Annotated in this window: 106 protein-coding genes and 3 pseudogenes (1 of these 109 only partly in view); 61 read left to right on the plus strand and 48 right to left on the minus strand. The window is 59.3% G+C overall.

The features are described 5' to 3' along the window. From BZL43_RS28405 to BZL43_RS24270, 5 genes are all read left to right on the plus strand, one after another. Positions 1-231: hypothetical protein (locus BZL43_RS28405; RefSeq protein ID WP_218228041.1), on the plus strand; the 231-nt coding region annotated here is incomplete at its 5' end. Then, positions 228-1,115, plus strand: a complete 888-nt coding sequence (gene rhtA / locus BZL43_RS24255) for a threonine/homoserine exporter RhtA (RefSeq protein WP_095634624.1) — start codon at positions 228-230, stop codon at positions 1,113-1,115. The genes BZL43_RS28405 and rhtA, both read left to right, overlap by 4 nt. A gap of 169 nt (positions 1,116-1,284) precedes the next feature. Further along, entirely contained in the window at positions 1,285-1,566 is a 282-nt protein-coding gene (locus tag BZL43_RS24260) for a hypothetical protein (protein WP_095634625.1), read from the plus strand. A gap of 98 nt (positions 1,567-1,664) precedes the next feature. Continuing rightward, positions 1,665-2,405, plus strand: a complete 741-nt coding sequence (locus BZL43_RS24265; protein ID WP_095634626.1) for an SDR family oxidoreductase — start codon at positions 1,665-1,667, stop codon at positions 2,403-2,405. 35 nt (positions 2,406-2,440) lie between these two features. After that, positions 2,441-3,037, plus strand: a complete 597-nt coding sequence (locus BZL43_RS24270) for a 2-hydroxychromene-2-carboxylate isomerase (protein WP_095634627.1) — start codon at positions 2,441-2,443, stop codon at positions 3,035-3,037. Between the two features lie 58 nt (positions 3,038-3,095). Here BZL43_RS24270 and BZL43_RS24275 read toward each other — a convergent pair whose 3' ends face one another. The 4 genes from BZL43_RS24275 to BZL43_RS24290 form a co-directional block, all read right to left on the minus strand. Next, positions 3,096-4,904, minus strand: coding sequence for an aminopeptidase P family protein (locus BZL43_RS24275; protein WP_095634628.1), 1,809 nt, complete (start codon positions 4,902-4,904; stop codon positions 3,096-3,098). 55 nt (positions 4,905-4,959) lie between these two features. Beyond that, positions 4,960-6,126, minus strand: coding sequence for a cysteine desulfurase family protein (locus BZL43_RS24280; protein WP_095634629.1), 1,167 nt, complete (start codon positions 6,124-6,126; stop codon positions 4,960-4,962). 203 nt (positions 6,127-6,329) lie between these two features. Further along, a complete protein-coding gene (locus BZL43_RS24285; RefSeq protein WP_095634630.1) occupies positions 6,330-6,944 on the minus strand; it encodes a LysE family translocator in 615 nt (204 codons plus the stop codon). A 101-nt stretch (positions 6,945-7,045) separates the two neighbouring features. After that, positions 7,046-7,315: a hypothetical protein gene (locus tag BZL43_RS24290; protein WP_095634631.1), complete on the minus strand. Its 270-nt coding sequence runs from the start codon at positions 7,313-7,315 to the stop codon at positions 7,046-7,048. A 223-nt stretch (positions 7,316-7,538) separates the two neighbouring features. Between BZL43_RS24290 and BZL43_RS24295 the strand changes: the two genes are divergently transcribed. The 9 genes from BZL43_RS24295 to BZL43_RS24335 all read left to right on the plus strand — a co-directional run bounded on the left by BZL43_RS24295 (position 7,539) and on the right by BZL43_RS24335 (position 14,667). Then, the gene (locus BZL43_RS24295) at positions 7,539-7,997 is read left to right on the plus strand and encodes a VOC family protein (protein ID WP_095634632.1); all 459 of its coding nucleotides are present in this window, start codon (positions 7,539-7,541) and stop codon (positions 7,995-7,997) included. A gap of 355 nt (positions 7,998-8,352) precedes the next feature. After that, complete coding sequence (locus BZL43_RS24300; protein WP_095634633.1) at positions 8,353-9,558, plus strand: PepSY domain-containing protein; 1,206 nt, start codon at positions 8,353-8,355, stop codon at positions 9,556-9,558. A gap of 5 nt (positions 9,559-9,563) precedes the next feature. Next, positions 9,564-10,097: a thiamine pyrophosphate-binding protein gene (locus BZL43_RS24305; RefSeq protein WP_177409353.1), complete on the plus strand. Its 534-nt coding sequence runs from the start codon at positions 9,564-9,566 to the stop codon at positions 10,095-10,097. Further along, entirely contained in the window at positions 10,094-10,414 is a 321-nt protein-coding gene (locus BZL43_RS24310; protein ID WP_095634635.1) for a hypothetical protein, read from the plus strand. Before BZL43_RS24305 ends, BZL43_RS24310 begins: the two co-directional genes overlap by 4 nt. Further along, positions 10,411-10,986, plus strand: a complete 576-nt coding sequence (locus BZL43_RS24315; protein ID WP_095634636.1) for a DUF6162 family protein — start codon at positions 10,411-10,413, stop codon at positions 10,984-10,986. Before BZL43_RS24310 ends, BZL43_RS24315 begins: the two co-directional genes overlap by 4 nt. Positions 10,987-11,021: 35 nt before the next feature. After that, positions 11,022-11,951 (plus strand): metal ABC transporter substrate-binding protein, encoded by a 930-nt coding sequence (locus BZL43_RS24320; RefSeq protein ID WP_095634637.1) that lies wholly within the window; start codon positions 11,022-11,024, stop codon positions 11,949-11,951. After that, positions 11,948-12,796: a metal ABC transporter ATP-binding protein gene (locus BZL43_RS24325; protein ID WP_095634638.1), complete on the plus strand. Its 849-nt coding sequence runs from the start codon at positions 11,948-11,950 to the stop codon at positions 12,794-12,796. Before BZL43_RS24320 ends, BZL43_RS24325 begins: the two co-directional genes overlap by 4 nt. Further along, the gene (locus tag BZL43_RS24330) at positions 12,796-13,695 is read left to right on the plus strand and encodes a metal ABC transporter permease (RefSeq protein WP_095634639.1); all 900 of its coding nucleotides are present in this window, start codon (positions 12,796-12,798) and stop codon (positions 13,693-13,695) included. Before BZL43_RS24325 ends, BZL43_RS24330 begins: the two co-directional genes overlap by 1 nt. Next, entirely contained in the window at positions 13,696-14,667 is a 972-nt protein-coding gene (locus BZL43_RS24335) for a metal ABC transporter solute-binding protein, Zn/Mn family (protein ID WP_095634640.1), read from the plus strand. A 138-nt stretch (positions 14,668-14,805) separates the two neighbouring features. Here BZL43_RS24335 and BZL43_RS24340 read toward each other — a convergent pair whose 3' ends face one another. The 5 genes from BZL43_RS24340 to BZL43_RS24360 all read right to left on the minus strand — a co-directional run bounded on the left by BZL43_RS24340 (position 14,806) and on the right by BZL43_RS24360 (position 19,447). After that, entirely contained in the window at positions 14,806-15,033 is a 228-nt protein-coding gene (locus BZL43_RS24340; RefSeq protein ID WP_095634641.1) for an MbtH family protein, read from the minus strand. Between the two features lie 81 nt (positions 15,034-15,114). After that, complete coding sequence (locus BZL43_RS24345) at positions 15,115-16,527, minus strand: aspartate aminotransferase family protein (protein ID WP_095634642.1); 1,413 nt, start codon at positions 16,525-16,527, stop codon at positions 15,115-15,117. 142 nt (positions 16,528-16,669) lie between these two features. Next, positions 16,670-17,155 (minus strand): GNAT family N-acetyltransferase, encoded by a 486-nt coding sequence (locus BZL43_RS24350; RefSeq protein WP_095634643.1) that lies wholly within the window; start codon positions 17,153-17,155, stop codon positions 16,670-16,672. A gap of 289 nt (positions 17,156-17,444) precedes the next feature. Further along, on the minus strand, positions 17,445-18,770 hold the full coding sequence (locus BZL43_RS24355) for an ATP-binding protein (protein ID WP_095634644.1): 1,326 nt from the start codon (positions 18,768-18,770) through the stop codon (positions 17,445-17,447). Beyond that, positions 18,767-19,447: a response regulator gene (locus tag BZL43_RS24360; protein ID WP_095634645.1), complete on the minus strand. Its 681-nt coding sequence runs from the start codon at positions 19,445-19,447 to the stop codon at positions 18,767-18,769. Before BZL43_RS24360 ends, BZL43_RS24355 begins: the two co-directional genes overlap by 4 nt. Before the next feature lie 154 nt (positions 19,448-19,601). Here BZL43_RS24360 and dsbD point away from each other — a divergent pair, with 154 nt between their 5' ends. Genes dsbD through dsbG form a run of 3 tightly spaced genes read left to right on the plus strand, consistent with a single transcriptional unit; the run spans position 19,602 to position 22,944 of the window. Then, positions 19,602-21,335, plus strand: a complete 1,734-nt coding sequence (gene dsbD, locus BZL43_RS24365; RefSeq protein WP_095634646.1) for a protein-disulfide reductase DsbD — start codon at positions 19,602-19,604, stop codon at positions 21,333-21,335. Continuing rightward, positions 21,335-22,201, plus strand: a complete 867-nt coding sequence (locus tag BZL43_RS24370) for a TlpA disulfide reductase family protein (protein WP_095634647.1) — start codon at positions 21,335-21,337, stop codon at positions 22,199-22,201. Before dsbD ends, BZL43_RS24370 begins: the two co-directional genes overlap by 1 nt. After that, a complete protein-coding gene (gene dsbG / locus BZL43_RS24375) occupies positions 22,177-22,944 on the plus strand; it encodes a thiol:disulfide interchange protein DsbG (protein ID WP_095634648.1) in 768 nt (255 codons plus the stop codon). The genes BZL43_RS24370 and dsbG overlap by 25 nt, the downstream gene beginning before the upstream one ends. A gap of 122 nt (positions 22,945-23,066) precedes the next feature. Here the strand turns inward: dsbG and BZL43_RS24380 are convergent, their stop codons facing one another. Together BZL43_RS24380 and BZL43_RS24385 are read right to left on the minus strand one after the other, a co-directional pair. Then, positions 23,067-23,879 (minus strand): alpha/beta fold hydrolase, encoded by an 813-nt coding sequence (locus tag BZL43_RS24380; protein ID WP_095634649.1) that lies wholly within the window; start codon positions 23,877-23,879, stop codon positions 23,067-23,069. Positions 23,880-24,105: 226 nt separating this feature from the next. Then, entirely contained in the window at positions 24,106-37,089 is a 12,984-nt protein-coding gene (locus BZL43_RS24385; protein ID WP_095634650.1) for a non-ribosomal peptide synthetase, read from the minus strand. Positions 37,090-37,468: 379 nt separating this feature from the next. On the opposite strand from BZL43_RS24385, the gene BZL43_RS24390 reads away from it, so the two are divergent. Then, positions 37,469-38,017 (plus strand): RNA polymerase factor sigma-70, encoded by a 549-nt coding sequence (locus BZL43_RS24390; protein WP_095634651.1) that lies wholly within the window; start codon positions 37,469-37,471, stop codon positions 38,015-38,017. Positions 38,018-38,149: 132 nt separating this feature from the next. On the opposite strand, the gene BZL43_RS24395 is transcribed toward BZL43_RS24390, so the two are convergent. The 3 genes from BZL43_RS24395 to BZL43_RS24405 form a co-directional block, all read right to left on the minus strand. Further along, positions 38,150-39,163: a GNAT family N-acetyltransferase gene (locus BZL43_RS24395; protein WP_095634652.1), complete on the minus strand. Its 1,014-nt coding sequence runs from the start codon at positions 39,161-39,163 to the stop codon at positions 38,150-38,152. Positions 39,164-39,262: 99 nt separating this feature from the next. After that, complete coding sequence (locus tag BZL43_RS24400; protein WP_095634653.1) at positions 39,263-40,057, minus strand: ABC transporter substrate-binding protein; 795 nt, start codon at positions 40,055-40,057, stop codon at positions 39,263-39,265. Between the two features lie 93 nt (positions 40,058-40,150). Then, on the minus strand, positions 40,151-40,777 hold the full coding sequence (locus BZL43_RS24405; RefSeq protein ID WP_095634654.1) for a TetR/AcrR family transcriptional regulator: 627 nt from the start codon (positions 40,775-40,777) through the stop codon (positions 40,151-40,153). Between the two features lie 177 nt (positions 40,778-40,954). On the opposite strand from BZL43_RS24405, the gene BZL43_RS24410 reads away from it, so the two are divergent. The 9 genes and pseudogenes from BZL43_RS24410 to BZL43_RS24445 all read left to right on the plus strand — a co-directional run bounded on the left by BZL43_RS24410 (position 40,955) and on the right by BZL43_RS24445 (position 50,434). Continuing rightward, positions 40,955-42,757, plus strand: coding sequence for an acyclic terpene utilization AtuA family protein (locus BZL43_RS24410; RefSeq protein ID WP_095634655.1), 1,803 nt, complete (start codon positions 40,955-40,957; stop codon positions 42,755-42,757). A 12-nt stretch (positions 42,758-42,769) separates the two neighbouring features. Beyond that, complete coding sequence (locus tag BZL43_RS24415) at positions 42,770-43,684, plus strand: SDR family oxidoreductase (RefSeq protein ID WP_095634656.1); 915 nt, start codon at positions 42,770-42,772, stop codon at positions 43,682-43,684. Between the two features lie 2 nt (positions 43,685-43,686). Then, the gene (gene atuC / locus BZL43_RS24420) at positions 43,687-45,303 is read left to right on the plus strand and encodes a geranyl-CoA carboxylase subunit beta (protein ID WP_095634657.1); all 1,617 of its coding nucleotides are present in this window, start codon (positions 43,687-43,689) and stop codon (positions 45,301-45,303) included. A 133-nt stretch (positions 45,304-45,436) separates the two neighbouring features. Beyond that, positions 45,437-46,594 (plus strand): citronellyl-CoA dehydrogenase, encoded by a 1,158-nt coding sequence (gene atuD, locus BZL43_RS24425; RefSeq protein ID WP_095634658.1) that lies wholly within the window; start codon positions 45,437-45,439, stop codon positions 46,592-46,594. Beyond that, positions 46,591-47,388, plus strand: coding sequence for an enoyl-CoA hydratase/isomerase family protein (locus BZL43_RS24430; RefSeq protein WP_095634659.1), 798 nt, complete (start codon positions 46,591-46,593; stop codon positions 47,386-47,388). Before atuD ends, BZL43_RS24430 begins: the two co-directional genes overlap by 4 nt. A 105-nt stretch (positions 47,389-47,493) precedes the next feature. Beyond that, positions 47,494-48,961 (plus strand): annotated as a pseudogene (locus BZL43_RS24435) (acetyl/propionyl/methylcrotonyl-CoA carboxylase subunit alpha); the annotation flags it as partial. 236 nt (positions 48,962-49,197) lie between these two features. Continuing rightward, positions 49,198-49,455: an acetyl-CoA carboxylase biotin carboxyl carrier protein subunit gene (locus tag BZL43_RS28895; protein ID WP_371916228.1), complete on the plus strand. Its 258-nt coding sequence runs from the start codon at positions 49,198-49,200 to the stop codon at positions 49,453-49,455. A gap of 71 nt (positions 49,456-49,526) precedes the next feature. Next, the gene (locus tag BZL43_RS24440) at positions 49,527-50,075 is read left to right on the plus strand and encodes an exonuclease domain-containing protein (RefSeq protein WP_095634661.1); all 549 of its coding nucleotides are present in this window, start codon (positions 49,527-49,529) and stop codon (positions 50,073-50,075) included. A 74-nt stretch (positions 50,076-50,149) separates the two neighbouring features. Next, the gene (locus BZL43_RS24445; protein ID WP_008009347.1) at positions 50,150-50,434 is read left to right on the plus strand and encodes a pyrimidine/purine nucleoside phosphorylase; all 285 of its coding nucleotides are present in this window, start codon (positions 50,150-50,152) and stop codon (positions 50,432-50,434) included. Between the two features lie 70 nt (positions 50,435-50,504). Here the strand turns inward: BZL43_RS24445 and BZL43_RS24450 are convergent, their stop codons facing one another. Together BZL43_RS24450 and BZL43_RS24455 are read right to left on the minus strand one after the other, a co-directional pair. Further along, positions 50,505-51,308 (minus strand): MOSC domain-containing protein, encoded by an 804-nt coding sequence (locus BZL43_RS24450; protein ID WP_095634662.1) that lies wholly within the window; start codon positions 51,306-51,308, stop codon positions 50,505-50,507. A gap of 263 nt (positions 51,309-51,571) precedes the next feature. Next, entirely contained in the window at positions 51,572-52,510 is a 939-nt protein-coding gene (locus tag BZL43_RS24455; protein ID WP_095634663.1) for a chemotaxis protein CheV, read from the minus strand. Between the two features lie 463 nt (positions 52,511-52,973). On the opposite strand from BZL43_RS24455, the gene BZL43_RS24460 reads away from it, so the two are divergent. The 3 genes from BZL43_RS24460 (at position 52,974) to BZL43_RS24470 (ending at position 55,391) form a co-directional block, all read left to right on the plus strand. Next, positions 52,974-53,444, plus strand: coding sequence for a hypothetical protein (locus tag BZL43_RS24460; RefSeq protein WP_095634664.1), 471 nt, complete (start codon positions 52,974-52,976; stop codon positions 53,442-53,444). A 397-nt stretch (positions 53,445-53,841) separates the two neighbouring features. Continuing rightward, positions 53,842-54,735: a sensor histidine kinase gene (locus BZL43_RS24465; RefSeq protein WP_095634665.1), complete on the plus strand. Its 894-nt coding sequence runs from the start codon at positions 53,842-53,844 to the stop codon at positions 54,733-54,735. Beyond that, a complete protein-coding gene (locus BZL43_RS24470; RefSeq protein WP_095634666.1) occupies positions 54,732-55,391 on the plus strand; it encodes a response regulator transcription factor in 660 nt (219 codons plus the stop codon). The genes BZL43_RS24465 and BZL43_RS24470 overlap by 4 nt, the downstream gene beginning before the upstream one ends. Here the strand turns inward: BZL43_RS24470 and yegS are convergent. Next, the gene (gene yegS, locus BZL43_RS24475; RefSeq protein ID WP_095634667.1) at positions 55,375-56,292 is read right to left on the minus strand and encodes a lipid kinase YegS; all 918 of its coding nucleotides are present in this window, start codon (positions 56,290-56,292) and stop codon (positions 55,375-55,377) included. The two genes, BZL43_RS24470 and yegS, sit on opposite strands and share 17 nt — an antisense overlap. A gap of 324 nt (positions 56,293-56,616) precedes the next feature. Between yegS and BZL43_RS24480 the strand changes: the two genes are divergently transcribed. Continuing rightward, positions 56,617-56,925: a hypothetical protein gene (locus tag BZL43_RS24480; protein ID WP_095634668.1), complete on the plus strand. Its 309-nt coding sequence runs from the start codon at positions 56,617-56,619 to the stop codon at positions 56,923-56,925. 65 nt (positions 56,926-56,990) lie between these two features. Here the strand turns inward: BZL43_RS24480 and glp are convergent, their stop codons facing one another. Both glp and moaB read right to left on the minus strand, forming a co-directional pair. Beyond that, positions 56,991-58,217, minus strand: coding sequence for a gephyrin-like molybdotransferase Glp (glp, locus tag BZL43_RS24485; protein ID WP_095634669.1), 1,227 nt, complete (start codon positions 58,215-58,217; stop codon positions 56,991-56,993). Next, a complete protein-coding gene (gene moaB, locus BZL43_RS24490) occupies positions 58,201-58,740 on the minus strand; it encodes a molybdenum cofactor biosynthesis protein B (RefSeq protein ID WP_008075630.1) in 540 nt (179 codons plus the stop codon). Before moaB ends, glp begins: the two co-directional genes overlap by 17 nt. A gap of 81 nt (positions 58,741-58,821) precedes the next feature. Here moaB and mobA point away from each other — a divergent pair, with 81 nt between their 5' ends. Next, positions 58,822-59,424, plus strand: coding sequence for a molybdenum cofactor guanylyltransferase MobA (mobA, locus tag BZL43_RS24495; protein WP_095634670.1), 603 nt, complete (start codon positions 58,822-58,824; stop codon positions 59,422-59,424). A gap of 75 nt (positions 59,425-59,499) precedes the next feature. After that, entirely contained in the window at positions 59,500-59,721 is a 222-nt protein-coding gene (locus tag BZL43_RS24500) for a YgdI/YgdR family lipoprotein (RefSeq protein WP_007895056.1), read from the plus strand. Between the two features lie 89 nt (positions 59,722-59,810). Here BZL43_RS24500 and BZL43_RS24505 read toward each other — a convergent pair whose 3' ends face one another. The 3 genes from BZL43_RS24505 to BZL43_RS24515 form a co-directional block, all read right to left on the minus strand. Further along, positions 59,811-60,701: a pseudouridine synthase gene (locus BZL43_RS24505; protein WP_095634671.1), complete on the minus strand. Its 891-nt coding sequence runs from the start codon at positions 60,699-60,701 to the stop codon at positions 59,811-59,813. Between the two features lie 72 nt (positions 60,702-60,773). Continuing rightward, complete coding sequence (locus BZL43_RS24510; protein WP_095634672.1) at positions 60,774-61,094, minus strand: transcriptional regulator; 321 nt, start codon at positions 61,092-61,094, stop codon at positions 60,774-60,776. Positions 61,095-61,260: 166 nt separating this feature from the next. Then, positions 61,261-61,497, minus strand: a complete 237-nt coding sequence (locus BZL43_RS24515) for a glutaredoxin family protein (protein ID WP_095634673.1) — start codon at positions 61,495-61,497, stop codon at positions 61,261-61,263. 210 nt (positions 61,498-61,707) lie between these two features. Between BZL43_RS24515 and BZL43_RS24520 the strand changes: the two genes are divergently transcribed. Continuing rightward, entirely contained in the window at positions 61,708-63,420 is a 1,713-nt protein-coding gene (locus BZL43_RS24520; protein WP_095634674.1) for a monovalent cation:proton antiporter-2 (CPA2) family protein, read from the plus strand. A gap of 1 nt (position 63,421) precedes the next feature. Here BZL43_RS24520 and BZL43_RS24525 read toward each other — a convergent pair whose 3' ends face one another. Next, on the minus strand, positions 63,422-64,630 hold the full coding sequence (locus tag BZL43_RS24525; protein WP_095634675.1) for an ammonium transporter: 1,209 nt from the start codon (positions 64,628-64,630) through the stop codon (positions 63,422-63,424). Positions 64,631-64,936: 306 nt separating this feature from the next. On the opposite strand from BZL43_RS24525, the gene BZL43_RS24530 reads away from it, so the two are divergent. From BZL43_RS24530 to BZL43_RS24565, 8 genes are all read left to right on the plus strand, one after another. Continuing rightward, positions 64,937-65,251, plus strand: coding sequence for a YqjD family protein (locus tag BZL43_RS24530; RefSeq protein WP_007895050.1), 315 nt, complete (start codon positions 64,937-64,939; stop codon positions 65,249-65,251). Position 65,252: 1 nt separating this feature from the next. Then, complete coding sequence (locus BZL43_RS24535) at positions 65,253-65,642, plus strand: phage holin family protein (protein ID WP_095634676.1); 390 nt, start codon at positions 65,253-65,255, stop codon at positions 65,640-65,642. Then, positions 65,639-65,977, plus strand: coding sequence for a hypothetical protein (locus tag BZL43_RS24540; protein WP_095634677.1), 339 nt, complete (start codon positions 65,639-65,641; stop codon positions 65,975-65,977). The genes BZL43_RS24535 and BZL43_RS24540 overlap by 4 nt, the downstream gene beginning before the upstream one ends. Before the next feature lie 123 nt (positions 65,978-66,100). Continuing rightward, positions 66,101-67,264, plus strand: a complete 1,164-nt coding sequence (locus BZL43_RS24545) for an EAL domain-containing protein (RefSeq protein WP_095634678.1) — start codon at positions 66,101-66,103, stop codon at positions 67,262-67,264. Positions 67,265-67,331: 67 nt separating this feature from the next. Further along, on the plus strand, positions 67,332-68,663 hold the full coding sequence (locus BZL43_RS24550) for a deoxyguanosinetriphosphate triphosphohydrolase (protein ID WP_095634679.1): 1,332 nt from the start codon (positions 67,332-67,334) through the stop codon (positions 68,661-68,663). A gap of 169 nt (positions 68,664-68,832) precedes the next feature. After that, positions 68,833-69,237 (plus strand): response regulator, encoded by a 405-nt coding sequence (locus BZL43_RS24555; RefSeq protein WP_095634680.1) that lies wholly within the window; start codon positions 68,833-68,835, stop codon positions 69,235-69,237. Positions 69,238-69,493: 256 nt separating this feature from the next. Continuing rightward, the gene (locus BZL43_RS24560; protein ID WP_095634681.1) at positions 69,494-70,120 is read left to right on the plus strand and encodes a response regulator transcription factor; all 627 of its coding nucleotides are present in this window, start codon (positions 69,494-69,496) and stop codon (positions 70,118-70,120) included. Between the two features lie 8 nt (positions 70,121-70,128). Continuing rightward, positions 70,129-73,770: a transporter substrate-binding domain-containing protein gene (locus BZL43_RS24565; RefSeq protein ID WP_095634682.1), complete on the plus strand. Its 3,642-nt coding sequence runs from the start codon at positions 70,129-70,131 to the stop codon at positions 73,768-73,770. A gap of 21 nt (positions 73,771-73,791) precedes the next feature. On the opposite strand, the gene BZL43_RS24570 is transcribed toward BZL43_RS24565, so the two are convergent. Both BZL43_RS24570 and BZL43_RS24575 read right to left on the minus strand, forming a co-directional pair. Then, the gene (locus BZL43_RS24570) at positions 73,792-74,274 is read right to left on the minus strand and encodes a GAF domain-containing protein (protein ID WP_095634683.1); all 483 of its coding nucleotides are present in this window, start codon (positions 74,272-74,274) and stop codon (positions 73,792-73,794) included. Next, positions 74,271-75,161 carry an ATP-binding protein gene (locus BZL43_RS24575; protein ID WP_095634684.1) on the minus strand — a complete coding sequence of 297 codons (891 nt, stop codon included), beginning with the start codon at positions 75,159-75,161 and terminating at the stop codon, positions 74,271-74,273. The genes BZL43_RS24570 and BZL43_RS24575 overlap by 4 nt, the downstream gene beginning before the upstream one ends. 153 nt (positions 75,162-75,314) lie before the next feature. Here BZL43_RS24575 and BZL43_RS24580 point away from each other — a divergent pair, with 153 nt between their 5' ends. Further along, the gene (locus BZL43_RS24580; RefSeq protein WP_095634685.1) at positions 75,315-77,636 is read left to right on the plus strand and encodes a response regulator; all 2,322 of its coding nucleotides are present in this window, start codon (positions 75,315-75,317) and stop codon (positions 77,634-77,636) included. Here the strand turns inward: BZL43_RS24580 and BZL43_RS24585 are convergent. From BZL43_RS24585 to msrB, 3 genes are all read right to left on the minus strand, one after another. Then, positions 77,620-78,081, minus strand: a complete 462-nt coding sequence (locus tag BZL43_RS24585) for a MarR family winged helix-turn-helix transcriptional regulator (protein ID WP_095634686.1) — start codon at positions 78,079-78,081, stop codon at positions 77,620-77,622. The genes BZL43_RS24580 and BZL43_RS24585 overlap by 17 nt on opposite strands. Further along, complete coding sequence (locus BZL43_RS24590) at positions 78,078-78,563, minus strand: glutathione peroxidase (RefSeq protein WP_008075665.1); 486 nt, start codon at positions 78,561-78,563, stop codon at positions 78,078-78,080. The genes BZL43_RS24585 and BZL43_RS24590 overlap by 4 nt, the downstream gene beginning before the upstream one ends. A 185-nt stretch (positions 78,564-78,748) precedes the next feature. After that, complete coding sequence (msrB, locus tag BZL43_RS24595) at positions 78,749-79,144, minus strand: peptide-methionine (R)-S-oxide reductase MsrB (protein ID WP_095634687.1); 396 nt, start codon at positions 79,142-79,144, stop codon at positions 78,749-78,751. Between the two features lie 225 nt (positions 79,145-79,369). Here msrB and BZL43_RS24600 point away from each other — a divergent pair, with 225 nt between their 5' ends. Together BZL43_RS24600 and htpX are read left to right on the plus strand one after the other, a co-directional pair. Next, positions 79,370-80,581: a pyridoxal phosphate-dependent aminotransferase gene (locus BZL43_RS24600; RefSeq protein ID WP_038982221.1), complete on the plus strand. Its 1,212-nt coding sequence runs from the start codon at positions 79,370-79,372 to the stop codon at positions 80,579-80,581. Between the two features lie 317 nt (positions 80,582-80,898). Beyond that, positions 80,899-81,786 (plus strand): protease HtpX, encoded by an 888-nt coding sequence (gene htpX / locus BZL43_RS24605; RefSeq protein ID WP_095634688.1) that lies wholly within the window; start codon positions 80,899-80,901, stop codon positions 81,784-81,786. 198 nt (positions 81,787-81,984) lie between these two features. Here htpX and BZL43_RS24610 read toward each other — a convergent pair whose 3' ends face one another. Next, a complete protein-coding gene (locus BZL43_RS24610; RefSeq protein WP_095634689.1) occupies positions 81,985-82,641 on the minus strand; it encodes a thiopurine S-methyltransferase in 657 nt (218 codons plus the stop codon). Positions 82,642-82,744: 103 nt separating this feature from the next. Between BZL43_RS24610 and BZL43_RS24615 the strand changes: the two genes are divergently transcribed. Continuing rightward, a complete protein-coding gene (locus tag BZL43_RS24615; RefSeq protein WP_095634690.1) occupies positions 82,745-83,512 on the plus strand; it encodes a class III extradiol ring-cleavage dioxygenase in 768 nt (255 codons plus the stop codon). A gap of 101 nt (positions 83,513-83,613) precedes the next feature. Here BZL43_RS24615 and BZL43_RS24620 read toward each other — a convergent pair whose 3' ends face one another. Next, positions 83,614-85,287 carry a DEAD/DEAH box helicase gene (locus BZL43_RS24620; protein ID WP_007899905.1) on the minus strand — a complete coding sequence of 558 codons (1,674 nt, stop codon included), beginning with the start codon at positions 85,285-85,287 and terminating at the stop codon, positions 83,614-83,616. Positions 85,288-85,709: 422 nt separating this feature from the next. Between BZL43_RS24620 and BZL43_RS24630 the strand changes: the two genes are divergently transcribed. After that, positions 85,710-86,501, plus strand: a complete 792-nt coding sequence (locus tag BZL43_RS24630) for a crotonase/enoyl-CoA hydratase family protein (RefSeq protein ID WP_095634691.1) — start codon at positions 85,710-85,712, stop codon at positions 86,499-86,501. A 164-nt stretch (positions 86,502-86,665) separates the two neighbouring features. Here the strand turns inward: BZL43_RS24630 and BZL43_RS24635 are convergent, their stop codons facing one another. Further along, entirely contained in the window at positions 86,666-87,421 is a 756-nt protein-coding gene (locus BZL43_RS24635; protein ID WP_095634692.1) for a spermidine synthase, read from the minus strand. 148 nt (positions 87,422-87,569) lie between these two features. Here BZL43_RS24635 and BZL43_RS24640 point away from each other — a divergent pair, with 148 nt between their 5' ends. Further along, complete coding sequence (locus BZL43_RS24640; RefSeq protein ID WP_007899909.1) at positions 87,570-88,916, plus strand: class II 3-deoxy-7-phosphoheptulonate synthase; 1,347 nt, start codon at positions 87,570-87,572, stop codon at positions 88,914-88,916. Between the two features lie 108 nt (positions 88,917-89,024). On the opposite strand, the pseudogene BZL43_RS24645 reads toward BZL43_RS24640, so the two are convergent. Both BZL43_RS24645 and BZL43_RS24650 read right to left on the minus strand, forming a co-directional pair. After that, a pseudogene (locus tag BZL43_RS24645) lies at positions 89,025-89,269 on the minus strand (winged helix-turn-helix domain-containing protein); the annotation flags it as partial. Between the two features lie 64 nt (positions 89,270-89,333). After that, a complete protein-coding gene (locus BZL43_RS24650) occupies positions 89,334-89,549 on the minus strand; it encodes a DUF1127 domain-containing protein (protein WP_095634693.1) in 216 nt (71 codons plus the stop codon). A gap of 96 nt (positions 89,550-89,645) precedes the next feature. Between BZL43_RS24650 and BZL43_RS24655 the strand changes: the two genes are divergently transcribed. Further along, on the plus strand, positions 89,646-90,500 hold the full coding sequence (locus BZL43_RS24655; protein ID WP_095634694.1) for a LysR substrate-binding domain-containing protein: 855 nt from the start codon (positions 89,646-89,648) through the stop codon (positions 90,498-90,500). Here the strand turns inward: BZL43_RS24655 and BZL43_RS24660 are convergent. Then, the gene (locus BZL43_RS24660; protein WP_095634695.1) at positions 90,490-91,239 is read right to left on the minus strand and encodes a sulfite exporter TauE/SafE family protein; all 750 of its coding nucleotides are present in this window, start codon (positions 91,237-91,239) and stop codon (positions 90,490-90,492) included. The genes BZL43_RS24655 and BZL43_RS24660 overlap by 11 nt on opposite strands. Positions 91,240-91,349: 110 nt before the next feature. On the opposite strand from BZL43_RS24660, the pseudogene BZL43_RS24665 reads away from it, so the two are divergent. The 4 genes and pseudogenes from BZL43_RS24665 (at position 91,350) to BZL43_RS24680 (ending at position 94,631) form a co-directional block, all read left to right on the plus strand. Further along, positions 91,350-92,305, plus strand: a pseudogene (locus tag BZL43_RS24665) (LysR family transcriptional regulator). 69 nt (positions 92,306-92,374) lie between these two features. Then, entirely contained in the window at positions 92,375-92,836 is a 462-nt protein-coding gene (locus BZL43_RS24670) for a MarR family winged helix-turn-helix transcriptional regulator (RefSeq protein ID WP_095634730.1), read from the plus strand. Positions 92,837-93,165: 329 nt separating this feature from the next. Beyond that, positions 93,166-93,585, plus strand: coding sequence for an organic hydroperoxide resistance protein (locus BZL43_RS24675; RefSeq protein WP_095634696.1), 420 nt, complete (start codon positions 93,166-93,168; stop codon positions 93,583-93,585). 32 nt (positions 93,586-93,617) lie between these two features. Then, the gene (locus BZL43_RS24680) at positions 93,618-94,631 is read left to right on the plus strand and encodes an alpha/beta hydrolase (protein ID WP_095634697.1); all 1,014 of its coding nucleotides are present in this window, start codon (positions 93,618-93,620) and stop codon (positions 94,629-94,631) included. A 164-nt stretch (positions 94,632-94,795) separates the two neighbouring features. Here BZL43_RS24680 and BZL43_RS24685 read toward each other — a convergent pair whose 3' ends face one another. Continuing rightward, positions 94,796-95,365 (minus strand): elongation factor P, encoded by a 570-nt coding sequence (locus BZL43_RS24685; protein ID WP_095634698.1) that lies wholly within the window; start codon positions 95,363-95,365, stop codon positions 94,796-94,798. A gap of 48 nt (positions 95,366-95,413) precedes the next feature. Next, positions 95,414-96,571, minus strand: a complete 1,158-nt coding sequence (gene earP, locus BZL43_RS24690; protein WP_095634699.1) for an elongation factor P maturation arginine rhamnosyltransferase EarP — start codon at positions 96,569-96,571, stop codon at positions 95,414-95,416. 124 nt (positions 96,572-96,695) lie between these two features. Between earP and BZL43_RS24695 the strand changes: the two genes are divergently transcribed. After that, entirely contained in the window at positions 96,696-97,094 is a 399-nt protein-coding gene (locus tag BZL43_RS24695; RefSeq protein ID WP_095634700.1) for a hypothetical protein, read from the plus strand. 14 nt (positions 97,095-97,108) lie between these two features. Next, on the plus strand, positions 97,109-97,591 hold the full coding sequence (locus BZL43_RS24700; RefSeq protein WP_095634701.1) for a GreA/GreB family elongation factor: 483 nt from the start codon (positions 97,109-97,111) through the stop codon (positions 97,589-97,591). Between the two features lie 9 nt (positions 97,592-97,600). Here BZL43_RS24700 and cysB read toward each other — a convergent pair whose 3' ends face one another. The 5 genes from cysB to BZL43_RS24730 form a co-directional block, all read right to left on the minus strand. Then, positions 97,601-98,575, minus strand: coding sequence for an HTH-type transcriptional regulator CysB (gene cysB, locus BZL43_RS24705; RefSeq protein ID WP_008023282.1), 975 nt, complete (start codon positions 98,573-98,575; stop codon positions 97,601-97,603). Positions 98,576-98,687: 112 nt separating this feature from the next. Continuing rightward, positions 98,688-99,191 (minus strand): universal stress protein, encoded by a 504-nt coding sequence (locus BZL43_RS24710; RefSeq protein WP_095634702.1) that lies wholly within the window; start codon positions 99,189-99,191, stop codon positions 98,688-98,690. Between the two features lie 97 nt (positions 99,192-99,288). Beyond that, positions 99,289-100,194 carry a 5'-nucleotidase gene (locus BZL43_RS24715; RefSeq protein WP_095634703.1) on the minus strand — a complete coding sequence of 302 codons (906 nt, stop codon included), beginning with the start codon at positions 100,192-100,194 and terminating at the stop codon, positions 99,289-99,291. A gap of 208 nt (positions 100,195-100,402) precedes the next feature. Continuing rightward, positions 100,403-101,359 carry a putative 2-dehydropantoate 2-reductase gene (locus tag BZL43_RS24725; RefSeq protein WP_095634705.1) on the minus strand — a complete coding sequence of 319 codons (957 nt, stop codon included), beginning with the start codon at positions 101,357-101,359 and terminating at the stop codon, positions 100,403-100,405. Further along, the gene (locus BZL43_RS24730) at positions 101,356-101,742 is read right to left on the minus strand and encodes a co-chaperone YbbN (protein ID WP_095634706.1); all 387 of its coding nucleotides are present in this window, start codon (positions 101,740-101,742) and stop codon (positions 101,356-101,358) included. Before BZL43_RS24730 ends, BZL43_RS24725 begins: the two co-directional genes overlap by 4 nt. Here BZL43_RS24730 and BZL43_RS24735 point away from each other — a divergent pair. Beyond that, positions 101,741-102,169, plus strand: coding sequence for a PilZ domain-containing protein (locus BZL43_RS24735; protein WP_095634707.1), 429 nt, complete (start codon positions 101,741-101,743; stop codon positions 102,167-102,169). The two genes, BZL43_RS24730 and BZL43_RS24735, sit on opposite strands and share 2 nt — an antisense overlap. A 143-nt stretch (positions 102,170-102,312) precedes the next feature. Next, the gene (locus BZL43_RS24740) at positions 102,313-103,389 is read left to right on the plus strand and encodes a 3-deoxy-7-phosphoheptulonate synthase (protein ID WP_095634708.1); all 1,077 of its coding nucleotides are present in this window, start codon (positions 102,313-102,315) and stop codon (positions 103,387-103,389) included. A 65-nt stretch (positions 103,390-103,454) separates the two neighbouring features. Here BZL43_RS24740 and BZL43_RS24745 read toward each other — a convergent pair whose 3' ends face one another. Further along, entirely contained in the window at positions 103,455-103,736 is a 282-nt protein-coding gene (locus BZL43_RS24745; protein WP_030132333.1) for a GNAT family N-acetyltransferase, read from the minus strand. Positions 103,737-104,364: 628 nt separating this feature from the next. Here BZL43_RS24745 and oprI point away from each other — a divergent pair. Then, positions 104,365-104,616 carry an outer membrane lipoprotei OprI gene (gene oprI / locus BZL43_RS24750; protein WP_003172710.1) on the plus strand — a complete coding sequence of 84 codons (252 nt, stop codon included), beginning with the start codon at positions 104,365-104,367 and terminating at the stop codon, positions 104,614-104,616. A gap of 129 nt (positions 104,617-104,745) precedes the next feature. Here the strand turns inward: oprI and BZL43_RS24755 are convergent, their stop codons facing one another. The 3 genes from BZL43_RS24755 to BZL43_RS24765 all read right to left on the minus strand — a co-directional run bounded on the left by BZL43_RS24755 (position 104,746) and on the right by BZL43_RS24765 (position 106,790). Next, complete coding sequence (locus tag BZL43_RS24755; RefSeq protein WP_095634709.1) at positions 104,746-105,717, minus strand: L,D-transpeptidase family protein; 972 nt, start codon at positions 105,715-105,717, stop codon at positions 104,746-104,748. 117 nt (positions 105,718-105,834) lie between these two features. Next, positions 105,835-106,128, minus strand: a complete 294-nt coding sequence (locus BZL43_RS24760) for a hypothetical protein (RefSeq protein ID WP_008075246.1) — start codon at positions 106,126-106,128, stop codon at positions 105,835-105,837. A gap of 56 nt (positions 106,129-106,184) precedes the next feature. Continuing rightward, the gene (locus BZL43_RS24765; RefSeq protein WP_095634710.1) at positions 106,185-106,790 is read right to left on the minus strand and encodes an arylesterase; all 606 of its coding nucleotides are present in this window, start codon (positions 106,788-106,790) and stop codon (positions 106,185-106,187) included. Between the two features lie 10 nt (positions 106,791-106,800). On the opposite strand from BZL43_RS24765, the gene BZL43_RS24770 reads away from it, so the two are divergent. The 3 genes from BZL43_RS24770 to greB are packed head-to-tail and all read left to right on the plus strand — an operon-like array spanning position 106,801 to position 110,531. After that, a complete protein-coding gene (locus tag BZL43_RS24770) occupies positions 106,801-107,484 on the plus strand; it encodes an ABC transporter ATP-binding protein (RefSeq protein ID WP_095634711.1) in 684 nt (227 codons plus the stop codon). After that, positions 107,484-109,988, plus strand: a complete 2,505-nt coding sequence (locus BZL43_RS24775; RefSeq protein WP_095634712.1) for an ABC transporter permease — start codon at positions 107,484-107,486, stop codon at positions 109,986-109,988. The genes BZL43_RS24770 and BZL43_RS24775 overlap by 1 nt, the downstream gene beginning before the upstream one ends. 45 nt (positions 109,989-110,033) lie before the next feature. Continuing rightward, complete coding sequence (greB, locus tag BZL43_RS24780) at positions 110,034-110,531, plus strand: transcription elongation factor GreB (RefSeq protein WP_095634713.1); 498 nt, start codon at positions 110,034-110,036, stop codon at positions 110,529-110,531. A 33-nt stretch (positions 110,532-110,564) separates the two neighbouring features. Here the strand turns inward: greB and BZL43_RS24785 are convergent, their stop codons facing one another. The 3 genes from BZL43_RS24785 to BZL43_RS24795 all read right to left on the minus strand — a co-directional run. Then, positions 110,565-110,873 (minus strand): hypothetical protein, encoded by a 309-nt coding sequence (locus BZL43_RS24785; RefSeq protein ID WP_095634714.1) that lies wholly within the window; start codon positions 110,871-110,873, stop codon positions 110,565-110,567. A 259-nt stretch (positions 110,874-111,132) separates the two neighbouring features. Next, the gene (locus tag BZL43_RS24790; protein WP_095634715.1) at positions 111,133-111,567 is read right to left on the minus strand and encodes a DoxX family protein; all 435 of its coding nucleotides are present in this window, start codon (positions 111,565-111,567) and stop codon (positions 111,133-111,135) included. Between the two features lie 103 nt (positions 111,568-111,670). Continuing rightward, positions 111,671-112,830 carry the 3' portion of a transglycosylase SLT domain-containing protein gene (locus BZL43_RS24795; RefSeq protein ID WP_095634716.1) on the minus strand. 262 nt of this gene lie beyond the right edge of the window, so the window shows 1,160 of its 1,422 coding nt (coding positions 263-1,422); its start codon lies beyond the right edge, outside the window — the gene reads right to left on this strand; it ends in the stop codon at positions 111,671-111,673.

Raw genomic sequence — 112,830 nt, forward strand, 5'->3', positions numbered from 1 at the left:
CGAAAACCGCGTAACTCATTGTTTACCAAGGAGTTTTCCGTTTCGACTGCGCCGGAAGTGGGGCGAATTATAGGCCTTCAAAATCTGCCGTCAACCCCTTATTTGGTTTTTCTATCAGGATACTCAAAAACCCTGCTATATATAGACGCGCCCACAACGGTTGCGCAATATATTGCCCAACACATAAAACAATACCCTCGCTTGCCACTTCGGACGATGCCACGCAAATGAATGATCACCCCCGCAGCCTTGTCTCGACCCTGTCCTCGGTTGGCCTGCTCTTGATAGCCATGGCATCGATTCAGTCCGGAGCTTCCCTGGCCAAAAGCATGTTCCCGGTCATCGGTGCTCAAGGAACGACCACCCTGCGATTGATCTTTGCCAGCGTGATCATGCTGCTGCTATTGCGTCCATGGCGAGCGAAGCTCACTGCGAAATCCCTGCGCACCGTTATCGTCTACGGAATGGCATTGGGCGGGATGAATTTCCTCTTCTATATGTCCTTGCGCACTGTCCCCCTGGGTATCGCCGTAGCCCTGGAGTTCACCGGCCCCTTGGCAGTCGCTATTTACGCCTCACGGCGAGCAATAGACTTTCTGTGGATCGCTCTGGCAGCCCTGGGTTTGCTGCTATTGATTCCGACAGGCGCCACGAGCACGGGCATTGATCTGGTCGGCGCAGGTTATGCCCTTGGTGCGGGCGTCTGTTGGGCGCTGTACATTCTGTTCGGCCAGAAGGCTGGTGCTGACAATGGAGTGCAGACCGCTGCGTTGGGCGTGATGATTGCGGCCCTGTTCGTAGCTCCCATTGGTATCGTCCACGCTGGCGCCGCGCTACTGACACCCTCGTTGATTCCCGTGGCCATTGGGGTCGCCATTTTGTCCACCGCCCTGCCCTACACCCTGGAAATGGTCGCCCTCACACGGATACCCGCCCGAACCTTCGGTACGTTGATGAGCATCGAACCCGCGATCGGCGCGCTGTCCGGCTTGTTGTTTCTCCAAGAATACCTTTCCCTGTCACAGTGGATGGCTATCCTGTGCATCATTCTGGCTTCCATCGGCGCGACCATGACCATGGGCAGCACCGCCAAGCCCGCGGTCGCAGCGGATTGAAACGAGATTTGACGAAGGTCTGGTATTTGCCGCTCAATTAGGCCATGTTTAGGCCACGTAACTCAGTGTCAGACATGGATTTTTTCAGATAGGGATATCAGAACGCTTCAAGCAAAAGCGAATGCAGGCAGACCCAGGCACAGATCCGGGGCCGCTATTAAGGACAGCAATGAAACAAATTTTGATACTGATCGCCGTACTTGCAATTGCGGGCTGCGCTGCGACCTCCAAACCCCAGACGAAACACGGCAAGAAAGGACTGCATATCAACTGCTCAGGGCTTTCGTCCTCGTGGGACAAGTGCTACACCAGCGCCACCAATTCGTGCGCGCCCAAGGGGTACAAAGTCATCGCCAAATCAGGGGATGCGGTGGAAGAGCCTGGCGACTATCCCTTCGGCCTCAACCCTGCCGGCTATACCAGCCGCAGCATGATCGTCATCTGTAAGTAACCCTCTCCTTCTATCGGGCTTGCACAGCCCGATAGGCGCTTCGCTGCGATGCTGCTAACGTTTGTCAGTCAATGACCGTTCAGCAAAGGGCGATATCCATGACCTCCGCTATCGATAACAAGAAAATCATACTGGTCGTCGGTGCGGGTGATGCCACCGGCGGCGCCATCGCCAAGCGTTTTGCCCGTGAAGGGTATATCGCCTGCGTCACACGTCGCAGTGCAGACAAACTCCAGCCATTGGTAGAGTCCATCACCGCCAGTGGTGGCCAGGCGCACGGTTTTGCCTGTGATGCGCGCAATGAAGACGATGTGATAGCGCTCATCGAGCAGATCGAAACCGGGCTAGGCCCCATCGAAGCGTTCATCTTCAATATCGGCGCCAATGTGCCGTGCAGCATCCTTGAGGAAACCGCCCGCAAGTATTTCAAGATCTGGGAAATGGCCTGTTTCTCAGGGTTTCTCAACGCCCGTGAAGTGGCCAAGCGCATGGTCACCCGTCAACGGGGCACAATATTGTTCACCGGCGCCACTGCTGGCTTGCGCGGTGCCGCGGGTTTCGCTGCTTTCGCCGGTGCCAAGCACGGGATTCGCGCTTTGGCGCAAAGCATGGCCCGCGAACTGGGGCCGATGAACATCCATGTCGCCCATGTCGTGGTTGATGGCGCTATCGACACCGACTTTATCCGCAACAATTTTCCGGAAAAATACGCGACCAAGGATGAGGACGGCATTCTCAATCCCGAGCATATCGCCGACAACTATTGGTACCTGCACAGCCAGCCACGGGATGCCTGGACTTTCGAGCTGGACCTGCGCCCCTGGAACGAACGCTGGTAGCCTCCCCTTCCAACAATAAGAAGAGCACATCGACCATGAGCAAAACCGTGGAGTTCTTTTTCGACCTCGGCAGTCCCGCCACGTACCTGGCCTATACCCAGTTGCCGAAGATCTGCAAACAGACCGATAGTCAACTGATCTTCAGGCCGATGCTGCTGGGTGGTGTGTTCAAAGCTACCGGCAATGCTTCCCCCGTCACCGTACCGGCCAAGGGTCGTTACATGTTTCAGGACCTGGAGCGCTATGCCAAACGTTATGGCGTACCGCTGAAGTTCACCCCGAACTTCCCGATCAATACCCTGATGCTGATGCGGGCTGTCACGGGAATGCAACTGCACCATCCCGAACGCTTTCAGGCGTTTATCGATTGCCTGTTTCACGCCCTTTGGGTTCAAGGACTCAGCCTCGATGATCCAGCGACCGTTGCCGCCGTGCTGACCCAAAATGGTTTTGATCCCAACGAGGTGCTGGCGCTGACCGCCGATGAGACCGTCAAAGCAACCCTCAAGGAAAACACCGAGGAAGCGGTGCAACGCGGTGTATTCGGTGCGCCGAGCATGTTTGTCCGTGATCAGCTGTTCTTCGGCCAGGATCGGCTGGACTTCATCCTTGAAGCCCTGCGCGCGCACTAGCCAGCGCCTGCCTATGAAATGAGCCAGGCGCTGAAAACAGCGCCAGGACTCAAACCGCTCAAATAGCTGCGGTTCGGGTGTTCAACCACTCAAGGGCCGCGCCATCGAGCAATGGGCTCAAGCGCTCACGCACTTCGGCGTGATAACCGTTGAACCACTGCTTTTCGTCTTCAGTCAGCAGCGATGGCTCCAGGCAACGGGTGTCGATCGGGCACAGGGTCAGGGTTTCGAATTTCAGGAACTCCCCGAATTCGCTCTTGCCCGCTTCACGATTCAATACCAGATTCTCGATACGCACCCCCCAGCGTCCTGGACGGTAAGTGCCCGGTTCGATGGAAGTGATCATGCCCGGCTGCATCGCCGTTTGCGGTGCTGCCGCGGCCTGATAGGCGATGACTTGCGGGCCCTCGTGAACATTGAGGAAGTAGCCGACGCCGTGACCGGTGCCGTGGCCGTAGTCGACGCTTTCAGCCCAGATCGGTGCGCGGGCAATGGCGTCCAGCAACGGCGACAGAATGCCTCGCGGGAACTGTGCACGGGAGAGCGCAATCACGCCTTTGAGCACGCGAGTGCAATCGCGCTTCTGCTCGTCAGTCGGCGTACCCACCGGCACCATTCGGGTGATGTCGGTGGTACCGCCCAGGTATTGGCCGCCGGAGTCGATCAGCAACAGGCCGTCACCCTCGATCACCGCGTGTTCTTCTTCGGTGGCGTGGTAGTGCGGCATTGCACCGTTGGCGTTAAACGCGGCAATGGTGTTGAAGCTCAGCGACACATAATCCGGACGCCGGGTACGCGCCGCGGTCAGGTGTTCATCGATGGTCAGTTCGGTGATGCGCTCACGCCCCAAGGCCACTTCCAGCCAGGCGAAGAACTCGCACAGGGCCGCGCCATCCTGCTCCATCGCCCGACGAATGTGTTCGGCATCGGCCAGGCTTTTCTGCGACTTGGCCAAGGTGGTCGGGTTCAGGCCTTCGAGCAGTTTCACGCCGCTGTTCAGGTTATCCAGCAGACCGGCCGTGACCCGCGCAGGATCTACTTGCAAGCTCTCGCCGCTCGGCACGGCGCGCAAGGCGGCGGCGACTTCGCTGTAATCGCGCAGGGTCACGCCGTCCTGTTCAAGAATGGCACACAGCTCGGCGCTCACTTTGCTCAGGGCGACGAACAAGGTGGCTTGCTGCTGGCTGATCAGGGCGAAGGACACGAACACCGGATTGAACGACACATCGCCGCCGCGCAGGTTGAACAGCCAGGCGATGTCATCGAGGGTGGCGATGAAGTGCCAGTCGGCACCGCGTTCTTTCAGCACGTCACGCAGTTTGGCGAGTTTTTCGCCACGGCTGACCGTCGCCTGAGGCGGCAAGTGTTGATAGATCGGCTCGTTCGGCAGGCTCGGACGGTCAATCCACACTTCACTCAGCAGATCGATGTCGGTGCGCAGGCGCGCGCCGCGCTCTTCAAGCTTGCTGCTCAACGTACGTGCGGAGGCCAAGGCCATGACCGCGCCATCGACCGCGACGACACCGCCTTCAGGGGTTTGCTCGGCCAGCCAATCGAGCGGTCCGGGTTGACCCGGTTGCAGCTTGACCAGCTCGATGCCGCTACCCTTGAGCTCCTTGCTCGCTTGTTCCCAATAGCGGCTGTCGGCCCAGACGCCGGCAAAATCCGGCGTGACGATCAGCGTGCCCACCGAGCCATGAAAACCCGAGAGCCACTGCCGCCCCTGCCAATAGCCCGGCAGGTATTCCGATAGATGCGGATCGGCTGACGGCACCAGCAGCGCATGAATACCCTCCCGGCTCATCAGCTCGCGGGTTTGCGCAAGGCGCTGGGGTACCCATCCATTGGTCAAAGGCTGTGTACTCATCGTTTCTCCTGCTAACCACTCAACGTTATTATTCGGTGCCGATCGGAGTCGGCGCTTACTGACCTGTCGCCCAGAATGCCGGAGCACTGGCGCAAGCCGCTTTAATCAGGTGTACCGCCTGATCGATATCCTGCTCGGTGGTGAAACGTCCCAGGCTCAAGCGAATGGTGCGACTGCTCGAGCGTGCGTCATGCCCCAGAGCCAGCAATACATGGGAGGGCGCATTGCTGGCGGAATTACAGGCCGAGGTCGCGGAAAACGCGATCGAGGCGCTCAACGCCGCGGAACCGAATTCGCCTTCGTTGAAAGTCAGGCTCAGGGTATGGGGAATGCGTTGGGTGGGGCTGCCATTGAGGCGCACGCCGGGGATGTTCAGCAGCGGTTCGAGCAAGCGTTCACGCAGACGCGCGATGGTGGCTTTTTCTTCATCGAATGAGGTGGCCGCCAACGCGAAGGCGGCACCCATCGCGGCAATCTGGTGCGTCGCCAGCGTGCCGGAACGCAACCCGCCCTCGTGACCGCCCCCGTGGATCTGCGCCTGCAGACGCTGCTGCGCACGAGGACCGACATACAGCGCGCCAATGCCTTTGGGGCCGTAGACCTTGTGCGCCGAGAACGACATCAAATCCACCGGCCACCGGGCCAGATCAATCGCCACTTTACCCGCGCCCTGAGCCGCATCAACGTGGAACAACGCATCGCGATCACGCACCACCTGGCCGATGGCCGGGATGTCGTTGATAGTGCCCAGTTCGTTATTGACCAGCATCAATGACACCAGAAAGGTGTCCTCACGCATCGCTTCGCTAACTGCTTGCGGGGTAATCAGACCTTCGGCATCGGGCACCAGATACGTCACCGCAATACCTGCGTCCTGCAACTGTTTTGCCGTGTCGAGGATCGCTTTGTGTTCGATCTGGCTGGTGATGATGTGGCCGCCGGATACACCGCGGGCCTGGGCCACGCCCTTGAGGGCAAGGTTGTTGGACTCGGTGGCACCGGAGGTCCAGACGATCTGTTCCGCCTGGGCGCCCACCAACTCGGCGACCTGGCGCCGTGCTTGCTCGACCGATTGCCGGGCCTGTTGGCCGAAGGCGTGGGAACTGGACGCTGGATTGCCAAAGTTACCGGTGAAACCCAGACACTCGACCATGACCTTGATGACCCGCTCATCCACCGGCGTGGTGGCGGCATAGTCGAAATACAGTGGACGTTTATTCATAGAAGTCTCGCAGAGCGTGTTCCGGGATCAGGAAGCTCGTCCTGGAAATATCCAAGCGCCGCCTCATGAGCGACGCCGAATTTTCAGAACGACAGCAATACCTGATCGCAGGCCATTAAAGAAGAACAACTTCGTTTAAAAGTGCGTAGGAACGCTCCTGAAGTCGAGCTTACAGGCATCGGGCCACCGGATGAAGCAATGCGTCAGCTAAAACTTTCGAGCAACAACGGGTATAGCGAAGCCACCAACAATAAGGCCATGCCCCAGTTGAACAGCCGCAACCAGCGGCGATCGCGCAGAACATTGCGCAACAGCGTGCCGCAACCGGCCCACACACTGACACTTGGCAGGTTGATCAAAGCGAAGACCGCGGCAATCACAATCACATTGGTGAAATAGCCCTGCATCGGCGTGTAGGTGCTGATGGCACCGATGGCCATGATCCAGGCCTTGGGATTGACCCATTGAAACGCTGCCGCGCCCAAATAACTGATGGGCTTGCCCTCCCCCTGCTCACCGTCGGCGACCGGCCCGGAACGAGCAATCTTCCATGCCAGGTACAGCAAATACGCCGCACCGGTATAGCGCAACACGGTGTAAAGCATCGGGTAGGTTTGAAACACCGAACCCAAACCGAAACCGACGGCAACCACCAGGACGAAAAAGCCGCAGGTAATGCCCAGCATGTGCGGGATGGTGCGGTGAAATCCGAAATTCACGCCCGAAGCCAACAACATAGTGTTGTTCGGACCGGGTGTGATCGAGGTGACAAGAGCAAACAGGGCAAAGCCCAGCAGCAGGTCGAGCGAGAGTGTCATGGGTGGCAGTCCATCAGGGTCAGTCAGGTATTGACCCTATCGCACGCCTTGCGGGAAACCCATGGACAGTTGGGTGAAAGTTCGAGCAGTACAGTTGTCGCTCAGCTTTGACGGCCGCGCAGCTGTACTGCGCGTTCGGCGTTCATCTCACCTTGTTTGTCGAAACTGAACGATTTTGTCGGCTGGCCGAGCAATTCGGCTTTCTTCGCATGGTATTCCTCGAAGGACAAGCCACGGCGATTCAGGGCCTCCAACGCCAGTTCCCGGGTTTCTTCAGCGGTGTAGGGCCGCAATTCCGGTGAAACATGACTGGCACATCCGGCGAGAACGGAGATGGCAAGCAGCAAGAAAGTGGCGAGCAGAGATTTCATTTCGGGCGTCCGCAGATCTGTGTTTGGGGCAATGAACACAGGCTACCCGTGGCGCTCGAAGGGCAGAAATCAACGCTCTCGATAGTGGATATCGGATCAAAAGATCGCAGTCTTGGGCAACTGCTCGTCGGGCACTCGGCTGCGGAAAAAGGGCTGACCTATAGTTATTCGACCGGAAATCGGCGAAGGAACACCTTAACCCCACCACAAAAGGAGAACCGTCATGAGCGTCAAACCTATTCCAGAGGGTTATCACAGCATCACCCCGTATCTGGGCATTCAGAAAGCTGCCGAAGCCATCGACTTCTACAAGAAAGCCTTTGGCGCCACCGAAGTCATGCGCCTGGCCATGCCTGATGGCGGCATCGGGCACGCCGAGCTGCGTATCGGTGACTGCCCGTTCATGCTGGGCACGCCCTGCGACCAGGGCCCATTGAGCAACCCGGACAAGTCACCGTCCGTGGGGCTGTATCTGTATGTGGACGATGTGGACAAGTCCTTTAAACAGGCCATCGATGCCGGTGCCACGGTGGTGTCCGAGGTCAAGGATCAGTTTTATGGCGACCGTTCGGGGACGTTGAAAGACCCCTATGGGCATCTGTGGTTTTTGGCCACGCACAAGGAGGATTTGACCCAGGAGCAGATTGAACAGCGGGCGAAAGAGATGTTTAAGCAGGGTTGAGGACTTCAGTGTCTGATCCGGCCTCATCGCGAGCAGGCTCGCTCCCACAGTTGATCGGTGTTGAACGCACATTATATGTACGCCGCCGATTCAGGTGTGGGAGCGAGCCTGCTCGTGAGGGGGCCTCTACATTCAACTTCAATGTCGACCTTCAGGCCCCTTTCACGAGCAAACCTTACCAAGACAGAAACACGAAACATTTACTTTCATATCCCCTTTCGGGATTTCCGATGCTCATACGTCTTATTTAGATGCAGTCGGTCGCTTAGGCAAAAGCCACGACCGGACTTTTCATGGACCGCACCGCTGGGAAGCCCGCAGCAGCAGTCCTCTCATCGAAACAAGACCGTTAATCATGTCGAAGAAATCCCGCTCAAAACTCTGGTTTCTGGTGCATAGCTGGCTGGCGCTGCCCATCTGGTTCTTTGTATTGATCGTGTGTGTGACCGGCACGCTGGCGGTGGTCAGTCAGGAAATCGTCTGGTTGGCCAATCCGCAAATGCGTGCCAGCGCGCCTTCGGACGACGCCCCGCGGCTCAACTATGACCAGATTGTCGCCGCCATCAAACAGGCCGAACCCCAGACGCTGGTCCAGGGCATCAATCGCCCCGACGAATCGCATTTCGCCCTGGACGTGGACGTCACTTACCCCGACGGCCGCTCAGTGACAGTTTATGTGAACCCCTACAGCGGGGTGATTCAGGGCACCGCCCCACCATTCAATTTCAAGGCATTCACTCGCGCACTGCATGGCTGGTGGCTGGTGCCGTTCACCAATGGCTACAGCTGGGGCTGGTATCTGGTGTCGTTCCTCGCGCTGCCGATGCTGGCGTCGCTGGTGACCGGGCTGGTGGTCTACAAACGGTTCTGGAAAAGCTTCTTGCGACCGACCCTGCGCATTCGCCATGGCGCGCGGATTTTCTGGGGCGATTTTCACCGGCTCAGCGGCATCTGGTCGATCTGGTTCATTGCGGTGATCTCGATCACCGGTGTCTGGTTCCTGATCAAGGCGATTCTGTTCGACAACCAGATTTCGATTACCACGGAACCGGTGGTGTCGGTCGTCTCGCGTGAAAGCGTGCCGTTGACCCGCACCGGCAAGCCGGCCCCGATGATCAGCCTGGAACAGGCGATCAAGGTCGCTCAGGAGCAAATTCCCGGGCTTGATGCCAGTTTCGTCACCTTGCCGAGCAACGCTTACAGCCATCTGTCCGTGGGCGGTCGTAGCTGGTATCCGCTGATGTATCAGACGGCTGAGGTCAACCCGTACAACGGTGATATCGCCAGCACACGGTTGCTGACCGATCGCACCGGCCTGGAGTTCGTGACCGAGTCGATGCGTCCGTTGCACACCGGTGACTTTGGCGGGATCTGGATCAAGCTAATCTGGTTCTTCTTCGGTTTGCTGCTGAGCATGATGGTGCTCAGCGGGTTGCTGATCTGGACCAAGCGCACCGCCCTGGCCACCGCCAATGCGTTCAAGCGCAGCAATCAGGCGCCGCGCCCGGTATCAAGATCGCAAACGGTCATGAACCAACAGGCTTCGGAGGGCAACCTGTGAGCAAGATGATCACTGCATCGCAGCCTTCGCGGGCGAGCCTGTTCTGGCGCAAATGGCGCTTCCACATCAACATTCTCTTGCTGCTGATCCCTTTGGGCTTCATGCCCAAATACTTGGCCGACGCCTCGTTGTTTCGCGGTGACAGCGGACTGGGGGAGCGGGAGATCGGCCAAATCCAGGTCGGCCCCTGGAGCCTGCAACTGGCCGAGCTGCGCAACGAAGCACCACGGTTGACCGGCCCGGCCGGTTACATGAAAGGTTTCAACGCAGCGCTGTGCGAACGCTGCCGCGACCAAGTCAAGGCGACTTACCTGCGCATCGGCAAACCCCGCAGCCTGCGCGCGGCCGGTGCGATTTTTTTCGGTACGCCGTACCGCATGGGCGCCATGCTACCGGTACCTGAAAAGACCAAAACCGACGCCGAACTGTGGATCACCATGGAAGGCTGGGACGGTGCCATGCATCAAGCGTCCATCCCTCTGAGCCAGGCATCCCCGGCCACCCTCGCCTGGCTGAACAAACAAGGAGGCAAACCATGATCAACGCTTTTCGCCCCGTTTTATTGATGCTGTGCGCCGCCTTTAGCACCAGCGCCTTGGCCCATAACCCGATGTGCGAATGCAAGGCCCTCGACGCCGAACAGATCCAGTGCACCGGCGGTTTTTCCGACGGCAGCGGCGCACCGGGCGTGACGCTGGATGTGATTGGTTACGACGAAACCATTCTGGTGCCGGGCAAGCTCGGTGCCGATTCGACCCTGACGTTCAAAAAGCCTGGCGCCGAGTTCTACGTGCTGTTCGACGCCGGTCCCGGCCATGTCGTCGAGATCGACCAAGCGGACATCCAGGCCCCATGACGACACCAACCACGCACGTCGTCCGCCCGGCGGGTGCCGGCCATGAAACGCTCTATGTGCTGCTGTTGTGCCTGATGATCCTGGCGGTTGCCTGCTCGGTGGTCACCTGGCGTGGCGAGACTCAAGAAGTGAGCAGCGTGGGCAGCCATCAGCTGGATGCCCGTCGTGATTTGAGCGCATCCGAGCAAGGTATTTACGCCGACCTGCGAGTCACGCTGGATGAAATTCATCTGTTGCATCAGGAACAGCAAGCGTTGCCCACACCCGCCGCCCTCGCCGATGAAGGCTTTGCGCCGTTTGCCCAGGACGCCAGTTCTGTCAGCCGCGGCGGTCATGCCTGGCAGTTGCTGGACACCAAGGCCTACTTCGGCCAGAGCCAGGTTCCAACCGTGGCCGGTTCGTTTTTGATGCGCTTGACCGCTGAAGACGACTCGGCGCCAGACATCTGGCTCAACCGCGGTAGCGCCCTCACCGCCCCGAACGATCTCACCGACGCTGCGCTCAATGACGCCGGTTGGCAGCAGATCGTCGCGCAATTCGATGCCGGCGTTACCCGCCAGCATCGGCATTGAACCCTCGCCTTCACCCGAGAGAAGACCGCTTTCCCATGCCTAGTTCATCTCAACGTCATTCCTTTATGCGCCTGCTGCTGGTCGGCCTGCTTGCTTGTTTGCTGATCCCTTTGGCCAGCGCCGACGAAGCCAGGCGCCTGCGCATCGGTATCACCCTGCACCCTTATTACAGTTACGTGGCCAACATCGTCGGTGACAAAGCCGAAGTGGTGCCGTTGATCCCGGCCGGTTTCAATCCCCATGCCTACGAGCCCCGGGCCGAAGACATCAAACGCATCAGCGGGCTGAACGTAGTCGTGCTCAACGGTGTGGGCCATGACGACTTCGCCGACCGCATGATCGCCGCCAGCGAAAGCCCGAACATCAAGGTGATCGAAGCCAACGAAAACGTGCCCCTGCTGGCCGCCACCGGCGTCGCTGCCCGGGGCGCCGGCAAGGTGGTCAACCCGCACACGTTCCTGTCGATCAGTGCCTCCATTGCCCAGGTCAACAACATCGCCCGTGAACTGGGCAAGCTCGATCCGGCCAATGCCAAAACCTATACACAAAACGCCCGCGCCTACGGCAAACGTCTGCGGCAGATGCGCGCCGACGCCCTGGCAAAACTGACCCAGGCGCCGAACGCCGAGTTGCGCGTGGCCACCGTCCATGCTGCGTACGACTATCTGCTGCGCGAGTTCGGCCTGGAAGTGACCGCTGTGGTCGAGCCGGCCCACGGTATCGAACCGAGCCCCAGCCAGCTGAAAAAGACCATCGATCAACTGCGGGAACTGGACGTCAAAGTGATCTTCTCGGAGATGGATTTCCCGTCCACTTACGTCGAGACCATTCAGCGTGAATCCGGGGTAAAGCTGTACCCGCTGTCGCACATCTCCTATGGCGAATACACCGCCGACAAATACGAAAAAGAAATGACCGGCAACCTCAATACGGTGGTCCGGGCGATTCAGGAGTCCGGCGCATGACGACTCAGGAAACCATGAGCCCGACCGTCACCGAACCCCCAGTGGGAGCGAGCCTGCTCGCGAAGGCGTCCAGGCAGTCAACATCATCGTTAAATGACACACCGCTTTCGCGAGCAAGCCCGCTCCCACAGGTTTCGGGGCCGACCCTCGATTTTGCCGAAGTGAGCCTCACGCTGGGCCGCACGACGATCCTCGACAAGGTGACCTTCGAGGTCCAGCCCGGCAGCGTGCATGCACTGGTCGGCCCTAACGGTGGCGGCAAGAGTTCGCTGATCAAGACCCTGCTCGGGCAAATGCCGCATCAGGGCCGCTTGAGCCTGCAATGGCCTGGCGAACCGGGGACCATCGGTTACGTGCCACAGGCGCTGGAGTTCGATCGCGGTTTACCGATGACCGTCGATGACTTCATGGCTGCGATGTGCCAGAGGCGCCCGGCGTTTCTCGGGTTGAGCAAACACTACGCCGCGGCCATCGGCGAAGCACTGGAACGGGTCGGCCTGCAGGATAAACGCAAACGGCGCATGGGCGCGTTGTCCGGGGGTGAGCGCCAGCGTGTTTTGCTGGCCCAAGGGCTGATTCCGGCGCCGCAATTGCTGGTACTCGATGAGCCGATGTCGGCACTCGATGAGGCCGGTATTCAAGTGTTCGAACGGCTATTGAGTGACTGGCGCCAAAGCGGCATCACCGTGCTGTGGATCGAGCATGATCTGGAAGCGGTCGGGCGACTGGCGGACCGGGTCACCGGACTCAATCGCCGGGTACTGTTCGATGCCACGCCGAAACAGGCACTGACCCCGGAGCGATTGCTGACCTTGTTCTCGACCCATCCGCGGAGCGCTGTCTGATGAGTTACGAAGCCTTTCGTTTGATGGTCCAGGGCTGGGCGTCGTCGGGTTACCTGCCGCAAGCGCTGGCCTATGGGTTTGTGGTCAACGCGCTCCTCGCGGGGCTATTGATCGGCCCGGTGCTGGGCGGCTTGGGTACGCTGGTGGTGGTCAAGCGTTTCGCGTTCTTCTCCGAAGCCGTGGGCCACGCGGCGCTGACCGGTGTGGCCATTGGCATTTTGCTCGGCGAGCCCTACACCGGGCCTTATGGCAGCCTGTTCGGTTACTGCCTGCTGTTTGGCATTTTGCTCAACTACCTGCGTAACCGCACGGGGCTGGCGCCGGATACTTTGATAGGTGTGTTTCTCTCCGTATCGCTGGCGCTTGGTGCGAGCCTGCTGCTGATCCTGGCCGGCAAAATCAATGTGCACATCCTGGAAAACGTGCTGTTCGGTTCAGTGCTGACGGTCAACGGCAATGACTTGCTGGTGTTGGCCATTGTCGGTTCGCTGGTGATGGCGCTGGCCCTGCCGCTGTACAACCGCATCATGCTCGCCAGTTTCAATCCGCAACTGGCGGCGGTACGTGGTGTGGCGGTGAAGACCCTGGATTACCTGTTCGTGATTCTGGTGACCCTGATCACGGTGGCGGCGGTGAAAGTCATCGGGGCGATTCTGGTCGGTGCACTGTTGGTGATTCCAGCGGCGGCCGCGCGATTGCTCAGCCAGTCGCTGAAGGGTTTTTTCTGGTGTTCGGTACTGATCGCCACGGTCAGCACGCTGTGCGGAATTCTCGCACCGATTGTCTTTGACCTGCCTATTCCTTCCGGTGCCGCGATCATTCTGGTGGCCGGTATCGCCTTCGCCCTGGCCGCGATTGCTCGTGGCATCGTCCCAAGTCTGAAAGGGAATCTCGGATAAATGTCTTTTTCTCTGCGTCAATTGACCCTGGCGCTGACCTTGTGTGGGCCAGCCTCGTTCAACGTATTCGCCACCGATACCTTCGAACCAATGCGTCTGTTGGCCAATCATGGTGTCGGTAACAGCGCGCTCTTCGCCTCGACTTCCACGCACAAAGTGCTGGTGCTGGCGGCGTTACCGGTGACCTACGGTCTGGGGGCCCTGCTGCTGGAGGGCACCGATGTCCGCCTTGAGCGCGCCGCGCCGGCCAACCTGCCCGGCAGTCGGCAGAGCGCTTATTTCACCGGTCGCGGCGCTCAAGCGCTCAATACGCTGGCGATCGACGCCGATGCAGTCATCGGCTTACGCTCGCTATGGCCGGATGATCCGCTGTATCCGAACGCACGTCGCAGCAATATCCGCATCATTGAAATCGACGCCGCCCGCCCGGTGGACGGCGCCCTGCCCGGCATCGCCGTACAGCCTGGCAGCAAGATCGACGGCCTGAACAGTCAGCCTTGGCTGGCCAGCAACAACATGGGCCGGATGGTGGATGTCATGGCGGCAGACCTGGTGCGCCTGGCGCCAGCGGCCAAACCGAAGATAGACGCCAACCTGGCCGCACTCAAACAGCGCCTGCTCAAGCTCAGCGCAGACAGCGAGTCACGCTTGGCCGATGCCGACAATTTGAGTGTGATGAGCCTGAGCGATCATTTCGGCTACCTGATCGGCGGCCTCAATCTGGAGCTGATTGGCCTGGATGCACGGCCGGATGCCGAATGGACGCCACAGGCGCTGACGCAATTGGGCGCAACGCTCAAAAACAATGAGGTGGCGGTGGTGCTGCATCATCGCCAGCCGTCGGACGCGGTAAAAGCGGTGATTGCCGGGGCGGGCAGTCGGTTGGTGGTGTTGAGTGTCGATGCGGCGGATCCGGTGGCCGAATTGGAAGGGAATGTGGATCAGGTGATCAAGGGGTTGAGCGGGGTGTAACGTCAGTTAGACCGCGTTATCGTTCTTCGCGGGCAAGCCACCCCTGTAGGAGCGAGGCTTGCCCGCGAAGGCAATTTCAAGCCATGAAAAAAGCCCGCTGACCTTACCGGTTCAGCGGGCTTCTTTTTGCGCGGTGACTCAGTGAGCCACAGCCGCCTGTTCTTCCATTTTCAGGCGCAGGCTCAGTGGACGCATGTCAGTCCAGACCTCTTCGATGTAGGCCAGGCATTCCTTTTTCTGGCCGCTCTTGCCCACGGTGCGCCAGCCTTGTGGCACGGCTTTGTAGTCGGGCCAGATCGAGTATTGCTCTTCGTGGTTGACCACGACCTGAAAGAGGATGTCCTCGCGGTCGAATACTGACGTCATGCTGTCTCTCCATCGCTGTAGGGTGGGCTGCACGCCGTGCGCAGCCGTTATGTAGAAGGAACGTTCAAGGCACCGAAAAATTTAAAGGCTGGTGATGGCTGCGGCCATGGCCCTGCCGAAAATGTCGGCCACCCGATCGACTTCTGTGGCGGTGATCACCAACGGTGGCAGGAAACGCACGACACCGCCGTGACGCCCGCCCAGCTCGAGGATCAATCCGCGTTTGAGGCATTCGCGCTGCACCAACGGCGCCAGACGAGCGAATATCGGTGGATGGCCTTGAGCGTCCGGCGCGCCGCTCGGGTCGACCAGCTCAACGCCCAGCATCAAGCCGCGTCCGCGGATATCGCCCAGTTGCGGGAAATCCCGTTGCAGGATGTGCAGGTGTTCACTCAAGCGTTCGCCCATGGCGGCGGCGTGCTCGCACACCTTGTACTCTGTCAGGTAGTGCATCACCGCAGAGCCTGCGGCCATCGCCATTTGATTACCGCGGAAGGTCCCGGCATGGGCGCCCGGCAGCCAGGTGTCGAGCCGGTCGCGATAGACCACCACCGCCAGCGGCAGGCTGCCGCCAATAGCCTTGGACATCACCACCACATCCGGAATGATCCCGGCGTGCTCGAAGGCGAACATCTTGCCGGTGCGGGCGAAACCGCTCTGGATTTCATCGACGATCAGCGCTACGCCGGCTTTTTCGGTGATACGTCGCAAGCCGCGCAGCCAATCGAGATCGGCCGGAATCACCCCGCCTTCGCCCTGCACCGCTTCGACGATCACCGCAGCAGGCAATTGCACACCGGCCTCTGGGTCATTCAGCAGGTTTTCCAGGTAACTCAAGTTGACCTGCACCCCCTGCGCGCCGCCGAGCCCGAACGGGCAACGGTAATCGTAGGGATATGGCATGAACTGCACGCCACTGCTGAGCAACGCACCCAACGGCTTCTTCGGCCCCAGACTGCCCATCAGGCTCAGCGCGCCCTGGCTCATGCCGTGGTAACCGCCCTGGAACGACAAAACCGTGCTGCGGCCGGTGGCGGTGCGCACCAGTTTCAGCGCGGCTTCAACAGCATCGGTACCGGTGGGGCCGCAGAATTGAATCTTGGCTTCAGCGGCCAACGCCGGCGGCAACAGACCGAACAGGTCCTGAACAAACTGATCCTTCACCGGTGTGGTGAGGTCGAGTGTGTGCAGCGGCAACTCATCGGTCAGCACTTGCCGGATCGCTTCGATCACCACGGGATGGTTGTGCCCCAGGGCCAGCGTCCCCGCACCGGCCAGGCAATCGATGAAACTGCGGCCTTCGACGTCCTCGACATAAATGCCCTTGGCACGCTTGAGTGCCAGGGGAATGCGCCGCGGATAGCTGCGAGCGTTCGACTCCTGCTGGCTTTGACGAGCCAGCAATGGCGATTCGTTGAACTGATAAAGCGTCTCGGCAGGCGTCGGAACGATCCGGGCCGGCTGATCTTCGACAAGGCTGATAGCGACTGACATCTCTCGATCCCTCAATACGCTGTTGATAGTGACCAAAACTGCACACCGGGCAGGTGCGCGTTCCCGTCACGGGGCGCACTTGCAGGTTTCCTGTTCTGGAAACGCATCAGGACCTCAAGGATTTAGACCCTCGATCAGCTTTCTATGAAGGTGGCGACAGCGCCTTGTGCATGGGAATGGCGTGGAGTCCGGCCACGGTGAAGGTCTCAGCGCAAGCCCGGTAACCCAGACGCTGGTAAAACGCCTCGCCGGTACGGGTGCTGTTGAGCCGCGCCTGAGGCAAACCCTGAGCGATCAACCAGGTTTCAAGATCCTGCACCAATGCTTGTCCGGCGCCTCGCCGAAACCATTCCGGCTGTACATAGCAGAACGCGACCTTGCCGCTGATCGCCGCCATGGCGACGCCGATCGGTTTGTCCTGAAGCAAGGCGATGTTCAGGTACAACCGCGAGTCGGCCAGCCAGGGCTGCACGTGTTCGATGGTTTTGTTGTGGGTCCAGGTGGCGACGGTTCGCGGATCGTTGCGATGGTCCAGCGCGCAGCCGACGCGAATGGAGCGCTCGACAATGCGGCTGATGATGCCGGCGTCGGCGGGCGTTGCCTTGCAGATGTGTATCGGTGCATTCATGGCGCTGTTACCTCAATCCATTGAGTCAAAGCTGCCAGGGACGATAGCGCTGTGGCGGCCGGGTGGCTAATGGAGAGACGTTACATTTGGTGTGCAACACAAAAACAATAGGAGAGCGTGCTTTTGTGGCGAGGGGGCTTGCCCCCGTTCGACTGCGAAGCAGTCGTAAACCATCTCATGCGGTGCATCTGATGCACTGCGATGACGGGATTCAGGGCCGCTTCGCGCCCCAACGGGGGCAAGCCCCCTCGCCACAAAAGCTCGCTCTCACAGGGTTTGGTGTTGTTGGTTAGACCGGTTGCAGAGGCATGGTCAGTTCGACCCGCAAGCCATCCGGGCGGCTGTCGAAATGCAGGGTGCAGCCGCAACGCTGGACGATGGCCTGGACAATGGCCAGGCCGAGGCCGCAACCGGTGCTTTGGCCGTTGCGCCAGAAACGTTGGGTCAGGTGGTGCAGGTCATCTTCGGCAATTCCCGGGCCGTGGTCGCGGACCAGAAAGCGCACGCGATTGTTGGTGGTTTCCAGGCTCAGCTCCACGGCCCCATTTGCCGGGGTGTGGCGCAGGGCGTTGTCGAGCAGGTTACGCAATGCGGCAATCGACAGCACTGCCGGCATTTGCAGCGGTGCATCGGAGAATGTGCTCGGCAATTGAAGCTTGATCCGCTGACGATCACCGCTGGCGGCATCCTGAATGGCCAGTTTTGCCACCTGCTCGGCGCTGCATTGCACGCCGTCATCGAACGACAGACTACCCTCGACGCGCGCCAGCAGAAGCAATTGTTCAAGCGTGCGGTGCAGACGGTCGGCGCCCTCCTCGGCCCGGGCCAGGGACTGGTCCCGAGCGCTGCCTTCGGTCATGCGCGCCACTTGCAGGTGGGTTTTGATCGCGGTCAGCGGGCTGCGCAACTCGTGCGCGGCATCGCCGGTCAGGCGCCGCTCGCGCTCGATGGTCTTGCCGATGCGCAGGAACAACTGATTCTGGGTTTCCAGCAGCGGTTGCAGTTCGCTGGGCAGCGGCTGGATCTGCAACGGTTCCAGGGAATCGGCGCTGCGTCGCATCAACGCATCGCGCATGCGATTGAGCGGTGCCAGTCCCTGACCGATGCCGAGCCACAACAAACACAAACAGCCCAGCAGCGCCACACCGACCGGTACCGAGGCCGCCAGCAAGATGGACATGTTCAGCGCTTCGCGCTCGATTTGCCGGTCGGCGGTGGTAATGCGCACGTCACCGCGCGCCAGGGTGAAGCTGCGCCATGGTGCGCCGTCGATCATTTGATCGTGGAAGCCCATTTTTTCGGCTTCCAGGGTTTGTTCGGGGCTACTGTGGCTGCGGGCCAGGATTTCGCCACGCAACGAGCTGACCTGACAGGCCATGCCGCCAGGGATACTCAGCTGTTCAGCACTGAAATGGGTCCCTTCGCCCTTGCTCGGCAACGCCGGCAGTTGCTCCAGCAGCCCGGCCACCATCCGCGCCGACGCCACCAACCGCTGGTCCAGGGAAAACATCATCTGATTGCGCAGATCACTGAGCATCCAGGCGGCGGCCAGGGCCCAGATCAGCGCAAACGCGGCGCCGAGGGTCAGGCTCAGGCGCAAACGCAGACTCATCACTTCGATTGCTCTCCGCCATCGGCCGGCCCCAGGCGATAGCCCAGGCCGCGCACCGTCTCGACAATGCCGTTGCCGAGTTTGCGCCGCAGGTGATGGATATGGACGTTCAGGGCGTTGCTTTCCAGTTCGTCGTTGAAACCGTAGACGCTGTCCTTCAACTGCTCGGTGGACAGCACCCGGCCGCGATTGTGCAGCAAGGCTTGCAACAGCGATTGCTCTCGGCGCGACAAATCCACCGGTTGGCCACCGAGCAGGGTTTCGCGGCTGCTCGGGTCGTAGGTCAAACGACCGTGTTCAATCAGGTTGACGCTGCGCCCCGCCACGCGTCGCAACAAAGTGTGCAAACGCGCGGCCAGTTCGCGCAGGTCGAACGGTTTGAGCAAGTAGTCGTCGGCGCCGGCTTGCAGGCCGTCGACGCGGTCGGTGACCGAATCCCGGGCGGTGAGAATCAGCACAGGTATTTCCAGACCGCCATGGCGCAGCTGTTGCAACAGCTTCAAACCGTCTTCATCGGGCAGGCCAAGGTCCAACACCATGACGTCGAATTCGGCGACCTTCAACATCGCCCGTGCCTTTGATGCGGTGCAAACGTGCTCGACGGTCAGGCCTTGAGCGGTCAAGCCGGCAATGATGCCGCTAGCGATCAGCTCATCGTCTTCGCAAACCAGTACGTGCATGCTGAGTCCCGTAGAAAAAAGGTGATTAAGACGTTAGGCCGATTAAGCGGACATTATGCCGCAAGCGTCATTGCCACAAGGCCAGTGCGGTTAATCATCGGTTAATCGCCGCCACCCATTGTGCACCTCACTTGCACAGGGACAAGGCTTACCCATGCGTCGATTATTTTTATTGCTGGTTCTATTGATCTGGGGTGTCGCTCAGGCCGGAACGAATCCGTTCGAGACCAAAACCGATTTTCTCCCTGTGGAAAAAGCGTTCACCTTTACGTCTGAACGCCTTGAATCCGGAGAAACCCAGCTCTATTGGCAAATTGCCGACAATTACTACCTGTATCAGAAACGCCTGAAATTCGACGGTCTGGCGCCGGAACAACTGCCGGCACTGCCACAAGGCGAGTTTCACAGCGACGAGTTTTTCGGCGAACAGCAGGTCTATCGCCAAGGCCTGGAGTTGAAGATCCCGGCCGGGGCCACGGGTCAGGTCAAGGTGGGCTTCCAGGGCTGCGCCGATGCCGGTTTGTGCTATCCGCCGCAGACTCAAGTCATCGATCTTGGCGCCAGTAATGTCCTTGCGACGTTTAATGAAGAAGCGCCCGATCAGGCCCTGGCCAGCGACCTGCAACAACGGGCGCTGGGCTGGAGCCTGGCAGTGTTCTTCGGCCTGGGGCTGTTGCTGGCGTTCACGCCTTGCTCGTTGCCGATGCTGCCGATTCTGGCGGGGTTGATCGTGGGCAGTGGAGCCACACCTAAACGCGGTTTCGCCCTGGCGACCAGTTACGTTGTGAGCATGGCACTGGTGTATGCGGCGATGGGCGTGCTGGCGGCATCGCTCGGTGCGAACCTTCAGGCGCTGCTGCAAAACCCTTGGTTGCTCGGCAGCTTTGCCGCGATTTTCGTGCTGCTGGCCTTGCCGATGTTCGGTTTCTTCGAGCTGCAATTGCCGGTGGCGGTGCGGGATCGTCTGGAACATGTTTCGCGCAATCAGCGCGGTGGCAACCTGATCGGTGCCGGTGTGCTGGGGGCCTTGTCCGGCCTGCTGGTGGGGCCTTGCATGACCGCGCCACTGGCCGGTGCCTTACTCTTTATCGCCCAAAGCGGCAATGCATTGCACGGTGGGCTGATTCTGTTCGCCATGGGCATCGGCATCGGTATACCGCTGCTGTTGCTGGTGACTGTCGGTAATCGTTTCCTGCCCAAGCCCGGTGCCTGGATGAACCTGCTCAAAGGCGTGTTCGGTTTCCTGTTCCTCGCCACTGCTCTGCTGATGCTGCGTCCGGTACTGGATGAATCGCTGTGGCTCGGTTTGTGCGGCGCCTTGCTGCTGCTCGCGGCCTATAGCGCCTGGAAGCAGTCGCAGGGGTTTGGCCGGATTGCCCATCTGTTCGGCGCCAGTTCGCTGCTATTGGGTCTATGGGGCAGTCTGCTGGTGGTCGGTGCGGCGGGTGGCAGTGATGATCCGTATCAGCCATTGCAGGTGTACAGCGCCGGCCGTACCGACGCCGTGCCCGACATTCATGATGCTTTCACGACGATCAAGGACCCCACGGTGCTGCAACGCGAACTCGATGCGGCCAAAGCCCGGGGGCAATGGGTGCTGCTGGACTACTACGCCGACTGGTGTGTGTCGTGCAAAGTCATGGAAAAACAGGTCTTTGGCAAACCGCAAGTCCTGCAAGCGCTCAGCGATGTGCGCTTGCTACGGCTGGACGTCACCGCCGACAATGCCGCCAGCCGCGAATTGCTCGGCCGTTACAGAGTGCCAGGGCCGCCAAGCCTGTTGTGGATCGGCACCGACGGCATCGAGCGCCGCAGCCAGCGCATCACCGGTGAGGTCGATGCCGACACTTTCCTGCAACGTTGGATCACCACCCGAGACGCTCGTTAATGCTGACCTTTACCCTGGGCACCTTTGCCATCGCGCTTAATCACCTGCTGCTGATCAGTGCCCTGGCGCTGGCGACTTTTGTCGGCTGGCGGGTGGCCAAGCGTGGTGGCGAGAACCCGGAGTCGGTGCTGTTCAGCCTGTTCCTGCTGGGCCTGCTGGCGGCCCGGGTCGGTTTCGTGATTGCCTACTGGGCGCAGTATCGCAACGATCCATGGCAGATCATCGACCTGCGCGATGGTGGTTTCCTCGCCTGGCCGGGGGTGGTCGTGTTGTTGCTTGCCGCGTTGTATCGAGGCTGGCGTCGCCCGGACATGCGTCGGCCATTGGGCTTTGGCGTGGTCAGTGGGCTGGCGTTCTGGCTGCTGGCGACGTTCTCCCTGAACATCTACGAACAAGGCACACGCCTGCCACAGATCACCCTGCGCAACGCCGCTGGCCAAACCATACAGCTCAGCGACTACCAGGGCGGTCCGCTGGTGATCAATCTTTGGGCCACCTGGTGCCCACCGTGCCGCCGGGAAATGCCGGTGCTGGAAAACGCCCAGCAACAGCGTCCGGACCTGACTTTTCTATTCGTCAACCAGGCCGAAAGCATGCAGAGCGTCAGCACCTTCCTTGAAACCCAGGGCCTGAGCCTGACGAACGTACTGTTCGATGGCAGCGCTCGATTGGGCCAGGCCGTGGGTTCCATGGCATTGCCGACTACGCTGTTCTATAGCCCCGACGGGCACCTGCTGGGCAGCCATCTGGGCGAACTCTCTGAAGCGAGCCTGGCCCGTGCCCTGGAAAACTTCGACACCCCGAACCCGGCCACCCCGGCCACGCCTTCAAGGAAATTGCCATGCTCCGCCTCCGCCACCTGCTGACGTTAACCCTGGGTGCCGCCCTGCTGCACTTGCCGTCGGTTCAGGCCGAAGAATTACCTGAAGCCATCAAGAAGATCGAAGCCAAGGGCGCCAAAATCGTTGGCACCTTCGAGGCGCCCGATGGCCTGCGCGGTTATGCGGCGCAGTACCAGAATCGTGGCATGGCGCTGTACCTGACCCCGGACGGCAAACATGTACTGCTGGGCAATTTGTACGACGCCGAAGGCAATGACCTGAGCAGCGCGCCATTGCAGAAACTGGTCTATGCGCCAATGGCCAAGGAAATCTGGGGCAAGATGGAAGCGAGCAACTGGATCGGTGACGGCAATAAGGACGCACCGCGAATCGTCTACCTGTTCAGCGACCCGAATTGCCCGTACTGCAACCTGTTCTGGGAACAGGCGCGACCGTGGGTCAAGGCCGGCAAGGTGCAGTTGCGGCACATCATGGTCGGCATCATCCGCGAAGACAGCCCGGGCAAATCCGCCGCGCTGCTGGCGGCCAAGGATCCGCAGAAAGCGTTGGCCGACCACGAGAAATCCGGCAAGGACAGCTCGCTCAAGGCCCTGAAAGATGTGCCGCCGGCGATTCAGGCGAAACTCGCGGCGAACATGCAGTTGATGGAAGAGCTGGAACTGGCCGCCACCCCGGCGATTTTCTACATGGACGACAAGGGCCAGCTGCAACAACAGCAAGGCGCGCCGTCGCCGGAAAAATTGGTGAAGATTCTAGGGCCGAAGTAATCTCCACCGGCCTCTTCGCGGGCAAGCCTCGCTCCTACAGGATTTATGTGATTCGCGAGTATTGCGATCGACACAAATCCTGTAGGAGCGAGGCTTGCCCGCGAAGGCGTCCGTCTGATCGACTAAGTTCTCTCAGCCAAAAACTTCAACAGCGCATCTGTAACAAACTGCGGATTCTCCAGATTCGAGATATGCCCCGCCTGCGGTACCAGCACATACGGGCAACCGATCAATTCAGCCATCTCTCGGGTTTCCGACGGCGGTCGCGGTTTGTCCTGATCGCCGCACATCAACAGCGTGGTTTGAGGGTTCAGTTCACCCAGGCGCGGCAGCAAATCATCACGACCAAAGGTAATCCGTCCCATCGGCACGATGCTTTCACGCAAGCGGTCGGCCGGCAGCGCAGCCAGTTTCGCGCGGAAATCCTGATACAGCGCCGACTGCGGATCGATGCCCGGACGGAAGAAAATCGGTACCACGATGTCGAGCAACTGCGGCGAGATCTCACCGCTGTCTTCAATCTGTTTGAACAACGAGAAATAGTATTGGCGGGTCGGTTCCGGTTCGACGCCGACGTAGGTGTCCATCAGCACCAGCCCATTGAGCCGCTGCGGTGCTGACAGCGCCAGGCGAACGCCCCACATGCCGCCCACTGAAAGACCGACCAGCGTAATGCGGTCGATGCCCAGATGATCGAGCAAGGCCAATGCCTGGCGCGCCACGTCATCCAGCGACGTTGTGCACTCGGGCATCCGCCCGGATTGGCCATGGCCCCACAGGTCCAGGGCGATGACTCGATGGTGCTGCGACAGCGCCGTAATCTGTGGCGCCCACATGGCTTGGTCCCACAGGTAACTGCCGGCCAGCAGAACTGCTGGGCCTGTGCCTTGATCCATGTAGTGAAGCGCTTGTCCATCAACCGTTACGAAGGGCATCGACTGTCTCCCCGGTGAAATCGGATCCATTAAAAAGCACAGGAAGACTGAGCCGCGTGGGCTCGACAGTCAACCCGGTTGAAGATCAAAAGATCGCAGGCTTCGCCAGCTCCTACAGGGGCTCGGCGTACACACACGCGCGAACCAAATGGGCTCGGCGTACACACGCGCGAATCGGGCCCGGCGTACACCTGTAGGAGCTGCCGCAGGCTGCGATCTTTTGACTTTAGAGCCCCTCCAGCTCCGCCATCAGGTCATTCAAGCGATCCACTTTCTTCTTGGTCATGTCGCTCGCCGCCAACCCGTCGATGTACTCGGCCAGCTCCGCCACCGTGCTGCACTCGAACATCGCCCGCAGCGGCACGTTGCGTTGCAAGGCTTTTTGCACCCGCGAGGCGATCTGGGTGGCCAGCAACGAATGCCCGCCGAGCTCGAAGAAGTTGTCACGCACGCCGACTTTTTCGACCTTCAATACCTCGGCCCAGATATCCGCCAGGGTCTGCTCCAGCTCATTGCGCGGCGCCTGATAGGCCTGTCTCTGCAACTGGCCAATCTCCAGCGCCGGCAAGGCCTTGCGATCGAGTTTGCCGTTGGCGTTGAGCGGTAGCTTGTCGAGCCACAACCAGTGCAGCGGCACCATGTATTCCGGCAATTCAGCGCGCAAACGTTGCTTGATACGCTCCAGTTGTTCGTTCGGATCCAGCGCCGACTCTGCAGCAACCAGATAGCCGACCAAATGCTTGCCGTTGATCCCGTCCTGCACCCCCACCGCTGCATCGCGAACTTGCGGCTGCTCGTGCAGACGGGCCTCGATTTCACCCAGTTCGATGCGGTAACCGCGAATCTTCACTTGATGGTCGATGCGTCCGACGTATTCCAGCACGCCGTCGCTGCGCCGCCGGGCCAGGTCGCCGGTGCGATACAGGCGATCCCCCGGCGCGCCGAACGGGTTCGGCACAAACACTGGCGCAGTACGCAACGGATCGCTCACATAGCCGCGCCCCACCCCGGTGCCCGCCACGCACAACTCTCCCACGGCGCCCAATGGCACCAGCTCCAGCGCGCCATCGAGCAGGTACAAGCGGTTGTTGTCGGTTGGCGTGCCAATCGGCAGATAACTGCCACGAGTCGAGGCCAGATCGACGCGGAAGAACGCCACATCGTCCGAGCATTCCGCCGGACCATAGGCGTTTACCAAACCAGTCTGCGGGTAATGCAGCAACCATTGATGCGCCAGTTCCGGCGGCATCGCTTCGCCGGTCGGCAGCATCCAGCGCAGGCCATCGAGGCTCATGCGATCCTGGGCAAGCATGCCCTGAATCAGCGACGGCACGCTTTCCAGCACGGTGATGCCCTGGCTCTGAACGTGGGCCAACAAGCCTTGCGGATCGTGGGCAATGCTGTTCGGCACGATGTCCACCCGAGCGCCGAACAGCGGTGCCGCGAGGAACTGCCAGACCGAGATATCGAAGCTTTGCGAAGCGGTCTGCGCGATCACATCGGTCTCGCTCAATTTCAGGTACGGCACCTTGCTCAACTGGTTGTTGAGCATGCCACGCTGCTCGACCATCACGCCCTTCGGCAGGCCGGTGGAGCCCGAGGTGTAAATCACATAGGCGAGGTTGTCCGGGCCGCTGTAAATGCCCGGATTGGCCGCCGAAACATCGCTCGCCTGCACGTCTTCCCAGACCAGCAATCGAGGTCGATTGGCACAACCGAATTCTTCCAGCAGCGCGACGGCTTGGTCACGACAGGCTTGAGAGCAAACCAGCAAAGGTGTGCGGCTCAGGTCGATGATTCGGCTCAAGCGCTGACTCGGCAGGCCCGGGTCCAGCGGCAAGTAACCGGCACCGGCCTTGAAGCTGCCTATGATCATGCCCAACAGATCAAGGTTACGTTCGGCGAGCAACGCCACCGGTTGATCCAGACCGACGCCAGCCGCAATCAGCGCATGACCGAGGCGGTTGCTGCGCTGGTTCAACTCCACATAACTGAGTTCCTGTTCCAGACAACTGGCGGCCATTCGCTGCGGATGCTCGGCAACCTGCGCTTCGAACAACGAGATATAGCTGTGCTCCAGCGGATAGTCGTGTTCGCTCTGGTTACAGCCATGGATCAGGAAGTCCTGTTCCTCGCGCCCCAGCAGCGGCAGATCGGCCATGTCGCCATGGAAGCCTTCGATCAGCGCCAGCAGCAGGCGCTTGAATTCGCCGAGCATGCGCTCGACCGTGGATTCATCGAAATAGCGCTGGTCGTAGGACAGGTGCAAACCCAGGTCATCGCCCGGATAACACACCGCCGTCAACGGGAAGTTGGTGTGGGTGCGGCCCGAATCAGAGGTCGCGTTGAGGCTCTGCGCACGGTCCAGTACCGAGACTTCCACCGGTGCGTTTTCGAACACGAACAGGCTGTCGAACAGCGGCTGGCCTTTAGGCAACTCGCTGTTTTCCTGAATGCTCACCAGCGGCAGGTATTCGTACTCACGCAGCTGCATGTTGCTATCGAGCAAACTGCTGAGCCACTGCCGAACGCTGCAACGCTGATCGTCCTCGGGCATTTTCACCCGCAGGGCGATGCTGTTGATGAACAGCCCGACGGTGCGCTGCATCTGCGGCATGTCCACCGGGCGCCCGGCCACCGTGACGCCGAACAGCACGTCGCGATCGCCGCTCAGGCGACGCAGCACCAGCGCCCATGCCGCCTGGGCGAAGGTGTTGATGGTCAGCTGATGGGCCTGGGCCAGTTCGCGCAGTTGCGCACCATCGCGGGCATCGAGTCGGGTATAGCGGTCGCCGACGATCATGCTGCCGCTGTCGCCGGCATGTTCACGCAGGAACGGCCGGTCACTCGGAATCGGCGTGGTGCGCTCGAATCCTTGCAGGTTCTGCCGCCACCACTGTCGCGCTTCGGCCAGGCTCTGGCGTTGCAGCCAGCCGATGTAATCGCGATAACGCGGCGCCCCGGCGAGTTGCGCTTCCCGGCCTTCGCCGAGGGCGGTGTAGATCTCAAAGAAATCGTTCATCAGCAGCGAACGGCACCAGGCATCGATGAGGATGTGGTGGTTGCTCATCATGAACCAGTAGCGCGCCGCGCCCACGCGGATCAAGCGCAGGTGGAACGGTGCCTGATTGAGCAGATCGAACCCGGCCTCACGCTCGCTTTTGAGCAGCGCCTGCAACTTCGGCTCTTGCTCGGTTTCGGCAACCGCACTCCAGTCCAGATAGTCGATCGGTGTGCTGCCCGGTTTGTGGATCACTTGCAGCATGTCTTCGCCGACGTTCCAGCAGAAGGAGGCGCGCAAGGCTTCATGTCGGGCGATTACCGCTTGCCAGGCCTGGGCGAAACGCTCGGGGTCGAGCTCGCTGTTGATGCGGTAGCGGTCCTGCATGTAGTAGAGGCCAGTGCCCGGTTCGAGCAAGGTGTGCAGCAGCATGCCTTCCTGCATCGGGGTCAGCGGGTAGACGTCTTCGATCATCGCCGCCGGAACGGGCAATGCGTCGAGTTGCGGCTGAGTCAGTCTGGCCAGCGGGAAGTCCGAGGGCGTCAATCCGCCTGCGTTGTCGCTCAGGCAATGCTGGATCAGGCTGTGCAATTCGCCCAGATACGCCTCTGCCAGATCGGTGATGGTTTGCACATCATGACGTTCGGCGCTGAAGGTCCAGCGCAGCACCAATTCACCACCGTAGACCTGACTGTCGATGCTCAGCTCGTTGGGCAGCGGAGCGTGTGGATCGTGTGCCGCGCCCACCGGTTCATCGAGCGGGCGGAACAGCGCATCACTGCCAAAGCTCTGGTCGAACTGCCCCAGGTAGTTGAAGGTGATCGGCGCCACCGGCAGCGCGGCCATGGTCTGGCGGCACAGGCCATCGGCCAGGTAACGCAGCACGCCATAACCCAAACCTTTGTGCGGCACCGCGCGCAGTTGCTCCTTGATCGCCTTGATCGAGGCACCTTGTTGATTCATGGGTGTGAGACGCATCGGGTAGGCACTGGTGAACCAGCCCACAGTGCGGGTCAGGTCGATCTCGTCGAACAGGGTTTCGCGGCCATGGCCTTCGAGTTGAATCAATGCCGACTCATGACCGCTCCAGCGGCACACCACGCGGGCCAATGCGGTCAGCAGCAAGTCATTGACCTGGGTGCGATAGGCCGTCGGCGCCTGTTGCAGCAATTGCCGGGTGCGCTCGCTGTCGAGGCGCACGCTGACGGTTTGCGCGTGACGATTTTGCTGACTGCCTTGGGCACGATCACAGGGCAATTCAGCGCTTGGGCCGGCCAGTTGCGTCTGCCACCAGCTCAACTCTTCGCGCAGGGATTCGCTGCCGGCGTAAGCCTGCAACCGTGCGGCCCAGTCCTTGAAGCCGCTGGTTTTCGCCGGCAGTTTTACCGACTGCCGGGACTCGAGTTGACGATAGACCGTTTGCAGATCGTCCAGCAGCACCCGCCACGACACCCCATCCACCACCAAGTGGTGAATGGCAATGAACAGCCGTTGTTGCCCCTCAGGATCATCCACCAGCAGCGCCCGCATCAGCGGCCCGTGCTCAAGGTCGAGGCCGCGTTGAGCATCGGCGAACAACGCCGCGCAGTTGTCCATGGCCGGCACGTGTACCTGCCACAGCACGGCAGCGTCGGAGATCGCCTGGTGCCGGGCCTGCCAATGGCCGCCAACCTCGGTGAAACGCAGGCGCAAGGCGTCGTGCTGTTCGATCACTGTCAGCAGCGCTTGCTCCAGACGATGCGGTTCCAGCGCCACGGTCGGCTCCAGCAGCAACGCCTGGTTCCAGTGTTGACGCTGTGGAATGTCGGTATCGAAGAACCAATGCTGAATCGGCGTCAGACGCGATTCGCCGGTGAGCGAACCTTGCTCGGCAGTGACTTGCTCGGTGCGGGTCGCCACGGCGGCCAGCGTCTGCACGGTCTGGTGCTGGAACAGCTCACGCGGGCTGAAGTGAATGCCCTGCTGCCGCGCACGGCTGACCACCTGGATCGACAGAATCGAATCGCCGCCCAGTTCGAAGAAGTTATCGTTGAGGCCGACCTGCTGGACGTTCAGCACTTCACGCCAGATACCGGCCAGGGTCAGCTCAAGTTCATTGCGCGGCGCCACGTACTGCTGACGGTTCAACGCCGGGTCCGGGGCCGGCAGTGCGCGGCGGTCGAGTTTGCCGTTGGCAGTCAGCGGCATGCTGGCCAGCAGGATCAAGTGCGTCGGCACCATGTAATCCGGCAATTGCGCTTTGAGGTGCGTCTTCAATGCTTCGCGCAATGCAGTTTGTTGCGTTTCATCCTGTTCGGCGACGTGGGTGGCCAGGTAGCCGACCAATTGCTTGCCGCTCGGCGCGTCGAGGGCCAACACCACCGCTTCACGCACGGATTCGTGTTCCAGCAAACGGGTTTCGATTTCCCCCAGTTCGATGCGGAAACCACGGATCTTCACTTGATGGTCAATGCGTCCCAGGTACTCCACCAAGCCATCGGCACGCTGACGGACAAGGTCGCCGGTGCGGTACAAACGTCCGCCGTTCACTGCAAAAGGATCAGCAACAAACCGTTCGGCGGTCATGCCGGGACGCTGGTGATACCCCTGCGCCAGGCCGGCGCCACCGACATACAATTCGCCCGTCGCGCCTTGCGGCACCAATGCCAGATCGGCATCGAGGATGTAGGCGACGCGAGCGCCAATCACGCTGCCAATCGGCACGCTGCCCAGCCCTTCTTCCAGTTGCTCCGGCGCGAGGCTGGCCAGCGGCATGACCACGGTTTCAGTCGGGCCGTAAGCGTTGAAAAACAGGCTCGGTTTGAACGCCGCGCGAATCCGTTGCAAGTGTTCGCCGGTCAAGGCCTCGCCGCCGGTGATGCACATGCGCACCGGCAGGGTTTCGCCCTGGGTCGCCAGCCATTGCGCCAACTGGCTGCCGTAGCTCGGGGTGAAGCCAAGAATGTTGATGTTGTGCCGGCGAATCAGCCCGCAGATTTCTTCTGCATCCCACTGGCCTTGCGCACGCAGGACAACTTGCGCGCCACTTAACAGCGGCACCAGCAGACGTTCGGTCGCGGCATCGAAGTTGATCGAATAGAAGTGCAACTCGCAGTCATCCGGGCGCATACCGAAGCGCTCGATCACGGCGCGGCAATGCATGGCGATTTCACCGTGGGACACCACCACGCCTTTCGGTTTGCCGGTGGAACCGGAGGTGTAAATCAGGTACGCCTGATGTTGCGGCAGGTTGATAAACGGCAATTCAGTGGCCGGGTAATTGGCCAATTCGACGGTATCGTCTTCCAGGCACCAGCGGCTGACACTGGCCGGCAAATCGCCAAGGGCCGCGAACATCGCCGCATCGCTGAGCAGCACACTGATGCCGCTGTCTTCGATCATGTAGTGCAAGCGATCCAGCGGGTATTCCGGGTCCAGCGGCACATAGGCGCCGCCCGCCTTGAGAATCGCCAACAGGCCGACGACCATCTCCAGCGAACGCTCCAGCGCCAAACCGACCCGCACCTGCGGGCCGACTCCACGCGCGCGCAGCATCCAGGCCAGACGATTGGCGCGACTGTCGAGCTCTACGTAGCTCAGGGTTTGCCCGGCGAAGGTCAAGGCCGGCGCGTCCTTGCGCACCAGCGCCTGTTGGCTGAACAGATGATGAATGCATTGATCGAGGCGATGTTCACCTGGTTCGATGCCGAGGCTGTCGAGCTGGTTTTGCTGTTCGGTGGCGTCCAGCAACGGCAGTTCACTCAAGCGTTGCTGCGGATCGTCAAGCAACGCTTCCAGCAGGTTGCGCCAGTGCCCGGCCATGCGCGCAATGCGCGGTTCATCGAACAAATCGGTGCTGTAGGTCAGACAGCAACCGAGGCGATGGTCGAGGTCGGTGACTTCCAGATTGAGGTCGAACTTGGTCGCTCGCGCATCGTTGGCCAGGTACTCGACCGTCATCCCGGCCAGGGTTCGGCTCTGCTGGAATTCCCAGCGCTGCACGTTGCACATCACCTGGAACAGCGGGTTGTAAGCCGCACTGCGCGGTGGCTGCAAGGCTTCCACCAGATGATCGAACGGCAGGTCCTGATGGGACTGGCCTTCGATTACGGTGTGACGAACCTGCTCGAACAACGCGCCGACAGACATCTGCCCGTCGAGCTGGCAACGCAGCACTTGGGTGTTGAGGAACGCGCCGATCAGCCCTTCGCTTTCCGGACGAATGCGGTTGGCCACCGGCGCACCGATGCGCAGGTCGGTCTGGCCGCTGTAGCGATAAAGCAGCACCGCCAGCGCGGCCGTCATGGTCATGAACAGGGTCAGACCGTTTTGTGCGTTGAAGGCACGGACTCGCGCCGCAAGATCATCGCTGAGGTCGAAGCGGAACAGCTCGCCCTGATGGCTTTGCACCGGCGGACGCGGACGATCGGCCGGCAGCTCCAGCAGCGGATGTTCACGGCCCAGTTGCGCGGTCCAGTAATCGAGCTGGCGCTGACGTTCGCCGGACTCCAGCCACTGCCGCTGCCACCCGCTGTAATCCAGGTACTGCACCGGCAGCGGTTGCAGCGGCGAATCGCGGTCATCGACGAACGCTTCGTAGAGCGCGCTCAATTCCCGGGCGAAGATGTCCATCGCCCAGCCTTCGGTGACGATGTGATGCAGGGTCAGGACGAAGTAATGCTCCTGCTCGGCGGTCTTGACCAGGCAAGCACGCAGCAGCGGCCCGGTTTCCAGATCGAAAGGTTTATGGGCTTCGTCATCGGCCAATTGCTGGACCTGCCATTCGCGGCTATCGGCATCCAGCGTGGTGAAATCCTTCCAGTCCATGCGCAGGCGGGTGTCCTGATGCACCTGTTGCCGGGCCACGCCGTCGACGCTCGGAAAGGTCGTACGCAAGGTTTCGTGACGCATGATCAGTGCTTGCAGCGCCGCTTCGAAACGTCCGACGTCCAGCACGCCGCGCAACCGTGCCATGCCGCCGACGTTGTAGGCCGGGCTGTCCGGTTCCATCTGCCAGAGGAACCACATGCGTTGCTGAGAATAGGACAATGGCACCGCTTGGCTGCGGTCGACCTTCTCGATCGGCGGCTGTTGGTTGGTTTTGCCGCTGGCCTGGATCAAGCGAACCTGTTCGGCAAAAGCACCGAGTTCACTGGCCTCAAACAGCGCCCGCAGCGGCAACTCGACGTCACAGGCCTGACGGGTGCGGGAAATGATTTGCGTGGCCAACAGCGAATGGCCGCCGAGGGCGAAAAAGTCGTCGCGCAGGCCGATCTGTGTTTGGCCCAGCACCTCGCGCCAGATGCCGGCGATCTGTTGCTCAAGGGCGGTGACCGGTTCGACATGCTCGCGGACTTGCCATTGAGGTTCCGGCAAGGCGCGACGGTCGAGTTTGCCGCTCGGGCCCAGGGGCATTTCATCCAGACGCATGAGTTGCGCCGGGACCATGTATTCCGGCAGCTCGGCGGCGAGTGCAGTTTTCAGGCGTGTGGTTTGAGCATCGATGGTTTCGCTGGTTTCAGTGGCGGTGTAGTAACCAATCAACTGTCCGCCGGCCGCCGTTTCGCGCACCAGCACCACCGCTTGGGCGACGCCAGACTGCGCCAACAGACGCGCTTCGATTTCTTCCGGCTCGACACGAAAACCACGCAGTTTGACTTGCTGATCGAGACGACCGAGGTATTCGATCACGCCGTCGGCGGTCCAGCGCGCACGGTCGCCGGTGCGGTACAGCCGAGCGCCCTGCTCGCCCAGCGGATCGACCACAAAGCGTTCGGCGGTCAGCGCCGGACGGCCGAGATAGCCTCGGGCCAAACCGATACCGCTGATGCACAGTTCACCCGGCACACCGGCCGGTACCGGGTTGAGGTCGCCGTCGAGCACGCGGCACACCACGTTGCCCAATGGCCGGCCAATCGGCGAGCGCTCGCCATCGGCCGTTGTGCAATGCCAGTGAGTGACGTTGATCGCCGTTTCGGTCGGGCCGTAGCGGTTGTGCAGTTGCACCGCCGGCAGTTGCGCCAACACCCGGTTGCGCAATTCAGCGGGCAAGGCTTCGCCGCCGGAGAACAACCGGCGCAGGCTGGTGCATTCGGCGCTGAGCGGTTCGTCAATGAACAAGGAAAGCAGCGGTGGCACGAAGTGCAGCGTGGTCACGCCGTACTGCTGAACAAGCTGTGCGATGCGGTGCGGATCGCGGTGTTCGCCGGGGCCGGCGAGCAGCAGACGACATCCGGTAATCAACGGCCAGAAGCATTCCCACACCGACACGTCGAAACTGATCGGGGCTTTTTGCATCAGCACATCGGTCTGGTCCAGGCGGTAAGTGTTTTGCATCCATTGCAAGCGCTCGGCAAGGGCTGCATGCGTATTACCAACGCCCTTCGGCTGACCGGTGGAGCCGGAGGTGTAAATCACGTAGGCCAGGTTGTCGCCATGCAGGTGCAGACCCGGCGCGTGGCTTGGCCAGTTCTCCAGATGCAGGGCGTCCATGGCAATCACGCTGACGCCATCGGTGGCCGGCAGGCGGTCGAGCCATTCAGTTTGGGTCAGCAGCAATTCGACGCCACTGTCACTGAGCATGTAGGCCAGGCGCTCGGCGGGATAATCCGGGTCCAGCGGCACATAAGCGCCGCCAGCCTTGATGATCGCCAGCAAGCCGATCAACAACTGCGGCGAACGCGAGGCGGCGATGGCCACGCACACGTCCGGGCCGACGCCTTTGTCGCGCAGGTAATGCGCCAGGCGATTGGCCTGGGCGTGCAGTTCGGCAAAATCCAGACTGCCGCCATCCCACAACAGCGCGGTGCGTTTTGGAGTCTGGCGCGCCTGTTCGTTGAGCAACTCCGGCAGCCATTGGCTGGCCGGGGTGCAGGATGCGGCGCTCCAGCGGGATTGTTGATCGTGCTCGCTCGGTGTCAGCAATTGCAGGTCGCCGATGGCGGTTTTCGGTTGCTCACAAATGGCTCGCAGCAGGTTGCTGAAATGCTCGGCCAGACGCTCGATAGTCGCCGCATCAAACAACTCGCTGGCGTAATCGAACGACAGGCTCAGACGCCCGTTGCGGTCTTCTTCGCTGTGCAGTTGCAGGTCGAACTTGGCTTCGCGACTGTGCCACGGCAGCTCTTCGGCGAGCAGTCCCGGCAAGCGACGCAGCGCAGTGAGGTCCCGTTGCTGATGGTTGAACATCACCTGGAACAGACCCTGCTCCCGGGCCTGGGAGAAAGCTTCGAGCAGTTGTTCGAACGGCAGGTCCTGATGCGCTTGCGCATCCGATGCGGCTTGACGGGTTTGCGCCAGCAACTCAACGAACGGCAGTCGCGAATCCACCTCGGCGCGCAACACCTGGGTATTGATGAAGAAGCCGATCAGGCCTTGGGTTTCCAGGCGCGGACGGTTGGCATTCGGCACGCCGATGCGGATGTCCCGTTGGCCGCTGTAGCGATGCAACAGGCTCTGGAATGCTGCGAGCAACAGCATGAATGGCGTCGATTCATGGGCCTGGGCAGTCTGGCGAATGGCATCACTCAGGCTCGCGCCCAGACGCAGCGTGTGGCGGGCGGCGCTGCGAATGTGTTGCGCCGAACGCGGATGATCGGTGGCCAGGCTCAGGGTCGGATGATCAACGCCCAACTGCTGTTTCCAGTAAGCGAGTTGGCGTTCGCTCTCCCCTTGCGCCAGCCACTGACGCTGCCAACTGCCGTAATCGGCGTACTGAATTGGCAACGCCGGAAGGCTGGTATTCAGGCCTTGAGAAGCGGCCGCGTACAACCGCGAGAATTCGTCGAGCAGCACGTTCAACGACCAGCCGTCGGCGATGATGTGGTGCATGGTCACCAGCAGTTGATGGTCTTCATCGCCGAGGCGCACCAGCGTCACCGACAGCAGCGGGCCTTTTTCCAGATCGAATCGGGTGCGGGCTTCGTCCTCGCGGATTTGCTGCGCGCGGGCTTCACGCTCGGTGGCTGGCAGGTCACTGATGTCGATCACTTGCAGGTTGAATTCGCCGGCAGCAATGACCTGTTGCAGGGCGACGCCATCGCGCTCGAAGAACCGCGTGCGCAGGGATTCGTGACGTTCGATCAGTTGCTGGAAACTGGCGCGCAAGGCGTCTTCGTCCATTTCGCCGCGCAGGTGCAAGGCACCGGGAATGTTATAGGCGCTGCTCTGGGGGTCGAGTTGCCAGGTGATCCACAAACGGTTTTGCGCCAGGGATTGTGGCATGGCGTCGCTGCGCGACAAGGGCATGATCGCGCCTTGGGCCACGCCGCCATCCTGTTGTTGCCGGGCGACAGCGGCGGCGAATGCGCCAAGGGTTGGCGCTTCGAACAACAAGCGCAGATTCAGCTCCAGCCCCAGCTCTTCACGCAGGCGCGCGACCACTTGAGTGGCGGCGATGGAATTGCCGCCGAGCAGGAAGAAATGGTCATCGGCGTTAACCTGCTGGACCTGCAGTTGCTCACACCAGAGTTGGCCGATCAGGGTTTGCAGCGCTGAGCCGGAGTCGGTTTCAGATGGACTAGCGATGTCTGCCGACGGGAATCGCGCATAACTCTCGAGGCTGCCATCGGCCAGGCGATTGCGGCAGGCCGAGCGTTGCAATTTGCCGCTGGAGGTCTTCGGCAACGCCCCCGGGTTGAGCAATACCACCACACTCGGCGCTTGCTGATACGCCTCGGCCACCGCTTGACGGATGGCTTTGATCAACGCCTCGGGCGGCAGGATTTTCTGCACGCTGCGGCTGATTTCAGCGGCGATGCCAATGCCTTCCTGCCCGCCGATGTTGACCGCGAACGCGGCCACGCGACCTTTGCGCACCACCTCCACTTCACGCTCGATGGTCTGTTCGATGTCCTGCGGATAAAGGTTGTGACCATGCACGATGAGCATGTCTTTCAGGCGCCCGGTGATGAACAGCTCGCCGTCACGCAAAAAACCGAGGTCGCCGGTGCGCAGCCAGGTGCGACCGGCGTGCTGGACGAATGTCTTGGCCGTGGCTTCGGGGTTGCGCCAGTAGCCATGGGCAATGCTCGGCCCGGTGGCCCAGACTTCACCGATCGCGTTGTCGGCGAGTTCTTCGAGCGATACGGAATCGACAATCAGCACCGCGTGATCCGGCTGGCTGATGCCGCAGCTCATGATCGGACTGCCATCGCCCGGTTCGGCTCGGTTCTGCGCCAGCGCTTGATCATCCACGCGCAACGCCGGGATGCCTTGGCCGCGCGGGCTGCCGGCCACGAACAACGTGGCTTCCGCCAGGCCGTAAGAGGCCATGAAGCTGTCCGAGGTAAAGCCACAGGCCGCGAACTTCTCGGCGAAGCGTTCCAGGGTGTCGAGGCGAATCGGTTCGGAACCGGAATACGCCACCCGCCAGCCACTCAAGTCGAGGCGTTCCAGCGCCGATTCGCTGACCCGCTCGCTGCACAGTCGATAGGCGAAGTCCGGCCCGCCGCTGATGGTACCGCCGTATTCGCTGATCGCCTCCAACCAGCGCAATGGCCGGCCGAGGAAGTAGGCCGGCGACATCAACACGCAGGGCACGCCACTGAAAATCGGCTGCAACAGGCCGCCGATCAAGCCCATGTCGTGGTACAGCGGCAACCAACTGACGATCACGTCGTCGGGGTTCAGGTCGATGCCGAATCCGTGGCGAATCAACAGTTCGTTGGCCACCAGGTTGCCGTGGCTGACTTGCACGCCTTTAGGCAACGCCGTGGAGCCGGAGGTGTATTGCAGGAAGGCAATGTGATCGCCGTGCAAGTCCGGCGCGACCCAATGTTCGGCCAGGGCGCTGTCGAGGGTGTCGACACACAGCAATGGCGGCGCCTCGTTGATTTGCAGCAAGGCGTCGCGCTGGTCGGCGCAGGTCAGCAGCAAGCGCGGTTCGGCATCGCTGATGATCGACAGCAGACGTTCCTGATGATGACGACGGGTCGATTCAGGTGGATAGGCAGGCACCGCGATAACGCCTGCGTACAGACAGCCAAAAAACGCCGCGACGTAATCCGGGCCACTGGGAAACAACAACACCGCACGATCACCAAACGACGTCTGGGCCTGCAACGCGCCGGCAATGGTTCGCGCCCGCTGATCGAGCTCACGATAACTGAGCACCACAGCCTGATCCTGGGTTTGGGCGAGAAAACGCAAGGCCACCCGGTCCGGCGTCAGGGCCGCGCGGCGCTGAAGGGCTTGGACCAGAGTGCTGGGAAGTTCGAACGCGTCGGTCATGAGGTTTCCTGCCTGAATTCGGCTTGCAAGTGGAATCGGTTTTCGTACGCCACACCCATTCATCGGGTATGCGGGACGCGGTCTTCGCCGACCGCGCAAGGCTTGGGAATGCTGGTTTGGCCGGGGCTTGCGTGCGCAGCCATTCACCAATGAGAACGGATGGGGTCTTGAAATAATTAGTCGCCAGGCTTGAGCGCCAGCAGGCTTGCGGTCAGTAGGTGAGTCAGCGTGTCGCCGTTCTCATTCTGCTTTTTTCCGCGGCATTAATTCTCTTTCTCAATTGACAATCATTATCATTCAACCTAATTTGTCGCTCGATATGCAGGACGACGCCGCCCCTTGTCGTCCCATGACCCTATTTGCAGCAAGGTGATTTCCAATGACGGAACAAGTATCCACAAGCAGGTGCGATTCACCGCTACTTCAGGCCTTCGTCGACAATCGACTGATTCTGGTCAAGATTGCCGCCCGCATCACCGGTTGCCGATCACGGGCCGAAGACGTGGTGCAGGATGCGTTCTTCCGGCTGCAATCGGCGCCGCAAATCACGTCGTCAATCAAGGCGCAGCTCAGTTATCTGTTTCAGATCGTGCGCAACCTGGCGATCGATCATTACCGCAAGCAGGCGCTGGAGCAGAAGTATTCAGGCCCGGAAGAGGAAGGTCTGAACGTGGTGGTTCAGGGCGCTTCGCCGGAAACCTCGCACATGAATTTCTCGACCCTGGAAAACATCGCCGATGCGCTGACGGAGCTGCCCAGCCGCACCCGTTACGCCTTCGAGATGTACCGCCTGCACGGCGTACCGCAAAAAGACATCGCCAAGGAACTCGGCGTCTCGCCAACCCTGGTGAACTTCATGATTCGTGACGCGCTGGTGCATTGCCGCAAGGTGTCGGGCAATCGTGCGGATACCTTTGCTCGTCGTTAAAAGCTTCGCGGGCAAGCCTCGCTCCTACGGTGTTGTGTCGATTACATTATTTGTGAACGACACAACACCGTAAGAGCGAGGCTTGCCCGCGAAGACTGACTCAAGACCGCAACAGACCTTGAGCCTTACGCATCAAGCCAACGAACACCGATCAAAAAACCGCTCACGCCCCAACACCATCAGCGCCGCGCGCTTGTGCGGGAAGTCGAACTCTTTTTCGCAGTGGAAACACTGATTGTGCAGATGCCCGATCATCTTCGCGTTGTCGGCGCGAGGCTCGGCCACCACTCGTTGCGTGCGTGGATCATCGAGAAACAGGTAATGCACCAGCGCCGATAGCCAGCTCGCCACCTTATGCGGGCCGCGGTGATGTTCTTCGCCGACCAGCATGTGAATGCCACGGTCGTAATCGCCGGCATCATAGAACGGCGCAATGCGATCCTCCTTGGCCCAGTAGGCTTCGAAATAGGCAAACGGCTGATCATCGAAGCAGCCGATCAGCGTCACGGTGTGCGGGTCGGCTTCGAGTTTGCTCAGGTATTCGCGATGCTTTTCGATGCTGCCCTCCTCCTGCCAGAAACTCGCCACCCGCGGGCTGTTCTGCCAGCGGTTGAAACGCGCCAGGTCATGCTCGATTTCTATCGTGCGCAGGGAAACCCACGCACCGAGCCGCGCATCGAAACGTCGATAGACCTCACCACGGGGCTTCACCGCACGTAATGGATGGCGCTTGCCGCTGCTGATGACCATTTGCTGCGGATAGCTGCCGGTGCGCGACTCACCCAACCAAGGTTGGGGCAATTGCCAGAACAGCGTGCGTTCGCAGCGATACTGGCCAGTGACTTCGGTCGCGATCAGCAATCCGCTGAGCAAGGCTTCGGTGGATACGTCATCGAGGTGCCAGGTCAGATGCTGACACGCCGCATCACGGGCAAACAGCCAATAGCAGGCCGCCCAGAATGCCTGACCGTCAGGACGAGCGAAGCGTTCCTCCAGCCACAGATGCAACTCCGGCCCACGGGTCAGCCGCAGCTCGATCAACGGTTGCCCTTGCAGGCTGAGGCTCAGGCGACTGGCGGTTTCATCGGCTACAAGACAGTTGCCTGACGGCAAGGCCAGGGTGGTCAGGTCATTCGGATTGGACATGGGTGGGGCTCACGGTAATCGTCGACAGTTCAACGAGGTGACGTGAGCCAGGGCAGGAAATTTAAGCGCCGTCGCCAAATACGCGACCTGAGCCACGACTCAGGGTTTGCCCACCGGCACCAGGGCAATTTTGTAGGGGTCGAAAATCTTCAACATCTGGCCGTTGTTTCGCAGGTCTTGCAGCAACTTGCCAAATGCTTCCCCGGTAATCGGCGCCTGCGGGCGAATCAGCGCGTAATGGTGATAGACCTGATCGATGCGTTGCGACACCAGCAACTGCTCGCCGACTTTCTCGTTACGCAGCAGATAATCGCTCAGGTAGGAGCGCGTCACCAAGGCAATGTCGGCACGCCCGCGCAGCACTATCAACAGATTGCTGTCATGGGAATAAGTCAGCGTGGCGTTGTAGGTGTCGGCCAGATACTTGGGATCGGCATTAAAATTGGCAAACTCGTAGTGGTAGCCGCTGTACAGCGCCAGGCGCTTGCCCGTCAGGTCTTTGAAGTAGCTCTCATCGCGATCGGGTTTCTTTTGCGCGACGAAGATTTCTGCATCTTCCAGGCCCATGTCGACGAGGGTATGCGGGATGTCCTTCCAGCCCCAATCCGGGTTCTCGAAAATCGCCATGTCCACCCGGCCTTGTTTGAAATCACCAAAACGCCGAGGAATGGAGGTGGGCACCAGCTCGAACCGATAGTCGGTTTGCACCTGATTCAGCGCTTCCACCAGTTGCGGCAACAGACCGGTATCGGCACCGGACTCCGGACGCACAGTGTAGGGTGGAAAATGCGCGGCACCGACCCGCACCAACTGTGCGGCCTGAGATGGCAACACGCAGCACACTGCAAGCGCCGCCAGCAAAAGCCGAGACGCGGTCCGAATTGGTGAAGACATCAAAACAGCCTACTCCCCGAAAAAAATACCCATCACTGCATTCAAGCTAGGCGGTTTCGCCAACTTAGCCAGTTTCTTGCCGAGATAGACAGCTCACTGCCGTTCTTCAAGTACCAGAATCAACGCCTCATCGGCCAATTGATCGAGGCTCATGCTGCCATCGGCACGAAACCAGGTGGTGGTCCAGGACAACGCGCCCGTCAGGAAACGGCGGGTGATGAACACATCGCCCCGGATAAAACCGGCCTCCTTGGCTTCGCCCAGCACTTGCAGCCAGATGTCTTCATAGATATCACGCAGCGCCAGAACCTGCGCCTGGCCTTCCGCTGATAGCGAACGCCACTCATACACCAGCACCGCCATGGCCTCGCCGCTGCCACCCATGATCGACTGCAATTCGCAGCGAATCAGCGCCAGAACCCGTTCGCGCACACTGCCGGCATCAGCCAGGGCCGCACGCATCAACGCGGTGTTGTAGCGAATAGTCTCCTCCATCACCGCCCGCAGGATCTCATCCTTGCTTTTGAAGTGATGAAAAATACTGCCCGACTGAATACCTACCGCACCGGCCAGATCACGCACGGTGGTACGTTCATAACCTTTATTACGAAACAGGTGAGCAGCCACTTGCAGCAATTTGCCGCGAGCACTGTCCGGGTCGGTCAATTGGCCGCTGTCGACCAATTCGCGCATCACCCTCAGGGCTTTTTGCTCGTCCACCCGTTCTCTCCTACAGTCGATCAATCAAGTGCGCCGCTGCCCGTTAATACAGCGGGATGCGCGGGCAATTTAAGCTGGCGGGGGCAACCAAGCAAGCGCTTGGGCAGAAGATATTTCAGTCGTTTACAAACCAAGCGCTTGCTTGGTAGTCTCCAAGCACTTCTGTCGGAGGTGGTTATGGAATTGGCTGCGCCCAAAACAATCCGCATCGGTTGCGCCAGCGCATTCTGGGGCGACACCTCGACCGCCGCCGCGCAACTGGTGGAAGGCGGGCGACTGGACTACCTGGTGTTCGATTATCTGGCCGAGATCACAATGTCGATCATGGCCGGGGCGCGGATGAAAGATCCGGGGGCCGGCTACGCCAGCGACTTCATCGAAGTGCTCAGCCCCCTCCTCAGCCAGCTCTCGGAACAGAAGATCCGCGTCATCAGCAATGCCGGCGGCATCAATCCACACGCTTGCGCCGCGGCCCTGCAAGCGGCTTGCGACAAGGCCCAGGTAACGCTGAAAATTGCCGTGTTGTCGGGTGATGATCTGCAACCGCGGTTCAAACACCTGAGCAACCTTGGCCTGCATGAAATGTTCAGTGGTGCGCCGCTGCCGCCGATGTGCGTATCGACCAACGCTTACCTCGGCGCACCGGGCATCGTCGAAGCCCTGCGCCTGGGGGCCGACATTGTGATTACCGGACGCGTGGTCGACAGCGCCGTAGTCAGCGCCGCGCTGGTGCACGAGTTCGGCTGGTCGTGGCACGACTATGACAAACTCGCCCAGGCTGCATTGGCCGGGCACCTGATTGAATGTGGCGCCCAGTGCACCGGCGGCAATTTCACCGATTGGCGCGACGTGCCCGACTACGAACACATCGGTTTTCCGATCGTTGAAGTCGGCGTCGACGGCCAGTTTATCGTCAGCAAACCCGATGGTTCCGGCGGTCTGGTCACGCCGCTGACGGTGGGCGAGCAGATGCTCTATGAAATCGGCGACCCACAAGCCTATTTGCTGCCCGACGTGGTATGCGATTTCAGTCAGGTCAAACTTGTACAGCAAGGCAAGAATGCGGTGCAGGTGCATGGCGCAAAAGGTTTGCCGCCGACCGATCAGTACAAGGTCAGCGCCACGTATCCGGACGGTTTCCGCTGCACCGCCAGTTGCCTGATCGCCGGGATCGATGCCGTGGCCAAGGCCCGACGGGTCAGCCAGGCGATCATCAACAAGACCTCGGAAATGTTCAGCCAGCGCGGCTGGGCGCCCTACAGCGAAGTGAACATCGAACTGCTGGGCAGCGAAGCCACGTATGGCCCCCACGGCCAGCGCCAGGACAGCCGCGAAGTGGTGATCAAACTCGCTGTGCGCCACCCAGCCAAACAGGCCTTGATTCTGTTTTCCCGGGAAATCGCCCAGGCCGCCACCGGCATGGCGCCGGGGTTGACCGGGATCGTCGGCGGGCGGCCGACGGTGTACCCGCTGATCCGGCTGTTTTCATTCCTGATCGACAAAACCGCCTGCACCCTGCAAATCGACCTCGCCGGTGAGCGCCACCCGTGCACCCTGCCCGCCCTGGATGCACTCGACCCGGCTGACTTGCCGCTACCGTTCGATCCGCCCCAACCCAGCGAGCGCGCCGATGCGAGCGTGGCCCTGATCAAACTCGCCGTGGCGCGTTCCGGCGACAAGGGCAATCACAGCAATATCGGCGTCATGGCCCGCCATCCCGACTACCTGCCATGGATCGCCGAAGCACTGACACCTGAGGTGATGGTCGACTGGATGAGCCATGTCCTCGACCCGATCCATGGGCGTGTCGAACGCTGGTATTTACCCGGCACTCAGAGCTTTAATTTTCTTCTCGAGAACGCCCTCGGTGGCGGTGGCGTGGCCAGCCTGCGGATCGATCCGCAAGGCAAGGCGTTCGCCCAACAACTGCTGGAGATCCAGATTCCGGTGCCGCAGCACATCGCCGATCAGGTCAACTAGAGGACCGTCGCCATGGCTTATGACTCGATTTACAAACCCGATCTGTTCGCCGGCCAGAACATCATCGTCACCGGTGGCGGCAGCGGTATCGGCCGTTGCACCGCCCATGAGCTCGCAGCCCTCGGCGCGCAGGTGCTGCTGGTGGGGCGTAATGCCGAGAAACTGAAAAAGGTCGCCGCTGAAATCACCGAAGATGGAGGGAAAGCCAGTTGGCAGGTCTGCGATATCCGCGATGAAGATGCCGTCACGCAATTGGTCAGCGAATTGATCCGCAAACACGGGCCGATTCATGGGCTGGTCAACAATGCCGGCGGGCAGTACCCCGCGCCGCTGGCATCGATCAATCAGAAAGGTTTCGAAACCATCCTGCGCACCAACCTGGTGGGTGGTTTTCTGATGGCCCGCGAGGTGTTCAATCAGTCCATGAGCAAGCACGGCGGCGCCATCGTCAACATGCTCGCCGACATGTGGGGCGGCATGCCCGGCATGGGGCACTCAGGCGCAGCCCGCTCGGGCATGGACAACTTGACCAAGACCGCCGCGTTTGAGTGGGGCTATGCCGGCGTGCGGGTCAACGCCGTCGCGCCGGGCTGGGTCGCCTCCAGCGGCATGGACACCTACGAAGGTGCGTTCCGGGCCGTCATCCCGACCCTGTGCGAACACGTGCCGCTCAAGCGCATCGGCACCGAATCGGAAATCAGCGCGGCGATTGTTTTCCTGCTCAGCCCGGCAGCCGCTTTTGTCAGCGGCAGCACGTTGCGCATCGACGGCGCCGCCAGCCTCGGCGGGCGGGCCTGGCCGATGCACAAGGCGCAGAACAGTCATTCGTACAACGGCTTTCATCGCGCCTATTTACCCGAAGTACTCAGACCCGACGCGTCCAAACCAGACGTCTCCAAACCAGATGAACCCAAGGACAAGGAATAACCATGCCGGTCATCCAGTCCCAGGTAGACCCGTTCAGCGAAGCGTTCGCTCGCAACCGGGCGGCCATGCTGGCCGGCATCGAGCAGGTCCGCCAGCTCGAACAGAACCTGCTGAGCAAAGCCGCCGAAGCCAAGCCCAGGTTCGACAAGCGCGGGCAACTGCTGCCAAGGGAGCGGCTCAACCTGCTGCTCGACCCCGGCGCGCCGTTCCTCGAACTGGCGAGCCTGGCCGGCTACAAGCTGCACGACGACAAGGACGGCAGCGCAGCCGGCGGCGGTTTGATTGCCGGGATCGGTTATGTGTCCGGCGCACGGGTATTGGTGGTGGCGAACAACAGCGCGATCAAGGGCGGAACCATTTCCCCCAGCGGTTTGAAAAAGTCCTTGCGCCTGCAACAGATCGCCATGGAAAACAAATTGCCGGTCATCACCCTCGCGGAAAGCGGAGGCGCCAACCTCAATTATGCGGCGCAGATTTTCGTCGAAGGCGCGCGCAGCTTCGCCAATCAGGCGCGGATGTCGGCCATGGGCTTGCCACAAATTACCGTGGTCCATGGCTCGGCCACGGCGGGCGGTGCTTATCAGCCGGGGTTGTCGGATTACGTGGTGGTGGTGCGCGGCAAGGCCAAGCTGTTTCTTGCCGGACCGCCGCTGCTCAAGGCCGCCACCGGTGAAATCGCTACCGATGAAGAACTGGGCGGCGCCCAGATGCACGCGCAAACCGCCGGCACCGCCGAATACCTGGCCGAGAACGATGCCGATGGCGTGCGCCAGGTGCGCGAGATCATGAGCCTGTTGCCGTGGAACGATCAGTTGCCATGGTTACCCGAACGTCAGTGGGAAGAACCGCTCTACCCCATCGACGAACTGCTGGGTCTGATCCCGGATGATCCGAAAAAACCCTACGACGTGCGCGAAATCATCGCCCGGATTGCCGACGCGTCGAACTTCCTCGAATTCAAGGGCGAGTTCGATCAGCAAACGATCTGCGGGCATTTGCAGATTCAGGGTCGAGCCTGTGGCTTCATCGGCAACAACGGCCCGATTACGCCCAAAGGTGCGAGCAAGGCCGCGCAGTTCATTCAGCTCTGTGACCAGAGCCAGACGCCCCTGCTGTTTTTCCACAACACCACCGGTTTCATGGTCGGCACCGAGTCGGAACAACAAGGTGTGATCAAGCACGGCGCGAAAATGATTCAAGCGGTGGCCAATGCCCGGGTGCCTAAACTGACGATCGTCGTCGGCGGTTCCTACGGCGCTGGCAACTACGCAATGTGCGGTCGCGGCCTCGATCCGCGCTTCATCTTTGCCTGGCCCAACAGCCGCACCGCGGTGATGGGCGGCGCTCAGGCCGGCAAAGTGATGCGGATCGTCACCGAAGCCAAACAGCTCAAGGACGGGTTGGTGCCCGACCCGAAAATGCTCGACATGCTCGAACAAGTCACTGCACAGAAGCTCGACAGCCAGGCCACCGCGTTGTATGGCAGCGCCAATCTGTGGGACGACGGGCTGATCGATCCGCGGGATACCCGCACGTTGCTCGGGTATTTGCTGGATATCTGCCATGAAGCCGAGGTTCGTTCGCTGCAACCTAACAGTTTTGGCGTCGCGAGGTTTTGATTGATCGTTCCTGCGCTCTGCGTGGGAATGCAGCCCGGGGCGTTCCGCGTCCCGATGGCGGACGCAGAGCGTCCATAGAGGCGTTCCTTTGCTGCACAGGGAACGATCGGGTTCGTCAGGAGAACAATAAAAAATGATCTTCAACCAGGAACACGAAGCACTGCGCCGCACCGTCCGCCAATTCGTCGATCACGAGATAAATCCTCACGTCGATGAATGGGAAAAGGCCGGGCGCTTTCCGATTCATGAGATCTTTCGCAAGGCGGGCGACCTCGGTCTGCTGGGGATTTCCAAACCGGAAAAGTTCGGCGGTATGGGGCTCGATTACAGCTATTCGATTGTGGCCGCCGAAGAATTCGGCACCATTCATTGCGGCGGCATTCCGATGTCCATCGGCGTGCAGACCGACATGTGCACCCCGGCCCTGGCGCGATTCGGCTCCGATGAACTGCGCGAAGAATTCCTCCGCCCCGCAATCACCGGCGAGCAGGTCGGCTGTATCGGTGTGTCCGAAGTCGGTGCCGGCTCCGACGTATCAGGGTTGAAAACCAGCGCCCGCAAGGACGGCGACGACTACGTGATCAACGGCAGCAAGATGTGGATCACCAACTCGCCGAGCGCCGACTTCATCTGCCTGCTGGCCAACACCTCGGACGATAAACCCCACATCAACAAGTCGCTGATCATGGTGCCGATGAACAGCCCCGGCATCAGTCTCAGCCCGCACCTGGACAAACTCGGCATGCGCAGCTCGGAAACTGCCCAAGTATTTTTCGACAACGTGCGCGTGCCGCAACGCAACCGCATCGGCCATGAAGGCGCGGGGTTCATGATGCAAATGCTGCAGTTCCAGGAAGAACGATTGTTTGGCGCGGCGAACATGATCAAAGGCCTGGAGTATTGCGTCGACAGCACCATCGAGTACTGCAAGGCACGCAAGACCTTCGGCAATGCGCTGATCGACAATCAGGTCATTCATTTCCGTCTGGCCGAGCTGCAAACCGAAATCGAATGCCTGCGGGCGCTGGTCTATCAAGCCACCGAGCAATACATCAAAGGCCAGGACGTCACCCGCCTGGCGTCCATGGCCAAACTCAAGGCCGGGCGACTGGGGCGGGAAGTCAGTGACAGTTGCCTGCAATATTGGGGCGGCATGGGTTTCATGTGGGACAACCCGGTGGCGCGGGCTTACCGCGATGTGCGGCTGGTATCGATCGGCGGCGGTGCCGACGAAATCATGCTGGGGATCATCTGCAAACTCATGGGCATCCTGCCGGGGAAAAACAAATGAACACCCTTCCCGTTTGCCAGACCCTGTTGCTCGAGCGGCATAACGGCATCCTGCACATCACCCTCAATCGCCCCGACAGTCGCAATGCCATGAGCCTGCAAATGGTCGCCGAGCTACGCGCGGTGCTGGCGGCGGTGCGCGATGACCGGCAGGTTCGCGCGTTGGTGATCGGCGGTGCCGGCGGGCATTTTTGTGCCGGTGCCGATATCAAGGACATGACCAACGCCCGGGCTCAGGGTCAGACGGCCTACCGTGATTTGAACCGTGCGTTCGGCGCCTTGCTGGAAGAAACCCAGCACGCGCCGCAAGTGGTCATCACCGTGTTGCAAGGCGCGGTGCTTGGTGGTGGTTTCGGTCTGGCCTGCGTCAGCGATATCGCGATGGCCGATCATCAGGCGCAATTCGGCCTGCCGGAAACCAGCCTCGGCCTGTTGCCAGCGCAGATCGCACCGTTCGTGGTGCAGCGCATCGGCCTGACCCAGGCCCGCCGACTGGCCCTGACCGCCGCACGGTTCGATGGCACCCAGGCACGGCGCATGGGACTTGTGCATTTTGTCGAGCATGACCCGCAAGCCTTGGCCGAACGCCTCGATGAAGTGCTGGCTCATGTGATGTGCTGCGCCCCGGGGGCGAATGCAGCGACCAAAAAACTCTTGCTGGCGAGTGCCGGACAACCCTCGGAGGGCCTGCTGGATCAGGCGGCCGAGTGGTTCAGCGAAGCGGTGACCGGGGATGAAGGGGTCGAGGGGACGATGGCTTTTGTGCAAAAGCGAAAACCGGGTTGGGCAATTTAAGAGCTTCGCGGGCAAGCCTCGCTCCTGGTATCACGCAGTCCGTAGGAGCGAGGCTTGCCCGCGAAGAGGCCCTCACCTTCACCGCAAAAACCAAGGGAACAACCCATGCCCGCCTTCAGCAAAATCCTGATCGCCAACCGCGGTGAAATCGCCTGCCGCATCCAGCGCACCGCGCAAGCGCTGGGCTACCGCACCGTCGCCGTGTTCAGCGATGTCGACGCCGATGCCTTGCATGTGCAGATGGCCGATGAAGCCGTGAACATCGGCCCGGCCACGGTACAACAGTCTTACCTGAACATCCCGGCAATCCTCGACGCCGCCCGGCGTACCGGTGCCGATGCGATTCACCCCGGTTACGGCTTCCTTTCGGAAAACGCAGCATTCGCCCGCGCCTGCCAACAGGCCGGCATCATCTTCATCGGCCCCAGCCCCGAAGCCATCGAACTGATGGGCAGCAAACGCCTGTCGAAACTCGCCATGATCCAGGCGGGTGTGCCCTGCATCGAAGGCTATCAGGGCAGCGAACAGGACGACGCGACCCTCGGCCGTGAAGCCGAACGCATCGGCTATCCGCTGATGATCAAGGCCAGTGCCGGCGGCGGCGGTCGTGGCATGCGCCTGGTGCACAACGCTGGAGAATTGCTGGAGCAACTCCGTACCGCGCGTTCCGAAGCGCAGCATGGGTTTGGCAGCGACGAACTGATCCTCGAACAAGCCTTGATCGACCCGCGCCACGTCGAAGTACAGCTGTTCGGCGATCAACACGGCAACCTGATCTACCTCGGTGAGCGCGATTGTTCGATCCAGCGCCGTCACCAGAAAATCATCGAGGAAGCGCCCTGCCCGGTCATGACTGCCGAGTTGCGCCAGGCCATGGGCGAAGCGGCACTCAAGGCGGGGCGCGCGGTGAATTACGTCGGCGCCGGCACTGTGGAGTTTCTGCTGGATGCTCGCGGGCAGTTCTACTTTCTGGAGATGAACACCCGGCTGCAAGTGGAACATCCGGTGACAGAGCTGATCACCGGCCTCGATCTGGTGGCCTGGCAGTTTCACGTGGCCGAAGGACTGCCACTGCCGTTGCAACAAGAGCAGGTGCAGCTCAATGGCCATGCCATGGAAGTGCGCCTGTATGCCGAAGACCCGGCCCAGGGATTTCTGCCGCAAACCGGGCGAATCGTGGCCTGGGAACCTGCGTTGCCGGGCGGTGTGCGGATCGACCATGGCCTGATCGAAAATCAGTCTGTCAGTGCGTTTTATGACCCGATGCTGGGCAAGCTCATCGCCCACGGCGCCACCCGCGAAGAAGCCCGGCGCAAGTTGTTGCGGTCAGTGCAGGACAGCGTGCTGCTGGGCGTGCAAAGCAATCAGCGCTTGCTCGCAAGCCTGCTGCAACATCCGCACTTCATCAGCGGCGAGTTCAGCACCGGGTTCATCCCTATGTACTTCGCCGATCATCCTTGCCTGCATCCCCAGGTGCCGAGCGCCGAACAACTGGCCATCGCCGCAGCGCTGTTTTACCAGGCTTCAGCGCAGGCTCACCGCGCCCCGCTGGCCGGTTGGCGCAACAACGCCAGCGTGCCTTTGCACTACCGAATCGGCCGGCAGGACCAGGACTGGCCGGTGGAATTGAACGCTGAACCTGGTAAACCCTATCGTGTTCAGATCGGCGCTCGCGCCCTCGAACTGAGGGTCATCGGAGGCGACGAACACTGGGCCACCCTGGAGATCGACGGTATTCGCCAACGCCATGCCTACCGCCTCGAGGCCGGGCAACTGTGGTTGTTCACGCGCCCCGGCAGCCTGCGGCTGATGGATCGGACCCAGGCGCTGGTCAGCAGCCAGGCCAGTGTCAGTTCCGGCACGCTCAAGGCGCCGATGGACGGGGCGATCGTCGATGTACTGGTCAGTGAGGGCAGCCGGGTCAGCAAAGGTCAGCTATTGGTGGTACTCGAAGCAATGAAAATGGAGCATCCGCTCAAATCCGGGATCGATGGAGTACTTAAACGCTTGCAGGTCAGGGTTGGGGATCAGGTGAAAAATCGTCAGATTTTGTTAGAGGTCGAATAAGCCGCTAGGCGGATCCGCCGGGTTTGGCTACGCTCAAGCCCTATCAGGACGCGGATACCAGGAACCCTGCGATGCCTCACTGGTTGGTCATTGATCTGGAAGCCACCACCGATGAGGGCGGCTGGCCAGTAACAGAAATGGAAATCATCGAAATCGGTGCCACCCTCGTGGACCGCAAAGGCCAGGAACTGGATCACTTCCAGTGCTTCGTGCGCCCATTGCGCCGGCCCTTGCTGACGCCGTTTTGCCGGGAGCTGACCCACATCACCCAAGCCAATATCGACGCCGCACAGCCGCTCACCGCCGTATGGCCGTTGTTCGAACGCTGGCTTGGCCAACATCATGCGCGTCTGGAAGGCTGGGCCAGTTGGGGCGATTACGACCGCAAACAACTGCTTCAGGACTGGCAGCGCCTGCAGCTCGACAGCGCCTTGAGCCGGGTCCCGCACATGAACCTCAAGCAACGCTTCGCCAAAGCTCGTCGGCTCGAGCGCCCGCTGGGGCTCAATGGAGCCCTGCAACTGGCGGGCCTGCAGTTCAACGGTCAGCAGCATCGGGCGCTGGAAGATGCGCGCAATACGGCGCGTTTGTTACCGTTGGTTTTCCCCGCTAATCCTTGAGTGCAGGAGGTGACGCCTATCGACACCTTGTGCATACTGGCCGGCCCTTTTTAGCCCTTTTCGAGGAACCGCCCATGTTTAAAGTCAACGAGTACTTCGACGGCACCGTCAAGTCGATCGCCTTTGGCACCGCTGAAGGTCCAGCGACCATCGGCGTCATGGCACCGGGCGAATACGAATTCGGCACCAGCCAGCGTGAAATCATGCACGTGGTGTCCGGCGCCCTGACCGTCAAACTGCCTGACAGCGATGCTTGGGAAACCTTCGCCGCCGGCAGCCAGTTCAACGTACCCGCCAACAGCAAGTTCCAGCTGAAAGTGGCCGTCGACACCGCTTACCTGTGCGAATACCGCGGCTAACCCACGGGTTTTCACAGCGACAAAAAAATGCCCGTGTCCTTGGACGCGGGCATTTTTATTTGAAGGGTTTTTATTCGAGGATCGTCACCGGCATGCCGACTTCCAGCCAGCCATTGCCGTCGTTGACCAGGTTCTGTCCGAACATTGCACCGTCGGCTTCGGTGCGGTATTTCTGCAAGGTTGCCAACGGTTCACGATCATCGCTGCGTTCGCCGGTCTGCGGGTCGATGGTGGTCAGAATGCAGCGTGAGCAGGACTTGACCACGCGAAACTCGACATCGCCAATGCGGATGCGTTTCCAGCCATCTTCGGCATACGCCTCGCTGCCCTCGATGACCAGATTGGGGCGGAAACGCAACATCTCCAGCGGCCGCCCGACCTTGCTCGACAAGTCCTCCAGTGATGCCTGACCAATCAGCAACAACGGAAAGCCGTCGGCAAACGCCACCTGATCATCGTCCTTGCCATAGCCGGCCTGGGTGGTCCGCGCGCGATCGAGCGGCACTTGCACCAGGCGCGTCGGCTTGCCGATGAACTCACTGACCCAGGCACCCGCCGCATCGCCGGCATCGGGAACGCGCAAGGTGTCGCGCCAGATGGTCACCCCACGCAGATCGGCATTGCCGTCAGGCAACGCAATATCGATCGGTGAATGACCCGGGGCACTGAGGGTCAAGCCGCCGTCGGCATTCCACAACGCCGACAGCTGACTCATTTTCGCGACCGCGCGCTGGGTCAGGAAGCGCCCGCTGGCTTCGTCCACCAGCATCCAGCGTCGATCGCCGTCCAGTCCCAGCTTGTCCAGGCGGACCTGATCGAGGGGCTCGCCCTTGCCGGATTTCAATGGAAAACGATAAAGCGCGCTCAGACGCATGGCCAGCTCCCTTGGAGGTAAAAACGCCACCCTATACGAGCTTGATTGCCGAATCAAAGGCCCCGTGGCGAGGGGGCTTGTCCTGATGCCGGTAAATTAAGCTGTAATGCGATCTGTAGCAGCTGGCGAAGCCTGCGTTCGGCTGCGAAGCAGTCGTGATTCCACCTAACGCGATCCGCCTGATGCACCGTAGTTTCTGATTTTACGACTGCTTCGCAGCCGAACGCAGGCTTCGCCAGCTGCTACAAAGAATGCGCCGGGGCTTAACTTGTCGGCACTGCATCGAGCATCAGGCGCTGGCGCACCACGTCGACGAGTTTGTCGGGCTGGAATTTGGAAAGGAAGTTGTCGCAGCCGACCTTCTTCACCATGGAATCATTGAAACTACCCGACAGCGAAGTGTGCAAGACCACATAAAGGCCACGCAAACGAGGGTCGTTACGGATTTCGGTGGTCAGGCGATAGCCGTCCATCTCCGGCATTTCCGCATCGGTGAAGATCATCAGCAACTTGTCGGTCATGACTTCGCCGGTATCGGCCCAGGTTTTGAGCATGTTCAGCGCCTTCAAGCCATCGCTGGCGATGTGCATCTTGACGCCCAATTGGCCCAAGGTGTCGCGCAATTGCGACAAGGCTACGTTTGAGTCATCCACCAGCAGCACTTCACGGCCACGGGCACGCTCCAGCACCGGATCGTCGAGCTTGTCGCGCGATACCTTGGCGTTGTACGGAACGATCTCGGCCAGGACTTTCTCGACGTCGATGATTTCCACCAGTTGATCATCGACCTTACTGATGGCCGTCAGGTAATGCTGACGACCGGCGCTGGTCGGCGGCGGCAAAATGGCTTCCCAGTTCATGTTGACGATGCGGTCCACGCCACCAACCAGGAACGCCTGCACCGAGCGGTTGTATTCGGTAACAATGATGGTACTGGTGGGGCTTGGCACCAATGGGCGCATGCCGATGGCCTGGGACAGGTCGATCACCGGCAGCGTCTGGCCACGCAAGTTCACCACGCCGCAGACAAAGGGATGGCGTTGGGGCATCAGGGTCAGCTTCGGCAGTTGCAGCACTTCCTGAACCTTGAACACGTTGATCGCGAACAATTGCCGCCCGGCTAGCCGGAACATGAGAATTTCCAGGCGATTCTCACCCACTAATTGCGTGCGTTGGTCTACCGTGTCGAGAATGCCGGCCATTAATGACTCCTGGGCTTGTTCTGATGAATTCACTAAAGGGACTTATCGGCTGTTTTTGCCGGACCTTGACCCTCAGACAAAATGCCACGCCCAAGCATTGATGTCACATTAACATCATGCTTTACTGGCTCCGTGATTTTCATCGGCTTCATTCCTCGCGGCGCGACCTCGGTTTGCGCGTTAGGTTCCCCTGCGTAAGGGATTCCCCTAGTAACAATCAGGCCCAACCTGATATTCGCAATATCCAATAGCCATTAATGTGACGCCATTCTCATTGCATGAATGGAGTCAGGCTTTTGTGTGTGATCGCAGGTCAGTGGCCATCCACCTTCTCGAGTTCCCCTGCCGGCGCTCAAACCTGCCATAGCGCGATACCAGGAAGGCTGGGCAGCGCGGGGACACCTATGGTTCTCGTCGGCACACACGACATTCCCTCATCTGACACGACGTTGTGGAGATAAGCATGCCGAACGACACCAAAGAGTGGGCTCAGCGATTTCCAGAATTTCTCGTTGAGGCTGAAACGCTCTTGGCCAAATCCGAGGAATGCCTGAGTCATTTGCAACTGATCAGCAATGACAAGGACGCCATCGATTGCATGCTCAGTACCCTTCTCAAACTGTCGAGCAAAGCCGATGCCTTGGCACTGGCGGCAGTTTCGGAGTTCTCGCTGCATATTCATGGATTACTGAGCGGCGCGCAGAATCACATGAACCTGCACGACCAAGCGCTGGATGCGCTCAAGGACTGCTTCACTTTATTGGCCTGGCAACTTGAACTCATTGATCAAACTACCGGCCAGCTCGGTCTTGATGACACCGAACAGACCTCACTGATTGAAGCGTTTGCGTTTCAAGTAGGACAAAGTCAGTTTCAGCCGCACAGCCATTCCAGACCTTTAAGGTTGGTTTCATTCTCGGAACGACAAGCTTAAAAACATCAGCCTTGACGCCGCCGCCCTATAACTTGATGCATTCATGTCGCAATTGGATGTGTCATTGCTGAGGCGCAATTCGAATTAGATATACATGGCTCAACTTTGGAGTGCGCCTGGCGGAAAGTTTTTCCATTCTGGAACCATCGTCCAGAAAATGTAATTTGATCCTATTGAGTTATCTATCGAACACGACCAACGGTATGTTAAGTGATAGTATGCCGACCATTAGTTGACGCCAATTAATGGCGCAGTGATTCCAGCCAGGCATATGGCCTGCATTCCCGACACTGCACCACAGCCATGACGGCGACTTCACACAACGATTTCCACACAGAGACCCGTCAACCCTTGTGGCCGGTCTGCCCACAGCGATCATCCATTGGCTCCATCCGCTATGTACGCCAGCCTCAAGTCAATTACCCTGTGGCCACCTTCCCGAAAAAACGCGCGCCGGTTCACGCTTTTTCTGTGCATCTGTTCTGCGCTTGGCAGTCTGCTGGTCTACAGCTTGTCCATTTCTTTACCGTTGAGTTTGCTGGTACTCAATAGTGCAGCGCTGGCCTGTGTCTGGGTGGGACATTGCCTCTCGCGCAAATCGATAAAGTTTCAACCTCAAGAACTGGCTGACCGTCTGCTCCAAGTGCAGGAAAACGAACGCCATCGGCTCAGTCGGGAACTGCATGATGACATTGGTCAATTGCTGACCGCCGCAAAACTGCAAAGTGAGTGGCTCAAACGTCGAATACCCGAAGAACTGCGGGGGCAATGTTCCGTACTGTGCGATACGCTGGACGAAACCCTCACCAAGGTTCGTGACGTCTCGGCCATCCTGAATCCACGACAACTGGCCAGTCTCGGGCTGGAAGCCAGCCTGCGTGCACATCTACTCAGGACCCTGGCCAATACCTCCGTGCACTGGAGCCTGGAATGCCATCAACGCCTGACGGGCATACCGGAAGAAATGGCGGTGGCAGCCTTTCGCATTACCCAGGAGGCGGTTACCAATATGCTGCGGCACGCCCAGGCCGAAAATCTGCTCGTCCGCCTGCAACGCCTGCCCCAAGGCCTGTCGTTATTGATCAGCGACGATGGCCTGGGTTTTGTGCCAGCGGCAGATCCCGCTCGCGAGGGGCAACGCGGGATGGCCGGCATGTCGGAACGGATCGATCAGTTAGGTGGCACGCTGACCGTGGCCAGCGAGCCGGGCAAAGGCACTCAAATCGAAGCACTCTTCCCCTGGGCGCCCCGTGCGCTGGAACGGGCCAGTACGAATAAGGTTATGCATTGACTTGTAACTTACTTCTGGTGGATGACCACTCGCTTATCAGGGCTGGCGTGCGCGCTTTGGTGCTGGATATTCCCGGGTATGCGGTAATCGGGGAAGCCAATGACGGCTCGCTGTTAGTCGAAATGGTGGAGCAGTTGTCCCCGGACATCATTCTGCTGGATATTTCCATGAAGGAAACCGGTGGTCTTGAAGCCTTGCAGCGACTCAAGCGCGTACGCCCGCAGTGCAAAGTGCTCATCCTGTCGATGCATACCGACCCGGAGCTGATCATGCAGGCCCTGGAATCAGGAGCTCATGGCTACCTGCTCAAGGACACCACCGCCACCGAACTCGAACAAGCACTGGATGCCTTGCGCAATAACGAACGCTATCTGAGCCCGGCCATTGCCCATACAGTCATCAACCAAGCGCTGATTCGAACCCAGAAAAATCAGACGCAAACCCAGGACTCGCACAACCTGACAGCACGTCAGCTGGAAATCCTGCGACTGATTGTTCGCGGGAAATCCACCCGGGAAATCGCCAATGGCCTGGCGCTAAGCATCAAGACTGTCGAAACTCACCGCTCGCAAATCATGAAGCGCTTGCAGATCTTCGATGTGGCCGGCCTGGTGCTATTCGCCGTGCGCGAGCAAATCATCAGTCTGGACGATTAGCTGGATTCCAGACGCTCAGCAGCGGTGAGTCCTCGGGCAAATGCACACGCAATGCCGCCGGGCGCGCCGAGAAACGCAGACTGTCGCCCTCCAGAGGCTCCCCATCAAGATTGATATAAAGCCCCTCCGACACCTTGATCTCGACCCATGGCAAGCGAGCTCGTACAAACATGTTGTCGATTCCGAAACCATCAGTCAGCAGGTCTTTCAAAGTACCGACCACTTCCTGTGGCGCGGGCAAAATGCTGATATCCAGCAGACCATCGTCAGCCAGCGCCTGCGGGCACAACATATGCCCGCCGCCAGCCTGTCGGCCATTGCCAATGCCCAATGCCAACAATTCGCCTCGCCAGTGAAAGTCCGGTCCTTGCAACTCACCATAGGCCGCATGCAACTCACTGAAGCGGGTTAAACCCGTGAAGAGATAAGCGGCGCTTCCCAGAATTTTTTTCAAATCCTCGGAGGTATTAGCCGTGACCTGACTGCCAAAACCGCCGGTGGCCATGTTCAGGAAAACCTGCCCGCCGACTTCTCCCAGATCGATGGTTCGCGGGGCCACCTCCAGTAAATCCAACGCCTGAGCGGGCTCCAGAGGCACCCCGGCAGCGCGGGCAAAATCGTTGGCGGTGCCCAAGGGCAACAGCACCAGACTGGCCTGTGTCGAATGCGTCGCCATGGCTTCGGCGATATCACGTAAAGTGCCATCACCGCCGCCGGCAATCAGCTGCGTATAACCTGCCGTCAGCGCTTCCTCCACCAACCGCTGAGCATCGCCCGCCTCCCAGGTCAGTCGAACAGCCAGTTCCCAACCTTGCTGGCGTTTGCCTTCGACAGCTGCGCGGACCTCCTCATTGAGTGCCTGCTTGCCATGCAGAATCAACAGCGCCTTGCGCTCGCTCATTTTTGCCACTCCCCTATCCGCAATTCCATAGCATATGTTGACCTCGCAGCGCCTGATAAAAGTCGACTGGATTTCAATTATTTCCAAGGGAAGGAAACGTGGGTCCTACAGAGCGGTATTTTTTCGTACAAAACATGAGGAATCGGCTCAATTGACCCACCCGAACAATTGGTACACCGTTGGGTCTCTGTTATCTGTGATTACCCGTTTTATTACACAGGGATGTGAAAACAATGAATGGAACCCCCTTAAGGGCCTCAAACAGCGCAAACAACAACGGCATCGATCATTTGAATGGTTTTAACGCAAGGAGCCAGCTAGTCCATGCAAAGCCATGACCTCAGACTACCGGTAACCCCGGTCGCGCCGTTCGCAGAAAATCGCGCCAATCATCAGGCTGAACTCAAAAACAGCGCAAAGCACGCCGGAGAAGCTGACATGGAACCTCGCGTCATTGAACTGGAAACACACCTCAAGTACATCCGCAGAGACATGGATGAAGTCCGGGGCGACGTCAAATCCATCAAACACAGGCTGGCTTACTCAGCTGGCGCAACAGCCGTGGTCCTGGGACTTCTGGCCTGGATCGCCAACAGCCGCTTCGATCAGGTCGTGACACTTCTGGCACATTAAGAAATGAGCACACACGCAAGCCCGAAGTGATCAACCGGGCTTGCGGGGCAAAACCAGTGCCTGTATCAGCTCAAGACTTCATTCAGAGGGATGAAGCTCACCCAATCACCCTCGATCAGCGTACGGTCTTCCAGCACTTCAACCAGACCGTCAGCCCAGGCAGCACTGCGCAGTACGCCAGAGCTCTGATTCCTGTAGATGATCGCCCGGCCATTCTCCAGACGTCCGCGCAAGTACTCACGTCGATTACCCGCTTTTGGCCAGATGAATCCTGCCGGCACCTGAAACTTCAGGGGCTCGACTTCTTTTACGCCTTGGCGGCGCAAAAGGTAGGGCCTTGCCAACAAAGCAAAAGTCACCAGGGTCGACGCCGGATTGCCAGGTAAACCGATCACGGGCACGCCGCGAAAATGCCCGAATGTCAGCGGCTTGCCTGGTTTGATGGCAAGCTTCCACAGCGTCAATTCGCCCTCTTCCCGCAAGGCAATACCCAGAAAATCGGCCTCTCCCACCGATACGCCACCGGTGGAGAGAATCAGGTCGACATCCTTCAGCTCACCGAGGCGGGCACGAGTGGTCGCTAAATCATCGGGAAGAATACCGGCATCGATCACCTCACAACCCAGGCGCTGCAACCAACTGCAAAGCAAGACTCGATTACTGTTGTAGATCTGTCCTGGTCCAAGGGCCTGGCCGGGCTCAATCAACTCATCACCGGTAGACAGGACCGCAACACGAACCTTGCGAACGACGTCCAGCTCGGCGCATCCCAGTGACGCCGCCAACCCTTGTTCGATAGATCCCAGACGAGTGCCGACAGGCAGGATCAGCTCACCGACGGTGGCCTCCTGACCTTGTGGACGGATGTTCTGTCCCGGGCGCATGGTTTCGATGAAACGTACTCGTTCATCCGCCTGAACCTCGGCGTTCTCCTGCATCTCGACACAATCGGCACCGGCAGGCACTGGCGCGCCGGTGAAGATCCGCGCACAAGTACCTGGCTTCAAGGGTTCCGGGGCCTGACCTGCAAAGATCTTCTGACTGACCACCAACGGCTCTCCCGTCCAGTCGGCCAGGCGCAAGGCATAGCCGTCCATGGCACTGTTGGGCCAAGGCGGTAAATCAAGTGTCGAAATCAGGTCAGCGGCCAGTACGCGTCCCTGAACCTGTGCCAATGGCAAGCGTTCGTGCTCACGAATCTTCGCGGCGTCGGCCATTTCCAGTAAACGCGCCAGTGCCACCTCGACAGCCATCAGACTGCCGGCCTTGCCTGGCTTACCCACGGGTTTCACAGGGTGCCGCCTGTTTCAGATGGGCCACGAAATTGCACGGACGGTGACGGGAATCCAGTTGCTCGGCGAGAATCCCATCCCAACCGGTGCGCACCGCGTTGGTCGAGCCCGGCAAACAGCAGACCAGCGTGCCATTGGCCAGACCGGCCAGGGCCCGGGACTGAACCGTCGAGGTGCCGATATCCGCTACCGATATCTGCCGGAACAATTCACCAAAACCATCGACCTGCTTATCCAGCAGGCAACTCACGGCTTCTGGCGTGCTGTCGCGACCGGTGAACCCGGTACCGCCGGTGATCAGCACCACTTGCACGACCTCATCGGCAATCCAGTTGGCGACTTGCGCGCGTATTTTGTAGAGGTCATCTTTAAGCAATACACGGGCCGCCAGGTTATGACCGGCAGCGCTCAAACGGTCGACGAAGACCTGGCCTGAGGTATCGGTTTCCAGGGTACGGGTATCGCTGACAGTCAGCACCGCAATGTTGAGTGGTGCGAAAGGTACATCAGCCTTGGCTTTCATAGGCTCGTCCAGTTGTAGGAGAAACAGCCCGGTGTTATATCACAGCACTTCATTTTTTCGCCGCCCTCATGGAGAAGTGCGATGACCACGAATACACCTCTGGCGCCTTGCTCCATTCTGCTCCTGGCCGGCGGTCGCGGCCAACGCATGGGCGGTCAGGACAAGGGATTGCTGGATTGGCATGGTGAACCGCTGATTGCGCATCTGCACCGCAAGACACGCCCGCTGAGTGATGACCTGATCATCTCCTGCAACAGAAACCTGGAAAAATATGCGCCTTATGCGGATCAGTTGGTCCATGACGACGAAGGCGACTTTCCGGGGCCATTGGCGGGTATTCGCGCTGGCCTGAAGGCCGCTCGTCACGCCTGCCTGCTTGTGTTGCCCTGCGATGTGCCACGCATCGATGCCGCGCTGCTCCAGAGCATGCGTGAAACCGCCGGGCAGCATCCGGACAAACCGCTGATGTTGCGCCATGGTGAACATTGGGAACCCTTGCTGTGCATAATCCCCGTCGCCCTTTCAGTGGCTTTCGAAACCGCCTGGAACGAAGGCGAACGCAGCCCGGGTCGCCTTATGCGCAAACTGGGTGCCATTGCCCTGCAATGCCCTGAAAACGACGCTCGCTTGGCCAATCTCAACACCCCGGAACTGTTAAGCACACACCACACTGTGTCAGACTGACACGCGAAGGAACTTGCGCGCGTTGTATACGTCTCAAGATCAGCAACTAAAGAATTCCCATTCGGAGACACACACATGACTCAACGGACCCTCGCCACTTTCATGCTCGCACTGGGCCTTGCCACCCTCGCCGGCTGCGCATCGCCTACAGTGATCACCTTGAATGACGGTCGAGAAATCCAGGCCGTCGACGCGCCTAAGTACGATGAAGAATCGGGCTTTTACGAATTCGAACAACTGGATGGCAAGCACACCCGCGTCAATAAAGATCAGGTCCGTACCGTTAAAGATCTGTAATCTTTACGGCGACAACCAGATATAGAAAAGCCCGCTTTAGAAGCGGGCTTTTTCGTGGCTGAAGAAAAGCAGGATCGTTAGCCTTATGATCACCACTGCAAGGTGATGGTGCTTTCGAATTCTCTTTCCTGTCCCGTGACCGGGTCGACAAATCGCAGCCCTTGGGCCAACAGCTTCAAAGGGTTGGCATAGTCATCTTCAACGTCCTTGAGCACCTGAGGATAGAACGGATCATTGCAGATGCCGGCCCCCAGCGCTGCCATGTGAACACGTAGCTGATGTTTTTTACCCGTGACCGGGTACAGCCCATAACGCCAGAGCTCACCGTTTTTTTCCCTGACCTCGACAGCCGTCTCGGTATTGCTGACACCCGGACCTTCCTGCATGCGAAAAAACGGCTCGCCATCGACAAGTCGACTTTTATGGACCAGCGGAAAGGAATGCTCAGGTAATGCCCGGGCAATTGCTTCATAGCGCTTTTCGATCTGGCGTGAAGGAAACAACGACTGGTACGCCGACCGACTCGCAGGATTGGCTGAAAACAGCACCAGCCCCGCCGTATGCCGATCGATTCGATGCAACGGCACCAAATGCGGGTTATCCAGGCGACGGATCAAGCGCCGCAGCAATGTTTGCTCCACGTATTCCCCAGCCGGAGTCACAGGCAGGAAGTGCGGTTTGTCCGCCACCACCAGATGCTCATCGGCGTAGAGGATCGCCTCCACCACCGGGATCGGTTTTTCGTCCGGCACCTCACGGAAATAATGAATCCGCAGACCTTCCTTGTAAGGCAGGTCCAGGGCGATCGGCAGGCCTTGTCCATCCAGGACACGACCACGAGCAATTCTGTCCAGCCATTGTTCACGACCGATGGCGCTGAAGTGTTCGCACAGGCAATCGAGTACGGTCTGCCATGGCCCCGGCGGCAGGTAGAGCGTGCTGGCCTGGTTATGTGCAGCAGAAAAAACTGAAATGGACATACGAAAAGCTCTGACCCTCAATGCAGGGCGGCATTATCCAACAGTGGCCGGAACGAACCTAGAAGAGAATCCTCAGGCCGGTATCGACTGTTCTTGAGCAGCCGCTTCAGTGAACTCCTTGAGCCAGCGCAGCACATCGACCGCTTCCCAGCGTCCCGGATCATAAAGCGCATACAACAAACCCTGATAGCCCACGACATCCAGCTGCCGGTGGTAGCCCGCACGCTGGAACAAGGCTTCGATTTCGGCGAAACAGGTATTGAAATGCAACTTGTTGAAGGGCGTTTTCCGCTCCGTGACCAGTCCATCCAGACGCAACTCGAGGACGGCCTCGCGTACCACGTCTGCCGACATCCGGTTCACGCTGTTCTTCAATTGCTCGACATTGACCAAGGTTCATCCCTCTGATTTCCGGGATTGCCTGCCCAAACCCGAATCAGGGAAAAGCATGGCAGGCAATCGGAATAACTGTATGCGCATACAGTATGCCGAATAACCAACTTTTCGCCAATGGATGAAACTAGTACTGCGACGGGTGGGGCATCGCTGACAGTGTCAGTCAGCGCAGGAACGCCACCACTTCATCGGCACTGAACGGCCAGCTCAGCTCTGCGCCGGTATCGACCCGTCGCAACACTGGAATACGCAGACTGTAGGCTTCGAACCACGTTTCGTCGTCAGCGATATCCACCAACTCCACCATCAAACCGTGTTCGACCAAAGGCATCAGCTCTGCTTCAGCGACTTCACAAAGATGGCAACCAAGGGTGCCGAAAAGCTGACATTCAGGAGGCATGACAACGAGACCAAGTAAAGTAAGCGCTCATTCTAGGCCCGCTATCAAAAGCAGTCGAGCCGATACCCCAATCAGCCTTGGCAATGGCTGATTTCAAGAGATTTCGGCAAACTCCTGACTCACATCATTCGCCTTGACTGCCATTTGCACGATGCTCGCGTCTTTTTTACTTCTACGCTTGAGTAGCCAGAGCCCTCACCGGAGTTTTTTGTGTTCGCCAATCTGTTGATCATCTTTACCGCTTCTCTGGTGGTGATTGCATTGTTCCAGCGCCTGCGCTTGCCACCGGTGCTGGGCTACCTGTGCGTAGGGCTGATGATCGGGCCGACAGCGTTCGACTGGGTGAATGAAAGCGAAGAGTTGCCCGACCTTGCCGAGTTAGGCGTGGTGTTCCTGCTGTTTTCTCTCGGGCTTGAATTTTCCCTGTCGAAAATGCTCGCCCTGCGCCAAGTGGTATTTGGCTTGGGCAGCCTGCAAGTGCTGCTTTCCGGGATCGCGTTGGGGGTGTTGCTGATGCTGTTCGGCATGCCAACCACGCCTGCACTGTTACTCGGTGCCGGTTTGGCGCTGTCGTCCACCGCCATTGTCAGCAAGGAGTTGAGCAGCCTCGGTGAGCTTTTCAGCCGCCACGGCCAGAATGCCATCGCCGTGCTGCTATTCCAGGACGTGGTCGCTGTGTTGCTACTGACCCTGGTCCCGGTGTTCGCCGGTAATAGCGACCAGGTTTGGTATTGGGCTCTGCCATTGACGCTGGGCAAGACTGTCTTGCTGTTCGTCGGTCTGCTGCTGGTCAGTCGCTGGTTTTTGCCACGGCTGTTTCATGAAGTCGCCACGTCCCGGTCCGCTGAGCTGTTCGTGCTGTTGGCGCTGGTGATCGTTCTGCTGACGGCCTGGCTGACTCACTTACTCGGCCTCTCCCCTGCCCTGGGCGCCTTTCTCGCTGGCATGCTGTTGGGTGAAAGCCACTACCGACATCAGATCGAGGCGGATATCCGTCCGTTTCGCGACATTCTGCTGGGAGTGTTCTTCGTCAGCATCGGCATGTTGATCGATTTGCGCTTGTTTGCCAGTCACGGTTTGCTGATTCTTGGTCTGACGCTGGGATTACTATTGATCAAAGGCACCGTGGTCGCGCTGCTGGTCAAATGGCGCGGCAGCGATGTCGAAACCGCCTGGCGCAGTGGCCTGGCATTGGCTCAAGGGGGTGAATTCTGTTTTGCCCTGATGACGCAAATGCAGCAGAACAAACTGATGCCCGATGACTTCGGTGGCCTGCTGCTGGCGGCCACGTTCTGCTCGATGCTGGTGACACCTTTACTGCTGCGCGCCGCTCCCCGCATCGCCACACGTCTGCACCACAAGCCCAACGAAGAAGCCGAACTCGAACAAATCAGCGCGCTAAACGCCGGTTTGCACAATCACGTAGTGATCTGTGGATATGGCCGCGTAGGTCAGTCCATTGGCCGCGTCCTGCGCAATATAGACCAACCGTACATCGCACTGGATACCGACCCGGTCCGGGTTCAGGAAGCAGCCGTCAATGAAAGCTGCGTTCATTACGGCGATTCATGCCGCGGCGAACTGCTGGTAGCGATAGGGCTGGAGCGCGCCAGATTACTGGTGGTCGCCGTGGATCAGACGGACATCGCCCTGTTGATACTCAAGGAGGCACGCCGGTACAACCCGAGCGTGTCGATCCTGGTGCGCACACGGGACGATAGTCAGTTGGCCGAGTTGAAAGCGGCTGGCGCCAGCGAAGTCGTACCCGAGTTGCTGGAGTCCAGCCTGATGCTCGCCTCCCACGCACTGATCATGCTGGGCATACCCGGCCAGCAGGTGCGAGACCGGGTCGACCAGGTAAGGCGTGACCGCTATCGCCTGCTGCACGGTTTTTACCCCGGTGCCGACGATGAAGAACGCTGATTCAATCCTGGCTCACGGCTCCGATCTTGTGCACCGACAAGTCCGCGCCGTAATACTCCTCTTCCTGGCTCAGGCGCAGACCATGAAGCGCCTTGATAACGCCATACACTGCAAAACCGCCAACCAGCGCGACGATCACGCCCAGAGCAGTGCCGATCAACTGGCTGATCAGGCTCACGCCCCCCAAACCACCCAAGGCAGTTTGACCGAAAATGCCACAAGCGATCCCGCCCCAGACACCACACAGCCCATGCAAAGGCCAGACGCCCAGCACATCATCGATACGCCATTTGCCTTGAGCCGCCGTAAAGCACCAGACAAACAGTGCCCCGGCGATGGCGCCGGTCACCAACGCGCCAACCGGATGCATCAAATCCGAGCCGGCGCAGATCGCCACCAATCCCGCCAGTGGGCCGTTATGCAGGAAGCCCGGGTCATTGCGCCCCACGATCAACGCTGCCACGGTGCCGCCGACCATGGCCATCAACGAATTCACGGCGACCAGCCCGCTGACCCCTTGCAGGGTTTGAGCGCTCATTACGTTGAACCCGAACCAGCCAACGATCAGAATCCAGGAACCCAACGCCAGAAAGGGAATGCTCGACGGGGCGAATGCCACCAGTCGCCCATCGCGATAACGACCTTGCCTTGGACCGAGCAACAAGACCGCCGCGAGTGCCAGCCAACCGCCCATGGCATGAACCACCACGGAACCGGCGAAGTCATGAAAACCGGCACCGAAGCGTTCCAGCAACCAGGCTTGCAGACCAAAGTTGCCATTCCAGATCATGCCTTCGAAGAAGGGATAGATGAACGCCACGATCAGCACCGTCGCACACAACTGCGGGACGAACCGGGCGCGCTCGGCGATGCCTCCCGAAATGATTGCCGGTATCGCCGCAGCAAAGGTCAGCAGAAAGAAAAACTTCACCAGTCCATAGCCATGATCGGCGGTGATCACTGCCGCCGGCTGCATGAAAGTGACGCCGTAGGAAATCCAATAGCCTATAAAGAAATAGGCCAGGGTCGAAATGGCGAAATCGCTGAGTATTTTCGACAAAGCGTTGACCTGGTTTTTTTGCCGAACCGTACCCACCTCCAGAAAGGCGAAACCGGCGTGCATGGCCAGGACCATGACCGCACCGATCAGGATGAACAACGTGTTGGAGCTATGGACCAGACTGTCCACAGCACTTTGCAGATTTTCCATGGATTGGCAGACCTGAAGGTTGAAAAAAAGCACCAAAGCAGTTCGCGCAGAAGACAGGCGCACCAAGTTGCAGCCGATCCGGACTGAGGCGCTGATCCGGATGAACCGCTTTGGCGCACAAGAATGGAACCTTTGCGCGAGTTTTGATTATTTGGGTTAAGGTTTTCCTGAAATCATGCCCGGCAACAGCGCAACGGCGCCGGCTGACGCACCACGACACAGCAAAAGTTGTACCAGTCATTTGTACTGAACCTTCACACAAGGCTCATACTCGAACGCTTCAGAAGCCACTCACGGAGATCACCAATGGCACGCACCACAGCAAAGACTGCTCAAGAAGTTCTGATGGAAGATTTTCAGACCCTGGTGACCGACACTGAAAGGTTGCTGGAACACACCAAATCCCTGGCTGGTGATCAAGCCGATGAATTGCGTCAGCAGATCCATGACAGTCTGCTGCGCGCGCGGGAAACACTGAAATTGACCGAAGACTCTGTGCGCGAGCGCGGCAAAGCCGCTGTCACCGCCACGGAAGATTATGTCCAGGCCAACCCATGGCAATCGGTCGGCATTGCGGCTGGCGTGGGCTTTCTGATCGGCCTGCTGGCCACTCGGCGCTAATATGGCGATCGGCGAATCCGGCCCGTCCGCGACGGGCACCGGCTCATCCCCGCGGCGCCTCGGTGCCGCGTTTCTTGGACTGCTGCACAGTCATGTCGAACTGTTTGGCATTGAATTGCAGGAACAAAAAGCACGTACGGTAAGCCTGTTGTTGTTTGCAGGCCTGACGCTGGTTTTTGCCTTGTTATTGCTGGTGGGCTTGTCGACGCTGGTGTTGATCCTGTTTTGGGACACCTATCGCCTGGCAGCAATCATCGGGCTCTGTGTGTTCTATACCCTCGCCGCGTTCTTCTGTGCGATGCGCTTGAGGGCAGCGATTTTCGATGAGTCCTCGCCCTTCCACGGCACCCTGGAAGAGTTGGCCAACGATCGGGAGCGTCTGTTGCCATGAGTCTGTCTGAACTTCCCCGCAACAGCTCGCGCACGGAAATGCGCAAGGCGCTGATTCGCTTGCGCATGGAAATGCATCGCCAGGAAATCCGCCACGAATCCCAACACCTGCTGAATCCTCTGCAACGGGTGCGTGGCATGACGCAAAACCTGCAAGACGGTCTCGGCATCAAACACGCCCCGCTCTGGGGCATCGCGGCCGTGATCGGGTTGGGCTTTCTGACCGGCAAGAAGGCCAAGGGTGGCGGTATCGGCAGCCTGACTCGGCTGGCTCGCCTTGGTGTCACGCTGGGGCCGCTGATCAAGCTGATCATGCAGAACTCGCGCAAACACTAATCAGTACTGTTTGGCTGCATTCTTGCAATACCACCGGGATTAACCTCTTCATCGAGAGGTTGATCCTGTGTGCCTGCCTGATGTCCAGGTTTACCCGGAACAAAACCTCATTAAGGAGGCCTCGTGATCGACGGGCAACCGCTCGCCTGCTTTCAGCCGTTCATCGATACCGCCACCGGCCGCATCGCTGGGGTCGAAGCGCTGGGTCGACTGCGCCAGGCCGATGGTCAACTGAGCTCCGTAGGACCGCTGTTCGCCGACCCGCGAACACCCGCCGTCGCCCTGCGTCGTCTCGATCGCCAAATCCGCGACAATGCTTTGAGCCGCCTGCATGAAGCGCCACCGGACTGGTTTCTCAGCCTTAATATATCGCCGCGCTGGATCAGCCGCTTGCGCCGGGACCAGGCACTGCCAAGCCTCCGGCAACTGAGCAGGCATGGCGTCGACGCGCAACGAATTGTCTTTGAGATCACTGAACTGGGCGGCGACAGCCAGCGTCTTGCCGAAGTCGTGGCCCGTTATCGACAAGCCGGAGCGCGGATCGCCATCGATGATTTCGGTGCCGGCTACTCTCAGCTCGATCGCGTGCTCGCCCTGCAACCGGACATTCTCAAGCTCGACATGCGGCTGTTCCAGGCCGCCGCATTGGGTGGCCCCAGCAGCGACGTGGTGAAAGCACTGGCACAAATGGCGGAGAAAACCGGTTGCTGGATTATCGCCGAGGGCGTGGAAACGGACGCTCAGCTGAACTTTGCCCTGGAGTGTGGTTCACGCTACGTGCAGGGCTTTCTGTTCGCCCGTGCGCAAGCCGATTTTTTCGCCACGGATGCCTTTGTCGGGCACTTCGCGCAACTGCGCCAGCGCTATGTCCAGCAAAAACTGGCTGAACGCGCGCGCCTGATGGTCATGCGCCAGCAGCTCAGCGAACTGATGACCATTCTGCAAGCCTGGGCTCAAGCCAGCGCACCCCTGAGCGCCTTGCCGCAACTGGAAGCGTTTCCCTGGCTGTTGCGTTTTTATCAATGCGACCGCCACGGCACACAGCTGACTCCCAACCTGGAATGGCGCAACAACGGCTGGGAGGCGGATAACCGCTATCTGGGCCATAACTGGTCCTGGCGCCCCTACTTCTATCACTTGCTGGCCGAAGGATGGGATGAGCGTCGGCTGACACTTTCCAACACCTACCGCGATGCCACCAGCAATCAATACTGCCTTACCGCCGGGCAATTTTTCGACAATGGCGAGCGACTGCTGCTCATCGATATCGATGCGGCGGGGCTCTAGTTCTCCTTGCAGCGACCGGCGCGAACCGGGAAGCTAGAGGCTCAGTCACCTGACGGAGAAACCAGCCTTGGATTGGCAAACCCTGCTTACCCGCGAACGCCTCGGAAAGCCTGTGCACAGCCCGGAAGAACTCGGCCGCAGCCCTTTCCATAAAGACCACGACCGCATCATTTTCTCGGGCGCGTTTCGCCGTCTCGGGCGCAAGACCCAGGTTCATCCGGTCTCCAGCAACGATCATATCCACACGCGCCTGACCCACTCGCTGGAAGTCAGCTGCGTCGGCCGTTCGCTGGGTATGCGTGTCGGTGAAACCATCCGTAGTGCCCTGCCCGACTGGTGCGAACCGAGTGATCTGGGGATGGTGGTGCAATCCGCTTGCCTGGCCCATGACATCGGTAATCCGCCCTTCGGTCATTCCGGTGAAGACGCGATCCGCCACTGGTTCCAGCAGGCCGCCGGCCGCGGCTGGCTGGATGCGATGAGCGAAGCGGAACGCAATGACTTCCTCAATTTCGAAGGCAATGCCCAAGGTTTCCGGGTGCTTACCCAACTTGAGTACCACCAGTTCGAAGGGGGGACCCGGCTGACCTACGCCACGCTGGGCACCTACCTGAAATATCCGTGGACTGCCCGGCACGCCGACTCACTGGGCTACAAGAAGCACAAGTTCGGCTGTTATCAGAGCGAACTGCCATTGCTGGAACAGATCGCTCACAAGCTCGGTCTGCCCCAACTGGACGAACAACGCTGGGCGCGCCATCCGCTGGTGTACCTGATGGAGGCCGCCGACGACATCTGCTATGCACTGATCGATCTGGAGGATGGCCTGGAGATGGAGCTGTTGGAGTACGCCGAAGTCGAGTCTCTGTTGCTGGACCTGGTGGGCGACGATCTTCCGGAAACCTATCGCCAGCTCGGCCCGCAAGATTCGCGTCGGCGCAAACTGGCGATCCTGCGGGGCAAAGCCATCGAACACCTGACCAACGCAGCAGCCCGAGCATTCGTCGAACAACAGGACGCGCTGCTGGCCGGCACGCTGGCTGGCGACCTGGTGGAACACATGCACGGCCCCGCCAAGCGTTGCGTCTTGAATGCCAAGGACATGGCGCGCAAGAAAATCTTCCAGGACAAACGCAAGACACTCCACGAAATCGGCGCCTACACCACCCTGGAAATCTTGCTCAACGCCTTTTGCGGCGCGGCGCTGGAGCAACATAACGGCCGTACGCCATCCTTCAAGCACCGCCGCATACTCGACTTGTTGGGCAACAATGCGCCCGATCCTCACGGCCCTTTACACACCTCCTTCTTGCGCATGATTGATTTCATCGCAGGCATGACCGACAGCTATGCCGGTGAAATGGCGCTGGAAATGACCGGGCGTTCAAGTCACCGATAAAAACGTACGATCAGCCCTGTCAGAGGGTTCTGAGCGGCTGATCGCATTCTCGACATTCATCTGTATTTCAACGTCGACAGAATCGCCCTACACCTTGTGCGGAGCGGACTGATCGATTGTTTTGCCATCTCGCGAAATAATTGCACTCCCTTTGCTCGACAGAAAACCCATGAAAACTCCTGTGCTCAAACATGATTGGCGCATCTTGCTGGTAGAAGATCATCCCTTTCAGCTACGGGCGACTCAGTACCTGCTCGAGAGTTTTGGCTTCACCCAACTGACCGCCGCTGACAGCGCCAAAAGCGCCTTGCAACAAATGCTCAAGGCTGTGCAACCGTTCGACATTCTTTTGTGCGACCAATGCCTCCCCGACCTTGCTGGCCTTGATTTGATCGAATACGCCAGTCACCGGGGGATGATCAGGCAGGCAATACTGCTGAGCAGCCTGACAGCTGTCGAACTGGACAAACTTGAAGTCATGGCTTACGAACATGGATTGCCGCTGCTCGGTTATTTGATCAAACCATTGAAACAATCAGACTTCAGAAACTTATTGACCCTGGCCTCCGTATAAAAAACACAAAAACCCAAACACACTAAAACAATGATCAGCGCATGGATTCAGACCTCTAACTCAATGCTTTCAATCGCTTGACCCGCCCTGCCAAACTTTGCCTTTCCTCATGCAAAACCTAGTTGATACGTAGTCCCGTTCTTCTTCGGTTGTAGGACTTTTCCTATATTGTCGCTATAGCACCCTCAGTTCATGCGGCTCCACAACTATCTGAGCTAAGGTGCGCGCATTATTTGTGCACGTATGGGATTTGATTATGAACTCCGTTTTTATTGTCGACGATCACCCTGTCATCCGCCTTGCGGTTCGAATGTTGCTGGAACATGAAGGTTACAAAGTCGTCGGCGAAACTGACAATGGGGTCGATGCAATGCAGATGGTTCGCGAATGCATGCCTGACCTGATCATCCTCGACATCAGCATTCCCAAACTGGATGGACTGGAAGTTCTTTCCCGCTTCAACGCCATGAGCACACCGTTAAAAACACTGGTATTAACTGCACAGTGCCCGACACTTTTCGGTATTCGTTGCATGCAATCCGGTGCATCGGGCTATGTATGCAAACAGGAAGACCTCAGTGAATTGATGAGTGCGATCAAGGCAGTTTTATCAGGTTACAACTACTTCCCCAGTCAAGCATTGAATCCTGTTCGTCGTGACGATGTGCGCTGGGCCGACCTGGAACTGTTCAAATCCGTCAATGATCGAGAACTGATGGTATTACAACTTTTCGCCCAGGGTCGTACTAACAAGGAAATTGCCAAGGGCATGTTTCTCAGCAACAAGACAGTCAGCACTTATAAAAAACGACTCATGCAGAAACTCAAGGCCAAATCCCTGGTTGAACTCATCGATATGGCAAAACGCAACGCGTTAGTGTGAGAACCAGGATGCCCAGCCGTTTCAAGGATTGTCTGATACTCATGGCCGCAGGTTTATGCCTGAGCACTTCAATACTCGCGGCTCAACCAGCCAGCCACTACACCCTGCTCAGTCGTTCGACGGTCGGGCATATGGAAGTCCAGTTGAATCCCTCACAACAACAATGGGTCAAGGACAAACGCGAATTGATCCTGGGTACATCGGCTCCGGATTATCCTCCCTTCGACCTGACCCTCAGCGGCCACGACTATGAAGGTTTCACCGCCGATTACGCAGGTATCCTCGGCAAGGCCATAGGATTGCCGGTCAAGGTTCAGCGCTTCGCCTCCCGAGGGGCCGCGATCGAGGCGCTGGAAAAAGGTCAGGTCGACATGCTTGGCACCGCCAATGGGTTCGAGGCTGACAATGCCGACATTGCCCTTTCCACACCTTATGCGGTGGATCAGCCCGTACTGGTGACCCGAGAAGGTGAAACCAGGTCGCTGACCGATGGACTGGCCGGCATGCGACTTAGCATGGTCTATCACTATCTGCCTCTGGACGAAGTCAGGGCGCTGTATCCCAAGGCAATCATCACCTCTTATCCGTCCTACCAGAATGCAATCAATGCGGTTGCCTTCGACCAGGCCGACGTCTTTCTTGGCGACACCATTTCAACCCACTACATGATCAACAAGGGGTATCTGAACAACATCCGCATGGCCAACTTCGGTAAACACGAAGCCCATGGTTTCAGCTTTGCCGTGCAGAAGGACAATCCGCATCTGCTCGCAATCATCAACGCAGTACTCAGGACCATTCCCACCAGCGAGCGGGAAAACATCGCCAAACGCTGGAGTGCCGGCAGCGACATTCTTCTCACCGATCACAAACTGCAACTCAGCCACCGTGAAGAGCGCTGGCTGGCACAACATCCAGTCGTGCGCGTGGTGGTCAATGAAGCGTTTGCGCCACTGACGTTTTTCGACAGCGACGGCAACTTTCGGGGCGTCACCGCTGATTTGCTCGAGCTGATCAGATTGCGCACCGGTTTGCGCTTCGACATCCAGCGCAGCCGAAGCGATGACAAGATGATCGAGCAGGTCGCCAACCATCAGGCCGACCTGATCGCCGCCCTGCTCCCCAGCGTCGAGCGTGAAACGACGTTGAGCTTCAGCCGCCCCTATCTGGAAAACTCCTTTGTGCTGCTGACGCGCAAAGCGGCCGACAGCCCGACAAACCTTACGCAATTGCACGACAAACGCCTGGCCATCGCCCAAGGCAATCCACTGGTGGATTACTTGCGCAGCGAGTTTCCGCGAATCAACCTGGTTGAAACCCCGGACACGTTCAGTGCCGTTGAATTGCTCGCAGAGGGCCAGGCAGAAGGTGCGGTGAATTCACTGGTGATCGCCAACTACTTCATTTCATCGCGGATCTTCGAACAGACACTTCAGATCAGTACCACCATCGGCACCCGACAGGCAGCGTTTTCCCTGGCGACCGGGCGCGACGCCAAAGAGCTGAATGCCATCCTCGACAAGGCACTGCTGAGCATCGCCCCCGAAGAGCTGGGCATCATCAACAACCGCTGGCGCGGCTATTCAGCAGCCTCGCAAAGTACCTGGCGCAACTATCATCGCCTGTTCTATCAAATCGTTACAGGCGCCGGCGTGTTGCTGCTGATATCCGTTGCCTGGAACGCCTATATGAGGCGCCAGATCAAACAGCGGCAGGCGGCCGAGCGCGCATTGAACGATCAACTGGAATTCATGCGATCACTGGTCAACGGCACGCCTCATCCCATTTACGTGCGTGATCGCCAGGGATTGCTGCAAAGCTGCAACGACAGCTATCTGGAAACTTTCTGCGCGAAACGCGAAGACATCATCGGTAAAGGTGTCATACAGGGCACCTTGGGCAACATCTTCGAAGCACGGGAATATCAGGCGGACTACCAGCGCGTCATGGCCGAGGGAACGCCGCTGATTCTCGACCGTCAGTTGCACATCGAAGACCGCCAGCTGACGATCTATCACTGGATTCTTCCTTATCGCGATTCGAGCGGTGACGTGCAGGGCATCATTGGCGGCTGGATCGACATCAGCGAACGCCGGCAATTGTTCGATGAACTACGGGCCGCGAAAGAACAAGCCGATGCCGCCAACCGAGCTAAAAGCACTTTTCTGGCGACCATGAGCCATGAGATCCGCACGCCCATGAATGCAATCATCGGCATGCTCGAACTGACGCTCAAACGCATCGATCACCGTCATCCAGATCGCCCCGCCATCGATGTCGCGTACCAGTCGGCCAAAGACCTGCTGGAACTGATCGGGGACATTCTTGATATTGCGCGCATCGAATCCGGGCGTCTGAGCCTGAGCCCGGAACGCGTCAATCTGACTGAAACCGTAGCCTCGGTGGTGCGGATTTTCGACGGGCTGGCGCGGCAGAAAAATCTTGGACTGCAACTGCACTTCAGCCCTGCCAAACCAGCGACCGATGTCGTATTGGACCCGATGCGTTTCAAGCAAGTGCTGTCCAATCTGATCAGCAATGCCATCAAGTTCACGCAACAGGGCCAGGTCAGGATCAACGTCGAGTTGCAGCCGACCGACGAACCCGACCGGGTCCGGTTGCAGTTACTGGTGGAAGACAGCGGCGCAGGAATCAGCGAGCAGGATCAACAGCGCCTGTTCGAGCCTTTCGTTCAGGCTGATAACTCCGACCAGTTAGCCCGAGGCGGTGCGGGGCTGGGCCTGGTGATCAGCCGCAATCTGTGCGAAATGATGGGTGGCAGCCTGCAATTAACCAGTCAGTCTGGAGTGGGCACGCAGGTCCGCATTTCGCTGAACCTGGCCACCTTGCCGAGGGAACGGATGCCGGCATCTGTCGAGCCGCAAATCCATCCAAGTACTGCTCCTTTGAACGTGCTGGTGGTCGATGATCATCCGGCCAATCGCTTGCTCATGTGTCAGCAACTGGAGTTTCTGGGGCATCGGTTCAACGTCGCAGCGGATGGCGAGGCGGGATTCAAGGCCTGGAAGAGTCAGCCATTCGACCTGGTGATTGCCGATTGCAACATGCCGATCATGAATGGATATGAGCTGGTCCGGGCCATTCGCCAACATGAACAGCACTTGAAACGACCTCCCTGTATCGTTCTGGGTTTCACCGCCAACGCACAGCCGGAGGAAAGACAACGCTGCAAACTGGCCGGGATGGACGATTGCCTGTTCAAACCCCTCAGCCTGACGGCCTTGAGCCAATGGGTCGAAGGCATCACCACGATGGTCCGCGCGCCGGCCTTCAGTCTGGAGGGGCTGCACCTGTTGACCGGTGGCAACCCGACACTGAACCAGCGATTGTTGACCGAACTGCTGAACAGCACCCGTCTGGACCGCAAAGCGCTGCTGGCGCTATCGGAGTCCAAGGACCGCCAATCACTCCTCGACATTGCCCACAAAATCAAGGGTGCGGCCCGAATTGTCCAGGCCTGCCGACTGATCGACCGTTGCGAGGCGCTCGAACAGGCCTGTAATGACAGATTGAACGACGATGAGGTGGCCGATTGCAGCAAGGCCATGGAGCGCGCCATGCTCGAACTGGAGCGATCATTGCAGCAACAGATGGCACGCCATGACAAAAGCACATTGAAGGAGCATTGACTGGCCGGCTTGACGGCCTGATCAACAGTCGGTCAGACGCAGGAAAATCGCCGCCAGCTGCTCGATACCGGCCTGATCTTCAGCGGTAAAACGTGCGAGTTTCGGGCTGTCGAGGTCCAGCACGCCGATCAGTCGACCGTCCTTGACCAACGGCACCACCAGCTCACTGTTCGAGGCACTGTCGCACGCGATGTGCCCGGGAAACGCGTGTACATCTTCGACTCGTTGCGTCTGCAAAGTGGCCGCCGCCGCCCCGCACACACCGCGACCGAATGGAATTCGTACACAGGCGATCTGCCCCTGAAACGGGCCAAGCACCAGTTCTTCGTTGCGATTAAGGTAGAAACCGGCCCAGTTCAGGTCATCGAACTGGTTGAACAGAAACGCCGAAAATTGTGCGGCGTTGGCGATAAAATCACGCTCGTCTGCCAGCAGTGATTCCAGCTGCGCCCACAGCATGCCGTAGCCCTCCAGGCCCTGGCCACTCTTTTGTAAATCGATCATGCCTTGTGCTCCAACAGCTTCAGCCCAACCCAATAACGGGCAAATTGATACGCGCAACGTCCGTTGCGATTGCCCCGTCCAGTGGCCCAGCGCACGGCGAGGATGTCCAGTTCTTCATCACGCTGCCACTCAAGCCCGGCCTTGCCGGCCAATTGGCCGATCCAGTGTTCGACGACGTTGAGGAAATGCTCCTGGGTAAACGGATAGAACGACAGCCACAGGCCAAAACGGTCCGACAGCGCGATCTTGTCTTCCACCGCCTCACTGGGATGGAGTTCGCCATCGACCCTTTTCCAGTTTTCGTTATCGCTTTCCTTTTCCGGCACCAGATGGCGACGGTTGGAGGTGGCGTACAGCAGAACGTTGTCTGGTGCCTGTTCGAGCGAACCATCGAGCACACTCTTGAGCACGCGGTAATCGCCCTCGCCCGACTCGAACGACAGGTCATCGCAGAACAGCACAAAGCGCTGAGGCAACTTGGCGATCTGCTCGACCACGCGCGGCAAGTCCGCCAGGTGATCGCGTTCGATCTCGATCAGTCGCAAGCCACTTTTGGCGTGTTCCGACAGCAAGGCACGCACCAGCGACGATTTACCGGTACCACGCGAGCCCCAGAGCAAAGCATGGTTGGCCGGCATGCCATCGAGGAACTGTCGGGTGTTGCGGCCCAGTTGCTCCACTTGCCGGTCAACGCCGATCAAGTCGGACAAACGCGTATCCAGGCTGACTTGCAGCGGCAACAGAAAACCGCAGCGCCCTTCGCGCTGCCAGCGCGCGGCCAGGCAATGCGTCCAGTCGATGGCTTGCCGAGGCGCTGGAAGCAGGGGCTCGATGCGGGCCAAAACGGCATCGGCGCGTTCAAGAAAAGCATTCAATCGGGAATCCACGTCTTCTCCTCGGGCACGTTCAAGGTAATGATGGCAATACAGCGACGAAACACAGCGTCGACACCCCTACAAGTGTTTTGCCAGAACATCGGTATCCATTGATGATCGACTATGCTTGAGCAGCGAAGGGAAACGGAAGTGGTTCAACATCCCATGGATATCAAGTTCAGCCACCGGCTGTCATACAAACAAGCCAGGCTTACGGTGCTGGCTGGATTCATTCTGGGCACGCTGCTCAGCCTGGTGCAAATAGGCATCGATTATGCCAGCGAAGATGCCTCCATCAACCGCGAAATACTGTCGTTGCTGGAAATCAGTCATAACCCCGCCTCTCGTATCGCCTACAACATCGATGCCGAACTTGCTCAGGAACTGGCCCTGGGTCTGTTGCGCTCCCCGGCAATCATCGGCGCGCAATTGACCGACAACAACAATACCGTGCTGGCCAGCGTCAAACGTCCGGGCCTGGAAAACAGTGACCGGATGATCAGCGACTTCCTGTTCGGTGCCAACCGGCAGTTCGCAGACCGCCTTTACCTCGACCACTTGCCCGACGAATCCCTCGGGACCTTGCAACTGGAAGTCGATACCTACACCTTTGGCAGTCGTTTCCTGCGCCGGGCCGAAGTGACCCTGCTCAACGGCTTCGCGCGCAGCCTGATTCTCACGGGCATCCTGCTGGCGCTGTTTTATGTGATGCTGACCAAACCGCTGGTGCGGGTTATCCGCGAGCTCAGTGGCCGTGATCCACGCAGCGCGGAACCGACGTTGCTGGAGTGTCCGACGGGGCATGAAAACGATGAAATCGGGGTCTTGGTCAAGGTCGCCAATCAGCAGTTTGAAAACATCGCCACCGAAATCCAGCAACGGCGCAACGCCGAAAACCGCCTGACCGACTACCTGTCGCAACTGGAAAACATCGTCTCGGCCCGCACCGCAGAACTCAAGGCAATCAACACCCGCCTCAGCCAATCGAACGAGGAACTGGAGGTTGCCCGCAGCACGGCCCTGGACATGGCCGAAGCGCGTTCGGTGTTCCTGGCCAACATGAGTCATGAAATCCGTACGCCCCTCAACGGTCTGCTGGGGATGATCGCGCTCTCGCTGGACGGCCCGCTCAATGCCGAGCAGCAGCAACAGCTGTCCATCGCCCATGACTCGGGCAAAGTGCTGGTGGAACTGCTCAACGATATTCTCGACCTGTCGAAATTTGATGCTGGCCAGCTCGAACTCGAACACATTCCCTTCGACCTTGGTTCGCTCATCGAAGACACCGCCAACCTGCTGTCCCAGAACGCCGCGCCCAGTGTCGAGCTGGCCTGCCTGATTGATCCGCAATTTCCTGCGTTGGTGCTCGGTGATCCGACCCGGGTCCGGCAGATCGTCAGCAACCTGTTATCCAACGCTCTCAAATTCACCCGTTTCGGCCGGGTCGATGTGCGTCTTTCAACGTTCGAAGACGGTGTGCGAATCGAAGTCTGCGACACTGGCATCGGCATCGCCCAGGATGCACAAGTGAAAATATTCCAGCCGTTTACCCAGGCTGGTGCTGGCATTACCCGGCAATTCGGCGGCACCGGGTTGGGCCTGGCGCTGACTTATAGCCTCTGCGAAGCCATGCAAGGGCGCCTGACGATCAGTTCGGAAGCGGGTTTCGGCAGCCAGTTCTGTGCCGACCTGCCCCTGCCCTGCCATACCCGGGCCATTTCCCCGGCCGCACTGCAGGGCAACATCGTTGCAATCACCGCCGCCAGCAGCGGTCTGGCGGAATTACTGAACAGTCTGCTGCCCAGTTGGGGGCTCGACTACCAGCAACGTTCCATTGATGACCGGTTGATCGGGCTGAAGCCGGATGTGCTGATCACCGACTGCCCCGAATGCCTGTTCGGTCTGCGCCCGACTTTCACCGCGCCGATTCTGCTGGTGACCGCCTACGGCAGTTTCCTGCCCAGCGACCAGGTCAACGCCCTCGCGCCCTTGCAGCAACAGGCGCGGCCTCTGGCGCGTAATGCGCTTTACCAGACATTGCGGCGGATCTTGCAGCCGGAACTCACCACCATTAACGGGGCACGGATCGAAGCCATCTCACCCCAGCGACGCGGACGCATCCTGCTGGTGGAAGACAACCCGGTCAATCAACTGGTGGCCAAGGGCATGCTCGGAAAACTCGGTTGCGAGGTGAGCGTCGCGGCCCACGGCGGCGAAGCGCTGGATCAGCTTGAGCAGAGCGAATTCGATCTGGTGCTGATGGACTGCAACATGCCGGTGATGGATGGCTATGAAGCCAGTCGGCAGATTCGTCGCAGCGGGCGCTGGCCGCAGCTGCCCATCGTCGCCCTGACCGCCAACGCCATGTCCGAAGAACGCGAACGCTGCCGTGCGGCGGGCATGAGTGACTACCTGGCCAAACCTTTTCGCAGGGAAGAACTGGCTGCCTTGCTCGACTTGTGGATACCCACTACGACAGCGCTTTGATTTGCCCCAACAGGTGATCGAGGCCATCGCGCAGATCGTTCAGGCGATCCAGGTCGACACCGCTATCGCACAACAGCCGGGCCTTGAGCGGCCCGACCTGATCACGCAAAGCCTGACCGGCGGAGGACAGGCTCAAGTGCACCTCTCGCTCATCGCGCGCCGAACGCCGACGCTGCACCAGTTGCAGTTGCTCAAGGCGCTTGAGCAATGGCGTCAAGGTGCCGGAATCCAGCGCCAGGCGCTCACCCAGGGCCTTGACCGTCGGTTGCTCCGGCGCCACCTCCTGCCATTCCCACAGCACCAGCATCGCCAGGTATTGCGGGTAAGTCAGTCCCAACTGATCGAGCATCGGCTTGTAGGCGCGGATCACCGCGCGAGAAGCGGCGTACAGTTTGAAGCAGAGCTGGCTGTCGAGCTTCAACGAATCGACTGACAACGTGTTCATTTGAGCAGGGCTTCGATCTCGCGGCTCAGATCCTGCGGCTTGGTCGCCGGAGCAAAACGCTTGACCAACTTGCCATCCTTGCCGATCAGGAACTTGGTGAAGTTCCACTTGATGCCCTGGGATCCCAGCACGCCCGGTGCGCGTTTTTTCAGCTGAACGAACAATGGATGGGCGCCGGCACCATTGACTTCAATCTTCTTGAACAGCGGGAAGCTCACCCCGTAGTTCAACTCGCAGAACTCGGAAATCGCCCCCTCGTTACCCGGCTCCTGCTTGCCGAACTGATTGCAGGGAAAACCGAGCACCACCAGGCCTTGATCCTTGTAGGTCTGCCACAACTCTTCAAGACCTTTGTACTGCGGGGTGAACCCGCATTTACTGGCGGTGTTGACCACCAGCACCGCTTTGCCGGCGAAATCGGCCAGGGTCTTTTGCTCGCCCTTGATGGTGGTGCAAGGGATGCTCAACAGGTTGTCGCTCATGGCACGAACTCCGAGTGGAAGAACAAAGACCAAACATAGCGAGCAATTGAATTGTGTGCAATTTAAAATATTGAACGCCGTCATCTGTAGGAGCGAAGCTTGCTCGCGAAGGCGACGGGCCAGTCAGCATCAATGTTGAATGCCAAGACACCTTCGCGAGCAAGCTTCGCTCCTACGGGCTCGCCTTACTCGCGGGGAACCAGGTCCAGGCACACCGAGTTGATGCAGTAACGCAGGCCAGTGGGTGGCGGACCGTCCGGGAACACATGCCCAAGGTGCGCGTCGCATTTGGCGCAGACCACTTCAGTGCGAATCATGCCATGGCTGACATCGCGGATCTCGACCATCGCGCTGTCGCCGATCGGCGCGTAGAAGCTCGGCCAGCCGCAACCGGAATCGAATTTGGTCTTGGAGTCGAACAGCGGTGCGTTGCAGCAGATGCACTGGTAGACACCGTCGGTTTTGGTGCCGTTGTATTTGCCGGAGAATGGCCGTTCGGTGCCCTTGAGGCGGCAAACGTTGTACTGCTCCGGATCGAGCATTTCACGCCATTCTTCCAGGGTTTTTTCCAACTTTTCCATGATCACACCTCAGCAACTGAAAAAGCCCGATCTGTACCTTTTCCACGGATCGGGCGGCACGTATGATTGCGCCTCGTCAAACGCCAGTCTGGCAGCCAGACCACGTGCATTCAAACGGATTATGAATGCCGCCACTCAAGGCGTCAGGCCTGTGTGAATACGCAGGATTCCCAGTACGGTCGTTCATACGCCGCCTGGATCGTTCATTTTCGGGAACACATCGCCATGCAGGTCAGCAAATCGAACAAGCTCGCCAACGTCTGCTACGACATTCGCGGCCCAGTGCTCAAGCACGCCAAACGCCTGGAAGAGGAAGGCCATCGCATCCTCAAGCTGAACATCGGCAACCCGGCGCCCTTTGGTTTCGAAGCGCCGGATGAAATCCTTCAGGACGTGATCCGCAACCTGCCGACCGCCCAGGGCTACAGCGACTCCAAGGGCCTGTTCAGCGCCCGCAAGGCCGTGATGCAGTACTACCAGCAAAAACAGGTGGAAGGCGTCGGTATCGAAGACATCTACCTGGGCAACGGCGTTTCCGAGCTGATCGTGATGTCGATGCAGGCCTTGCTCAATAACGGCGACGAAGTGCTGGTGCCGGCTCCCGACTACCCGCTGTGGACCGCCGCAGTCAGCCTGTCGGGCGGTAACCCGGTGCATTATCTGTGCGACGAGCAGGCCAACTGGTGGCCAGATCTGGCCGACATCAAGGCCAAGATCACCCCAAACACCAAGGCGCTGGTGATCATCAACCCGAATAACCCGACCGGTGCGGTGTACTCGAAGGAAGTGCTGCTGGGCATGCTGGAGCTGGCCCGTCAGCACAATCTGGTGGTGTTCTCCGATGAGATCTACGACAAGATCCTTTACGACGACGCCGTGCACATCTGCACCGCCTCTCTGGCGCCGGACTTGTTGTGCCTGACCTTCAACGGTCTGTCCAAGTCCTATCGCGTGGCCGGTTTCCGTTCCGGCTGGATCGCCATTTCCGGCCCGAAACACCACGCCCAGAGCTACATCGAAGGCATCGACATGCTGGCCAACATGCGTCTGTGTGCCAACGTGCCGAGCCAGCACGCCATCCAGACCGCACTGGGCGGCTATCAAAGCATCAACGATCTGGTGCTGCCACAAGGGCGTTTGCTGGAACAGCGCAATCGTACCTGGGAACTGCTGAATGACATTCCGGGCGTAAGCTGTGTCAAGCCGATGGGCGCGCTGTATGCATTCCCGCGGATCGACCCGAAAGTCTGTCCGATCCACAACGACGAGAAATTCGTGCTCGACCTGCTACTTTCCGAAAAGCTGCTGGTGGTACAAGGCACGGCCTTCAACTGGCCATGGCCGGATCATTTCCGTGTGGTCACCTTGCCACGACTCGACGACCTGGATCAGGCGATCGGCCGGATCGGCAACTTCCTCAAATCCTATCGCCAGTAAGTGGCCAGTCACCGTGCGACGCCAATTAACGTCGCACGGTGATTAATTCAGCAACATATCTTTGCATCCTGCCCTGCATCGTCGTTTCAAGCGCTGACGGACGACACGTTTCATGCCCGCGCCTAACAACGGCGGGGCCCTGCGACGCTAATTGGCTGACAACCGTTTCCCATGTCGACGTCGGAAATACCCTTCAAGCAGCTAGACTGTTGCTGTAGGACACAGTTTGAAATAGTCACTTGGTTGAATAGCCCGGTGCAGCACCTTATATACCCCGCATCACGCTACATATTTAGCACGAGGAGATTTCTACAACCATGATGCGCATTTTGCTGTTTTTGGCCACTAACCTGGCGGTCGTGCTGATTGCCAGCATCACCCTGAGCCTTTTCGGCTTCAACGGGTTCATGGCGGCCAATGGGGTTGATCTGAACCTCAATCAGCTGCTGATTTTCTGTGCGGTCTTTGGTTTCGCCGGTTCCCTGTTCTCGCTGTTCATCTCCAAGTGGATGGCGAAAATGAGCACCAGCACCCAGATCATCAGCCAGCCGCGCACCCGGCACGAGCAATGGCTGCTGCAAACCGTCGAGCAATTGTCCCGCGAAGCCGGGATCAAGATGCCCGAGGTCGGGATTTTCCCGGCTTATGAAGCCAACGCCTTCGCCACCGGCTGGAACAAGAACGATGCACTGGTCGCGGTCAGCCAGGGCTTGCTCGAACGTTTCTCGCCGGATGAAGTGAAAGCCGTTCTGGCCCACGAAATCGGCCACGTGGCCAATGGCGACATGGTCACCCTGGCGTTGATCCAGGGCGTGGTGAACACCTTCGTGATGTTCTTCGCCCGGATCATCGGTAACTTTGTCGACAAGGTGATCTTCAAGAACGAAGAAGGCCAAGGTATCGCCTACTACGTAGCGACCATCTTCGCTGAACTGGTTCTGGGCATCCTGGCCAGCGCCATCGTCATGTGGTTCTCGCGTAAACGTGAATTCCGGGCTGATGATGCCGGTGCACGCCTGGCGGGTACCAGTGCAATGATTGGTGCCTTGCAGCGTCTGCGTGCAGAACAAGGGCTGCCGGTGCACATGCCGGACACCCTGACTGCCTTTGGCATCAACGGTGGCCTCAAACAAGGGTTCGCCCGTATGTTCATGAGCCACCCGCCGCTGGAAGAGCGTATCGACGCATTGCGTCGTCGGGGCTGACAGGCTCAGCACCAAAAGAAAAGGCCCGCAGTGAATGCGGGCCTTTTTTTGTCTTCTGGTTGGTGTGGAGTTCATCAGGGCCTCATCGCGGGCAAGCCTCGCTCCTACAGATCTTGTGTCGTTCACATAATCGGCGAATAACACAAAGCCTGTAGGAGCAAGCTTGCCCGCGAAGGGGCCGGTACAACCGCCACATACCTATCGGCTGGCAACCCGATAGACTCGCTCCTCCAGCCGCGTGACGCCTGCCTCGAGAAACTTCCAGCTCTCACCCAGGACATCCTGGTCTTCCAGAATCTTCAGCGCCCACACATCGCCGAACAACCGCTGCACTTCATCATCCAGCACGGCAAACGGCGGCCCGTCCATCTGCGCCTGGTCGTAATCCAGGGTAATCAACAGCCCCAGAGAATCCTTCGGCAGAATCCGGATCAGATGAGCCGCGTACCGCTCACGCATCGCTGGCGGCAGTGCAATCAATGCCGCGCGGTCGTACAAACCACTGCAGTCGGCCACATCGCCTGCCGTCAACTCGAAGAAATCGCCACACCACAATTCGATTGAACCGGCACGGTAGACCTTGAAGGGCCCCTGCTCACTGACGTCCGGATCAAATTGATGTTCAGCGAAGAAGTCCTCCACGGCTTTTTCCGACAGCTCAATCCCCAAGACCTCATGACCTTGGTGCGCCAGCCACAACAGATCCAGACTTTTCCCACACAGCGGCACCAGCACACGAGCGCCCTCTTCCAGGCCCAACGCTGGCCAGAACCGTTGCAGATGAGGATTCACTTCCGGCAGATGAAAGCCGATCTGATTCGACGCCCATCGTTTGTGCCAAAACTCCGGCTGCATAATTAACCCCGAAAAATTCGATCAAAAGACCCTAAAACTTATATTAGATTTAGATCAATGATCTGACTGAAGATGGTGACATCTTACTCTCAGGAGCTCATTCATGTTCCCCAGCCTGTATATCTCTCATGGCTCCCCGATGCTAGCCCTGGAACCGGGTGCCAGCGGGTCGGCCCTCGCGCGCCTGGCCGCCGAATTGCCGAAACCTGAAGCCATTGTGATCGTTTCCGCGCACTGGGAAAGCAGCGAACTGTTGGTGAGCGGCAACCCCCGGCCTGAAACCTGGCATGATTTCGGTGGCTTTCCTCAAGCCTTGTTTGCAGTGCAATACCCGGCCCCTGGCAATCCGCAACTGGCGGCGGAGGTGGTCGAGCTGCTGAAGGCCGATGGCCTGCCGGCGCGCATCGACACCCAGCGACCGTTCGACCATGGCGTTTGGGTACCCTTGTCGTTGATGTATCCGCAGGCTGATATTCCGGTGGTGCAGGTTTCGCTCCCCACCCGTGGCGGCCCGGCCCTGCAAACCCGCGTCGGCCATGCCTTGGCCAGCCTGCGCGAGCATGGCGTGCTGTTGATCGGCTCCGGCAGCATCACCCACAATCTGCGCGAACTGGACTGGCACGCCGGCCCGGAAAGCGTCGAACCCTGGGCCAAGGCATTTCGCGACTGGATGATCGAGAAACTCGAAACGAACGACGAAGCCGCATTGCACGACTATCGTCAGCAAGCGCCGAATGCTGTGCGCAACCATCCGAGCGATGAACATCTGCTGCCGCTGTACTTCGCCCGTGCGGCCGGGGGTAAGTTCAGCGTTACGCACCAGGGTTTCACCATGGGGGCATTAGGGATGGACATTTATCGCTTTGGCTGACACTTGATCGTTCCCACGCTCTGCGTGGGAACGATCAGGCAAAAAAAATCCCCGAACCAGTCGGGGATTTTTTATGGGCGATCAATCAGCTCGAGAGCGGATCAATCTTCGCGGTAGCGACGCAGCTTCAACTGCTTACCGGCAACGCGAGTGTCTTTCAGCTTGGTCAGGAGTTTCTCCAGACCATCTTCCGGCAGCTCGACGAGGCTGAAGCTGTCACGCACCTGGATGCGACCGATGGCTTCACGGGCCAGGCCACCTTCATTCAGGATGGCGCCCAGCAGGTTCTTGGCAGCGATACCATCACGCGCACCCAGCGCGGTACGGCAACGAGCACGACCTTCGGCCAATGGAACCGGAGCGCGACGCTCGCGATCACCACGGTCCGGACGATCACCGGAACGCTCTGGACGATCGCCACGCGGTGCGTTGTTCGGCACCAGCGGACGCTCTTTCTCGATGGCGGCCAGGGTCAGCGCCTGAGCATTGGTTGCCTTGCGCAGCAGAGCAGCGGCCAGTGCACGCGGGGTGCAACCGATGTCGGCGGTCAGGCGATCCAGCAGATCACCGTGAGTCGATTCGGCATCAGCGACCAGCGGCGACAGGCTGTTGGTCAGTTTCTTGATGCGGGCATCGAGAACGGCCTGGGCGTCCGGCAGACGAACTTCGGCAACCTTCTGACCGGTTACACGCTCGATCACTTGCAGCATGCGGCGCTCACGAGGAGTCACCAGCAGCAGTGCACGACCTTCGCGACCGGCACGGCCGGTACGGCCGATACGGTGAACGTAGGACTCAGGATCGTACGGCATATCAACGTTGAACACGTGAGTGATGCGCGGAACGTCCAGACCACGAGCGGCAACGTCGGTTGCCACAACGATGTCCAGACGGCCATCCTTGAGGGATTCGATCACGCGCTCACGCTGGTTCTGAGCAATGTCACCGTTCAGCGCAGCGGCTTTGTAGCCTTTGGCTTCCAGGGCACTGGCCAGGTCCAGGGTCGCTTGCTTGGTGCGCACGAACATGATCAGGGCGTCGAAATCTTCCACTTCCAGCAGGCTCAATACAGCCGAGGTCTTCTGGTCAGCGTGAACCAACAGGTGAGCCTGTTCGATCGCGGTAACGGTCTGAGTCTTGGTCTGGATCTTCACGTGTTGCGGATCGCGCAGATGGCGTTCGGCAATGGCACGGATCGACTGCGGCAGGGTGGCCGAGAACAATACGGTCTGACGGGTGGCTGGCAGGGCCTTGAAGATAACTTCGAGGTCGTCCATGAAACCCAGTTTGAGCATTTCATCGGCTTCGTCGAGAACCAGGTGGTTCACGGTTGCCAGAACTTTTTCGTCACGACGCAGGTGGTCGCACAGACGGCCCGGTGTGGCGACAACGATCTGCGCGCCATTACGGATTGCTTTCAGTTGTGGGCCCATAGGCGCGCCGCCGTAAACGGCCACAACGGTAACGCCCGGCATTTGCTTGGCGTAGGTTTCGAAAGCGGTTGCTACTTGCAGCGCCAACTCACGGGTTGGCGCCAGGATCAGGGCTTGCGGCTCGCGCTTAGCAGGATCGATGCGGTGCAGGATCGGCAGGGCGAACGCGGCGGTTTTACCCGTACCGGTTTGCGCCTGACCAATCATGTCGTGACCGGCCATGATGATCGGGATCGATTGCTGCTGAATAGCCGAAGGTTCTTCGTAGCCGGTCGCAATGACTGCTGCAAGAATATTCGGATTAAGATTAAAAGCGGCGAAGCCGCCGGTTTCCTGGGTCATGGGTCTGCCTCTAAGTGCATCCGCAAAGACCCATGCTCCAAAGCTGCGCATGCCGTGTAAGACTCAAGAGTCGCCCTGGCTGCTTTGTCGGCGGGGATTTGCGAAAACGAATGAATGAAAAAGATTCGTCAAGGAAGAGTCCGCTGTGCGGACGTGCAGCCGAAGCTGGCTTCGGGGAATTGCGCTACCTAAACGCGGCCCGGTTAAAGGCCGGCGCGCACTATACCGGAATTCGCCCGAAAAGGGAGCTTTTTTTATCGGAAAAAACCGGCGCATACCGTTGTGTCAGGGGCTTTGCGGATAATGGTGCGACGCTCTATTTTGCAAACGCCCGGCCCTGCTGACGATGGCGCTAAAACGGTTCACTCTAGCGACGCAGACCTTCGGTCTGACACCCCCTTCCCCATCCGAGGAAATGCGCCATGAATCAGCCCAGCCCCAGTCGTGTAACCCGTGAACGACACGGTCATGTCCTGATGATCGGCCTGGATCGGGTGGCCAAACGTAATGCCTTCGACCTTGACCTGCTCAACGAACTCAGCCTGGCCTATGGCGAGTTCGAGGCCGACAGCGAGGCGCGGGTAGCGGTGGTGTTCGGTCATGGCGAGCATTTTACGGCCGGGCTCGATCTGGTCAGCGCCGGCGCGGCCCTGGCCGAAGGCTGGCAGGCGCCACCCGGTGGCTGCGACCCATGGGGCGTGCTCGCAGGCCCCCGGGTCAGCAAACCGGTGATTGTCGCGGCGCAAGGCTACTGCCTGACCGTTGGCATCGAACTGATGCTGGCCGCCGACATCAACCTGTGCGCCAGCAATACCCGTTTTGCCCAGAAGGAAGTGCAGCGCGGGATTTTCCCGTTCGGCGGCGCCACTTTGCGCCTGCATCAGGTTGCCGGCTGGGGCAATGCCATGCGCTGGCTGCTCACCGGCGATGAATTCGATGCTCATGACGCCTTGCATCTGGGGTTGGTGCAAGAGGTCATGGCCAGTGAGGATTTGTTACCGCGGGCCATTGAATTGGCCGAGCGGATTGCCCGCCAGGCACCGCTGGGGGTTCAGGCGACGTTGATGTCGGCGCGGCAGGCGCGCTATGAGGGTGAAATGGTGGCAGCTCAGGCCTTGCCGGCACTGGTGAAAAAACTGCTGAACAGCGAGGACGCCAAAGAGGGTGTGCGGTCGATGATCGAAAAGCGGCCGGGGGTCTTCAAAGGCTGCTGACATTCACATCAACCTGTGGCGAGGGGGCTTGCCCCCGTTGGGTTGCGCAGCAACCCCAAAACCATTCAACGGGTGTGTCAGGCACGCCGCGATTGCTGGTTTTACGACAGCTTCGCCGCCGAACGGGGGCAAGCCCCCTCGCCACAATGAATTCATGCGTCCATTCACGTCGCAGGCCGAATCGCCTTGATCAACGACTGCAACGAATACCCCAATCGCGGTGCCAGGCCTTCAGCGCGCGCGATCAGCCCATCCCTGTCCAGTTCCTGATCCAGCTCAGACGGCACGAGCAAAATAACGTTGCCCTCCTTCACCGGCAACTCCCAGTAATGCCGGTGATAGAGGCCGCGCAACAACGCTGCCCCCAACGGCCGACCATCGTCGGTGGCCCACTGGTTGATCACCAGCCAGCCCCCCGGATTCAACCGTTTCTGACAGTTTTCCAGAAACCCCCAGGCCAGATGCCCGACACCCGGCCCGACATCGGTATAGAGGTCGACGAAAATCAGATCCGCCGGTTCAGCCGTTTCGAGCAACTCCAGGGCATCGCCGATGCGGATATACAGTCGCGGATCATCATCCAGCCCGAGGTATTCGATGGCCAGGCGCGGTACATCCGGGCGCAGCTCGATGGCTTCGACGTCTTCCAGCGGCAGGAACTTGAGACAGGCTTGAGTCAGCGTGCCGGCGCCGAGCCCTAGAAACAGCGCGCTTTCCGGCTGTTCGTGACACAGCGCGCCAATCAGCATCGCCCGGGTGTAATCGTACTCGAGCCAGCTCGGATCAGCGGTGAACACACAGCTCTGTTCGATGGCATCACCGAACTCCAGGAAACGGTAATCGGCCACTTCCAGCACGCGAATCACGCCGAACTCATCCTGTACCTCGGCGAGCAGATGCTCGACGCGCTCCTCAGTCATTTCGTCTCCTGATCGTTACCGGCCCCGGCAACGCGATAAATCGCAACATAAAACGGCAAAAGCGCGATTGTCCGCGAAGCGACGGGAACAGGTCACGCACTAATTGCTGATAACATAACCGTCCGAGCGGAAAACACTAGAGACTGCAATGAGCCAACCCTGGAGCCCTGACAGCTGGCGCGCCCTGCCGATCCAGCAACAACCTCAATACCCCGACGCGGCGCATTTGCTGCACGTCGAGCAAACCCTGGCGAGCTATCCACCGCTGGTGTTTGCCGGTGAAGCCCGGGAGTTGCGTCGTCAGTTCGCCGAAGTGACTCAGGGCCGGGCGTTTCTGTTGCAGGGCGGCGACTGCGCCGAAAGCTTCGCCGAATTCTCCGCTGCGAAAATTCGTGACACGTTTAAAGTGCTGCTGCAAATGGCGATCGTCATGACCTTCGCCGCCGGTTGCCCGGTGGTGAAAGTCGGACGCATGGCCGGCCAGTTCGCCAAACCCCGTTCGGCCAACGATGAAACCATCAACGGCGTGACGCTGCCGGCCTACCGTGGCGACATCGTCAACGGCATCGGTTTCGACGAAAAAAGCCGCGTGCCGGATCCGGACCGTCTGCTGCAGTCTTATCACCAGTCCACCGCAACCCTGAACCTGCTGCGTGCCTTTGCCCAGGGCGGCTTTGCCGACCTGCATCAGGTGCACAAATGGAACCTGGATTTCATCGCCAACTCGGCGCTGGCCGAGAAGTACAGCCACCTGGCCGACCGCATCGATGAAACCCTGGCCTTCATGCGCGCCTGCGGCATGGACAGTTCGCCGCAACTGCGCGAAACCAGTTTCTTCACTGCCCATGAAGCGCTGCTACTGAACTACGAAGAAGCCTTCGTGCGTCGCGACAGCCTGACCAACGACTACTACGATTGCTCGGCCCACATGCTGTGGATCGGCGACCGGACCCGTCAACTGGACGGCGCGCATGTCGAATTCCTGCGCGGGGTGCACAACCCGATCGGCGTGAAGGTCGGCCCGAGCATGAACCCCGAAGACCTGATTCGCCTGATCGACGTGCTCAACCCGGACAACGATCCGGGTCGCCTGAACCTGATTGCACGGATGGGCGCGAACAAGGTCGGCGATCACCTGCCGCAGCTGATCCGCGCGGTGCAGCGCGAGGGCAAGCAGGTGCTTTGGAGTTCCGACCCGATGCACGGCAATACCATCAAGGCCAGCAGTGGCTACAAGACTCGTGACTTCGCGCAGATTCTTGGCGAGGTGAAACAGTTCTTCCAGGTTCACGAGGCGGAAGGCAGTTATGCCGGCGGCATCCACATCGAAATGACCGGGCAGAACGTCACCGAATGCATCGGCGGCGCGCGGCCGATTACCGAGGATGGATTGTCGGATCGTTACCACACCCACTGCGACCCACGGATGAATGCCGATCAGTCGCTGGAATTGGCGTTCTTGATTGCTGAAACCCTGAAGCAGGTTCGGCGCTAAATCGCGTCGCCGCCATCGCGGGCAAGCCTCGCTCCAACAGGAATTCACGATCCCTTGCAGGAGCGAGGCTCGCCCGCGAAGGCGTTAGCTCAATCACCCTCAATCTGTGCCAATGCCTCCAGCAGCCTGATCAAGCAAGTCGGATGAATAGTTGCCAAGACGGGAAAACAAGGGAAGGTAGTGCGAACGCACCAACGCATTGACGAATCAATCTGCAGAATGCCCAGGCGCTCGATCAGCCGGTTGAGCTGAACCGCTTTGATCGCCGCTGGCGGCTGGCGCCCGTTGAACCCTTGGGCAGCCAGCGCCAGACGCCGAGCCTGTTTGAGGGAAAAGGACAGCGTGGCGGGCATGAGCATCTCCTTGTCTGCTCGCAACCTGCCTCACCCGAAAGTGGTTTGTGTAGCGATGGCATCATCATTTATGCATCGGATCATCCCAGAACGGTCTTACCGTCTCATGCTCCACATCCGCACGGCTCACGCCGATATCCTTCAGTGCTTCGTCGCTCAAGCCCGCCAACATTTCACGTTCACGGTGAAGTTCGTACCAGCGACTAAACTTGTGCAGCAGATCGGATACCGCGTGGATTGAAAGTTTTTGTTCCGTTACATGCTCGTTGTGACCTTTCATCGTGTAGCCCTCCTTTAGGGATGGCCCAAGTCTCGCGCCAGCGCTAAGATCAATCCAACGAATGTTTCTGATGGCATACATCTCGGAGATTGATGAGTGTCCACCTACCCCAGTATCGACACCGATGTACTGCGCACCTTTGTCGCGATTGCCGATCAGGGCGGTTTTACCCGCGCCGGTGAAATGGTCAACCGCACCCAGTCGGCGGTGAGCATGCAGATGAAACGCCTGGAAGAAGACGTGCTGCAGCGCCAGCTGTTCGAACGCGACGGGCGCCAGGTCAAGCTGACCGCCGAAGGCCAGGTTTTGCTGGGCTATGCGCGGCGCATCCTCAAACTCCACAGCGAAGTCTTCAATACCCTGCGTGAGCCGCACATGGTCGGCACGGTGCGCATCGGCACGCCCGATGATTACGTCATGCGTTTTTTGCCGGGCATCCTGTCGCGCTTCGCGCAGTTCTACCCGCTGATCCAGATCGAAGTTCACTGCGAATCGACCCGGCAACTGTTGCAGCGCCAGGACCTGGACTTGTCCATTGTCACCCGCGAGCCGGGCAACGAGATCGGCCAATTGTTGCGCAAGGAGCGGTTTGTCTGGGCCGAAGCCCAATGCTTCAACGCCCATGAGCAAACACCGTTGCCGCTGGCGATGTTCAACAGTGATTGTTTCTGCCGCCTCTGGGCATGCAATGCCCTGGACGCCATGGGCCGCGACTACCGGATTGCCTACAACAGCTCCAGCCTGTCGGCGTTGATGGCCGTGGTCAGCGCGGGTCTGGCGATCACCGCGCAGCTGGAAAGCCTGATTACACCGGACATGCGTATCCTTGGCGCCAACGAAGACCTGCCGCTGTTGCCGGAAGCCAGCATCATGCTGATCCGCAACCTGAACAACCCTTCGCCGATCACCGAATGCCTGGCCGAGCACATCGTCGAAGGTTTCAAGCTTTAAACGCGAGCATCACCGCGCAAACCACCAGAAAACCACAGAACAGCCCGCGCAGGAGCCGCTCCGGTAAGGCGTGGGCAATTCTCACGCCCCAGCTGATGCTCATCAATCCTCCGACCGCCAATGGCACGCCAATCGCCCAGTCCACCTGATGATGCACCGCATAAGTTGCCAGGGTGACGCCGGTACTTGGCAACGCCAACGCCAGCGCCAACCCCTGGGCAACCACTTGAGTGGTACCGAACAGGCTGGTCAACACCGGTGTTGCCACCACTGCCCCGCCCACTCCAAATAGTCCACCCATTGTGCCGGAAGCCGCGCCGAGCACGCCCAGCCACGGCCAGGAATAACGCATCTGCGTAGAGGCCGGTGCGTTGGTGGTGAACATTCGCATCAGGTTGTAGGCCGACAGCGCGATCAGGAAAGCGACGAAGCCCAAGCGCATGGTCTGCGCATCGATACCCACCGCCCAGATCGAACCGATCCAGGCAAAACAGAACCCCATCAAGGCCAGTGGCAGCGCATGCTGCAATTCGATGCGATTGCGCTGGTGATAGCGCCACAACGCCAGCATCACGTTCGGCACCACCATCACCAGCGCCGTGCCTTGGGCGATCTGCTGATCGAGCCCGAACCACACGCCCAGCAGCGGAATTGCGACCAACCCGCCACCGATGCCGAACAGGCCGCCAAGGGTCCCCAAGGCCGCGCCAAAAACCAGATACAACATGAATTCAATCACGGGGCGTTTTTCCTTTTGTGAGGCTGTTCATCCTACGCAGTCGGCTCTGGCGGGGAAACGCACAGCAACGCACAATGGCTGTGCCAATTTCGCATAAGCGCCGACGAACCATGAACCCCAATCAATTGACCGAACAACTTGGCCTGTTTCTCGATGTGCTGGAAAGTGGCAGTTTTTCCGCCGCATCCCGACGCCATCCCTTGACGCCTTCGGCCGTCGCGCGACGCATTGATAGCCTGGAAAACGCCGTTGGCAGCCAGTTGTTCATCCGCAGCACCCACGCGGTGCGCGCGACCCCGGCCGGTCTGGCTTTTGCTGAACGTGCGCGGCGGATCGTCGCTGAACTGCGCCTGGCCCGTGCGGAAGCGGTGTCTCTTAGCAGTGCGCCGGAAGGCTTGATTCGGGTGGATGCGCCGGCAGCGTTCGGACGACGCCATCTGGCGCCGGCGATTGCCGATTTCCTGACGCTTTACCCTGGCCTGGACGTGCAATTGCACCTGATCGACAGCTTTGTCGACATGCAGGGCTTGAACCTGGGCAAAGTCGATCTGGTACTGCGTGCCGGGCAGATGGCCGATACTCGACTGGTGGCGACGCCGCTGGCGAGCATGGTGCGTATCGCCTGCGCCAGCCCCGATTACCTGCAACGCCGTGGCGTGCCCACCGACCCAGCGCAGCTGGGCGACCATGATGGCCTCGACTGGGAGGGCCTGGCTCCGCCCTTCGCTTGGCGCTTCGAGCAGAATGGGCAGATGCATTTGCACCGGCCTGCGCGAATCCGCATGAGCGCCAACAATGCCGAGGCACTGGTCTGCGGTGCATTGGCCGGGTTGGGCATCGCGCATTTACCGACGTGGCTGGCCAGCGAATATTATTACGCGGCGAACTGCTGCCGCTGTTCTGCGAAAACGGTCTGCCAAAACCGGAAAGCACCGGCATTTACGCATTGCGCCTGGAGCAACAACCCAGTTCGCGCAGCCGCTTGTTGCTGGAGTACCTGAAGACCCGTTTCAGCCCCATTCCGCCGTGGGATCTGGCGCTGCAAACCAATCTGGATCGCCACTAGTCCAGAATTATCTGGCGCATTAAAGATTCGCCCGCTAGATTCATGACGATCACTGATCAAGGCTTTGAAATGAACACCGAGCGCAACAAACCGGACAACTGCGAAGACCTGCTGCTGGACAATCAGGTCTGCTTCGCCCTGCATTCCACCTCGCTGCTGATGACCAAGGTCTACAAGCCGCTGCTGCAAGCGCTGGGCCTGACCTATCCGCAGTATCTGGCAATGATGGTGTTGTGGGAAAAGGATGGGTTGACGGTCGGCGAAATCAGCACCCGCCTGCTGACCGATCCCGGTTCCCTCACCCCGCTGCTCAAGCGCCTGGAAGCCGAAGGCCTGCTGAGCCGCACCCGCAGCCGTGAAGACGAGCGAGTAGTGATCGTCGAATTGACCGAGCAAGGCCGTGCCCTGCGCGACAAGGCGCGGGGCATTCCCCAGTGCATCCTCGGCGCCAGCGGACAAACGCTGGAGCAGCTGAAGAAGCTGCAAGCGGATCTTCAAGCGCTGCGTAGTCATCTGCAAGACAGCCTTTAGACCGCGTAATCGTTCTTCGCGGGCACGCCTCGCTCCTACAGGTTTGCGGTCATAGCATAATTTGTAAACGACACAAAACCTGTGGGAGCGAGGCTTGCCCGCGAAGGCGTCCTCCCCGTCGCAAAAAAATTTCACCACGCAAAAATCCCGCACGAAAGCCTCTACCTCAAGCCTCTCCTCCCCAATCGAATTGCTGAATGACGACTCAAAACAAATTTTTTCGAAAATTTATCTTGCGCACTAAATATTAGCGAGCTACATTCACCTCGCACTTACTTAGCGCGCAAACATTTAGCGCAAAAACATCAAACCCAAACGAGGCTCACACCATGCAAACTCTCTACACCGCAATCGCAACCTCCACCGGCGGCCGTGACGGTCGTGCGATCTCCAGCGACAACGTGCTCGACGTCAAACTTGCCACCCCGAAAGAACTTGGTGGCGCAGGCGGCGCGGCAACCAACCCGGAACAACTGTTCGCCGCGGGCTACTCCGCCTGCTTTATCGGTGCGCTGAAATTCGTCGCCAGCCAGAGCAAACGCAAAATCCCCGACGATGCGTCGATCACCGCCCATGTCGGCATCGGCCAGATCCCTGGCGGCTTCGGTCTGGACATCGATCTGCACATCAGCTTGCCGGGTCTTGAGCAGGCTGACGCACAAAGCCTGGTCGAAGCTGCCCACCAGGTTTGCCCGTACTCCAATGCCACCCGTGGCAATGTCGATGTGCGCCTGCACGTTGCCGTCTAACTGCTGACTCCAAGGCCTGACAGGAAATGAACATGAACACTTTCAGCAACGTCTTGACCGGTACCCTTCTCGCCCTGTCCATCAACAGTGCATTCGCAGGCAATGGGGTTGAACACAACACCCAGGCGTTCCTCGATGTACTGAACGCCGGCACCGGCAAACCGATTGAACAGCTCACGCCTGCCGATGCCCGTGCGGTGTTGGTGGGTGCGCAGGCCGGAGTGAAACTGACACTGCCCAAAGCCGATGTCAGCGAGAAGACCATCCAGGTCGACGGCCAACCGATCAGCCTGACCATCGTTCGGCCGGCGGGGGTCAAAGGCGAGCTGCCAGTGTTCATGTTCTTCCATGGCGGTGGTTGGGTGCTGGGGGATTTCCCAACCCACGAACGGCTGGTTCGGGACCTGGTAACAGGTTCGGGCGCGGCGGCAGTATTCGTCAATTACACCCCTTCGCCAGAGGCGCATTACCCGGTGGCGATCAATCAAGCGTATGCCGCGACGAAGTGGGTGGCCGAGCACGGTAAAGAAATCAACGTCGATGGCAAACGTCTGGCCGTGGCCGGCAACAGCGTCGGTGGCAACATGGCAGCCGTGGTTGCGCTGATGGCCAAAGACAAAGGCACGCCAGCGATCAGGTATCAGGTGTTGTTGTGGCCGGTGACTGACGCCAGCTTCGAAACGGCGTCTTACAACCAGTTCGCCGAGGGGCACTTCCTCACCAAAAACATGATGAAGTGGTTCTGGGACAACTACACAACCGATGCCAGACAAAGGAACGAGATTTACGCCTCACCGCTGCGGGCAACCACCGCGCAACTCAAGGGCTTGCCACCTGCGCTGGTGCAGACGGCCAGCGCCGATGTCCTGCGCGATGAGGGTGAAGCCTACGCCCGCAAACTCGACGAGGCGGGTGTGCCGGTCACAGCAGTGCGCTACAACGGCATGATCCACGACTACGGTTTGCTCAACGTAGTGAACCAGGTGCCCGCAGTGCGTTCGGCAATGCTGCAGGCATCTGAAGAGCTCAAGCAACATTTGAAATAAAGCAAAAAGATCGCAGCCTCGTTTCACTCGACAGCTCCTACAGGGGGAATACAAAACCCATGTAGAGCTGTCGAGTGAAACGAGGCTGCGATCTATTGATCCTGATCTTCGGTCACAAAAAAGCCCGACTCAATGGTCGGGCTTTTTCATTCCTCAAGCTGTGCTTATTTAGCACGGCCTTTGTAGGAACCGCCTTCGCGGGTATCGATTTCGATCATGTCGCCGATTTCGATGAAGTCAGCAACCGACAGCTCGGTACCGTTCTTCAGTTTGGCAGGCTTCATCACCTTGCCGGAAGTGTCACCGCGAGCGGAACCTTCGGTGTAGTCAACCTGACGCACGATAGTGGTCGGCAGCTCTACGGAAACCAGACGGTCTTCGAAGAACACGGCTTCACAGACGTCGGTCATGCCTTCTTCGATGAACGGCAGAACGCTTTCGATGTCTTCAGCGTTCAGTTCGTACATGGTGTAGTCAGTGGTGTCCATGAACGTGTAGGAATCGCCGCTGATGAAGGACAGGGTCGCTTCTTTGCGGTCGAGGATCACGTCGTCCAGTTTGTCGTCGGCGCTGTAAACGGTTTCGGTCTTGTAACCGGTCAGCAGGTTCTTCAGCTTGGTCTTCATGATCGCGCTGTTACGACCCGACTTGGTGAATTCAGCTTTCTGAACCAGCCAAGGATCGTTGTCGATACGGATCACGGTACCGGGTTTGAGTTCTTTACCAGTTTTCATTGCGAATATCCGAATTTGGATGGGATTTACAAAAATCTAGGCCGCGTATCATATCCAATTTAGGTAAAACTGTACCAGCGCTGCGGCAAGATCTGCCTGCAAGGCTTGTTCCAGACACCATGTCTCGGCATGTTTTTCCAGTTCAGGCCAGTGTTTGCGGGTTGATTTCCAATGATCGGTCATTGTCTCACCTGCATTCCACGCCCGCCATAGACCGCTGATCGCCTCGCGAGCGGGCCCGGACAGGCCTTGGGTGTAGAGGGTCAGGAAGGCGTCGAGCTTATCCAGGTGAATGTCTTCGTCCTGGCGATAGATGTGCCAGAGCAGCGGACGGCCAGCCCATTGGGCGCGGATGAAGGAGTCTTCGCCACGCACAGCGTTAAAATCGCAGCTCCACAGCAACAGGTCATAATGATCCTGTCGGACGAATGGCAGCACTTGCACGGTCAACGCGTCACGTACATGCACCGCCCCGGCCGTCAGCCCGTCCACCTTAAGCCAGCGTTCGACGTCGCCGAGAATTCGCCCTTCGGGGACCAGCAGATGAGTCGGCGTCGAGTCGGCCGCCATCGTGTCGAGCCAACTGGCCAACCCGGGATTTTCGTAGGCAAACAGCGAGATCAGTTGTGCATTCGGCGCGCGGTCGATTCCCAGGCCTTGCAGGAATTCTCGCTGCGCTTGCGGGCTTTGTTGAAACTGCCGACGCCGCTCGAGTAATCCGCTTTCACGCAACAAGCCACCAGTGCCCTTGCGAAAGCCCGGGAAGAAAAAGAACTTCTGCACGTTCTTGTACTTCACCGACGGCAAGCCGTGACAGCCGACGACCCAGTCTTCGGCACTCAAGTAATCGAGGTTCATCCACAGCGGCGGTTTTTCCCGTGCGGCCATGGCCTCCATATAGGCACTTGGCAACTGGCACGCGAAGGCGGCGATGACGACATCGGCGGCTTCGGTGGGCTGCCAGTCCGCCGACCACTGTCGCACCTCGACGCCCTGCTGCCACTGCTGCGCAGCGTTGATGTCGATGTCTGGACACAAACGCTCGAAGGCCCGCAGGTCATCGACCCACAAACGCACCGCCATTGAATGTTCGGCCACCAGTTGTCGGGCCAGGCGCCAGGTCACACCGATATCGCCGAAGTTGTCGACCACGGTGCAAAAAATATCCCAGCGCCAGCGGTTTTTCACTTGAGGCATTTCAGGCATTCCAGGCTCCCGTTGGCAAAGGCGCCGATTGTCCGCATAAATTACTCCGCGCAGAAGAGCCGACGGCGATTAATCTTCATGCGACAATCGCCACTTGCCCGCGACTACCCGCCAGGAGGCAGTCATGCCCTACCGTCCCAATCCGCGCCGTCCCTTACCGATTCAGTTCAGCGCGCTGCAACTGACCGGCAGTATTGCCCTCGGTCTGTGGCTGGGATTCATCGCGATCGCACTGACTTGCTGGCTCGCCGGGCGTCTGTTGTTCAATGAGCAATTGGCATCCGTGACCCAGGCGGTGGAACAACTGGCCAAGCCACCGGTGGTTGAGCAACCCGCCTCGCAGAACCCGATGTTCGAACAGTACGAGGACCACCTGCGCAGGAATGAACAGCAGCAAATGGTGGAACAGGCCCGAAGCAGCAAAAACAACCTGTCCAATCCAAAATGCCAGTTCTGGCTGCAGCAGAATCAAACGGCGCCGAGCGAAAAAAGCCGCGCCAACGTCCTGCAATTCTGCGACTGATCAAGAAGCTCTCCATGCACAAGCCGACCATCCACCAACTGATTATCGACAAGCTGCGGATCGATCTCGATATCGCCGAACGCGCCGCGCAAACCGCTTACGAAACCGCGACCCACGAAGAAAACATAGCCGAAAACAAGTACGACACGCTGGGGCTGGAGGCGTCTTACCTGGCGGCCGGACAGGCCAGACGAGTGGAAGAAATCCGTCAGTCATTGACCCTTTGCCAGAACCTGACATTACGACCTTATGACGATCAGCGCGGCATCGAAATCGGTGCCCTGCTCGGCCTGGAAGACGAAAAGGGTCGCGAACAATGGCTGTTCCTGGCCCCCGACGCGGCCGGGCTGAAGATCGATCTGGTGGGGCAATTGATTACCGTCATCACCCCTCGCTCGCCGCTGGGCAAAAGCCTGCTGGGCAAGTTCGAAGGGGATGAAGTGGAGGTTCTGGTGGCGGGCGCTCGGCAACAGTTTTCTGTCACCGAGGTCATGTAGAAAAAACGATTAATGCACCGGCAGTTCGACGCCGTCGAACAGCTCTTCCAGTTCCTGTTTGTTGTGGCACTGAATGGCCTTGGCCATAACTTCGCGGGTCAGGTGCGGCGCGAACTTCTCGATGAAGTCGCACATGAAGCCACGCAGGAAGGTGCCGCGACGGAAACCGATCTTGGTAATGCTGGATTCGAACAACTCGCTGGCATCGAGCACCACCAGGTCGCTATCGAGCTTGGGGTCGACCGCCATTTTCGCCACGATGCCCACGCCCAGGCCCAGACGCACGTAAGTCTTGATCACGTCGGCGTCGGCGGCGGTGAACACTACTTTGGGTGTCAGGCCGCGATGGCTGAAAGCTTCGTCGAGTTTCGAACGACCGGTGAAACCGAACACGTACGTCACGATCGGGTATTCGGCCAGGGCTTCGAGGGTCAGCTTCGACAGCTTGGTCAGCGGGTGGCCCTGAGGCACGACCACGCAGCGGTTCCAGCGGTAGCACGGCATCATCACCAGGTCGCCGAACAATTCCAGCGCTTCGGTGGCGATGGCGAAATCGACGGTGCCGTCAGCGGCCATCTCGGCAATCTGCATCGGCGAACCCTGGTGCATGTGCAGGGCAACGTCCGGATATTGCTTGATGAAATTGCTGATCACCGGTGGCAACGCATAACGTGCCTGGGTGTGCGTGGTGGCGATCGACAAGGTGCCTTTTTTCTCGTTGGAAAATTCCTGGGCGATCTGTTTGATGCTTTCAACTTTGCGCAGGATTTCGCCGGCGGTGGTGATGATGCGCTCGCCGGCCGGGGTAACCCGGGTCAGGTGCTTGCCGCTACGGGCGAAAACCTCGACCCCCAATTCGTCTTCCAGCAGGCGGATCTGTTTGCTGATGCCCGGTTGCGAGGTGTAAAGGCTTTGGGCTGTAGCTGAAACGTTGAGGTCGTGGTGCGCCACTTCCCAGATGTAGCGCAATTGTTGGAGCTTCATATGAATCCCTCAAAGCAGGTAGACGCCACGGGCATCAGCGACGATATATAACTATATTAATGGTTTGATTAATAAATCTAGAACTTTTTATCAAAACGCCATTATTCGTGTCCTAGCGATCCCCTTTGCGGCGACGCTCCATCAGCGGCACCAGATAGACCGGCACTCGAGACAGTTGCAACACGCGCGCAGCGGTTCGGCCCAATGGCGTTTCCGCGCCAGCACCATGACTGTGACTCCCTACGATCAGCAAATCGACGGAGAGTTTCTGCGCCTGGTCGAGAATCACCTGCGACGGATCACCCTGCAGCACGCGCACTGTCTTAATCCGTTCCAGGTCCTGCTCCCCATCCCCTCCCAACTCTTCGCGAAAGCTGTCGAGCACCCGCTGCTCGATATTGGCAATCACCGTATTCAGGCCCTGACTGTGAAACTCGTTCAAGGCCTGCTCATCGAGGTAACTCTGAAGCACCGATTCGGCGAACAAACCCATCGGCTCAACCGCATGCACTACATACAAATCGGCGTTGAATGTTCGAGCCAGTGCCAACGCATGCTGCATCACAAAAGGTGCGTACAGACCGAGGTCGGTGGCATACAGCATCGAATGAATCATAGGGACCTCCTTTAATGCCAACACGGCGGAGATTGATTCAGCTTAGCAGTGCCGTGGCGAGTGCGACGCTCGGTGCAGTGCATTGGACCGCAGCGCTTTAAATCGACGACTCGTTACTGATGCCATGCGGCACGTGACCGGTAGCAACCACTTCGCGGGCCAGCTCGCAATGGCCGGCCTGGTCATCGAAAAAAACGTCGGCGGCAAAGGCTTCGAGAAAAGCTGATTTGGTCAACCCTCCAAGGAACAGCGATTCGTCCAGACGGATGTCCCATTCGCGCAAGGTGCGGATCACCCGTTCATGGGCCGGCGCCGAGCGCGCGGTTACCAAGGCGGTGCGGATCGGACAGGCCTCCTCGGGAAACTCGCGTTGCAGCAGATTGAGCGCCGCGAGAAAGCCTTTGAACGGCCCGCCGCGCAAAGGCTCGCGGGCCGCCTTACGCTCGCTGGCCTGAAACGCTGCAAGGCCTCCCGACTGATAGACCCGCTCCGACTCATCGGAAAACAGCACCGCGTCACCGTCGAACGCGATACGCAATTCATCGCTGGCAGCGCGACTGGCACCGCCCGACAGAATAGTCGCTGCTGCGAAACCGGCATCCAGCGCACTGCGCACATCGTCGGAATGGGTCGAAAGAAACAGGTCACAACCAAAGGCTTTGAGGTAGGGATAAGGACTGCGCCCGCCGACAAATGCCGCACGGGAAATCGCCAGGCCATAATGATGAATCGAATTGAAAACCCGCAGGCCGGTGTCGGCGCTGTTGCGCGACACCAGGACTACCTCGACCCGTGCACGGCCAAGACTGGCGTTCAGGTTCAAGAGTTTTTCGACTAACGGGAACGCGTCGCCAGGCTCGAGAATTTCGTCTTCGTGTTCGATCTGATATTGCCGATAGGCCTCGACGCCGCTCGACAGATAAACCTTGTGGCTCTCGCTCAAGTCGAACAGCGCTCGCGAAGAAATCGCCAGCACCAGTTTGTCGTCTATGCCATTGGCCATGCCCTTCCCCTAATGCTCAATCAGTTAAGCCGCAATGCTATCTGTAGCAGCTGCCGAACCTGCGAGGCTGCGTTCGGCTGCGAATCAGTCGTGAATCCGGCCGACGCGGTCTGCCGAATGTTCTGGCTTTACGACTGCTTCGCAGCCGAACGCAGGCTTCGCCAGCTGCTACAAGAAGGTGCTATTGCTGAACAGTCCTTTGGCCGACTCAGTGATTACGTCGGTCGATGAAACTCAAGCTGCGATACAACGCCTCGATGCGCGGTAATTCACATCCCGCGGCCTTCGCCGCTGCCAGTGGCCGAGTGTAGATGGCATCCAGTTCCAGCGGCCGCTTGTGCAGGAAGTCGTGGTACATGCTCGGCCAGTAGTCGGGCATTTTCTCAGTCATCATGAACAGATAATCAGCGTAACCGGGCGGCATCTCGTGACCGCAGGCCTTGGCCCCTTGAACCACTTCGGCCATCAGGGCCTGAATCAACGCGCGGCTGTCGGCATCCGCCATTAACGGCGTGGTGCTGGCGCCGAGCAGAACCGACAGGCCGTTGTAGGGGATATTCCAGACCAGTTTCTGCCAACGCGCCTGATGCAGGTTCGCCATGGCCCGAGCGTCGATGCCGGCGGCGCGGAAAAGCCCGGCGCCCTCCTCGACAATGTGCATGCGCGCCTGTTCATCGGCGACGGGGCCACTGTGGTAGCCAAGGTTCACCGCACCGAGCGCCTGATGGGTAATGACCCCTGGGCCGGCGCGATGGACGCAAATCAGACAGAGCCCGCCCAGCAGGTGCAGCGAGTCGGGGAGCAACTCGCGCAGACGGTCTTCAACGTCCAGGCCATTTTGCAGCAACAGCACTTTGGCACCCGGCGCCGCGGCTTGAATAATGGCGGGGGCCAGGTCCGTGTTACTGGTGGTCTTTGCGCCCACCAGTAACCAGTCGCACGGCGGCATGTCGGCAGCCGACGAATAAGCCTGGACCGGGTTCAGGAGCAGCGGCCCCAACGACGCATGATCAAGTTGCAAGCCGCGCTCAGACACCGCTGCAAATTCACTGCGCAACAGGAAATGCACATCGAAGCCGGCACGCGCGAGCATCAGCCCGTAGAAACCACCGATCGCGCCGGTTCCGATAATGCCGATGGTCGATTTGGTTCCTGTCTCAGTCATGGCAATTCCTCTGCTGGTCGATTCAACGCCTGCCCCACGGCTTCGTTGAGCGCTGTGCGGGTCAAACGCGACTGTAGTGCCCCGAAGAATTCACCGTCGCGCACTACAAACAGCGCCGGCAAATGAAAGACCCGATAACGCTCGACCACTCCGCCATTGTTCCCGGCATCGATCCAGCACAGTCGATCGACCGCCAGATCGAGCATGGGCAATTGCTCACGGGCAAAACGGCAACTCGCGCAACCGACGCTGGTAAAGATCACCAGGGAAACGCCGTTCATCGCCAATAGCCGTTGGTCGGCGTCGAAATCGGTCAGTTCCGATTCGACCACTATACTGGGAGAAACGATGTCAGATGGCCGACACAGGGAGTCCGTGTTCATGGGACGTTATCTTCCTCATCCTGACGATGTACCCGTCGAATTAACGTTGCTCAAACGTGAGTGCATTTCGCGACAACAGCTGCACACTATCAGCCTCGGCGGCATGGCTTGCAATTACCACCGCGGATGGCGAAGGGGCACCGCACTTCAAGTGCGCATGCCGACCCTGAGCACCACGATCTGTTACCTGGGCTATGTGGCCTGGTGTCTGCGACGAAAACGCAGCTATCTGGTGGGCATCGCCTTCGTTGATGAACAGACCCTGTTCAGCGCGCGAATGGGCGAGCAGGTTTGCCAGATCGAACGTTACTGCCGTCAGCACGAACCCCAAAGCGAACAGCTGAATAACCAGACCCTGGCCCTCGAATGGGTCCAACTGCACGCCAACGAGTTCTCCCACGACACGGTTCGCAAGGCATTTGCATAAGTAATGCTGGATTAAACCGGTGTCTGCCCATTGTCGAGCCACGGTGTAACGCGCTAAGGTTCGGCTCCCCGACGCGCTTAATTTGCTGTGCTCCGCCGCGCGGGTTCGCTGGCGGCCGGCACCTGTGACCTGACGAGTAAACGATGGCTGATTTACCGATCAACGACCTTAACGTCGCCTCCAACGAGACCCTGATCACTCCCGATCAGCTCAAGCGTGATATCCCTCTGAGCGACGCTGCCTTGCGCACCGTCACCAAGGGCCGCGAAGTCATTCGCAACATTCTTGATGGCACCGACCACCGCCTGTTCGTCGTGATCGGGCCGTGCTCGATCCATGACATCAAGGCTGCCCACGAATACGCCGAACGTCTGAAAGCGCTTGCGGCGGAAGTGTCCGATACCTTGTATCTGGTCATGCGCGTGTACTTCGAGAAGCCACGCACCACCGTAGGCTGGAAAGGCCTGATCAACGACCCATACCTGGATGACTCGTTCAAGATTCAGGATGGCTTGCACATTGGTCGTCAGTTGTTGCTGGACCTGGCCGAAATGGGCCTGCCGACCGCAACCGAAGCCCTCGACCCGATCTCCCCGCAATACTTGCAGGACCTGATCAGCTGGTCGGCGATCGGTGCACGCACTACCGAATCCCAGACTCACCGGGAAATGGCGTCCGGCCTGTCCTCGGCTGTCGGCTTCAAGAACGGCACCGATGGCGGCCTGACCGTGGCCATCAATGCCTTGCAATCGGTCTCCAGCCCGCACCGCTTCCTGGGCATCAACCAGGAAGGTGGCGTGTCGATCGTCACCACCAAGGGCAACGCCTACGGTCACGTAGTGTTGCGCGGCGGTAATGGCAAACCGAACTATGATTCGGTCAGCGTCGCGCTCTGCGAGCAAGCGCTGAACAAGGCGAAGATCAAGCCGAACATCATGGTCGATTGCAGCCACGCCAACTCCAACAAGGACCCGGCCCTGCAACCGCTGGTGATGGAGAACGTCGCCAACCAGATCCTCGAAGGCAACCAGTCGATCATCGGCCTGATGGTCGAAAGTCACCTGAACTGGGGCTGCCAGGCGATCCCCAAAGACCTCGCCGACCTGCAATACGGTGTGTCGATCACCGATGCCTGCATCGACTGGACCGCCACCGAAAACACCTTGCGCAGCATGCACGCCAAGCTCAAGGATGTATTGCCGAAACGCGATCGCACCTGATCGCCGTTTCACCCATAAAAAAACGCCAGGCTTTAACCTGGCGTTTTTTTATGCGTCCGTTTTGATCACAGCTTGGCGGCATGCCGCTGGTGACGCTCCATGTAGCGCTCCACATAGGAACACGATGGAATGACTGTGTAGCCCATTTCCTCGGCGTACTGCAGTGCCTGCTCGGTCAACGCCGCCGCGATGCCGCGACCACGCAGCGCGTTGGGCACAAAGGTACGATAAATATCCAGGGTCTGTTTCCCCAGATCCATATAGGTCAGGTAGGCACGATAACCGTCCACAGTGGTCTCGAATTGATGACCAGCCTGGTCATGGTGGATGGACAACGCCTCGCTCATCACTACTCCTCGCGGGTCTTTGATTCTGACCCCTACCTTACCGATGTTTTTCCGGCGAAGGAACATCTACGCCACCCTGTGCCTGAATGGACACCGAGAGAGCAACACCAATCTCGCGCAACCGAGCACGTATCAAATAGTAGGCACCATTGGCAGAAATGCTCAAGGGACGCTCGTCATGCTGGCTGGCGGATGTTGCTGGGTAATGCAGGGGCGGCCCGACCGGAATCTTCCCGAGTCCGGGCCTGAACATTGCCGGATATTGAGACTTGAGACGAGCGCCCTTTGTTTAAGTCACCTCAACATGGATAAAGATATGAGAGCCGCTGCGCAAAATTCGAACAAAAGTGTGGACGATTCCATCTAGACGGACTTTAGTTGTGACTGAAAAACAGCTGTGCGCTGAGGAACTTTCCTTTGGCGGATCGCTCTGTTCGGGCCTCGCAGCTGGATATTTTTTATACAATGCAGTTAAAAGTTGATCGAAAAAGAATCAACGCCTACAATTTTTTTTGCTTCTTGCTCTACGTCAGTTTACTTACTACAAGTAATGGGTAGTATGTACGCCGGCTATTTCCTCACTCTGAGGAGACAGCTACTTAATAGAAAGTCCTTGAAGGGGAACACGATGAACAACGTTCTGAAATTCTCTGCTCTGGCTCTGGCCGCAGTTCTGGCTACCGGTTGCAGCAGCGTATCGAAAGAAACCGAAGCACGTCTGACTGCTACTGAAGACGCAGCAGCTCGCTCCCAGGCTCGTGCAGACGAAGCTTACCGTAAAGCTGATGAAGCTCTGGCTGCTGCTCAAAAAGCACAACAGACTGCTGACGAAGCTAACGAGCGTGCTCTGCGCATGCTGGAAAAAGCTAGCCGCAAGTAATAGTCCTTCGGGATTGTTATCAAGCCGACCCATTTTTTGGGTCGGCTTTTTTATGGCCTGACGTTTGTGCAGACCATAAAAAACCCGCCGACGCGGCCTGCGTCGGCGGGTTGCTTTAAAGCGAAAGCTTTACTGCTGCAGGTCGATCGGCGCACTCGTGACCATCGACGCCGACGCATTCGGCACGGCGATTTCCACCGGCAGGCCATCTTCAGCGGCAACTACGTCACGCACCACATCCCAGTTCATGCGCAAGTTGTTGGTGATGTCCTCACGCTTGAGCATCGCATTGATCACTGCGGTGTGCTTGTCGACCACCGAAGGATTGCCCGAATCGTCCAGCGGTGTGTGCGCTTCCAGATAAACCTTGCCGGCGCTGAGGCCGAACTTGTAGGGATCGTTGATGATCCGCACCGACGTCCCGACCGGCACCATGCTGGCCATTTCCAGCACGTTGTTGTTGAACATGCGGAAGCAACCGTGGCTGGTGCGCATGCCGATACCGAATTTCTTGTTCGAACCGTGGATCAGGTAGCCCGGAGTGCCAAGAGTGAACTTGAACGGCCCCAGCGGGTTGTCTGGGCCGGCTGGCACTACGTTCGGCAGCGGATCGCCATCGGCGGCGTGCTCGGCCTTGATCGACGCTGGAGGCGTCCAGGTCGGGTTCGGCGTCTTGGCGATGATGCTGGTGTGGGCGATCGGCGAGCCCCAGCCTTCACGACCGATACCCAGCGGGAAGGTGTACACCACGTCCCGGCCTTTCGGGAAATAGTAGAGACGGTATTCAGCCAGGTTGATGACGATGCCTTCACGGGGGCCCGGCGGCAGGATGAAACGCGTCGGCAAGACGATTTCGGTCCCGGCGCCCGGCAGCCATGGATCGACTCCGGGGTTGGCCGCGACCATTTCCGAATAGCCCAGATCGTAGGTGGTGCCAAGGTCGGCGAAGGTGTCTTCGTACTTGGCCTTGATCACTTGCACCTGACCGATGATGTCTTCACCGGCAGGTGGCAGGGGTAGCTCCAATGCTGCTACCGGACCCGCGACACAGAGGGCGGCAAGAGACAGGCAGCGGGTGACGGCGGGAAAGCGCGGCAACATCCGGAAAATCCTTCGCATGATCGACAAGGGTATAAAAACAGGATTGTACACCGCTGCCCGTTATTTCGGGGAGACGTAAAGACCTGTGGTTGAGGGTAAGCCCCTTACCACAGGGATCTACAGCTCGAATCGCAACTCAGGCCAGATCGGCGAGGTGCCGCGTTTTTGCGACTCCAGAATGGCCCGGCACAGCGAGCACAGACGCTGGTCCTGGAACACGGTACGGTCGACGCTCGACCAGCGCGGTTGCGCCGGCAACAGGCTGCCGCACAAGGTTCGGTCCACCGAGCCGCCCAATTCCAGCTGACGGGTCACCAGATGCACCCGCACTTCCTGGCAGGCAAACAGATCCAGCTGTTCGTCAGGCTCGATCAGTTGGTAGGCAAAAAGGGACCAGGCAGGACGCGGCATCGGGGGCTCCAAATCGGGGGCGCCACCTTAGCCGAAACACCGCCGCTAGAAAAGCGTCAAAGCAGCGGTTTCAGTGTCGGCCAGACATTTTCCAGCAACTTGTCCTGAGCCGCCGCGGTCGGGTGCAGGCCGTCGCCTTGCATCAGGTCTGGATGACCGCCCACGCCGTCGAGAAAAAACGGCACCAGCGGGATTTTTTTCTCATCGGCCACCTTGGTGAAAACCTCGGCAAAGGCCTGGGTGTAACGCGCACCGTAATTGGGCGGCAACTGCATGCCCAGCAGCAGCACCTTGGCACCACTGGCGCGGGAGCTGTCGATCATCGACGCAAGATTTTGTTGCAATTGTGTTGGCAGCATTCCCCGCAACCCATCGTTGCCCCCCAACTCGAGGATAACCAGCTCGGGCTTATGCTCTGCAAGCAGCGCCGGCAGGCGCGCCCGGCCTCCGGCGCTGGTGTCGCCGCTGATGGATGCATTGACCACCTTATCGTCGAAACCTTCGCGCTTGAGCCGTTGCTCGAGCAACGACACCCACCCCAAGCGGGTATCCAGGCCGAAACCGGCGCTGATACTATCGCCAACGATCAGGACTGTACCCGCCGCTGCGCTCTGGGCCATGCACATCAAGGCCAGGCCAGCACTCAAAAACCACACACGCATCGGATTCTCCATGGGCGCAAGCATTCTCACCGCGAAGAACCTCAGCAAAGTGGTTCCGAGCGCGGAAGGTGAACTGACTATCCTGCACGAACTCAGCCTGGAACTGAACACGGGCGATAGCCTGGCCATCGTCGGCGCCTCCGGTTCCGGCAAATCCACCCTCCTGGGTCTGCTTGCCGGCCTCGATCTGCCGAGCAGCGGCGAAGTCACCCTCGCCGGGCAAGGCCTGAGCAATCTCGATGAAGACCAACGGGCACGCATTCGCGCTGAGCATGTGGGGTTTGTTTTTCAATCATTCCAGCTGCTCGACAGTCTCAATGCTTTAGAAAACGTCATGCTGCCGCTGGAGCTCGATGGCCGCAAAGACGCCCGCGAGCGCGCCACCGAACTGCTGCAACGGGTCGGTCTGGGCCAACGCCTGACCCACTCGCCGCGCCAGCTTTCCGGTGGCGAGCAGCAGCGCGTGGCGATTGCCCGGGCCTTCGCCGCCGAACCCGACGTGCTGTTCGCCGATGAGCCCACCGGCAATCTCGACAGCCACACCGGCGAACGCATCAGCGATTTGCTGTTCGAACTCAACCAGGAAAGCGGCACGACCCTGGTGCTGGTGACCCACGATGAACGTCTGGCACATCGCTGCCGGCGCCTGATCCGCCTTGAAGCCGGCCTGCTGGTCGCCCCTCTGGAGCCTTGATGGCACGCTTGCCGCTGTTGCGCCTGTTCAGTATCGCCCTGCGCCAATTATGGCGCGATGCCCGCGCCGGTGAATTGCGCGTTTTGTTCTTTGCCTTGCTGGTGGCGGTAGCAGCGAGTACCGCTATCGGTTACTTCGGTGCCCGCTTGAACAGCGCCATGATGCTGCGCGCCACCGAGTTTCTCGGTGCCGATCTGGTGCTTGAAGGCAGCTCTGCGGCGCGCCCCGAACAAATCAGAAGCGGCGCGGAGTTGGGCCTTGAACACGCTCAAGTCGTGGAGTTTTCCAGCGTCATCGCCACCGACAACGGCATTCAGCTCTCCAGCATCAAAGCCGCCGATGACGTCTACCCGTTGCGCGGCGAACTGAAAAGCGCCCCCGCGCCCTTCGCGCCCGAAGAACCCGGTGGCGGACCGAAACCCGGCGAAGCCTGGGTCGAAGCGCGACTGCTGACCGCATTGGACTTGAAGATCGGCGACAGCATCGACGTCGGCATGAAAACCCTGACCCTGGCGCGAGTGCTGACCTACGAGCCGGATCGCGCCGGCAATTTCTACAGCCTGACGCCACGTGTGCTGATCAATCTCAGCGACCTTGAGGCAACCGGTGTGGTGCAACCCGGCAGCCGGGTCAGTTACCGCGAACTCTGGCGCGGCAACGCCTCGGCGCTGGAAACCTATCGGCAGCTGATCAAGCCAGGCCTGGCGGCCAACCAGCGTATCCAGGATGCTCGCGATGGCAATCGGCAGATCGGTGGCGCCCTGGGCAAGGCTGAACGCTACTTGAACATGGCCAGTCTGGTGGCGGTGTTGCTGTCCGGCGTGGCGGTGGCGTTGTCGGCGACACGCTTCGCCACCCGCCGCTTCGATGCCAGTGCATTGCTGCGCTGCCTGGGCCTGTCCCGTCGGGAAACCATGGTGCTGTTCAGCCTGCAACTGACCGTACTTGGATTGCTCGCCAGCGTCAGCGGCGCCCTGCTCGGCTGGCTGGCGCAGCTGGGGCTGTTTGCATTGCTGCATGATTTATTGCCGACCGATGTTCCACCGGGTGGCCTGCTGCCGGCCATCGCGGGGATCGGCACCGGGTTGGTAGCGCTGGCCGGTTTCGCCCTGCCGCCATTGGCCGCTTTGGGTCGAGTGCCACCGTTGCGCGTGTTGCGTCGGGACATGCTGCCGATTCCGTCCAGCAGCTGGATCGTTTATGGCACGGCATTGGGCGCCCTCGGCCTGATCATGTGGCGCTTGAGCCTGGACCTGTTGCTGACTTTCGCCCTGCTCGGTGGCGGTGTGATCGCGGCACTGGTGCTGGGCAGTTTGCTGTTGCTGCTACTCAAAAGCCTGCGCCGGATGCTGGCGCGCGCCGAATTGCCATGGCGCCTCGGCTTGGGCCAACTGCTGCGCCATCCATTGGCGGCGGCCGGCCAAGCCCTGGCCTTCGGTTTGATTCTGCTGTCCATGGCGCTGATTGCTTTACTGCGTGGCGAGTTGCTCGATACCTGGCAAAACCAGTTGCCGAAAAATGCCCCGAACTACTTCGCCCTGAACATTCTGCCGGCGGACAAACAGGCCTTTATCGATCGATTGATGGAGTTGTCGGCACAATCGGCGCCGCTGTACCCGGTGGTGCCGGGACGGCTGATCAGCGTCAATGGCGAGCCGGTGCAGGAGATCGTCAGCAAGGATTCGGCCGGTGATCGCGCCATTCAACGCGACCTGAGCCTGACCTGGGCGGCCGACTTGCCGGCAGGCAACAAACTCATTGCCGGCAACTGGTGGGATCAGCAACCATCGGATGAAATACCGGGTGTATCGGTGGAAGGGAAAGTCGCCGAAAGCCTCAAGCTCAAACTCGGCGATCACATGGTATTCACCGTTGGCGGAATGAATAGGGAAGCGAAAGTCACCAGTCTGCGGGAAGTCAATTGGGACAACTTCCAGCCGAACTTTTTCATGATTTTTCAACCCGGCACCCTGAAGGATTTGCCGGCGACCTATCTGACCAGTTTCTACCTGGCGCCCGGTCACGATCAGCAGATCGTCGATCTGTCCCGAAGCTTTCCGGCAGTGACTATTCTGCAAGTCGAAGCGTTGCTGGCGCAGCTGCGCAGCATTCTCGGCCAAGTCACTCTGGCAGTGGAATACGTGCTGTTGTTTGTGTTGGCGGCGGGCATGGCGGTGTTGTTCTCCGGCTTGCAGGCAACGCTGGATGAACGCATTCGCCAAGGTGCCTTGTTGCGAGCGCTAGGCGCCGAGCGACAGTTGCTGGTCAGGGCCCGGCGGATCGAGTTCGGCCTGCTCGGCGCGGTCAGCGGATTGTTGGCGGCACTGGGTTCGGAATTGGTGAGCCTGGTGCTCTACCGCTACGCCTTCGACCTGCCCTGGCATCCGCATCCATGGCTGTTGGTGTTGCCATTGATTGGTGCCGTACTGATCGGCGGTGCCGGTGTGTTCGGTACGCGCCGCGCCTTGAACGCCAGCCCCCTGACAGTCTTGCGCGAGGGTTGATAAACTCAAGGGCCCTGACACGCATTCAACTATATAGAAGTCGCCATGAGCCGTTATCGCCCTCCCCGCACCGCTGGCACCGCGCTGATTACCCCCGAAGGTGAAGCGCGGATGCGGGCCGAGTTCCATGAACTCTGGCATGTGCGCCGACCGCAAGTCACGCAATCGGTCAGCGAGGCGGCGGCACAGGGCGATCGCTCGGAAAACGCCGAGTACACCTACGGCAAAAAGATGCTGCGCGAGATCGACAGTCGCGTGCGCTTTCTCACCAAACGCCTGGAAGCACTCAAGGTGGTCAGCGAAAAGCCCAGCGACCCGAACAAGGTCTACTTTGGCGCGTGGGTCACGATTGAAGATGAAGACGGCAAAGAATCGCGCTATCGCATCGTCGGGCCGGATGAGCTGGATCTTAAACTGGGCCTGATCAGCATCGACTCACCGTTGGCGCGCGCCTTGATCGGCAAGGCACTGGATGCCGAAGTGCGGGTCCAGACACCGACCGGTGAACAACTCGTGTATATCGTGGCGATCGACTATTTTTGAGCCGCGACGCTCTGAGCCGCAGCGCTCTGAATCTCAGCGACGGGTAATCAACCCTTGGCGTGCCACGCGAGTCAGCTGCCGGATCACTTCCGGCGCGTCCTCGATGCCGGGTGCCAGAATCACCGCCAGATCGAAACTGTCGTTGGCAAACCGTGCCAGTGACTCGCCATCGTCGACAAACTGAATCAGGAAGGCAGCGGGTCCACCGGTACGACGTGGCCAGCCGTCGAGGTAACGCAGAAGCGTCGGCTGATGTTTACCGCCAAGCAGGATTTTTGGATTGCGCTGGGTGAGGTGTGCCGTGATCGGCGCGGGGCGTATAACGGGGCTTAATGCATTCATTGTGTCGTGTCTCTGCCTCAAAAGTCTGCATGGCAGGTGAGAGGCAACACCGAACCAGCGCTTTAGCGGTATTTCGAAGCCTGCTTCAAGCTTCTATCGGCAACTGAATGAGTCACCTGGCGCCCCGCAAGTAGCTGTTTAAATCGGCGCATGGGCAGCATCCTAGAGAAGCTGACCGGACAGTGTCAAGAATCGCGCGCAACAAAAAAGGCCTGCACAGTGCGTCGCACAATGCAGGCCTTTTCGTTGAACCAGGGGATCAGTTGGTGATGGCGCGGTCGACCGACAGCTTGCCTGCACCTTCGATCAGCACCGCGAGGCTGCCACCGAGCAAAGCCAGGGCGAATTCATAACCGTTGTTGGTCATGAACAGACCGTTACTGATGTGTACCGTGAAAATAGCCACCAGCGCGAGGAAGGTCAGCCCCAGCGCTGCCGGGCGTGCCAACAAGCCGATGATCAACGCCAGACCGCCGAAGAACTCGGTACCACCGGCCAGGATTGCCATGACATTGCCCGGCGCCAATCCAATGCTTTCCATGTACTGCGCGGTGCCGGCAATGCCGTAGCCGCCGAATGCCCCGAAGAGTTTCTGGGCGCCATGGGCTGCGAAGATGATCCCGACGAAAATTCGCAGAATCGTCAGACCGTAGCCCGCGCGAGTGAATAGTACCTTGTTGATCAGAGTGCTCATGCTGTGTCATCCATTGTGAATGTGTGTTGGTTGGCCGCTATATTAATCAGAAAAACTCATGTTAAAAGCGCAAAAAACGCACCATAACAATCAGCTTAGTCGATCATTTCCGTGAGACCACTTTTTGTCCCTGGGGCTCCAACGATTCCCGCTCCCGATCGAACGCCAAGTAATACTTGTTCACGCTATTAACATAGCTGACAGCCCCCATTCCCACCTGCTCCATGGCGATGCGCTCGACCTGGAAAAACCACTGATTAGGATTCAAGCCACGCCGCCGGGCTTCGGTGCGCATACCTTGAACCCGCTCCGGTCCCATGTTGTAAGCCGCCAGCACGAACGCCATGCGCTCGCGCTCATTGAGTTTGGGGCTGGCAAAAAACTTGCGGCGGATCATCGCCAGGTACTTGGCCCCGGCCTGCACATTGGCGTCCAGGTTCTGAATGTTGCTGACACCCACCCGTTGGGCGGCGGACGGGGTGATTTGCATCAGGCCGGTGGGGCCGCTGCCACTTCTGGCGTTGGGTTGCAGCGCCGATTCCTTGAAGGCCAGCGCCGCCAGGTTCAGCCAGTCTATGCCTTGGGCTTCAGCGTGTTTCTGCAGCACCGGTCGAAGTTTTTCCAGGCGCTGCCGATCAGCCTTGGCCAAGGGATAGTGCACTTGATACAGGCGCCGATAGATCCGCATGAACGCCGCATCCTGGTCCGACGGTTTCTTGTATGTCGTCAGGAAGCGATCGATGCTCGAACGCAGCATCGAGGCGTCGCGGCGCACGAACCAGTATTCCTCGCCTGGCTCGCTGATAACGACCTGTCGATCGAAGCGTAATTTGGGCAGGATCTTGCCCCAGCGTTCGGCAATCGGTTGCTCGACAATCGTCAGATGAAAAATTCCGCCCTGGACCATTTCCAGCACGTCCTCGACCGCCAGGCTGGGATCGACCCATTCGATCTGCACCGGCGGCAGTTTGTGCAGCGCGAGCTTCTGATTGATCTGACTGACCGCATCCCCGGCGGCACTGCCGGTGGGCAGCGCGAGGGTTTTGCCCGAGAGCTGTTCGAGACGGGTGTAACGTCGTTCGCCTTTGATTCCCACCAGCAGCAACGGCACGTTACTGGAAACCGGCTGACTGGTACTGACAGCGAGGCCCGGTTGCGGATCGAGCAATTCCCCCGGCGCAACCAGATCACCCTCCCCGCGCTGTAACGCGCCGAGCAGTTGGTCCTTGGCTTTGGGGATGATCTTGAGGGTGATTTCCTGGC

It is taken from the genome of Pseudomonas sp. PICF141 (assembly GCF_002286815.1).
Classification (GTDB): Bacteria; Pseudomonadota; Gammaproteobacteria; order Pseudomonadales; family Pseudomonadaceae; genus Aquipseudomonas.

What these genes read in the sequence shown, in the direction of transcription:
- rhtA (WP_095634624.1), top strand. Translation starts at nt 228, where the DNA reads ATGAATGATCACCCCCGCAGCCTTGTCTCGACCCTGTCCTCGGTTGGC.
- BZL43_RS24260 (WP_095634625.1), top strand. Translation starts at nt 1,285, where the DNA reads ATGAAACAAATTTTGATACTGATCGCCGTACTTGCAATTGCGGGCTGC.
- BZL43_RS24265 (WP_095634626.1), top strand. Translation starts at nt 1,665, where the DNA reads ATGACCTCCGCTATCGATAACAAGAAAATCATACTGGTCGTCGGTGCG.
- BZL43_RS24270 (WP_095634627.1), top strand. Translation starts at nt 2,441, where the DNA reads ATGAGCAAAACCGTGGAGTTCTTTTTCGACCTCGGCAGTCCCGCCACG.
- BZL43_RS24275 (WP_095634628.1), bottom strand. Translation starts at nt 4,904, where the DNA reads ATGAGTACACAGCCTTTGACCAATGGATGGGTACCCCAGCGCCTTGCG.
- BZL43_RS24280 (WP_095634629.1), bottom strand. Translation starts at nt 6,126, where the DNA reads ATGAATAAACGTCCACTGTATTTCGACTATGCCGCCACCACGCCGGTG.
- BZL43_RS24285 (WP_095634630.1), bottom strand. Translation starts at nt 6,944, where the DNA reads ATGACACTCTCGCTCGACCTGCTGCTGGGCTTTGCCCTGTTTGCTCTT.
- BZL43_RS24290 (WP_095634631.1), bottom strand. Translation starts at nt 7,315, where the DNA reads ATGAAATCTCTGCTCGCCACTTTCTTGCTGCTTGCCATCTCCGTTCTC.
- BZL43_RS24295 (WP_095634632.1), top strand. Translation starts at nt 7,539, where the DNA reads ATGAGCGTCAAACCTATTCCAGAGGGTTATCACAGCATCACCCCGTAT.
- BZL43_RS24300 (WP_095634633.1), top strand. Translation starts at nt 8,353, where the DNA reads ATGTCGAAGAAATCCCGCTCAAAACTCTGGTTTCTGGTGCATAGCTGG.
- BZL43_RS24305 (WP_177409353.1), top strand. Translation starts at nt 9,564, where the DNA reads ATGATCACTGCATCGCAGCCTTCGCGGGCGAGCCTGTTCTGGCGCAAA.
- BZL43_RS24310 (WP_095634635.1), top strand. Translation starts at nt 10,094, where the DNA reads ATGATCAACGCTTTTCGCCCCGTTTTATTGATGCTGTGCGCCGCCTTT.
- BZL43_RS24315 (WP_095634636.1), top strand. Translation starts at nt 10,411, where the DNA reads ATGACGACACCAACCACGCACGTCGTCCGCCCGGCGGGTGCCGGCCAT.
- BZL43_RS24320 (WP_095634637.1), top strand. Translation starts at nt 11,022, where the DNA reads ATGCCTAGTTCATCTCAACGTCATTCCTTTATGCGCCTGCTGCTGGTC.
- BZL43_RS24325 (WP_095634638.1), top strand. Translation starts at nt 11,948, where the DNA reads ATGACGACTCAGGAAACCATGAGCCCGACCGTCACCGAACCCCCAGTG.
- BZL43_RS24330 (WP_095634639.1), top strand. Translation starts at nt 12,796, where the DNA reads ATGAGTTACGAAGCCTTTCGTTTGATGGTCCAGGGCTGGGCGTCGTCG.
- BZL43_RS24335 (WP_095634640.1), top strand. Translation starts at nt 13,696, where the DNA reads ATGTCTTTTTCTCTGCGTCAATTGACCCTGGCGCTGACCTTGTGTGGG.
- BZL43_RS24340 (WP_095634641.1), bottom strand. Translation starts at nt 15,033, where the DNA reads ATGACGTCAGTATTCGACCGCGAGGACATCCTCTTTCAGGTCGTGGTC.
- BZL43_RS24345 (WP_095634642.1), bottom strand. Translation starts at nt 16,527, where the DNA reads ATGTCAGTCGCTATCAGCCTTGTCGAAGATCAGCCGGCCCGGATCGTT.
- BZL43_RS24350 (WP_095634643.1), bottom strand. Translation starts at nt 17,155, where the DNA reads ATGAATGCACCGATACACATCTGCAAGGCAACGCCCGCCGACGCCGGC.
- BZL43_RS24360 (WP_095634645.1), bottom strand. Translation starts at nt 19,447, where the DNA reads ATGCACGTACTGGTTTGCGAAGACGATGAGCTGATCGCTAGCGGCATC.
- dsbD (WP_095634646.1), top strand. Translation starts at nt 19,602, where the DNA reads ATGCGTCGATTATTTTTATTGCTGGTTCTATTGATCTGGGGTGTCGCT.
- BZL43_RS24370 (WP_095634647.1), top strand. Translation starts at nt 21,335, where the DNA reads ATGCTGACCTTTACCCTGGGCACCTTTGCCATCGCGCTTAATCACCTG.
- dsbG (WP_095634648.1), top strand. Translation starts at nt 22,177, where the DNA reads ATGCTCCGCCTCCGCCACCTGCTGACGTTAACCCTGGGTGCCGCCCTG.
- BZL43_RS24380 (WP_095634649.1), bottom strand. Translation starts at nt 23,879, where the DNA reads ATGCCCTTCGTAACGGTTGATGGACAAGCGCTTCACTACATGGATCAA.
- BZL43_RS24385 (WP_095634650.1), bottom strand. Translation starts at nt 37,089, where the DNA reads ATGACCGACGCGTTCGAACTTCCCAGCACTCTGGTCCAAGCCCTTCAG.
- BZL43_RS24390 (WP_095634651.1), top strand. Translation starts at nt 37,469, where the DNA reads ATGACGGAACAAGTATCCACAAGCAGGTGCGATTCACCGCTACTTCAG.
- BZL43_RS24395 (WP_095634652.1), bottom strand. Translation starts at nt 39,163, where the DNA reads ATGTCCAATCCGAATGACCTGACCACCCTGGCCTTGCCGTCAGGCAAC.
- BZL43_RS24400 (WP_095634653.1), bottom strand. Translation starts at nt 40,057, where the DNA reads ATGTCTTCACCAATTCGGACCGCGTCTCGGCTTTTGCTGGCGGCGCTT.
- BZL43_RS24410 (WP_095634655.1), top strand. Translation starts at nt 40,955, where the DNA reads ATGGAATTGGCTGCGCCCAAAACAATCCGCATCGGTTGCGCCAGCGCA.
- BZL43_RS24415 (WP_095634656.1), top strand. Translation starts at nt 42,770, where the DNA reads ATGGCTTATGACTCGATTTACAAACCCGATCTGTTCGCCGGCCAGAAC.
- atuC (WP_095634657.1), top strand. Translation starts at nt 43,687, where the DNA reads ATGCCGGTCATCCAGTCCCAGGTAGACCCGTTCAGCGAAGCGTTCGCT.
- atuD (WP_095634658.1), top strand. Translation starts at nt 45,437, where the DNA reads ATGATCTTCAACCAGGAACACGAAGCACTGCGCCGCACCGTCCGCCAA.
- BZL43_RS24430 (WP_095634659.1), top strand. Translation starts at nt 46,591, where the DNA reads ATGAACACCCTTCCCGTTTGCCAGACCCTGTTGCTCGAGCGGCATAAC.
- BZL43_RS28895 (WP_371916228.1), top strand. Translation starts at nt 49,198, where the DNA reads ATGGATCGGACCCAGGCGCTGGTCAGCAGCCAGGCCAGTGTCAGTTCC.
- BZL43_RS24440 (WP_095634661.1), top strand. Translation starts at nt 49,527, where the DNA reads ATGCCTCACTGGTTGGTCATTGATCTGGAAGCCACCACCGATGAGGGC.
- BZL43_RS24445 (WP_008009347.1), top strand. Translation starts at nt 50,150, where the DNA reads ATGTTTAAAGTCAACGAGTACTTCGACGGCACCGTCAAGTCGATCGCC.
- BZL43_RS24450 (WP_095634662.1), bottom strand. Translation starts at nt 51,308, where the DNA reads ATGCGTCTGAGCGCGCTTTATCGTTTTCCATTGAAATCCGGCAAGGGC.
- BZL43_RS24455 (WP_095634663.1), bottom strand. Translation starts at nt 52,510, where the DNA reads ATGGCCGGCATTCTCGACACGGTAGACCAACGCACGCAATTAGTGGGT.
- BZL43_RS24460 (WP_095634664.1), top strand. Translation starts at nt 52,974, where the DNA reads ATGCCGAACGACACCAAAGAGTGGGCTCAGCGATTTCCAGAATTTCTC.
- BZL43_RS24465 (WP_095634665.1), top strand. Translation starts at nt 53,842, where the DNA reads ATGTACGCCAGCCTCAAGTCAATTACCCTGTGGCCACCTTCCCGAAAA.
- yegS (WP_095634667.1), bottom strand. Translation starts at nt 56,292, where the DNA reads ATGAGCGAGCGCAAGGCGCTGTTGATTCTGCATGGCAAGCAGGCACTC.
- BZL43_RS24480 (WP_095634668.1), top strand. Translation starts at nt 56,617, where the DNA reads ATGCAAAGCCATGACCTCAGACTACCGGTAACCCCGGTCGCGCCGTTC.
- moaB (WP_008075630.1), bottom strand. Translation starts at nt 58,740, where the DNA reads ATGAAAGCCAAGGCTGATGTACCTTTCGCACCACTCAACATTGCGGTG.
- mobA (WP_095634670.1), top strand. Translation starts at nt 58,822, where the DNA reads ATGACCACGAATACACCTCTGGCGCCTTGCTCCATTCTGCTCCTGGCC.
- BZL43_RS24500 (WP_007895056.1), top strand. Translation starts at nt 59,500, where the DNA reads ATGACTCAACGGACCCTCGCCACTTTCATGCTCGCACTGGGCCTTGCC.
- BZL43_RS24505 (WP_095634671.1), bottom strand. Translation starts at nt 60,701, where the DNA reads ATGTCCATTTCAGTTTTTTCTGCTGCACATAACCAGGCCAGCACGCTC.
- BZL43_RS24515 (WP_095634673.1), bottom strand. Translation starts at nt 61,497, where the DNA reads ATGCCTCCTGAATGTCAGCTTTTCGGCACCCTTGGTTGCCATCTTTGT.
- BZL43_RS24525 (WP_095634675.1), bottom strand. Translation starts at nt 64,630, where the DNA reads ATGGAAAATCTGCAAAGTGCTGTGGACAGTCTGGTCCATAGCTCCAAC.
- BZL43_RS24530 (WP_007895050.1), top strand. Translation starts at nt 64,937, where the DNA reads ATGGCACGCACCACAGCAAAGACTGCTCAAGAAGTTCTGATGGAAGAT.
- BZL43_RS24535 (WP_095634676.1), top strand. Translation starts at nt 65,253, where the DNA reads ATGGCGATCGGCGAATCCGGCCCGTCCGCGACGGGCACCGGCTCATCC.
- BZL43_RS24540 (WP_095634677.1), top strand. Translation starts at nt 65,639, where the DNA reads ATGAGTCTGTCTGAACTTCCCCGCAACAGCTCGCGCACGGAAATGCGC.
- BZL43_RS24555 (WP_095634680.1), top strand. Translation starts at nt 68,833, where the DNA reads ATGAAAACTCCTGTGCTCAAACATGATTGGCGCATCTTGCTGGTAGAA.
- BZL43_RS24560 (WP_095634681.1), top strand. Translation starts at nt 69,494, where the DNA reads ATGAACTCCGTTTTTATTGTCGACGATCACCCTGTCATCCGCCTTGCG.
- BZL43_RS24565 (WP_095634682.1), top strand. Translation starts at nt 70,129, where the DNA reads ATGCCCAGCCGTTTCAAGGATTGTCTGATACTCATGGCCGCAGGTTTA.
- BZL43_RS24570 (WP_095634683.1), bottom strand. Translation starts at nt 74,274, where the DNA reads ATGATCGATTTACAAAAGAGTGGCCAGGGCCTGGAGGGCTACGGCATG.
- BZL43_RS24580 (WP_095634685.1), top strand. Translation starts at nt 75,315, where the DNA reads ATGGATATCAAGTTCAGCCACCGGCTGTCATACAAACAAGCCAGGCTT.
- BZL43_RS24585 (WP_095634686.1), bottom strand. Translation starts at nt 78,081, where the DNA reads ATGAACACGTTGTCAGTCGATTCGTTGAAGCTCGACAGCCAGCTCTGC.
- BZL43_RS24590 (WP_008075665.1), bottom strand. Translation starts at nt 78,563, where the DNA reads ATGAGCGACAACCTGTTGAGCATCCCTTGCACCACCATCAAGGGCGAG.
- msrB (WP_095634687.1), bottom strand. Translation starts at nt 79,144, where the DNA reads ATGGAAAAGTTGGAAAAAACCCTGGAAGAATGGCGTGAAATGCTCGAT.
- BZL43_RS24600 (WP_038982221.1), top strand. Translation starts at nt 79,370, where the DNA reads ATGCAGGTCAGCAAATCGAACAAGCTCGCCAACGTCTGCTACGACATT.
- htpX (WP_095634688.1), top strand. Translation starts at nt 80,899, where the DNA reads ATGATGCGCATTTTGCTGTTTTTGGCCACTAACCTGGCGGTCGTGCTG.
- BZL43_RS24610 (WP_095634689.1), bottom strand. Translation starts at nt 82,641, where the DNA reads ATGCAGCCGGAGTTTTGGCACAAACGATGGGCGTCGAATCAGATCGGC.
- BZL43_RS24615 (WP_095634690.1), top strand. Translation starts at nt 82,745, where the DNA reads ATGTTCCCCAGCCTGTATATCTCTCATGGCTCCCCGATGCTAGCCCTG.
- BZL43_RS24620 (WP_007899905.1), bottom strand. Translation starts at nt 85,287, where the DNA reads ATGACCCAGGAAACCGGCGGCTTCGCCGCTTTTAATCTTAATCCGAAT.
- BZL43_RS24630 (WP_095634691.1), top strand. Translation starts at nt 85,710, where the DNA reads ATGAATCAGCCCAGCCCCAGTCGTGTAACCCGTGAACGACACGGTCAT.
- BZL43_RS24635 (WP_095634692.1), bottom strand. Translation starts at nt 87,421, where the DNA reads ATGACTGAGGAGCGCGTCGAGCATCTGCTCGCCGAGGTACAGGATGAG.
- BZL43_RS24640 (WP_007899909.1), top strand. Translation starts at nt 87,570, where the DNA reads ATGAGCCAACCCTGGAGCCCTGACAGCTGGCGCGCCCTGCCGATCCAG.
- BZL43_RS24650 (WP_095634693.1), bottom strand. Translation starts at nt 89,549, where the DNA reads ATGAAAGGTCACAACGAGCATGTAACGGAACAAAAACTTTCAATCCAC.
- BZL43_RS24670 (WP_095634730.1), top strand. Translation starts at nt 92,375, where the DNA reads ATGAACACCGAGCGCAACAAACCGGACAACTGCGAAGACCTGCTGCTG.
- BZL43_RS24675 (WP_095634696.1), top strand. Translation starts at nt 93,166, where the DNA reads ATGCAAACTCTCTACACCGCAATCGCAACCTCCACCGGCGGCCGTGAC.
- BZL43_RS24680 (WP_095634697.1), top strand. Translation starts at nt 93,618, where the DNA reads ATGAACACTTTCAGCAACGTCTTGACCGGTACCCTTCTCGCCCTGTCC.
- BZL43_RS24685 (WP_095634698.1), bottom strand. Translation starts at nt 95,365, where the DNA reads ATGAAAACTGGTAAAGAACTCAAACCCGGTACCGTGATCCGTATCGAC.
- earP (WP_095634699.1), bottom strand. Translation starts at nt 96,571, where the DNA reads ATGCCTGAAATGCCTCAAGTGAAAAACCGCTGGCGCTGGGATATTTTT.
- BZL43_RS24695 (WP_095634700.1), top strand. Translation starts at nt 96,696, where the DNA reads ATGCCCTACCGTCCCAATCCGCGCCGTCCCTTACCGATTCAGTTCAGC.
- BZL43_RS24700 (WP_095634701.1), top strand. Translation starts at nt 97,109, where the DNA reads ATGCACAAGCCGACCATCCACCAACTGATTATCGACAAGCTGCGGATC.
- cysB (WP_008023282.1), bottom strand. Translation starts at nt 98,575, where the DNA reads ATGAAGCTCCAACAATTGCGCTACATCTGGGAAGTGGCGCACCACGAC.
- BZL43_RS24710 (WP_095634702.1), bottom strand. Translation starts at nt 99,191, where the DNA reads ATGATTCATTCGATGCTGTATGCCACCGACCTCGGTCTGTACGCACCT.
- BZL43_RS24715 (WP_095634703.1), bottom strand. Translation starts at nt 100,194, where the DNA reads ATGGCCAATGGCATAGACGACAAACTGGTGCTGGCGATTTCTTCGCGA.
- BZL43_RS24725 (WP_095634705.1), bottom strand. Translation starts at nt 101,359, where the DNA reads ATGACTGAGACAGGAACCAAATCGACCATCGGCATTATCGGAACCGGC.
- BZL43_RS24735 (WP_095634707.1), top strand. Translation starts at nt 101,741, where the DNA reads ATGGGACGTTATCTTCCTCATCCTGACGATGTACCCGTCGAATTAACG.
- BZL43_RS24730 (WP_095634706.1), bottom strand. Translation starts at nt 101,742, where the DNA reads ATGAACACGGACTCCCTGTGTCGGCCATCTGACATCGTTTCTCCCAGT.
- BZL43_RS24740 (WP_095634708.1), top strand. Translation starts at nt 102,313, where the DNA reads ATGGCTGATTTACCGATCAACGACCTTAACGTCGCCTCCAACGAGACC.
- BZL43_RS24745 (WP_030132333.1), bottom strand. Translation starts at nt 103,736, where the DNA reads ATGAGCGAGGCGTTGTCCATCCACCATGACCAGGCTGGTCATCAATTC.
- oprI (WP_003172710.1), top strand. Translation starts at nt 104,365, where the DNA reads ATGAACAACGTTCTGAAATTCTCTGCTCTGGCTCTGGCCGCAGTTCTG.
- BZL43_RS24755 (WP_095634709.1), bottom strand. Translation starts at nt 105,717, where the DNA reads ATGTTGCCGCGCTTTCCCGCCGTCACCCGCTGCCTGTCTCTTGCCGCC.
- BZL43_RS24760 (WP_008075246.1), bottom strand. Translation starts at nt 106,128, where the DNA reads ATGCCGCGTCCTGCCTGGTCCCTTTTTGCCTACCAACTGATCGAGCCT.
- BZL43_RS24765 (WP_095634710.1), bottom strand. Translation starts at nt 106,790, where the DNA reads ATGCGTGTGTGGTTTTTGAGTGCTGGCCTGGCCTTGATGTGCATGGCC.
- BZL43_RS24770 (WP_095634711.1), top strand. Translation starts at nt 106,801, where the DNA reads ATGGGCGCAAGCATTCTCACCGCGAAGAACCTCAGCAAAGTGGTTCCG.
- BZL43_RS24775 (WP_095634712.1), top strand. Translation starts at nt 107,484, where the DNA reads ATGGCACGCTTGCCGCTGTTGCGCCTGTTCAGTATCGCCCTGCGCCAA.
- greB (WP_095634713.1), top strand. Translation starts at nt 110,034, where the DNA reads ATGAGCCGTTATCGCCCTCCCCGCACCGCTGGCACCGCGCTGATTACC.
- BZL43_RS24785 (WP_095634714.1), bottom strand. Translation starts at nt 110,873, where the DNA reads ATGAATGCATTAAGCCCCGTTATACGCCCCGCGCCGATCACGGCACAC.
- BZL43_RS24790 (WP_095634715.1), bottom strand. Translation starts at nt 111,567, where the DNA reads ATGAGCACTCTGATCAACAAGGTACTATTCACTCGCGCGGGCTACGGT.